Below are 113,026 nucleotides of genomic sequence, written 5' to 3'. Positions count from 1 at the left end.
GGGGGGGGGGGGGTGGGGGGGGGGGGGGGGGGGGGGGGGGGGGGGGGGGGGGGGGGGGGGGGGGGGGGGGCGGGGGCGGGGGGCCGCCCCCCCGGGGCCCCCCCCCCCCCCTTCTCGGGTGCTCGTGAGAACGAAGACTACTTGACGGCAGCCTTGAGCTTGCTACCGGCGCTGACCTTGACGCTGTCGCTGGCGGCGATCTCGAGGGCCTCACCCGTCTGCGGGTTGCGGCCGGTGCGAGCGGCGCGGTGCGTCTTCTCGAAGGCGATCCACCCGGGGATGGTGACCTTCGTGCCGTCCGCGACCGACTTCGAGACGACGGAGAAGAACGCGTCGACGACGCCGCTGACGGCGGCCTGGCTCTGGCCGGACTCGGATGCGACAGCTGCGACGAGCTCGGTACGGTTCAGTGACTTGTCAGCCATGTAAATGTCCTCCTCGGACTTCGTTCGGTGTGACGAGACACGGCGTTCACCATGCCCGTGCGGTCGAGACCAGAGAGCCGAGGGCCCTGTGGAACCGGTTGAAACCTACCAGGAAGACTTCGTGATGCCCGGCAACTCGCCACGGTGGGCCATGTCGCGGAAACGCACGCGGCTGATGCCGTAGGCCTTGAGGTGACCGCGGGGGCGGCCGTCGACCGAGTCGCGGTTGCGGAGGCGGACCGGCGACGCGTTGCGCGGCAGCTTCTGCAGGCCGAGGCGAGCGGCCTCGCGGCTCTCGTCCGAACCGTTCGGGTCGATCAGGGCCTTCTTCAGCTCGAGACGCTTCTCGGCGTAGCGGGCCACGATCTCGGCGCGCTGGTTGTTCTTGGCGATCATGCTCTTCTTGGCCATGGTTAGCGCTCCTCGCGGAATTCGACGTGCTTGCGGATCACCGGGTCGTACTTCTTCAGCACGAGACGGTCGGGGTTGTTGCGACGGTTCTTCTTGGTCACGTACGTGAAACCGGTGCCCGCCGTCGAGCGGAGCTTGATGATGGGACGGACGTCCTGCTGACGAGCCATTAGATCTTCTCCCCACGAGCGAGCAGGTCCTTGACGACCGACTCGATGCCACGGGCGTCGATGACCTTGATGCCCTTGGCGCTGAGCTGCAGCGTCACGTTACGACGAAGCGACGGCACGTAGTACGTCTTCTTCTGGATGTTCGGGTCGAAACGACGCTTGGTGCGTCGGTGCGAGTGCGAGATGTTGTGTCCGAAACCGGGAACGGCTCCGGTCACCTGGCAGGTTGCTGCCATGGTTTTCCTCCGTAGGTACCGTGAGGGCCGGAGCCCTCACCCAAGGTCACTTGTCGGCGCGCCGATCCCCCTGCACGATCGTCGGATCGCACGGTGTTGCCGGGAGGCGGTGCACATGGGCGCAGAGTGCGCCCAACCAAAGAGACAGCTTACGCGACACGCCCGAGCCCCCGCAACCCGCGGTCAGCTCGGCGGCATCTCGACGCGGACGTTCGCCCCTGAGGTGAACAGGCACGCGTCGTCGACGTCGCAGGTGGCCGAGAGCGTCAGCACGCCCCGCCCCTCGGGCACGAGCAGGGTCTCGTCGACGGCGTAGGGGGAGTGCTGCAGGCTCCAATCGACCTGGATGACCAAAGTGCCTTCGACGTCGACCACGTGGCCGGCGTCGACGACGAGGTCCGACCCGTCGAGGCGGCTGGCGAACGCCGCGGCGTGGCCCTCCTCGATGCCGTCTCGACCCGACATACGTGTGCCGTAGACGTTGACGAACTCGGCGTCCTCGGCGAACGTCTCGGCGAGCGCCCGTGCGTCGCCGTCGTCGAAGGCCGTGACGAACCTGCCGATGAGGCCCTGGGCCGCCATCTGCTGCTCGGGCGTGGGCCCGCTCGACGCGGACTCGGTCGTCGAGCCGGTGGTGGCCGACGGCCCCGGCTCGGTTGCCGAGCATCCGGCGAGGGCGAGGCTCGCGAGCAGCGCGGTCAGCGCGGCGGCACCGCGGCGACGCCCTCTCGAGCTGGTTCGCGAGGGCGTTCGGACGCTTGACGGAGATGTGGCGTGTGACATGTCGCGCGATCCTACCCGAACGGCGCTACCGCTAGGTGGGGCGGGATCGACCCGGCGGGCCGAGGAGGCGCGGGTCAGCCGGCTGCAGCGGCGTCGGCGGCCGCGCGGGCCTCGAGCGTGCACGCGGGGCAGAGCCCGAACACGTCGACGACGTGCTGCGCCTCGGTGAACCCGTGCGTCGCGGCGACGTGCTGGGCCCAGGTCTCGACCTCGTCGGCCTCGATCTCGACGGTGGTGCCGCAGTTGCGGCAGATGAGGTGGTGGTGGTGCGTGCCCGGGGTGCAGGCGCGGTACAGGCTCTCGCCCTCCTGCTGCAGCGAGTCGGCCGAGCCGTCGGCGGCGAGGTCGGCCAGGGCACGGTAGACGGTGGCCAGGCCGATGCCGGTGTCGCGCAGGTGGGCGTGCAGCGCCTGGGCGCTGACGAACCCCTCGCTCGTGCCCAGTGCTTCTCGCACGGCCTCGCGTTGCCACGTGTTGCGTCGGACCACCACGTCGTCCTGCCTCTCTGTCCGTCAGACCCCGGAGTGTGCCTCGACCCTCTGTGCGTCGACCCTGCGTTCGTCGACCCTACGTACGTCGACCTTCTGTGCGTCGACCCGTGTCAGGCCCCGGTCGAGGCCAAGGGTACCCGCGGGCCCCTGCGTGGCCCCGCGGCGGCGGCCGTCCGCCGCCAGCTCACGAGCCGGCAGACGAGCCAGATCGCGAACGAGATGGTCGTGACGTACGGGCTGATCGGCAGGCCGCCGCCGAGGGCGAGCAGGATGCCGCCGACGACCGACACGACGGCGAACGTCACGCTCAGCACCGGGACGAGTCGAGGGTTCACCGTCAGCCGCAGGGCCGCGGCCGCGGGCGTCACGAGCAACGACAGCACCAGCAGCGCGCCGATGATCTGCACCGACACCGCGACCGAGAGCCCGAGCACGAGCATGAACGCGATGCCGAGGGTGCGGACGGGCACGCCCGCCGCGGCGGCGACGTCCGGGTCGACGCTCGCGAAGGTCAAGGGGCGCCAGATGACGACGAGCGTGACGATCACCACCGCCGAGATGGCGATCAGCCAGCCCAGCTGCGGGTTGTCGACCGACACGATCTGACCCGTCAGCAGCCCGAACTTGTTGGCCGACCGCCCCCGGTAGAGCGCCAGGAAGAGGATGCCGAGACCCAGCCCGAACGGCATGAGCACGGCGATGATCGAGTTGCGTTCGCGCGCGCGGGTGCCGAGCAAGCCGATCAGCAGGGCGGCGACGAGGCTGCCGACGAGCGAGCCGCTGACGACGTTGACGCCGAGCAGCAGGGCCGCGGCCGCCCCGGCGAACGAGAGCTCGCTGATGCCGTGCACGGCGAAGGGCATGTTGCGGGTGATGACGAACGGGCCGATCAGGCCCCCGACCAGCCCGAGCACGGCCCCCGCGATGACGCTGTTGCGCACGAGCACGAGCAGTTCGCCGAAGTCCTGGAAGCTGAACAGCTGCGACCACAGGTCGGTCATCGGACGAGCCCTTCGTCGTCGGCCGGCTCGTCGACGTGGTGGTCGTGCCCGTCGTGGCTGCCGACGATGACGACGCGGCCCATGGTGCGGATCACGTCGACCGGCGTGCCGTAGAGGTCGCTGAGCACGTCGGCCCGCAGCACCTCGTCGGGCGTGCCGATGCGGAACCGGCCGCCGGCCAGGTAGAGCACCCGGTCGACGACGTCGAGGATGGGGTTGACGTCGTGGGTGACGAACACCACCGCGGCGTTCCGGGCGCGGCGCTGCTCGTCGATGAGGCGCGTCACCTCCCGTTGGTGCCGTAGGTCGAGCGAGATGAGGGGTTCGTCGCAGAGCAGCAGGGCGGGTTCGGCGGCGAGGGCCTGGCCGACGCGCGTGCGCTGCTGCTCGCCGCCGCTGAGGCTCGCGACGGGCGCGGTCGCGAACGGCGTGGCGCCGACCTCGTCGACCAGGGCGTCGATGCGGGCCCGTTCGGCGGCGGACTCGCGTCGCAGGCCCCATCGGTGGCCCGTCACGCCGAGGGCGATCATGTCGCGGGCGCGCAACGGCGTGCCGGATTCCATCAATCGCTGCTGCGGCACGTACCCGATGCGGCGGTGGCCGCGGCCGACCGGCCGCCCGAGGAACTCGATGCTGCCCTCGGTCAGCTGCTGCTGCCCGAGGATCGTGCGCAGCATGGTGGTCTTGCCCGCGCCGTTGGGCCCGAGCACGGCGACGAACTCGCCCGGCCGCACGTCGAGGTCGAGGCCCGACCACAGCGTCCGGCGGCCGAAGGTCACGCCGGCGTCGCGCAGGCGCAGCACGGCGTCGCCGCCGCCACCGGCCGAGGAGGCGCGGGTGGCGGCGGCGACGGAGGTCGCGCTGGCGGCGTCGGTCACTTGCCGAGCGCCTCCGAGATCGCGTCGATGTTGCTCTGTTGCCATGACACGTAGTCTTCCCCCTCGGGCAGCAGCTCGGTGACCGGCACGATCGCCACGCCCGCGTCGGTCGCCGCCGCCTCGACCTGCTCGGTCTCGGGGCTCGAGGTCTGCTCGTTGTAGGCCAACAGGTCGACCCGGCCGTCGGAGAAGAGCTTCAGGGTCTCGTTGAGGACGGCGGGCGAGACGTCGTCGCCCTCCTCGATCGCCTCCGAGAACGCGTCGGGCGTCACGTTGACCAGGCCCATCGCGTCGAAGAGGTAGCCGGGCACGGGCTCGGTGTAGGCGACCGACTCGCCGTCGTGGGCCGCCTCGATCGACGCGGCCTGCGCCTCCAGGTCGGCGACCTTCGCGCCGAAGGCCTCGGCGTTCGCGGTGAAGGTGTCGGCGTTCGCGGTGTCGACCCGGCCGAACTCGTCGGCCATCGCCGTGGCGAGCGCCGCCATGCTCGGCAGGCTGTAGAAGACGTGCTCGTTGAAGGCCGCGTGGTCGTGGTCGTCATGGTCGTCGGTCGTCGCGGCGTCGGAGGCCTCGTCGGCGTGGTCGTGGTCGTCGTGCCCGGCCTCGGGGTCGAGCCCCGAGACGTCGACCGCGCTGATGACGGTGGCGTCGGTCCCGCTCGCGTCGACCATCGTGTCGACGAACGGGTCGTAGCCGCCGCCGTTCTCGACGATGACGTCGGCCTTCGAGACGGCCAGCTGCGTGCGGGCGTCGGCCTCGTACGAGTGCGGGTCTTGTGAGGGGTCGCTGATGATGCTCGTGACGTCGACCAGGTCGCCGCCGACGGTCGTCGCGATGTCGCCGTAGACGTTCGTCGACGCGACCACGGCGATCGCGCCTCCGTCGGCGTCGCCGCCGCTCGCGCCGGCGTCACCCGTCGAGCAGCCGCTCAGCACGAGGGCCGCCGTGGCGGGCAGGACGAGCAGGGCCGGCAGCGATCGCTTCTTCATGTCCGTCACGCTATTGCTACTGATAATGATTGTCAAAACGAGGAGGCGCGGGTCGGCCGGGTGCGCCCCTTCGCCTCGTCGAGACCCCGCAGGCGGGCCGAGACCCCCGTGCGCGCACGGGGGTCTCGGTCACGTCCTGGGGTCTCGCGTCGGTCAGGCCTTCGTGGCGGCCTCGACCGACTCGGCACCGGCCGCGTCGTCGTCCTCGCGACCAGGAGTCTTGAGGTTCCACTTCTTGATCACGAAGCTGAACAAGACGTAGTAGACGACCGCGTAGCCGAGCCCGATCGGGATCAACCAGATCGAGTTCTGCGAGATGTTGAAGTTGAGCACGTAGTCGATCAACCCCGCCGAGAACGTGAACCCGGTGTGGATGTCGAGCGCGTTGACCAGCATCATCGACGTGCCGGTCAGGACCGCGTGGATGAGGTAGAGCGGCCAGGCGACGAACATGAACGAGAACTCGAGCGGCTCGGTGATGCCGGTGAGGAAGGCCGTCAGGGCGGTCGACAGCATGATGCCGCCGATCAGCTTCTTCTTCTCGGGGCGGGCGTGGCGCCAGATCGCGAGGGCGGCGGCCGGCAGCGCGAACATGAAGATCGGGAAGAACCCGGTCATGAAGACGCCGGCGCTCGGGTCGCCCTGGAAGAACCGGGTCAGGTCGCCGCGGTAGAGCTTGCCGTCGGCACCGGTGTAGTCGCCGACCAAGAACCAGACGACCGAGTTCAGGATGTGGTGCAGGCCCGTGGGGATCAGCAGCCGGTTGGCGACGCCGTAGACGCCGCCGCCGACGACGTCGTTCGACGCGACGGCCGTGCCGATCCAGACGAGCGCGTTGTTGAACAACGGGTAGATGAACGACATGACGACGCCGACGACGAGGCCCGTGACGGCCGTGAGGATCGGCACGAGGCGACGCCCCGAGAAGAACCCGAGGAAGTCCGGCAGCTTCGTCCGGTAGAAGCGCTGCCAGATCATCGCCGACAGGATGCCCATCACGATGCCGCCGAGCACGCCGTAGTTGATCAGCTCGGGGTCGCCCGTCGCGGTCTCGCGGCCGGCGAGCACCACGGGTGACATCGCCTTGAACACCCCGTCGATCACCATGTAGCCGACGACGGCCGCCAGGGCGGTCGAGCCGTCGCTCTTCTTGGCCCAGCCGATCGCGATGCCGACCGCGAAGATCAGCGGCAGCCAGGTGAAGACCGCGTTGCCGGCCGCGCCGATCACCGAGGCGCCGGTCTCGAAGCCCGGGATCGCGCCGAGCAGGTCGGCCTGCCCGAGGCGCAAGAGGATGCCCGCGGCCGGCAGCACGGCGATCGGCAGCATGAGGCTGCGACCGAGGCGCTGCAGCACCGCGAACGCGGCCGAGCCCCTCTTCTTGGTCGGGGCCGACTCGGTCGTCGTCGTCATCAGGTGGTCCTCTCGTCGGTGAGCAGCCGTGGTGCGGGGCGGGGTCGGGTGGTGCCGTGGGGCGGTGCAGGAGGCGCGGGTCGCGTCGAGCGCCGGGGCTCGGCGGTCCTGTCCGGTCATGACCAGTGAGTGGTAGTTTCCTCAGACCGGCGGGTGGTGTCAACTAGGACGACACCCCTCGTCGCCGCGAGCGACGGACCAACGGAGGAGAACAGCTCATGTCGAAAGCACAGGCCATGATCGACGGACTCGGCGGCGCCGACAACATCGAGGAGATCGAGGGCTGCATCACCCGCCTCCGCACCGACGTCCGTGACATCTCGCTCGTGGACGACGCCGCTCTGAAGGCCGCCGGCGCGACCGCCGTCGTCCATGCGGGCGGCAGCGTCCAGGTGATCGTCGGCACGATCGCCGACTCGCTGGCCGAAGACATCAACGACCTGCTGCCGTGACCACGGTCGTCGCGCCCGTCGCCGGTCGGGTGACGGCGCTCGCCGAGGTGCCCGACGCCGTGTTCGCCGAGCAGCTCGTGGGCGCGGGCGTCGCGATCGAGCCGAGCGCGCCTCCTGCCGGTGACGCCGCGGCCGACGGCCCGGCGGCCGACGGCCCGGCGTCCGACGCTGCGGGCGCGCTCGTCGACGTCGTCTCGCCGATCGCGGGCGAGCTCGTCAAGGTGCACCCGCACGCGTTCGTCGTGGTCGACGCGTCCGGCACGGGCGTGCTCGTGCACGTCGGCATCGACACCGTGAAGCTCGCGGGCGAGGGCTTCGAGCTCGCGGTGTCCGAGGGGGCGACGGTGTCGGCGGGCGACGTGGTCGTCCGCTTCGACCCGGCCGTCGTGGCCGCGGCCGGCTACTCGGCGGTCGTCCCGGTCGTGGTGCTCGACAGCGCGCCCGACAGCGTCTCGCAGCAGGCCGTCGGCACGACCGTCGCGTCCGGCGCGCCCCTGTTCGACCTCTGAACCCAGCACCACACCGCGTTCCGTGCACCGCGCCCGTTCTAGACGCGGTGCGGTGCACGGATCGCGGTGCCGCGGTGCACCGAGCCCAGGGCTGAGCCGGGGCCGGGGCCTGGGCCGGGGCCGGGGCCAGGGCCTGGCCCGGCCGACGGGACCTGGCCCGGCACCGCACCGCCTTTCGTGCACCGCACCGCATCTCGACGCGGTGCGTTGCACGAGACGCGGTGCCGTGCGTCCGGGGCCGGGCGTCAGGCGGGTGAGACGCCCGACGCGACCTGCATCTGCAGGCGGTAACGGTCCGAGCGGTACCAGCTCCTGGCGTGCTCGAGCGGGACGTCGCCGGCGAACGAGACCCGGTCGAAGAACAGCACCGGGGCGCCCTCGCTCGTGCCGAGCAGGGTGGCGACGTCGGCGTCCGCGCCCTCGGCGCTCACGGTCTGGGTCGCCCGGGTGATGGGGGTCTCGTAGTCGCCGTCGAGCGTGCGGTAGAGCGAGCGGCTGAGGTCGCGGTCGAGCAGGCCCGGCAGCCGTCCGGCGGGGTACCAGCCGTCGTCGATGCTGACCGGGACGCCGTCGGCCAGGCGCAGGCGCTTGACGTGGAACGCGGTGGCGCCGACCCCGAGCCCGAGCGCCGCCGCGGTCTCGGGCGGGGGAGTCGTCTCGGCCTTGACCAGCACGACGGTGCTCGGCACGTGGCCGAGCTTGGTCATCTCGTCGGTGAACGAGGCGAGGTGCAGCGTCGACTGCACCACCCGGTGGGCCACGAACGTGCCCTTGCCCCGCACCCGCGTCAACCAGCCCTCGTTGACCAGCTGGCCCACGGCCTCACGCACCGTGATGCGGCTGACGCCGTACTCGAGCATGAGCTGGCGCTCGCTCGCGATCGCCGAGCCGGGCTGCGCCTCGGCGGCGAGGCGCTGCACGATGGAGCGGAGCTGCTCGTGCTTCGGCACGGCTCCGTCGACGATGTGGTCGGTCATGGCGGGCCCCTCGTCGGTCGTGCCCGAGGGTGGTCCCGTCTGGTCATGACCGGTCGTTCTGCCTCCGACGTTAGTGCACGCCGGGCGGTCGCAGGCCGGCGTGCACCCGACCCCCTCGGACTTCCCAGGAACGGACGAGGAGGCGCGGCGTCAGTCGAGCAGCAGCGCGGGCTCCTCGAGGACGCTCGCCACGTCGGCCACGAACCGGCTGGCGACGTCGCCGTCGACCACGCGGTGGTCGAAGCTCGCGCCGATCGTCGTCACCATGCGCGAGCGCACCTCCCCGTCGACCACCCAGGCCTTGGGCTTGATCGTGCCGAGCGCCACGATCGCGACCTCGCCCGGGTTGAGGATGGGCGTGCCGGTGTCCATGCCGAAGACGCCGATGTTCGTGATGGTGATCGTGCCGTCCTTCATGTCGGCCGGAGTGGTCTTGCCGTCGCGGGCGGTCAACGTCAGCTGTTCGAGGGCCTGGGCCAGCTCGAGCAGGCTCATCGACTGGGCCTCTTTGACGTTCGGCACGATCAGGCCACGCGGGGTGGCCGCGGCGATGCCGAGGTTGACGAAGTGGCGCACGAGGATCTCGCGGTCGGTCCAGGCCGAGTTGACCATCGGGTTGCGGCGCACGGCCCAGATGATGGCCTTGGCCATGATCAGCAGCGGCGAGACCTTGACGCCCGCGAACTGCGGCGACGCCTTGAGGCGCTTGACGAACTCCATCGTGCGCGTGGCGTCGACGTCGACGAAGAGGCTCACGTGCGGCGCGGTGAAGGCCGACGACGTCATGGCCGCCGCGATGGCCTTGCGGACGCCCTTGACCGGGATGCGCTCGACGCGCTCCTCTCCCCACTCGGGCGTCTCGATGTTGCGGAACACGCTGGCCTGCTGGGCGTGACGGATGACGTCGTCGCGCGTGACCTCGCCGGCGAGCCCGGTCGGCTGGACGACGGCCAGGTCGACCTCGAGGTCTTTCGCGAGCTTGCGGATCGGCGGCTTGGCGATGATGGGCAGGGCCTGGGCGGCGGGCACCGACGTGGTGGGGCGGCGGCGGGCCTGCTCGGCGACACGCAGCTGACGGGCGTCGACCTCGGTCTGCGAGGGGCGGCGGCGGCGGGTCGCACCGTGGCCGCCGGCGGCGCCGTAGCCCACGAGCACGGCGCCCGAGCCCGACTCGGCCGGGGCCTCGGGGGCGTGGACGACCGAGCCGGTGTCGCCGTCGGCGCTGACCGCGTCGGCCGAACGGGCCGGGGCCGCGGCCGGCGTCGCCGTCGAGCCCGTCGTCGACGCCGCGGCGACCGGTTCGACCTGGCGCGCGCGCTGGGCCGACAGGGCCTCCTCGCCCTGCGAGATGATCTGGGCCGTGCGGGCGAGCCCGCCCGACTCGAGCGACTCGGACTCGGCCGCCCGACCCGACGGCGTGGCCGGGGCCGACGAGTCGCCGACGCGGATGATCGGGGTGCCGACGTCGACCGTGGTGCCGGGCTCGACGAGGATGCTCTCGACGACGCCCGCGTAGGGCGAGGGCAGCTCGACGAGCGACTTCGCCGTCTCGATCTCGACGAGCACCTGGTTGATCTCGACGCTGTCGCCGGGGGCGACCTTCCACTCGACGATCTCGGCCTCGGTCAGGCCCTCGCCGACGTCGGGCAGGGTGAATTCGCTGGTCATGTCGTGACTCCTAGTAGGCCAGGGCCCGGTCGACCGCCTCGAGCACGCGGTCGGCGTCGGGCAGGTACTGCGTCTCGAGCTTGGCGGGAGGGAAGGGGGCGTCGAAGCCGCTGACCCGCAGCACGGGTGCCTCGAGCGAGTAGAACGCCTTCTCGGCGACCGTCGCGGCGATCTCGCTGCCGACGCTGACGAACCCGGGGGCCTCTTGCGCCACCACGAGCCGGCCGGTCTTGCGGACCGACTCGAGGATGGGCCCGTAGTCGACGGGCGAGAGCGACCGCAGGTCGACGACCTCGGCCGAGACTCCCTCGGCCGCCGCGATCTCGGCCGCCTGCAGCAGCACGCTGACCATCGCGCCGTGCCCCAGCAGGGTCACCTCGGTGCCCGTGCGGACGACGCGACTGGCGTGCAGGGGGGCCTGCGGGTCGCTCAGGTCGACCTCGCCCTTGGGCCAGTAACGGCTCTTGGGCTCGAAGAACATCACGGGGTCGTTCGACGCGATGGCCTCCTGGATCATCCAGTACGCGTCGTGGGGCGTGCTCGGGCTGACGACTCGCAGGCCGGCCGTGTGGGCGAAGTACGCCTCGGGGCTCTCTTGGTGGTGCTCGACCGCGCCGATGTGCCCGCCGTAGGGCACCCGGATCACGACGGGCATCGTGAGGGCGCCCTCGTGCCGGTTCGTCAGCTTCGCGAGCTGCGAGGTGATCTGGTCGAAGCCGGGGTAGATGAACCCGTCGAACTGGATCTCGCAGACCGGGCGGAACCCGCCCATGGCGAGCCCGATGGCCGTGCCGACGATGCCCGACTCGGCCAGCGGGGTGTCGATGACCCGCTTGTCGCCGAACTCGGCCTGCAGGCCCTCGGTCACGCGGAAGACCCCGCCGAGCGTCCCGATGTCCTCGCCCATCAGCAGCACGCGGGGGTCGTCGGCCAACGCCTTGCGGAGGCCGGCGTTGATCGCCTTGCCGAGCGGCATGCTCTGCACGGAGGCGCGGGCCGGGTCGCCGGCGCCCGTCGCGGTCTCGACGGTGTCGGTCATGATGCCTCCTCGTCGGTTTTCACGGTGTCGCCCGCGCTGCCGAAGCTCTGCTCGTAGGTCGCCAGCCACTGCTTCTGCTCGACCATCAGCGGGTGCGGTTCGGAGTAGACGTGGTCGAAGATGAGGCCCGGGTCGGGGTTCGGCAGGCTGACGAGGCGTCGCCGCACGTCGGCCCCGAGGTCGTCGCCCTCGGCCTCGAGGTCGGCGAAGAACCCGTCGCCCTCGCCACGACCACGCAGGAACGCCTCGAACCGCGTGATCGGGTCGCGGGCGATCCACGACTGCAGCTCGTCGTCGGTGCGGTACTTGGTCGGGTCGTCGGACGACGTATGGGCCCCGACGCGGTAGGTCAGCGCCTCGACGAAGCGGGGGCCGCCCCCCGCGCGCGCGGCCTCGAGGTCGCGTCGGCTGACCGCGTAGCTCGCCAGGACGTCGTTGCCGTCGACCTGGGTGCCGGGGATGCCGAAGCCACCGGCCCGGGCGACCAGCGGCGTGCGCGACTGCCGCGACACGGGCACGCTGATGGCCCACTGGTTGTTCTGCAGGAAGAACAGCTCGGGCGTCTGGAAGCTGGCGGCGAAGACCAGGGCCTCGCTCACGTCGCCCTGGCTCGTGGCGCCGTCACCGAAGAACGTGACGACGGCCTCGTCGACCTCCGGGTCGCCCGTGCCGCTCTTGCCGTCGAGCGCGAGGCCCATCGCGAAGCCGGTCGCGTGCAGCGTCTGCGACCCGATGACCAGCGTGTACACGTGGAAGTTCTGGTGCTCGGCGGGGTTCCAGCCGCCGTGCGTGTGCCCGCGCAGCAGGCGCAGGATGTCGACCGGGTCGATGCCGCGCGACAGGGCCACGGCGTGCTCGCGGTACGACGGGAAGAGGTGGTCCTGCGGGCGGGTGGCGTGCGCGAGGCCCACCTGGGCACCCTCTTGACCGTGGCTCGGCACCCAGAGGGCGAGCTGGCCCTGGCGGGCGAGCGCCGCGGCCTCGCGGTCGAACCGTCGGGTCAGCACCATGTCGCGGTGCAGGGCGCGGAGGTCGTCGTCGCCGAGCGCGTCGACGTACGGGCGGAACTCGTCGGCCGCGGCGGACTCGACCACCTCGCCCGACGGCGACAACAGCTGGACGGGCGCAGGCGCATCGTTCGCTTCGGAGGGGGACATGGCGTCCAATCTATTCCGCGGCATATGCCGTCACCGGGATGTGAGGTCGACGACCTGCTGGGCGGCGTGCAGCAGCTTGTCGACCGACGACGGTTCGCCGATCGTGACGCGGACGCCCTCGCCCGCGAACGGTCGGACCACGACCCCGTGGTCGGCGAACACCTGGGCGGCGGTCGCCGTGTGCTCGCCCGTGGCGAGCCAGACGAAGTTGCCCTGCGCCTCGGGGACCGACCAGCCCTGGTCGAGCAGCGCCCGGCGCACCTGGTCGCGCAGCAGCACGATGCGGTCGACCCTGGCGAGCAGTTCGTCGGCGTGCTCGAGGGAGGCCAGCGCGGCGGCCGCGCCCTGCTCGGTGACCGCGAGGGGGATGGCCGTCGCCCGGGCGGCGTCGAGCAGGTAGGAGGCGCCGATCGCGTACCCGACGCGCAGTGCGGCCAGGCCGTAGGCCTTCGAGAAGGTGCGGAGCAGGACGAGGTTCGGGTGCAGCTCGGTGAGCGTCTCGCCGTCGACGGCGGTGCCGTCGGTGACGAACTCGGCGTAGGCCTCGTCGAGCAGGACGAGCACGTCGTCGGGGACGGCGGCCATGAACGTCGCGAACTCGGCCGTCGACACCGTCGTGCCCGTCGGGTTGTTGGGCGAGCAGACGATGACGACGCGGGTGCGGTCGGTCACCGCGGCGGCCATGGCCTCGAGGTCGTGACCGCCGTCGGCCCGCAGGGGCACCTGCACGCTGGTCGCGCCGGCCACCGTGACGAGCCCCGGGTACGCCTCGAACGAGCGCCAGGCGTAGACGACCTCGTCGCCCACCGTGGCGGCCGCGAGCACGAACTGGGCGAGCAGCGAGACCGATCCCGCACCCACGTGCACCTCGTCGACGGTGACGCCGAAGCGCGTCGCGAGGGCCGTCCGCAGGGCGGTCGCCGAGGCGTCGGGGTACCGGTTGAGCGACACGGCACCGCGCACGGCCTCGACGACCGAGGGCAGGGGGTCGAACGGGTTCTCGTTCGACGACAGCTTGAAGGCGTCGGGCGACGCCTGCTTGCCCTGCCGGTAGGGCGGCAGGGCGGCGATCTCGGGGCGGAGTCGTACGGGAGTGGTCACGCGGCCAGCCTATGGGGCGGGGCCCGCGTCGCGTCAGGGCACCGCGCCTCCTGGGGGATGCGTCCGGGCACTACCGCCCGTGGACGAGAGGTCGGCATGATGGGGGCATGACCCGATTCGTCGTCAGGCTGCTCATCAACGCGGTGGCCCTGTGGCTCACCACGCTGCTCGTGTCGGGGGTGAGGGTGACGCCGTACGGCGACGGGGGGACCGTCGAGACGATCCTGACCTTCTTGCTGATCGCCTTCGTGTTCGGCGTCGTCAACGGCGTGGTCGGCACGGCGATCCGCGTGGTGGCGTTCCCGCTGTACATCCTGACGCTCGGGCTGATCGCGCTCGTCGTCAACGGGCTGCTGCTGCTGATCGTGGCCTGGATCTCGGGCCTCTTCGGCTTCGGGCTGACGGTCGACGGCTTCTGGTGGGGCGTGCTCGGCGCCGTCGTCCTCGCCGTGTTCGCCTGGGCCATCGGCGTCGTCGTCCGCCCCGTCGTCGGGCGGGGTGACCGTCAGCGGTGAACCGGTTCCGCATCTGCTTCGTCTGCACGGGCAACATCTGCCGCTCGCCCATGGCCGAGACCGTGCTGCGGTCGCTCGCCGACGACGCCGGTCTCGGCGACCGTCTCGAGGTGACCAGCGCGGGCACCGGCGACTGGCACGTCGGCGAGGGGGCCGACCCGCGCACCGTCCAGGCCCTCGAGCGTCGCGGCTACGATGGTTCGCGGCACCGGGCGAAGCAGTTCGAGGCCGACGACTTCGCCCGCTACGACCTCGTGGTGGCGTTCGATCGCGGTCAAGAGCGCATCCTCCGGGCCTGGGCAGGCGACGACGCCGACCGATCGAAGGTGCAGCTGCTGCTCACCTTCGCCCCCGACGCGGCGCCGGCGGGTGGCGGTCTCGACGTCCCCGACCCGTACTACTCCGACGCAGGACTCTTCGACGAGGTGCTCGACATGGTCGAGCGCGCCTGCTCGGCCCTCTTCCGCCAGATCGAACCCGCACTCCGCAAGGGACAGTCATGACGTTGCCTCCTCAGCCCCTCAGCCCGCTCGACGGCCGCTACCGCACGTCGGTCGGGTCGCTGGGCGACCACCTCAGCGAGGCGGGGCTGAACCGGGCCCGGGTGCACGTCGAGGTCGAGTGGCTGATCGCCCAGACCGACCGGGGCGCCTTCGGCTCGACCCCGCTCGACGACCAGCAGAAGCGTGCGTTGCGGGCCGTCGTGACCGACTTCGGGCAGGCGGCGATCGACGAGCTGGCCGGGTTCGAGGCGACGACGCGCCACGACGTCAAGGCGGTCGAGTACTACGTGCGAGCCCGCCTCGCCGAACTCGGCCTCGACGGCATCGCCGAGCTCACCCACTTCGCCTGCACGAGCGAGGACGTCAACAACCTCTCGTACGCGGTCACCGTCAGGGCAGCCCTCGTCGACGTCTGGCTGCCGGCCTTCGACGCCGTCCTGGCCGCCCTGACGACCTGGGCCACCGACGCCCGCGACGTCCCGATGCTCGCGCACACCCACGGCCAACCGGCGACCCCGACCACCGTGGGCAAGGAGTTCGCCGTCTTCGCCCACCGCCTCCAGCGCCTCCGCGCCCAGATCGTCGGCACCGAGTTCCTCGGCAAGTTCAGCGGCGCGACCGGCACGTTCTCGGCGCACGTCGTCGCCGACCCCGCCCTCGACTGGCCCGAGACCGCCCGGTCGTTCGTCGAGGACGCCCTCGGCCTGACCTTCAACCCGCTGACGACCCAGATCGAGTCGCACGACTGGCAGGCCGAGCTCTACTCACGCGTCTCGCACGCGAACCGCGTCCTGCACAACCTCGCCACCGACGTGTGGTCGTACATCTCGATGGGCTACTTCACCCAGATCCCGCAGGCCGGCGCGACCGGGTCGTCGACGATGCCTCACAAGATCAACCCGATCCGCTTCGAGAACGCCGAGGCCAACCTCGAGATCTCGTCGGCGCTGTTCGACTCGCTCGCCTCGACCCTGGTCACCAGCCGTCAGCAGCGCGACCTGACCGACTCGTCGGCCCAGCGCAACATCGGGGTCGCGTTCGGCCACTCGATGCTCGCCCTCGACAACCTGCGTCGCGGCCTCGGCGAGATCGCCGTGGGCACCGTGGCCCTCGAGGCCGACCTCGACGCCAACTGGGAGGTCCTGGGCGAGGCGATCCAGACCGTGGTGCGCGCCGAGGTCGTCGCCGGTCGGTCGTCCATCTCGGACCCCTACGCGATGCTCAAAGAACTGACCCGCGGCAAGCGCGTCGGGCAGGCCGAACTCGTCGCGTTCGTCGAGGGCCTCGACGTCTCGGACGAGGCCAAGGCCCGGCTCGTGGCGCTGACCCCCGCGACCTACACCGGCATCGCCTCGCAGCTGGTCGACCGCCTGCCCTGAGCCCGAGGAGGCGCGGGCAGAGCCCCGAGGTCGGCCTGCGTCGCCCGGCCGCGCGGCCGCTCGGCTCGGGCCGGTCGGCCGGGCGGTTCGCGCCGGGCCGCTCGCGTCAGTGACCGCGGGGCTTGTCGGCGTCGTCGATCTCGTGCCGCTCGTCGTCGTTCGGCTTCGCCGCGAGGGCGAGCATCGCGATGAGGACGAGGGCGACGATGAAGCCGACGCACCCGAAGATGAGCGCGAGTTGCAGGTCGCGGGTCGTCATGAGCACGACGAGGCCGACGAAGGCGGCGAAGACCGCCGACAGGCCGAGGAACTCGGCGGGACGGAACCGGTCGCGCCAGGTGGGGTGGGTCATGACGTGCGTGCCTTGTCGTCAGGGGTGTCGGCAGCGGGCGGGTGCCCGGTCTGCCATTTGAGCGAGAGGCCGGCGATCACGAGGAACACGCCGACCAGGGCGCCGTAGGCGCCCAGGATGCCGACGAGCACGGTCGACGACGTGAGTTCGCCCTCGATCTGCTCGATGCCGCCGAGCTGCTGGCTGTAGTCGGGCGGGACCACGAGGAAGACCACGGCGAGCGCGAGCGTCAGCACGCCCACGGTCGTCCAGTCGCGGGCGAGCGGCGAGCGGCGGCGTCGGCGCAGGCCGGTGAGCAGTTCGAGGACGCCCGTCAGGACGGCCCAGGCCGTGACGAAGGCGACGAGCACGGGCAGCTGCCCGTGCGAGAAGACGAGGCAGAGGGCGCCGATCACGGTGCCCACGACGCCCTGCAGGACGGCGATGGTGCGGCTCGAGCGGTCGCTCAGGCGCAGGGCCGACCCCGCGGCGAGGACGACGCCCCCCACGACGGCCGCCCAGCCGAAGGTCACGAGGCCCACCTGGGGCGAGTGGTCGGGGTTGAACGTGATCGCCGCAGCCGCCGCCAGCGCGGGTACGGCACGCAGCACGGGGACGGGCCAGTACGCGGAGGACGACGGGTCGACGCCCCGGGTGGAGGGGTCGCTCGACGCCACGGGGGCGTTCGCGCCGGGTTCGTGGTGCGCAGGCGTCACGAGGCCTCTCTCACGGGTGGGGGTCCCGCAGAGTTTACCGCGCGCTCCTGAACGCCAGGCGGCGGGCGGTGCCGAAGGTCAACGGCCAGCCGCGGCCCGTCAGCGTCGTGAGCTGGCGGGCCATGCCGTAGGGCGTGACGCGGAGCACGCCCTCGGACTCGAGCGCCAACCCGGTCAGCACGCCGTCCATCACGCGCCGGGTGAACGCGAGCCCCTCGGCCGTGTCGATCTCGGCCGCGATGAGCACGCCGCTCGGCAGCCTGCTCACCCGCGTGTAGACGGTCGACGCGTCCGCCCAGGTGGATCGCCAGTCGGGGCCGACCTCCTTGACGCACTCGATCAACCGGACCGTCGCGACGTCGGGGTCGGGGTCGTCGACGGTCAGCAACCGGTAGTAGGTGCGGCGACGGCCCTCGGTGCTCATGAAGAGCAGGTCGACGTAGCCGGCGACGACGGAGGCCGGTCGGGGCCCCGTGCCCACCACCGTGCCGCCCGTGACCCACGACCCGTGGCCGTCCTTGGCGTCGGGCCAGATCTCGACGAGCAGCTCGAGCCCCGTGATCTCGACCCGTCGGGCCGGGGCGTCCGACGACGCGGCCTCGAGCGCGCTCTCGCGCAGGCCGAAGCCCTGCCGGGCGTTGCGTTCGCCCGTGCGGTAGGGCACCTGCTCGAGGTCGTGCACGACCCCGCCCAGGCGTTCGACGAATCCGGCTGTCACCCCGACAGGTTACGTGTGACATGTCGGTCGGGCAAGCTCAGGCGGGCCAGGCGATCTCCCCACCTCTTCTCAGCCCGCGCCACTACGTTCACACCATCTGCGGGCCGCCTCCGGCCCCACCACCCGGCTGAGAAGTCGATCAGCCGCGGGAGCCCCGATGACCGCCACCGTCCCCCCGACCCCTCGAACCTCCCGCCCGCTCATCGTGCACGCGCCCGCGGGTGCCGCACCGGCGGGGTTCCGACCCACCGTCGCCGGCCAGGTCGGCAAGCCGACGAGCACCTACTCGAGCCTGCTCAAGTCCGTGCGCGAGGCCGGGCTCCTGAAGCGCCGGACCGGCTTCTACGTCACGGTCTTCGTCGTCCTCGTGGCGTGCCTCGGCGGCGCGGCCACCGGGTTCGTCCTGCTCGGCTCGAGCTGGTTCCAGCTGCTGATCGCCGGCGCGCTCGGCATCATCCTCACGCAGTTCGCGTTCCTCACCCACGAGGCCTCGCACCGTCAGGTGTTCGAGTCGGGCACGCGCAACGACAAGGTCGGCCGCGTGCTCGCGGCGGGCGTCGTCGGCATCAGCTACGCGTGGTGGATGACCAAGCACAGCCGTCACCACGCCAACCCCAACACCAAGGGCAAGGACCCCGACATCGCGTTCGACACGATCTCGTTCCTCGAAGAGGACGCGGCGAAGGCCCGGGGCGTGCTCGGCTTCGTCACGCGCCGTCAGGGGTACTTCTTCTTCCCGCTGCTGCTCGGCGAGGGCGTCAACCTCCACGTGACGTCGTTCCGCACGCTGCTCGGTCGCGAGAAGGTCGAGGGCCGCGCGCTCGAGATCACGCTGATCGCCGTGCGTCTGGTCGCCTACTTCGGCGTCGTGTTCTGGTTCCTGCCCGTGGGCATGGCGTTCGCCTTCGTCGGGGTGCAGATGGCCGTCTTCGGCCTCTACATGGGGTCGTCGTTCGCGCCGAACCACAAGGGCATGCCGATCATCCCCGAGGGGGCGAAGGTCGACTTCCTCAGCAAGCAGGTGCTCACCTCGCGCAACATCGTCGGGCGTCACTCGACGGCCTTCATGGGCGGGCTCAACTACCAGATCGAGCACCACCTCTTCCCGAGCATGGCGCGCCCGAACCTGCGGGCCGCCAGCGCGCTCGTCAAGGCGCACTGCGCCGAGCACGGCATCCCCTACACCGAGGCCACGATCGGCGCGTCCTACGCGATCGTCATCCGCTACCTCAACCGCGTCGGCCTGTCGGCCCGCGACCCGTTCGACTGCCCCGCGGCGTACGCGCTGCGTCCGCGCTAGGCGGTCGACGCCACGAGCGCAGGAGGCGCGGGCCGGGTCAGGCGGACCGGCTCGCGCCTTCGTCGTCCTCGAAGAAGTCCTCGTAGCGGACGGGACGGGCGCCGGGGGACGCGAGCCGCGCCTCCTGGTCCGTCGATCGGCGGTCGGCACCGCCGACCGGCCGCGACTGCTGCTTCGGGTAGGGGTGGATCGTGAGGGGCGACGTCGACGCGTCACTCTCGTAGCTGGACTCCACGATCGCCTCCCACACCGTCGTCCGGACGTCGCATCCGGTGCTCCGACCGCCACGATAGGACGAGCCCGCCGAGGCCGCGAGGGGCTTGTCAGGCGGGGGGTCGAGGGGCTACGTTCGTCGGCCGCGCCGGTGTGCCGTCACCGAGGACGTCGTCGGCGGGGGCGGGTCACGACGGCCAGGCGGCCAGCTGCCACCCGAGCCAGGGGGAGAAGGCGAAGGGGGCCGCCGCGACGGCGTCACGGAGCTCGTCGGGCTCGACCCAGGCCCATTCGGCGACCTCGTCGGGCGACGGGTCGGGCAGGCCTACGGCACGCGCCGTGAACACGGGGCAGATCTCGTTCTCGACGACGCCGGACGCGTCGGTGGCCAGGTAGCGGAACTCGGGCAGGATCACCTGGACGTCGCGCACCTCCATGCCGAGCTCTTGGTGGGCACGGCGCAGCAGGGCCTCGGCCGGGGTCTCACCCGGGGCGGGGTGTCCGCAGAACGAGTTGGTCCAGACGCCGGGCCAGGTCTTCTTCGACAGCGCGCGACGGGTGACGAGGACGCGGCCGAGGTCGTCGGTGACGTGGCAGCTGAAGGCGAGGTGCAGCGGCGTCGTCGCCGTGTGCACGGTCGCCTTCGCGGTGGTGCCGACGGGCGTCCCGTCGTCGGCGAGCAGCACCACGAGCTCGTCGTGCGCGCCGCCGTCGTGGCCGGGGGTCGGCTGGGGACGGGTCGTCGGGGTCTCACGGGTCATGAGAGGTAGTCTGCCCTGGTGGACGGTGATCACCTGCACGCAGGCACGCGGGCGAGACACGATCGTGTCGACGCCGTCCTCGACGACTTCTTCGCCCTGGCCAAGCGCCGGGCCGAGTCGGTCGGCTGGCGCTACGTCGACCTGTGGTCGGTGCTCGAGCGCAACAGCGCAGGCGGCAAGCGGTTCCGGCCCCGCATGGTGTTCACGGCGTACGACGCCCTCGGCGGTGACGACGACGAGGCCGTGGCCCGCGTCGGCGCGGCCTTCGAGTTGCTGCACACCGCCCTGATCGTCCACGACGACGTGATCGACCGCGACTTCTCGCGACGCGGCATCCCGAACGTCTCGGGCAGCTACCGCGACACCGCCACGACGGCCGGCATTCCGACGCCCGCGGCCGAGCACCGGGGCATGTCGGCGGCCGTCATCGCCGGCGACCTGGCCCTCACGGGTGCCAGCCGCATGCTGCTCGGCATCGGCTGCGCCGACCACGTCCGCACCCGGCTGCTCGACCTGCTCGACGAGGCGATCTTCGTCAGCGCCGGCGGCGAGATGGTCGACGTCGAGTTCTCGCTGGCCGCCGACCTGCCGACGGTCGACGAGATCCTCGACATGGAACGCGCCAAGACCGCCGTCTACTCGTTCGAGGCCCCCCTGCAGGCCGGTGCGGTGCTCGCCGGTGCCGGCGAGGCGGTCGTCACGGCCGTCGGCGACTTCGGTCGCGAGGTCGGCGTCGCCTACCAGGTCGTCGACGACCTCCTCGGGGTGTTCGGCACCGAAGAGGCCACCGGCAAGACGACGCGGGGCGACCTGCGCGAGGGCAAGCGCACCGTGCTCGTCGCCCACGCCGCCACCACCGACGAGTGGTTCTCGATCCAGCCCTTCATCGGCAAGGCCGACCTCAGCGAGGCCGAGGCCGAGCACGTGCGCGGTCGCCTCGAGGTGTGCGGCGCCCGGGCCTTCGCCGAGGGCCTCGTCGAGCAGCACGCCCGCCGGGCCCTGGACGTCCTCGATCGTCCCGAGGTGTCCGAGGCGCTGCGCGAGGCCCTCACCCCGGTCGTGCAGGACGTCCTCGAGAGGGTGCGATGACCGGCCTGTCGCTGTACGACGCCGTCGCCGACGCGACCGCCGGCGGGGTCATCCGCCGGTACTCGACGTCGTTCGGGCTGGCCTCGCGCCTGCTGGGCGGCGACGTGCGTCAGCACGTCGAGAACGTCTACGCCCTCGTGCGCGTGGCCGACGAGATCGTCGACGGGCCCGCGACCGAGGCCGGTCTCGGCGTCGACGCCGCAGGCCGGCTGCTCGACGGGTTCGAGGCCGAGACCGAGCGGGCCCTGGTCGAGGGCTTCAGCCCCAACCTCGTCGTCCACGCCTTCGCCCGCACCGCGCGGGCGACCGGCTTCGGCGCCGAGTTGACCGCCCCGTTCTTCGCCTCGATGCGGGCCGACCTCAGCGCCCGCGAACACGACCAGGCCTCGTTCGACGCCTACGTGTACGGTTCGGCCGAGGTCGTCGGCCTGATGTGTCTCAAGGCGTTCCTGCACGGCCACGCGTTCCCCCCGAGCACGGTGGCCGAGCTCGAAGAGGGTGCCCGCCGGCTGGGCGCGGCGTTCCAGAAGGTGAACTTCCTGCGCGACCTCGCGGCCGACTTCGAGCAGCTCGGCCGCAGCTACTTCCCCGGGGTCGACGTGACCACGTTCGACGAGCAGACCAAGACGAGACTGGTGCGAGACATCGACGACGACCTCCGCGTGAGCGGCGAGATCATCCCCGTGCTGCCGACGACCTCGCGTCGCGCGGTGGCCCTCGCGCACGGCCTGTTCGCCGAGCTGAACCGGCGTCTCGAGGCGACCCCCGCCTCCTCGCTGGTCCGGGCGCGGGTGCGCGTGCCGAACCCCGTCAAGGTGCGCATCGCGGCGGGTGCCGCGGCCGGTCGCGTGACGCGCCTGCCCGAGGCCCGCGCATGAGCCACGACTCGGTCGACCGCGGCGCGACGGGCGCCGGCACCGGGGCACCCGACCTCTCGCACGGCCTCAGCGTCACCCGGCACGGGCGACGCGTCGTCGTGGTCGGCGGAGGCATCAGCGGTCTCGCGTCCGCAGCCCTGCTGGCCCGCGAGGGTCACGAGGTCACCCTGCTCGAGAAGAACGACGAGGTCGGCGGCCGCGCCGGCTCGTGGTCGCACGAGGGCTTCCGCTTCGACCTCGGGCCGAGCTGGTACCTGATGCCCGAGGTGTTCGACCACTTCTTCCGCCTGATGGGCACGTCGGCCGCCGAACGACTCGACCTCGTCGAGCTCGACCCGGGGTACCGCGTGCTCTTCGAGCCGACGCCCGACGACCCCGCGGCCGGCGCACCGATCGACGTGCCGCGCGGCCTCGAGCAGAATGTCGAGCTCTTCGACCGCATCGAGCCCGGCAGCGGCGACCGCATGCGCCGCTACCTGCGCTCGGCCCGCGACACCTACGAGATCGCCAAGCGGAGGTTCCTCTACACGAGCTTCGGCAGCCTCACCCCGTTGCTGCGCGGCGACGTGCTCGTCCGGATGCCGAAGCTGGCGCGCCTGCTGCTGACGAACCTCGACTCGTTCGCCTCGCGGACGGTGACCGACCCGCGCCTCCGGCAGATCCTCGGCTACCCCGCGGTGTTCCTCGGGTCGTCGCCGTTCGACACCCCGAGCATGTACCACCTGATGAGCACGCTCGACCTCGACGACGGCGTGCTGTACCCGCAGGGCGGCCTGATCTCGGTGATCGAGGCGATCCGCGACGTGGCCGTCGAGGCGGGCGTGACCGTCGTCACCGGCGCGACCGTGACCCGGATCGTCACGCAGCCGCTCGCCGCCGAGGGGGCGGCCCTGCCCCGCGGCTCGAAGGCGACCGCCGAGGCGACCGGGGTCGACTGGACCGACGCCGAGGGCACGACGCACCGCGTCGACGCCGACCTCGTGGTGAGCGCCGCCGACCTGCACCACACCGAGACCCGGCTGCTGCCGCGCGAGCTGCGCACCTACGACGAGAAGTACTGGGCGACGAAGAACCCCGGGCCGAGTGCCCTGCTGTTGTACCTGGGCGTCGAGGGCGAGATCCCCGAGCTCGAACACCACACGCTGCTCTTCGCCCGCGACTGGCACGAGAACTTCGAGCGCATCTTCGGCGCCGACAAGCGCATCCCCGACCCGCCGTCGCTCTACGTCTGCAAGCCCAGCTCGGTCGACCCGTCGACGGCTCCGGCCGGCCACACGAACCTCTTCGTGCTCGTCCCGCTGCCCGCCGACCCGTCCCTGGGCTCGGGCGACGTCGACGGCGACGGAGACCCGATGATCGAGCGCCTCGCCGACGGCGTCATCGCGCAGATCGCCGAGTGGGCGCACGTGCCCGACCTCGCCGACCGCATCGTCGTGCGCCGCACCCGCGGTCCGCGCGACTTCGTTGACGACGTCAACGCCTGGAGCGGCAGCATGCTCGGCCCGGCGCACACGCTCGCCCAGAGCGCGCTGTTCCGCACCGGCAACGTCTCGACGCGGGTCGACTCGCTGTTCTACGCGGGCGGCTCGGTCCGGCCGGGCATCGGCCTGCCCATGTGCCTGATCAGCGCCGAGGTGCTGCTCAAGAACCTGCGCGGCGACACGAGCACCGAGCCGCTCCCCGAGCCCGCCGCCGGCTGATGGGCTTCGTCTACCTCGCGGCGCTGCTCGTCTCGCTGTTCGGCATGGTGGTGCTCGACCGCAGGTTCCGGCTGTTCTTCTGGCGCGACGTCCCCCGGGCGGCGGTGACGCTGCTGGTCGGCGTCGTGTTCTTCCTGATCTGGGACGTCGTCGGCATCGACCTCGGCATCTTCTTCCGCGGCGAGACCTCGTTCATGACCGGCGTCCTGGTGGCGACCGAGCTGCCGCTCGAAGAGGTGTTCTTCCTCACGCTGCTCTGCTACCTCACGATGAACCTGTTGGCCGGCGCACGGATGGTCGCCGCGGTCGTGCTCGACCGCCGCGGGTCCTCCACCGCGGTCGCGGGCGACCCGGCTGCGGCTCGCTCCACGGACGGGGCGTCGTCGTGACCTACTGGGCCGTGAACGCGGTGTTCCTGGCGATCGTCGCCGTCGTCGGGGTGCTGGCGCTGGTGACCGCGGCGGTCCGCGGTCGGGCCGCGCGCGCCTCCTCGTCGCCCGGGGCGTCGACGCGACGACGTCGCGAGGCCGTGCTGGGCGCGGGCATCGCGACGGGCGTGCTGCTCGTGATGACCGCGGTGTTCGACAACGTCATGATCGGCATCGGGCTGGTCGGCTACGACGCCGCCCGCATCAGCGGCGTCTTCGTGGGCATCGCCCCGCTCGAGGACTTCGCCTACGCGGTCGCGGCCCTCGTGCTGCTGCCGTCGGTGTGGGTGCTGCTCGGCGGGCCGAAGGCGCCTCGTGCGCCGAGGACGGCGTCGGCGGCCGCCGCGACCGCCGCAGCCGCCGCATCGAAGGAGGCGCGCTCGTGAACACGCTCAAGGCCCTGTTCGTCTCGTCCCGGCCCCTGAGCTGGATCAACACGGCGTTCCCGTTCGCGGCGGCGTACGTGCTGACCTCGTTGCTCGCACCGACGACGACGGCGTACTCCGGCTCGTACGGTCCGCTGTCGCAGGCCGACCCCCTGCCGGACGGCACCCGGGCCGTCATCTTCTCGGCACCCGAGGACGTCCTCAGCCCCGTGAACTGGCTCGTGCTGATCGTCGGCGCCCTGTACTTCCTGATCCCCTACAACCTCGCGATGTACGGCATCAACGACGTCTTCGACTACGAGAGCGACCTGCACAACCCGCGCAAGGGCGGGGTCGAGGGGGCCTTGCTCGACCGCAGCCTGCACCGCACCACGTTGCGGGCCGCGGTGGTCACGAACGTGCCGTTCCTGGTGTTCCTGGTGGCGGTCGGCAGTCCGCTGAGCTGGCTCGTGCTGGCGGTCAGCGTCTTCGCCGTGGTCGCCTACTCGGCCCCCGGCCTGCGCTTCAAGGAGCGCCCCTTCGTCGACTCGATCACGTCGAGCACGCACTTCGTCAGTCCCGCCGTCTACGGTCTCGTGCTCGCCGGGGCCTCGTTCACGCCCGAGCTGTGGGCCCTGCTCGGCGCGTTCTTCCTGTGGGGCGTCGCGAGTCACGCCTTCGGGGCCGTGCAGGACGTGCTGGCCGACCGCGAGGGCGGCATCTCGTCGATCGCGACCGAGATCGGTGCCCGGGCGACCGTCCGACTGTCGGTCCTCGCCTACCTGCTGGCCGGCGTGCTGCTGACCTTCACCGAGTGGCCCGGCCCGGTGGCCGCGCTGTTGACCCTGCCCTACGCCATCAGCTGCGCGCCGTGGTGGAACGTCACCGACGACCGGGCCGAGGAGGTCAATCGGGGCTGGCGACGGTTCCTGGCGCTCAACTTCGTCAGCGGGTTCGTCGTGACGATGCTCATGATCTGGTGGGTGTTCCTGCGGAACTGACGCCGCGCCTCCCGGGGTCGTCGGCACGGGCCCGGGCATCGGGCGTGGGCGTCAGGGGCGCCAGCCGAGGTTGAGGGCCGCCGTCCGGAGGAACCTCACGGTGGTCGCGTAGGCACCCGGCTCGGCACCCTGCACGGCCTCGTCGCGGATGCCCCAGACGACGTCGACCAGCTTGCGGTGGGCGAGGCCGCCCCGCTCGGTCAGCGCGTACCGCCCGGCCCCGACGCCGTCCGTCGCGAGGCTGACCCACCCGCTCTCGACGAGCTCGGACAGGTGGTCGGCGCTGGTCTCGCCCGTCGCCGGGTCGAGGAAGGGCGCCACGGCCGCGTCGAGGGTGGCCCGCGTGGCCGGGCCGCGTTCGAGCAGGTTCAGGAGCTGCCACTGCCGGCGCGTGACGCCGTGCTCGTCGAGCACCTGCTCGAACCGTCGGTCGACGAGCCCGTCAACGAGCTTCAGCCAGAAGCCGATCGGCCGACCGCGGTCGACGGCGAGGTCGTCGTCGACGCTGCCGAGGTCGACGGGCCCGTCACCCTCGCGTGCGGGGCCCGGGGTGGTGGGTTCGCTGATGTCGTCGGTCGGCGGGGTGACCTCGCCCCCGTCTGCGGAACGTCGTCGGTCCATGGTCGGCACCGTACACCGCCCGGGCCTCCGCCTCGAGAGGGATCTTCCGTCGGATTCACCTGCCGTCAAGACAAACGAAAGCCCGCGGCCCTACATTCGAGGCGTGACCACCTCGAGCGCCGTCGCGCCTGCGCCCCTCCCCGTGCGACTGCGCCGCACCTGGGCGCGGGTGCAGGCGCACCCGCGCGGTCTGCTCTACGGCTTCGCCTCGGTGCACGCGGCGGTCTTCCTCGCCCTGACCCCCTTGATGATCGGCGGCGGGGTCAGCGGTGACCTGCCCCTGTACCGGCTCTGGGCGACCCAGGCGCTGAGCGAGGGCGTCTGGCCCGTGCTCGACTTCTCGTGGGTCTACCCGGCCGGTGCCGTCGTGCCGGTGGTGCTGCCGAACGTCTTCGGCGAGCAGCACTACCAGTTCGTCTGGCTCGCGCTGCTGACCGCCCTCAACGCCGTCGCGCTGTGGCTGCTGACCGACCGCGGTCGTCGTACGGTCGACAACCGGGCCGCCTGGTGGTGGCTGCTCGTGACGCTCGTGCTCAGCCCCGTCGCGTTCTTGCGGCTCGAGGGGTTCAGCGCCCCGCTGGTGGTCGCCGCCCTCATGCTGCTGTCGACCCGGCCGCGGGTGGCCGGGCTGTTGCTGGCCACGGCGACCTGGATCAAGGTCTGGCCGGCGGCGGTCGTCGTCGCGGTCGCCGTCGGGTCGCGGCACCGCGTCGTCGTCCTGCGGGCCGGCGTGCTCGTCACGATGGTCGTGGTCTCGTGCGTGTTGCTCGGCCGCGGTGCCGACGACATCACGAGCTTCGTCTCGATGCAGTCCGGTCGGGCCCTGCAGCTCGAGGCGACGCTCGCGACGCCTTGGGTCTGGATGGCCATGCTGCGCGTTCCCGGGGCCTCGATCTACCAGAACGTCGCGCTCGCCACGCGCGAGGTGATGGGCCCCGGCGACACCTGGATGATCAACGACAGCACCCAGGTCATGCTCGCCGTGCTCGCGGTGCTGGCCGGCGTGCTCGCCGTCGCGACCTTCGGGCTCCCCCGGTGGGTCGGGCCGAGGAGGCGCGCGTCGGCCCGGTCGACGGCCGGCGTCCTCGTCGCCCGGGGTCGCGATCGCGGCGACGAGTTCGGCACGGTGCTGCTCGGCGCCCTGACCCTCACCCTCGCGTTCGTCGTCTTCAACAAGGTGGGCTCGCCGCAGTACCTGCTCTGGATCGTCCCGATCGTCGCCGTCGGGTACGCATCGCGCCCCGAGGCGTTCCGCACGCCCGCCGTGCTCACGGCCTGGGCCTCGGGGCTCACGACCCTCGTCTTCCCCCTCCTCTACCGACCCCTCATCGAGCTGAACCCCGTCGCGGTGATGGTGCTCGGGGCCCGCAACGCCCTGCTCGTGGCGTTGTTCTGCTGGTGCACGGTGCGCCTCGTGCGGCAGGCGGTCGAGACGGTGCGCGGCGACGCGGCCGAGGTGCGCGTCCCCGCGGTGGGGACCCGCGCCTCCTGACGGGTCGTCGTCGCGTCGCCCCCAGGGCGGCGAGGCGTCCGATCGTCCCGGGGTGGCCCGCCAATCTGGGCCGCGCGCCCCGTCTCGTGCCAGCGTGGAGGTCCTACCTGCCACCACGAACCAAGGAGCACTCATGAAAGGCAAGATCCTCTTCGTCGCAGGAGCGGCCGTCGGGTACGTCCTCGGAGCCCGCGCGGGCCGCGGCGCCTACGTCAAGATCAAGGGCCAGGCCGAGAGCCTGTGGGAGAACCCGACCGTGCAGAAGGGCGTGCACCAGGCCGAGGGCTTCGTGAAGGAGAACGCTCCCGTCGTCGCCAAGAAGGCCCAGGACGTCGCGAACGACGCGGCCCACGCGGTCGGCGCCAAGGCGAAGTCTGTCTCGGGCAAGGGCTCCGACGCCACCGACAAGGCCGCCGCCAAGGCGACCGACGCGGCCCGCAAGGCCGCCGACAAGGTGAACGAGAAGGCCGACGACGTCAAGGAGAAGACGAGCGGCACCAGCCCGGACGACGACAAGCTGCCGGGGGTGACGGTCGGTGAGTGACCTGAAGGCACCCGAACAGAGCACCAAACGTTCGCTCGGCTCGCTGATCGGCAGCCTGCCCGAGCTCATCTCGCGTCTGATCCGCGGCGAGATCGCACTCGCCAAGACCGAGCTCACCACCAAGGCCAAAGAGGCCGGGGTGGGCGTCGGGCTGCTGGTCGGCGCCGCCCTGTTCGGCTTCTTCCTGCTCGCCGTGCTCATCACGGCCGGCGTCCTGGGGCTCTCGAACGTCGTCGCCCCCTGGCTGGCCGCCCTGATCGTGGCCGCCGTGCTGCTCGTCATCACGGCCGTGCTGGCGATGCTCGGCATCAAGGCGCTCAAGAAGGGCGTCCCCCCGACCCCCGAGAAGGCGGTCGCCAGCGTGAAGGCCGACGTCAGCGCACTGAAGGGGCAGGGCAGCTATGACTCCGAGAAGCACTGACGGCGATCGGTCGTCGGGGGCCGCGAAGCCCGATCCCCGCGACGAACTGGCTCGGGCCCGTGCCGACGAGGCTCGGGCCGACTCGGCCGGCGTCTCGCCCGACAAGGACGCCGAGAACGCCGACGGCCCCCGCGCCGGTGCCAGCATCCCCGAGATCGAACTCGACCTCGCCCGCACCCGCGAGGAGTTCGCGGCGACGCTCGACGCCATCGAGGACAAGCTCAGCGTCCCCGCCCACGCCCGTCGCCTGAAGGCGAGCGTCACGCGGCGGCTCGACTCCGACCCGAAGCCCGTCCTCGCGGCGGCTGCGGCCGGAACCGTCGGGGTCGTCGCCCTCGTGGCCGGCATCGTCAAGACGATCAGGCGCTGAGTCGTGGCCCAGAAGAGCACCGAGCGCGAGCAGCAGGCGCCCGACGAGGACGACTCGCGCAAGCCGCAAGACCTGACCGACGTCTCGAAGCCGTCGTGGGGCTACGTGCTGGGCAAGACGCTGCGCGAGTTCACCCGTGACCAGTGCACCGACCTCGCCGCGGCGTTGACGTACTACGCGGTGCTCGCGATCTTCCCGGCGCTGCTGGCGATCGTGTCGCTGCTGGGCGTCGTGGGGCAGGGTCAGGCGACCGCCGAGACCGTGCTCGACCTCGTCCGACAATTCGGTTCCGAGGACGTCGAGGGGCTGCTGCGAGACCCGATCATGCAGTTGACGGCCTCGCCCGCCGCGGGCCTCGCCCTGGTCGTCGGTGTGCTCGGCGCCCTGTGGTCGGCCTCCGGCTACGTCGGGGCGTTCGGCCGGGCGATGAACCGCGTCTACGGCATCGACGAGGGTCGTCCGATCTGGAAGCTCCGCCCGACGATGCTCGGCGTCACGGCCTTCACCGTGGTGCTCATCGTCGTCGCCGCCCTCATCCTCGTGATCAGCGGTCCCGTCGCCGAGACGGTCGGCGACCTCGTCGGCCTCGGCAGCACGGCCGTGTTCGTCTGGGACATCGCCAAGCTGCCGGTCCTGGCGGTCATCGCCATCGTGATCGTCGCGGTGCTCTACTACTGGGCGCCCAACGTGAAGCAGCCGAAGTTCAAGTGGATGAGCCTCGGGTCGCTCGTGGCCCTGGTCATCTGGCTGGTCGCGTCGGTCGGGTTCGCGTTCTACATCGCGAACTTCTCGAACTACAACAAGACGTACGGTTCGCTCGGTGCCGTGATCGTCTTCTTGCTGTGGCTCTGGATCACCAACAACGCCCTGCTCTTCGGGGCCGAGTTCGACGCCGAGCTCGAACGCGGACGCGAGCTGCAGGCCGGTCTCCGGGCCGAGCGCGACATCCTGCTGCCGCCGCGCGACACCGCCCAGAGCGAGAAGAAGGCCGCGGCCCTCGCCAAGGACGAGCTCGCCGGCATACGCCTCCGACAGGCCGCCGCGGCGACCATCGAGCGCAACGGCGACGAGGTGCCCGAGCCCGACGGCGAGGGCGGCTCCGAGCCGTCCGGGTCCGACCGCGAGAAGGACGAGCGCACGAAGGGCCACCGCGACGACTAGGTGACGTCCTCGCGCGAGACGACCCGCGCCTCCTCGGCTCTCACGAGCTCGGGAGGCGCGGGTCGTCTCTCGTCGGCGGGGTGCGTCGGCGGGGCGGCTAGAACGAGAAGCCGAGCTCGGCGGGGTAGTCGCCGCGCGCGGTGAGGGTGGTCGCGGCGTCGCGCAGGTGCGACAGCGTGAGGCCGAGGGTGCCGGGGCCGAAGCTGACGCGCGAGACGCCGAGTTCGGCCAGGCGGGCGAGGGGCACGGACGACGGGTTCGAGATGACGCTGACCTTGCCGTGGATGCGGTCGAGCGCGGTCTTGACCAGGTCGTCGGTGCCGAGGCCGAGGACGAAGGCGCAGTCGGCGCCCGCGTCGAGGTAGGCGTTGGCGCGGGTGACCGCGTCGTCGAACGAGTCGGGGTCGCCCGCCAGCGCGTCGACGCGGGCGTTGATGACGATCGGCACCCCGGCGCGGTCGCCGGCCTGACGGGCGGCGGCGATCTTCGACACCTGGGTGTCGATGTCGTAGAGCGGAGCCTTGGCCTGGCCGATGCTGTCCTCGAGGTTGAGGCCGGCGGCCCCCTCCTCGATTAGGCGGAAGACGTTGTCGAGGGTGCCGGCCGCGTCGGTGGCGTACGCCTTCTCGAAGTCGACCGAGACGGGCAGGTCGACGGCACGGATCACGATGCGGGCCGCGGTCAGCATGTCGTCGACGTCGAGCCCCTCGCCGTCCTCGACGCCGTGCGCCTCGCTGATGGAGTGGGAGGCGGTGGCCAGGGCCTTGACGCCGGGCGCCCCGGCGACGGTGCGCGCCGTGATCGCGTCCCAGACGTTCGTCACGATCAGCGGGTCACCGGGGACGTGCAGGGAGCGGAGGAGTTCGGCCTTCTCGGCCGTCGTGGAGATCGACATGCGGCCAGCCAAGCAGCCCCGGCTGGGTTGCACCAGTCGCCGACCTCGCTGACGCACTCGGCCTCTTCACAGAATGTGAAATATGGAACATGCCAGGATCACGGTGGCACCCGCCCGGGTGCCCCGATCTGAACGGAGTCACCATGTGGACCCTCACCCGCACGCTCGGCACGTCGGCGCTCGCCGCCGCCACGCTCGCCGCCGTCGTCCTGCCCGCCGCCTCGGCCTCGGCCTGGGGCTACACGCCGCCGCCGTCCGACGCCTCGATCCTGTCCGTGGACGGCGACACCGGTCCCCTGACGGCCCCGGCCGGCACGCTCCACTTCGCCTCGCACGACACCACGCCCGAGATCGAGTTCTCGAGCACCTCCTCGGGCACGGCGACGATCCGCTCGGGTCAGACCGAGCTGTGCTCGGCCCCGGTCACGGCCGGTCGGACCGCGTCCTGCGTCTCGACCGAGCTCGCGGCGTGGCAGAGCCACCCCATCACCCTCGACGTCGTGACGCCGACCGGCGCTCACGCGACGACCTCGGCCGTCGTCGACGTCCTGGGCGTCAAGCCCGCGCCGACCGTCGAGACGGCTCGCGCGTCCGACGGGAGCACCACGGTCGTCGCCTCCGCGGCTCCCGGCGAGTGGGTGCTGGTCGCGCTGGGCGGCTCGATGGCCTGGGCACAGGCCGACGAGTCGGGCCGCGCCGAGTTGACGGTGCGCGGTGGCGAGGCCGGTCAGACCGCCTACGCCAAGATCGCCGACGGCGACGGCACGACGTGGGGCTTCGACTGGGTGGCCTTCACCATCGCCTGACGACCGGGCTCGACGGGGTCCGACCCCGCGGTCGACGGCGGCCGGGCCGGCTCGCGGCCCGGCCGCCGTGTCGGCCTAGCCGTGTTGCGCGGGGGACGAGGCGCGTCACGTCTCCGTCATCCGGGGGCCGAGGTGTGGACGAGCGCGACGGTGGTCAGCGAGGGGCGGCCGTCTCGGGGCGGAATTCGGTCATCGTCGCTTCGCCCGGCCGCGACGTGCCCGTGCGTCGCAGCACGACGCCGACGGTCGAGAGCAGGATGCCCAGGTCGAGTGCGGTGCTCCGCCGGTCGACGTACTCGACGTCGAGGGCGAGTCGTTCGGTCCAGTCGACGGCGTTGCGACCTCGCACCTGGGCCAGGCCGGTCACGCCGGGTCGCACCTCGTGCCGACGGGCCTGCTCTGCGGTGTAACGCCCGAGGTAGCGGACGGGCAGGGGGCGCGGGCCCACGAGGCTGAGCTCGCCTCGGAGCACGTTGACCAGCCCGGGGAGCTCGTCGACGCTGGTGGCCCGGAGCGCTCGCCCGAAGGGCGTGAGCCGCTCGGCGTCGGACACGCGACCGGTGCCGACGTCGTGCATGCTGCGCAGCTTGAGCAGCGCGAACGGTCGGCCGTGGAGTCCGGCGCGATCTTGCCGGAAGAGGACGGGGCGGCCCATGGTGAGGGCGACGCCCGCAGCTGCCCCGACGAGGAGGGGGCTCGTCGCGGCGAGCAGCACGCTGGCGCCGAGGACGTCCACGCACCGTTTGAGGGCGAGCCCGCCCCGGGTGCGGAACGAGTCGGACGCCACGCGGCGGCCCGGGCGCTCGGACGGGGCGCCGGGGGTCGGCGAGGGCAGGGGGGACGTGCTCATCAGGCTCCGATCGGGACGGTGGCAGGGATGCAGATGCCTCGAGGCTAAGTATGCAAAATATGAATGTCAAGAGAGAGGACTCGAGGAAGGCCGGAACCACTCTTGCGCCCCATCGGAACAAGTGTCTAAAATGTTGCATGTCTTTGGATCGGCCAAAGGCCAGAAGGGGCAACCGTGAACACCGCAGAATTCCTCTCCCTCGCCGAAGAGCTCGTCGAGGCCGAACCGTCGTCCCTGACGCTCGCCGACGACCTCGAGTCCGTCGGCTGGGACTCCCTCTCGAACGTCGAGTTCATCGCCCAGGTCGATGCGACGTGCGGCATCACGATCGACGCGCAGCGGCTGGCCGACTGCGTCACCCTGGGTGACGTCGCCGGGCTCGCCGTCTCGTCGTCGTGAGCACCGTGGACGACGGGTCGCGGCCCGTCGTGCTCGTGACCGGGGCGTCGTCCGGCATCGGCCGGGCCACGGCCGTCGCGTTGGGCGAGCGGGGCCTCACGGTCGCGCTGGCCGGGCGAGACGAGGCCCGGCTCACCGAGACCCTGACCTCGTTGCCGGGCGAGGGGCACCGGTCGTTCGTCGCCGACCTCACCGACCCGACGGCCTGTGCGGGTCTGGTCGACTCCGTGGTCGACGCGTTCGGGCCGCTGCACGGACTCGCGCACTGCGCCGGCGTGCAGACCGTCCAGCCGGTCCGCGGCTCCACCACGTCGGTCGTCGACGGCATGCTGTCGGTCAACGTCACCTCGGCGTTGCAGCTCGTTCGCGCGTTCCGGCGCCGTGGCTGTCGCGCCGAGCGCGCCTCCGTGGTCCTGGTGTCGTCGGTGCTCGGGCTCGTGGGGCAACCGGGGGCCGCTGCGTACTCGGCCTCGAAGGGCGCCCTGATCTCGATGACGAAGTCGCTCGCGCTCGAGCTCGCCCGCGAGGGCATCCGGGTCAACTGCGTCTGCCCGGGCACGGTCGCCACGCCCATGCTCCACGACCTGGCTCGCACCATCGGCGACGACGGGGTGCAGAAGGTCGCCGAGGCACACCCCCTCGGCATCGGCCGTGCGTCCGACGTGGCCGCCTCGATCCGGTTCCTCCTGTCAGACGACGCCCGTTGGGTCACCGGTTCGGCGCTCGTCGTCGACGGCGGGTACACGGCCCGATGAGCGGCACGAGCCGCGTCGTCCTCGTCGGTGCCGGTGGGGCCGGCCGCGAGGTCCGGGCCGTCATCGACACGAGCCCCGCCTGGGTCTCGGCCCACGGCGTCGACCGCATCGTCTTCGTCGACGACGGTGCGACCGGGCCCGACGTCGTCTCGAGCGTCGCCGACTACGTGCCCGCCGAGGGCGACCTCGTGCTCTGCACGGTCGGTGATCCATCCACGCGTCGCCGCCTGACCGATCGGCTGGCGCTCTCCGGATGCCGCTTCGGTTCGTTCGTCCACGACCGCGCGGTCCTCTGCGACGGAGCCTCGGTGGGCGAGGGCACGATCGTCTATCCGAACGCCGTCATCTCGACCGACGTCGAGGTCGGGGCCCATTGCTTCGTCAACACCGCGGCGGTGATCGGCCACGACGTCGTCGTCGGCGACCACGTGACCGTCTCGGGTGCCGCCCAGCTGCTGGGTGGTGCGACCGTCGGCGACGGCGTGTTCGTCGGCCCGGCAGCCACCGTCCTGCCCCGCGCGCGGGTCGGTGCGGACTCGACGGTCGGTGCCGGCAGCGTCGTCCTGCGACGCGTCCGGCCTGGAACCACCGTCTTCGGCAACCCCGCCGTCGTCATCTCGAAGAAGGACTCATGAACCCGAACGCAACCCGCCACGCGGCCCTCACGGCGGTCGCCACCCACCTGCCCGCCCGCGTGGTCACCAACGACGAGCTCGAGGCCGAGTTCGCCCCTGCCGGTGTCGCCAAGATCGCCGCCAAGACCGGCATCGACCGTCGGCACGTGGTCGGCGAGGGCGAGACGACAGCCGACCTCGCCGTGGCGGCGGCCGAAGAACTGTTCCGTCGCCACGGCGTCGACCGCCGCGAGGTGGACTTCGTGCTGCTCTGCACGCAGAGCCCCGACCACGCCATGCCGACGACCTCGTGCCTCGTGCAGGCACGTCTCGGTCTCCGCACCGACATCGGCGCTCTCGACCTCGGCATGGGGTGTTCCGGCTACGTGTACGGACTCGGCGTGGCCAAGGCCCTCGTCGAGTCGGGTCAGGCGAACACCGTCCTGCTCCTCACGGCCGACACCCTGTCGCGCTACGTCAACCCGGCAGACAGGCAGCTGCGCGTCATCTTCGGTGACGGCGCGGCCGCGAGCCTCGTGACGGCCACGGCCGACGAGCCCTCCCTGCGCGGTCTGTCGTACGGAACCGACGGCTCGGGCGCCCCGCACCTGATCGTCCCCCACGGCGGTCTGGCCGACGGCGCCGTCCTGTCGCCGAAGTCGACAGCCGAGGCCCGTGGTCTCGTCTCGAACGGCTACGACATGTACATGGACGGGGCGGAGGTGTTCACCTTCTCGTTGCGCGTCGTGCCCGAGATCGTCGAGGAGGCGCTGCGGCGTTCCGGTCTCGACCTCGGCGACATCGACGCGTTCGTGTTCCACCAGGCGAACGCGTTCATGCTCGAGACCCTGCGCAAGAAGCTCGGCATCGCGCCCGAGCGCTTCGTCGTCGAGATGCGCGACTGCGGCAACACGACGTCGTCGTCGATCCCGATCGCGCTCGACGCCGCTCTCGCGTCGGGTCAGCTGCGCCCGGGCATGACGACGATGTTCGTCGGTTTCGGTGTCGGGTTGTCCTGGGGCGCGGTCGTCGTCGACCTCTGACCCGCCCCCGCGTGCCTGTGCTCAGGCCCGGGCTCGGGCCCTGGCTCGGGCCCGGGCGCGGGCTCGTCGTCGGGGGGAGGTCTCGACCGTCGGGAGGGCGTCCGCGGCGTGGGCGCGGCCCGTCTCGTAGGCCCCGGCGTCCTTCGACGGCTGCATCGTGAGCACGACGCCGAGCACCCGGGACCCGATCTGGTGGAGCGTTCCGACCGCGTCGGCGAGCTGGGTCTTGCGGGTCCGGGCCGTCGCGGCCACGACGAGGGTGCCGTCGGTGAGCCGACTCAGCACCGCGGCGTCGGTCACCGGCAGCAGCGGTGGCGCGTCGAGGACGACGTAGTCGTACCGGCCTCGCAGGTGGTCCAGCAGCGCGTCCATGCTCGTCGAACCCAGCAGCTCGCTGCTGTTCGGGGGGATGCGTCCCGCCGGGACGACGTCGAGCGGCAGTCCGCCCCACGGCTGGGCGACGTCGTCGAGGTCGGCCCGACCGACCAGGACGTCGGACAGCCCGACCGCGCCCTCGAGGCCCATCACCGCGGCGATGCGCGGTCGGCGCAGGTCGGCGTCGACGAGGGCCACCCGGGCACCGGTCTCGGCGAAGGCCACCGCGAGGTTCGCCGACGTCGTCGTCTTGCCCTCACCCGGCATCGCCGAGGACACCCCGATCACGTGGGCGGGCCGTCCCGTGCCGACGAACTGGATGCTGGTCCTCAGGGCACGGTACGCCTCGGCCTTGGCCCCTCGGGGCTCGACCCGGACGGTCAGGGGTCGGGTGGAGGCGCTCGCGTCGTGCAGGATCGTCCCCAGCACGGGGCAGTCGACCGTCTCGTCGATGCTGCGTCGCCCACGCACCTTCGTGTCGAGCAGTCGACGCAGGTAGACGGCACCGTAGCCGAGCAGGCCGCCGAGCGCGACGCCGAGCCCGAGGTTCTCGAGCGGGCGGGGCGACACGGGTGACCCGGCGTGGGTCGCGGGTTCGAGGACCTCGATGCCGACCAGGCTGGGCTGCCCGTCGGGCGCTGGATCGAGCTTCGTCGTCGCGAACCGTCGGAGGCTCGCCGCGACGGCGTCCGCCGTGGCGGACGCCCGGCCCGCGTCCGTGTCGCGCACCGAGATGGTCAGGGTGACGCTGGTCGTGCCCGTCGTCACCGTCATGGCCCGTGCCAGCTCGGCGGCCGTGCAGTCGAGGCCCAGTTCGCGGATGACGGGATCGAGCACTCGCCAACTCGTCGCGACCTCGGCGTAGCCCTTGGCCTTGTGCTGGGCTGCAGTGCTGCCCTGAGCCACGTCTTGCGCGGTGGCGGTCGTCGCCCCGGACACCGACACGAAGAGCTCGGTGCTCGACTGGAACACCCGCGGTGCCGTCACCGTGATCGCGGTGGCGACGGTGACGCCGGCGAGTGTCGTCGCGAGGACGATCCACCACGCACTGCGCAGCAGGAGCAAATGGTCGTGGAGCTTCACGGGTTCCGTCCGTTCGGATCGATCGGCAGAGGGCGTCCACCAGGTCGACCACCAAAATACGTCCATGTGACATGTTGCACAACCTGCTCGGACCGGCATAATGGATATGTCAAGTATCCCTCAGGACGCACCTCGCGTCGACCCGAGAGGCCTCCGTGCGCATCGTCTACCTGCACCAGTACTTCCTCACCCCCGACCAGAGCGGCGGCATCCGGTCCTACCAGTTCGCCCGTGCGCTGACGGCCAGGGGGCACGACGTGCACGTCGTCACGGCGACGCCTCCGACGGCCTCGTGCGTGGACCCCGGCGCGAGTCCCCGGGCCGATCGTGGGCGGTTCGCGACCGAGGTCGTCGACGGGATCACCGTGCACCGCCTGCCCGTCCCGTACGACAACGGCATGGGTGACCTGCGGCGCATGGCCGCCTTCTGCTCGTTCGCCCTGCGGGCCGTGGGGCGTGCGCGCGGTCTCGGCGGCGACGTCGTCGTCGCGACGAGCACCCCGCTGACGATCGCGCTCCCGGGCATCGGGGCGACGATCGGCCGCCGGACCCCGATGGTGTTCGAGGTGCGGGACGTGTGGCCGGAGGTCCCGATCGCCCTCGGTTCGTTGCGCAACCCGGTGCAGCGCTTCGCCGCACGCACCCTCGAACGCCTCGCCTACCTCGCGTCGTCGACGGTCGTCGCACTGTCCCCCGGCATGGCCGACTCGGTCGTCGCGACCGGTCATCCACGCGAGCGCACCGAGATCGTGACGAACATCAGCGACCTCGAGCGCTTCGACCCGTCTCGCGCCGACGCCGAGGCGTTCCTGTCGCGCCACCCGCGCCTCCGGGGGCGTCGTCTCGCCGTGTACTCGGGCACGTTCGGTCGCGCCAACGGCCTGGTCCACCTCGTCGAGGTCGCCCGTCACCTGCGCGAGCTGGGCAGTGACCTCTGCATCGTCCTTCTCGGCTCAGGAGCCGAGAAGGCCCGGGTGCGTGCCCGTGCCGCCGAGCTCGGCGTGCTGGACGACGAGCTCGTCGTGCTCGACCCCGTCGCGAAGGCCGACCTGCCCGACGTGCTGGCGGCGGCCACCGTGGCGCTCAGCAGCTTCGTGGACGTGCCGGCCCTCGAGAGCAACAGTGCCAACAAGTACTTCGACGCGCTCGCCGCCCACAGGCCGGTGGTCGTGAACCACGGCGGGTGGCAGGCCGACGCGCTCGCCGAGACGGGGGCGGGCATCCGCATCGCGCGGGACCCGGCACGCGCCGCCCGCGAGCTGGCGGCCTTCGTCGACGACGCCGACGCCGTCGCCAGGGCCTCGGTCGCCGCTGGTCGCCTGGCGGCCGAGCGCCACTCGCTCGAGCTGCTGTCCGAGAAGTTCTGCGACATCGTCGAACGAGACGGCATGGAGGCCCGGGCGTCCCGTGGCAGTCGCCTCCAAGCCTTGCGAAACTGAGATTGACTACGTAGAATATCACCTGCTGCTCCGGTCTCAGGCCAGGAGCGCACCCGGCTCGACCCGACCGGGTGCTCGACCCCATCGAGAGGTCTGCCATGCCCGTCGACGTCCGTCACGCGCCCGCCCCCGCGTGCCTCCGCCCGGTCTCCGTCCCCCTCTCGGCACCCGACATCGGCGAGGCCGAGAACGCCGCCGTGGCCCGTGCCCTCCGGTCGGGCTGGGTGGCGCCCCTCGGCCCCGAGGTCGACGCCTTCGAGGCGCAGATCGCCGCCCGGACCGGCCGCGCGCACGGGGTGGCCCTCTCGTCGGGCACCGCCGCCCTGCACCTGGGGCTGCTCGGCATCGGGGTGGGCCAGGGCACCGTGGTGGTGACCTCGACGTTCACCTTCGCCGCCACCGCCAACGCCGTCACCTACACGGGGGCCGAGCCCTGGTTCGTCGACTGCTGCCCTGCCACGGGCAACCTCTGCCCCGAACTGCTGGAGGAATCCCTCGCGCAGCTGGCCGCCGCGGGGCGACGCGTCTCGGCCGTGCTGCCCGTCGACATCTACGGCAAGGTCGCCGACCTGCGCCGCATCGGCGAGGTCGCCGACCGGTACGGCGTGCCCGTGCTGTGCGACAGCGCGGAGTCGCTCGGGGCCCGGCTCGACGGCCGTGCGGCCGGGTCCTTCGGCGCGGCCGCCGCGATCTCGTTCAACGGGAACAAGATCATGACCACCTCGGGCGGTGGCATGCTCGTCACCGACGACGAACGACTCGCGACGACGGCCCGCCGCGTCGCGAGCCAGGCCCGGCAGCCCGTACGGCACTACGAACACACCGAGATCGGCTTCAACTACCGCTTGAGCAACGTGCTCGCCGCCCTGGGCCGGGCCCAGCTCGCCCGCCTCGACGACATGATGGCGAGACGTCGTGAGATCCGCGACGACTACCGACGCCTCACCGCCGGTCGCGATTCCGTGGCGGTCTTCCAGGGCGCCGACGATCGCGACGACAACTGTTGGCTCAGCTCGTTGCTCTTCGCCGACCCCGCCGCGGTGCGCATCGTGACCGACCGCCTCGCCGAGGCCGCGATCGAGACCCGGCCGCTGTGGAAGCCCTTGCATCGTCAGCCGGTGTTCGCCGACCTCGGTCGCACCGTCACCGGTTCCGCCGACGACCTGTTCGCCCGTGGGCTCACCCTGCCCAGTGGCTCCGGACTCGGCGCGGACGACCGGGCGCGCGTGCTGGACGTGCTGACGAGAGCGCTCGACGAGGTCGACGGCCGTGCGTGAGGCCGGGCGGCTGGTGGACGACGGTGCGCGACCTCCCCGAGCGCGCCTCCCGATCGTCGGCGGAGGGGCGACGACCAGGCTGCCCCGCCGCGTGGCCTCCGTGGTCGCTCCCTTCGCCTCCGTGCTGACCTTGCAGGCCACCCAGCTGGTCGCCGTCGCCGCCGCGTTCGCGACCAATCTGGCGGCCTCGGCATCGCTCGTGCCCTCGGGACGCGGAGCCCTGGCGCTCTGGGTGCAGATCGGCTACTTCGCCACGACGGCTGCCGTGCTCGGCGTCGAGCGGCCCTTCGTGTCGATGCGGCAGGGGGCCACCCGGCAGCCCCTGCGCGAACTGGCCTGGCTGACCCGCCCCGGGGTCGTCGTCGCCGCCCTGCCGATGATCGGCGGTGGTGTCGCGGCCTGCCTCGGGCACCGTGAGCTCGTCGTCGTGGGGGTGGTGACGAGCGTGTTCGTCGCGGGCAACCTGCTCGCCCGACTCGTCCGCACGGCCTTCATCACCGGTGCGAGGGCTCGGGCCTACTGGGCGGCGACGCTCGTGTCGCAGGTCGGGCTGGTGACGTGTGCCCTGGCCTTCGTGCTGGTCGGCGTCGACAGCCCGGTCGTGTGGCTGGGGTCGTACGCCCTGTCGACCGCGCCCTTCGTCGTCGTGGTCTGTCACGCCGTGCGGTCCTCCCGTCGTGCCGAAGGCGACGCCGGCCGGCTCGACGTCGGTCCGCTCGCCGAGGTCCGGCGGTCGGGCCTCGCCCTGCTGCCGGCCTCGTTCGGCAACACAGCCCTGCTGCGTGCCGACCGCCTCCTGCTGCCCGTGCTCGCGGGGACCGCCGCGCTCGGCGCCTACGTCACCATCGCGTCCGTCGTCGAGGCGGCGTCGTGGCCGGTGCAGAACTGGGTCGACTCCAGGCTCGGGGTGTGGCGCCGCCAGGTCGAGGTGACGGGCCGGGTGGCGCGAGGTCCGGTCGTGGCCCTGGCGGCGGTGGCCGCCGTCCTGTCCGTCTCGGCCGGTGGCGTCGGCGTCCTCGTGGTCGTCACCCTGCTGAGCGAGGCCTACCGGTCCTCCCTCGCGCTGGTGCCCGCGCTCACCGTGGCGTCGTTCGCCTACTCGCTCAGCCGCATCTGGCAGGGCGTCCTCGTGGCGCACGGTCGTCATGCGGGGGTGTCCGTGATCGAGACGGTCGGAGCCGTCGTCACCGTCGTGCTCTGTGTGGTGCTCATCCCGGGTTCCGGCGCGCAGGGCGCGGCCTGGGCGTCGGCCGTCGGCTACGGCGTCTGCCTGGTGCTCTGCGGGCTGGTGCCCGTCGTGACCGATCGGTGGGCCGGTCGTGCCTGACGTCGTCCCCACCCGCCGACGCTCCGGGAGGCAGGAGGCGCGGGCCGGCAACCCGGCGCGTCTCGCCCTGGTCGTCCTGTTCGTCGGCCTCGTCGCCGGTCGGTTCGGCCTCGGGGGTCTCGTCCCCGGGTTTCCCTCGCTCGACGTGCGGGTGCTCGCGACCGTCGCGGCCGGGCTGTCGCTGGTGCCCCTGGCCGGACGGCCGCCGGTGCGGTACGCCCCGGCGGCACGCGGCCTCGCGACCGCCCTGGTGGTGCTCTTCGCCTGGCTCGCCCTCTCGGCGGTCTGGGCGCCGTGGGGCGCCGAGCTCGCGCCTCCCCTGCTCGACCTGTCGTTCCTGGCCGCCTTCGTGGTGATGACCGCCATCGTGACCACGCACCTCGCGGTGGCCGACCTGCGCTGGCTGTGGGGCGCCGTCGTCGTCATCGCCGCCGTCTACCTCGCCGCGGCCGTCGGGGCAGGCCCGGGCGTCCAAGGCCGCTACTCGGCCTTCGGTGGTGGGCCCAACGTGTTCGTCCGCGTCATGGGACTCGGTGCCGTCGGCGTGCTCTACGCCTACTTGCGCAGCCGCAGTCTGTGGCTGCTGCTCGGACTGCCCCCGTTCGTCGTCGGGGCCCTGCTGTCGGGCTCTCGCGGAGGCATGCTCGCCGGGTTGGTCATCGCCGTGGTCGGCGTCGTGCCCGTCATGCGTCGCATCGGCCCGAACCGAACCGGCCAGGTGCTCGTCACGCTCGGGCTCGCGTGCGTCCCCGTCGGGGTGCTCTTCGGGCCGAGGCTCGGGCCGTTGATCGAGAAGAGGCTGGTCGAACAGACCGTCGAACAGGGCTACAGCAGTGGTCGCGACGTCGTGTCGGCGATCGGGCTCGAGATCTTCGCGCAGCACCCCGTCGCCGGGGTCGGCCTGGGCGGGGTCCAGTTGCTCCTCCGCGAGACGGTGGGACTGTCGCACACCCACAACCTCGTCATCGAGACCGCGAGCACGGGCGGAGCCGTGGCCCTGGTGTTGCTTCTCGTCGTCCTCTCCCGGATCGTCGTCGGGCTCCGCCGGCTCGACCGCCTCGAACCGGGTGTGCTCTGCACGGCCCTCGCCGCCCTGCTCGTCTTCGTCAGCGCCCTCTTCTCGGGTGACCTCTACGATTCGCGACTGATCTGGTTCTTCGCCCTCCTGACGCTCGGTCTGGGGGTGGGGCCCACCCTGCCCTCGCGTGCCTCCCGCGGGCTTCCGCACGCCCGCCTCGTGGTCGGGGCCGAGCCCGCCGTCGACGCCGGCGAGTCCGTCGTGCGCCGGGCCCGACCGGCCGACACCGTGTCCGGCCCGCACCCGTCGTGATCTCGTCCGAGGATCGCTGAACGGGAGAGCTGGCCGTCGGCGAGCCAGCCGCCCGGCACGACCTCGACGGGTCGGAGGCCGAGGCCGAGGCCGCGCCGAGACGGCGGCCGACGAGCGGTCGCGGGCACCCGCGGTGCAGGTGGTCCTGCAGGCTCGGGTCACCGTCACCGTCACCGTCACCGTCACCGTCACCGTCACCGGGTTCGAGTGCATCGAGGTGGCCGGTGTCCACGAGGTCGCGGGGAGGCTCCGCACGACGAACCCGCCTTCGCCCCCGACTCGTTCATCGGCATCCGCACCCGCGGTGACACCGCGTCGTGGTGCATCCGCGATCAGCTCTGCCCTCTGTCCTCTGTCCTCTGCCCTTGTGCCTTGTGCCTTGTGCCTTGTGCCTTGTGCCTTGTGCCTTGTGCCCTGTGTCCGGTGCCCTGTGTCCGGTGTCGTGGACCGGGCGCACCCGAAAGACCCCCGCCGACGTGGTCGGTGGGGGTCTCTCGGGTGCGCCCGGTCGGGTCGTGCACGGGGTGATCGCGGGTCACGACCGCGCGCGGCCGTCAGATGCGGGAGGGGGCTGCGCGTCGCGGCGAGGGGCCGGCGTGACCCGAACGGCGCCCGGCTGCTCGCCCGGCCGAGCGCGCGGATGCGCGCACGGCTCGGCGTCCGGAACTCGTGCGGGTGCCGGGTGCGGGCTCGGCAGGGTAGGCGTAGGTCTCGTCGTAGGCCCCCGACGTGCTCCGAGGCTGCATCGTGAGGACGACTCCGATCACTCGCGAGCCGATCTGGTCGAGGGTGTCGACCGCGTCGCCGAGTCGTGCCTTCAGCGTGCGGCCCGAGGCGGCGGCGACGAGGGTGCCGTCCGTGAGGCGGCTCAGGACGGCCGCGTCGGTCACCGGCAGGACGGGGGGTGCGTCGAGCAGGACGTAGTCGTAGCGGTCGCGCAGCTCGTCGAGCAGTGCCCGCATGCGAACCGATCCCAGCAGTTCGCTGGCGTTCGGCGGGATCTGGCCTGCCGGGACGACGTCGAGGCCGATCCCGCCCCAGGGTTGGGTCACGTCGTCGAGGTCGGCGCGGCCGATCAGGACGTCCGAGAGGCCGGCTGCCCCTTCGAGTCCGAGCGTCGATGCCAGTCGCGGCCGGCGCAGGTCGGCGTCGATCACCGCGACCCGGGCGCCGGTCTCGGCGAAGGCGATGGCGAGGTTGGCCGTGGTCGTCGTCTTGCCCTCGCCGGGCAGGGCCGACGTCACGCCGATGACGCGGGCTGCCTGGCCGACGTTGACGAACTGGATGTTCGTCCTCAAGGTCCGGTAGGCCTCCGCGCGAGGACCTCGCGGATCGAGGTGCACCGTCAGGGGTCGCTTGGGCGCGTCGGCGTCGTGCAGGACCGCTCCGAGCACGGGTCGATCGACGACCTCGGCGATGCTGTGCCGATCACGCACCTTCGTGTCGAGGAGCAACCGGGCCAGGGCCGTGAGATAGCCCACGAGGCCTCCGCCCACGAGGCCGAGGCCGAGGTCGACCGTGGTCCGCGGTGAGACGGGGGCGTGCGAGAGCGACGCGGGTTCGAGCACGTCGACGGCGACGAGGCTCGTCTGCCCGTCGGCCGCAGCGTCGAGACGGGTCGTGACGAATTTTCGAAGGCTCGTGCCGATGGCATCGGCCGTCGCTGCCGCGCGGGAGGCCTCGGTGTCGCGGACCGAGATGGTGAGCGTGGCGCTGTTCGTCCCGGTCGTCACCGTCACCGCGTCGGCCAGCTGGGACGTGCTGTAGGGCAGGTGGAGCTCGCGGACGACCGGTTCGAGGACGCGGGACGTCTTCACCACCTCGGCGTAGCTCTTGGCCTTCTGCTGGGCGGCGGTGCTGCCCTGCCCCACGTCCATGGCGGTGTTGGTCGTCGTGCCGCTGACCGAGACGAACAACTGGGTGCTCGAGGCGAACAGCCGGGGGGTGTTCGCCGTCACGACGACGGCGAGGATCGCCCCGAGGGCCGCGGCGGCGACGACGAGCCACCAGGCACGTCGCAGCAGTCGAAGGTGGTCGGTGAGGGTCATGGTCGAAGTTCTTCCGTTCGGGTCGGGGCGTGCCGGGATGGTCAACCCACGTGACCACTAAAATACAGAAACATGAAATGTTGCACAAGCCTCACGTTGAGGGGTTGGGAGTGACGGCCCGTGCCGGGCGACCGGTCTCAGACCGTGTCGAGGCGGGCGATCGGGGGATCGCTCGTGAGTGAGCGCACGTCGAGTTGACAGGCGTCGAGCGCGGGAACCGAGGCGTGCGAGATCGACGGATGGACGGGACGGGAGTCGACCTCGTCGGTGCCGTTGAGTTCTTCGTGCAGCTTCTCGCCGGGTCGGAGCCCGGTGAAGACCACGTCGACGTGGCGGCCTGACAGGGCGATGAGACGGTCGGCGATGTCGAGGATCTTGACCGGCTCGCCCATGTCGAGGATGAGCGCCTCGCCCGGGGCCCCGATCGCCCCGGCTTGGATCACCAGGTGGCACGCCTCGGGGATCGTCATGAAGTACCGGGTCGCGTCGGGGTGGGTGACCGTCACGGGTCGGCCCTGCTCGATCAGGTCGCGGAACAGCGGGACCATGCTGCCCCGGCTGCCGAGCACGTTGCCGAAGCGGACCGACAGGTACCGCCGGCCGGTGGACCGGGCGACGCCGGCCGTGAGCCTCTCGGCGAGGCGTTTCGACCGACCGAGGACGCTCGTGGGGTTGGCCGCCTTGTCGGTCGAGATGTTGACGAAGGTCTGCACGTCGACCGCCTGGGCGGCCTCGAGCACGTTCAGGGTGCCCATGACGTTCGTCTGCCAGGCCTCGGCGGGGTACTGCTCGAGCAGGGGCAGGTGCTTCAGGGCCGCCGCGTGGAAGACGACCTCGGGCCGGCGTGCGCGGAAGACCGCGGTGAGCGCCGCGGCGTCGCGGATGTCGGCGAGCACCACCTCGCGGGAGTCGAGCAGGCCGTGGCCGCTCAGGGTCACCTGGACCGACTGGAGGGCCGTCTCGTCGCGATCGAGCATGACGAGCTCTGCGGGTGCGAAGCGTGACAACTGGCGGCAGAGCTCGCTGCCGATCGAGCCCCCGGCGCCGGTGACGAGCACGCGGCGACCCCGCACGTAGTCGGCGACGGCCTCGACGTCGGTGTCGACGGCTCGTCGGCCGACGAGCTCTTCGGGCGAGACGTCTCGGAGGTCGCCGGGTCGCGATCCGCGCAGCATCTCGTCGACCGACGGAGCGACCAGGACGCGGGCACCGAGGCGTTCGGCTCGCGCGGTGGCGTCACGGATGAACGTCGCGTCGGCCCGGGGGACGGCGAGCACGACGGTCGCGGCCCCGAACCGGCGGAGGGCGCCCGCGAGGGCGTCCCGCCCGCCGACGACCCGGAGCCCGGCCAGCCGGGTGCTTCGTCGAGCGGGGTCGTCGTCGAGGAGGGCGACCGGGCGGTAGGGGCTGTCGGGGTCGCTGAGCATCTGCCGGACGAGGTGCTGGCCGAGGGCGCCCGCCCCGTACACGATCGTCGGGGCGGCGTCGTCGCCGGGGCGCAGGCGGCGCTCGGCCCGGCAGCGGAGCAGGTTGCGGATCGCGGCCATGGCGAGTGCGGCGACCGGGAACGCGACGACGGTCAGGGCCGTGGGCCAGGAGGCGGCGCCGCGGAGGACACCGGGCGCCGTCAGCGGGACGAGGCTGCCCAGCGCCCCGACGACGAGCGCACCGGCGACCAGGCGACGAGCCTCGGGCAGGCTGCCGGACGGGAAGGACGAGCGGTACACGCCGGCCAGTCCGCCCACGGCCACCTGGAGGAGGGCGGCGGTCGCTGCGCCGGAGACGACCGAGGCCCAGGTCTCGGCGGTGGCGATCTCGAGGAGCCCGGCCGTGGCGAGCACGGCCACGAACCAGGCGGCCGCGTCGGCTGCGGGCAACAGGAGGCGGGTGGCCGACCGGCCCCGACCGCCGGCCCGGGGGGACCCCGCGGCGGCCACCGTCGCGGTGCCGCTCGACCCCCCGTCGGGCGTGTCGGGAAGCGGGGACGGGGTAGGGACGGGTTCGGGCATGGTCACCTCGTGGCAGCTGGAAGGAGTGGACGCTACCAAGAGACTAACATTTTGTACTTCAAGTGACAAGAACCACATGTCACCCTTGCGCCGTCATCACCTCGACGAGAGGTCCACCGCCTCGCGGACGGCTGCGACCCGACCGGGGACCGTCTCGTCCTGCAGGCTCGTCGTGTCGCCGAGCGGGCGACCGTCGACGATGTCGACCAGCAGGCGGCGCATGATCTTGCCCGAGCGGGTCTTGGGCAGGTCGGGCACGACGAGCACGGTCGCGGGCTTGGCGATCGGGCCGATCTGGTCGGCGACGTGTGCTCGCAGGGTGGGGGAGAGCGACCCCGAGAGCGGAGCCCACACCGACGGCTCGGCGGCGTCGCCGGCGTCTCGCACCGCGCCTCCTGCGGGCCGGGTGGCGGGGACCACGAACGCGGCGATCGCCTGACCCGTCCGGTCGTCGGCGACGCCGACCACGGCCGCCTCGGCGACGGCCGGGTGCGCGACGAGGGACGACTCGATCTCGATGGTCGAGAGCCGGTGCCCCGACACGTTGATGACGTCGTCGACGCGGCCCAGCACCCAGATGTCGCCGTCGGCGTCGTACTTCGCGCCGTCGCCCGAGAAGAACCAGCCCTGCCGCCAGTAGGTCGCCCAGTAGCTGTCGCGGTAGCGCTCGGGGTCGCCCCAGACCGTGCGGGCGAGGGCCGGGCCGGTCTGCTGCACGACGAGGTAGCCGCCGCTGCCGTTCGGCACCCGCTCGCCCGCGTCGTCGACCACGGCGGTCGACAGTCCGGGCAGGGCGCGCAGGGACGAGCCGGGCTTCAGGGTGTCGGCGCCGGGCAGCGGAGCCATGACGGCGGCCCCGGTCTCGGACTGCCACCAGGTGTCGACGATCGGGCACTCGCCGCGGCCGAACTGCTCGCGGAACCACACCCAGGCCTCGGGGTTGATCGCCTCGCCGACGGTGCCGAGCAGGCGCAGCGACGACAGGTCGTGGGTGTCGGGCAGCCCCTCGGGGAACCACGACGAGAGCGTGCGCACCAGCGTGGGCGCCGTGTAGTAGGTCGTCACGCCGTAGCGCTCGATGATCTCGAGGTGACGGGCGGGGTGCGGGGTGTCGGGGGTGCCCTCGTAGATGACCTGGGTCAGCCCGTTCGACAGCGGCCCGTAGATCTCGTAGGTGTGGGCGGTGACCCACGCCAGGTCGGCCGTGCACCAGTGGACGTCGTCGGGCTTGGCGTCGAAGACGGCCCAGTGCGTCCAGTTCGCCTGGGTGAGGTAGCCACCGCTCGTGTGCACGAGCCCCTTCGGTCGGCCCGTGGTGCCGCTCGTGTACATGATGAACAGGGGCGTCTCGGCCCCGAAGTGCTCGGGCTCGTCGGTGTCGGGCTGCGGGTCGACGACGTCGTGCCACCACAGGTCGCGGCCGGGCGTCCACGGCACGTCGGGCGTCTGGTCGCCGGTGCGCCGCACGACGAGCACGTGCTCGATCTCGTTCTCGCCCGAGACCGCGTGGTCGGCGTTCGCCTTGACCGGCACGGCCGTCCCGCGGCGGAACTGCCCGTCGGTCGTGACCAGCAGCTTGGCGCGCGTGTCTTCGACCCGGAACTTCAGCGCCTCGCCCGAGAAGCCCCCGAAGACCAGCGAGTGGATGGCGCCGAGGCGGGCGATGGCGAGCGTGACGACGACGGTCTCGGCGATGACGGGCAGGTAGACGACCACTCGGTCGCCCTGACCGACGCCCAGGGAGCGCAGACCGTTCGCCGCCTTGACGACCTCGCGCTGCAGCTGGGCGTAGGTGATGTCGCGCCGGTCGCCGGGCTCGCCCTCGACGTGCAGGGCGACCTTGTCGCCCCGGCCGGCCTCGACGTGGCGGTCGACGCAGTTCACCGCGACGTTGAGCGTGCCGTCGGCGAACCAGGTCGCCTCGGGCACCGTGAGTTCGCCGTCGGGCCCCTCGGTGACGGGTTTCCACGTGTGGGCGACCGTCCAGGGGGTGTGCCAGTCGAGTCGCTGCGAGGCCTCGGCCCAGAAGGCGACCGGGTCGGCGGCGGCCCGGGCGTGCTCGTCGGCGGTGACGTTCGCGTCGCGCGCGAGCGACGGAGGCGCGGAGAACGTCCGTCGCTCGTCGAGCAGGTTCGAGATGGTGTCGCTGGTGGCCATGCCGCCCACGTTACGGGTGTCGTCGCCCGGCGACGGGTGCCGGGGCAACCCTGCGTAACGAGGGGCCCGCTCGACGGCTGGGGAGGAGACGTGTCACCCCGCCCACAGGCCGCGACCTCGTCCACAGGTCGGACGATCGTGACCCCGTCGTGACTCGGCGCCGCCTATCGTGGCCAGGTGACCAGCCCACGCCGACGCCCCTCCGCCCGCCGGTCGATCCGTGCGCTGGTGGGGGTCGCGCTGGCCGGGGTCCTCGTGCTCGCCCCGGTCACGGCCTTCGCCGCCGACGCCGTGCCGTCCGCTCCGACGACGCCCGTGCTGTCCGCGCGGGTGTCGAGTGCGGCTCCGGTCGCCACGTCGCCCACGGCGTCCGCAGCCGTCGCGGTCGGCGCCATGAACTACGTCGTGAACTCGGCGCCCGGCGAGGCGGCGACCGCGGCTGCCGCCGCGGCCGTGGTCGCGGCCGGGGGCACGGTCCTCGCGGCCTGGGACGAGATCGGGGTGGTGACCGCCCGCTCGACCGGGGCCGACTTCGTCGACCGGGTCCGCGCCTCCTCGTCCGTCGAGTCCGCGGGGCCGACCCGCACGGCCGCCGTCCGCGCGACGAACGCCGCCGATGCGGGCGGCGTGCAGTCGACCGGCCTGGTCGGGCAGGTCGACGACGAGGCCACGCAGGCCGCCGACGTCGCCGACCCCGCTGAGCAGCGGCAGTGGAACGACCAGGCCGTGCACGCCGCAGAGGCCCGGGCCGTCCAGCCCGGCAGCCCGGACGTGCTGGTCGGCGTGCTCGACAGCGGCGTCGACGCCACGCATCCCGACCTCGCCTCGCAGGTCGACCCGACGGCGTCGGTGGGCTGCAGCGTCGACGGCGTCGCCGACACCGCCCCCTCCGCCTGGTCGCCGTCGCCCGGGGCGTCGACGAGCACCCGCGAGCACGGCACGCACGTCGCGGGCATCATCGCCGCGGCCGACGACGGTCGCGGGGTGGTCGGCGTCGCACCCGGCGTGCGCCTGGCGAGCGTCAAGGTCGTCGACGCCGACGGCTTCATCTATCCCGAGTACGCGATCTGCGGCTACATGTGGGCGGCGGAGCAGGGCATGGACGTCACGAACGCCAGCTTCTTCGTCGACCCGTGGGCCGCCTGGTGCACGGGCGACTCCGACCAGGCGGCAGCCCTCGAGGCGGTCCGCCGGGCCGTCGCCTGGTCGCAGCACGAGGGCGTGCTCGACGTGGCCGCGGTCGGCAACGCCGCGACCGGGGCCGTCGCCGTCGACCTGGCCCACAAGACGACCGACTCGCATAGCCCGAACGACTCGACCCCGATCACGGGGCGCGACGTGTCGCGGGGTTGCGTCCAGCTGCCGGCCGAGGCCGAGGGGGTCGTCGCGGTCTCGTCGGCCCAACAGGGCCTCGGCGGCGCGATCGAGAAGTCGCGCTTCTCGAACTACGGCGACGGCGTCGTCGACCTGACGGCCCCCGGGGTCGCGGTCGTCAGCACCGTCCCGGGCGGCGGGTTCGCGGCGCTCAGCGGCACCTCGATGGCGGCCCCGCACGTCGCCGGGGTCGCGGCCCTGCTGGCCTCCGTGCACCGCGATGCCACGCCGGCCGAGCTGGCCGCGCTGCTCGACCGGCAGGCCGGCGGCCAGGTGCCGGCCGAGTACTTCGGGGCCGGGCTCGTCGACGCCTTCGCGGCCGTGACCGAAGACCTCGGGCGGGGTCCGATCGTGGCCGCCCCCGACGGCACCCTGCAGGCCGGGGCCGCCGCCGCGCTGCGCGGGGCCGGCTTCACGCCCGGAGAGACCGTCGAGGTCCGGTCCGCCGCGATCGCCGAGGCGACCCCGGCCGTGGCCGACGCCCGCGGCCGGGTCGAGCTGCCCGTCCGTCTCTCGCCGCAGACCCCGGTCGGCCGGCTCACCCTCGACGCGGTCGGCTCGTCGGGGGCGACCACCACCGTCACCGTCGAGGTGCAGGAGGCGCTGGCCGGCCCGGTGGTCACGTCACCGCTCGCGGGCGCCCGGTCGCCGTCGGGGCAGCCGCTGGTCGTCACCGGCACGGCCCTCGACTCCGCTCTCGTCACCGTCACGGTCGAGCCCGCAGCGGGCACGACCCCGTCCACCTTCGCGACGTCAGCCCCCACGTCGTCAGCCCCCGCGTCGTCGACCGCCGCGTCCTCAGCCCCCACCTCGTCAGCGGGGGCGAGCGGCACCACGTCCCTCACGGTCCGGGCCGAGCAGGACGGATCGTTCCGAGCCACGGTCGACGCCCTCGACGCGGGGGAGTGGCAGGTCTCGGCCGTCATGCGGACCGTGGACGACGTCGTGTCGGCGACCGGCCAGGTCGTGCCCTTCGGCGTCGACGCGGCTCAGACTCCGGCACCCGTCCCGGGCGAGGGCGAGGGCGAGGGTGAGGGCGACGGCGGCCTGCCCGCCGGGCCCGGCACGTCTCCGTCCGATCCCGCCGTCGCGCCGGTGGGCGGCGTCAGGCCCGTCGTCGAGGACGCGGGGGGCCGGGGTCGCGCGCTGCCCGCCGAGTCGGCCCGCGCCTCCTCGGACTCGCTCGCCTGGACGGGCTCCGAGCCCCGGCCGGTGGCGCTCGCGGCGCTGCTGGTCGTCGCCCTCGGAGTCGTGGGTCTCGTCGCGGGCCGCCGCCCCCGCGAGGCCGCCGACCGCTGAGCGCCGGCTCGACGGGCCCGCGGTCGCCCTCAGTCGAGCACGGGCCGCCGCACGAGCGAGGCGGGGCGGCGGCTGGTCACGGCACTGCCCGCGGCGACCACGAGCGGCAGGACGACGACCACCACCGCCAGCGCCCACCACGGCGGTGCGAAGGGCAGGTCGGCGGCCCAGACCATCGCCGCCGTGGGCACCAGGCCGAGCACCGTGCCGAGCGCCGCGCCGAGGCCCACGACGACCACTCCCTGCCAGAACGACATCGCCCGCCGCTGTCGATCGGTGCCGCCGACGGCCTGCATGGTGATCTGGTCGCTCAGGCCCTCGGCCCGGGCCAGCCCCAGGGCGACGGCGGCCGCCGCCGCCAACACGAGGGCGGCGGCGACGAGCGCCACGACCAGCCCGAGGTCGAACGGCGAGCCGTAGGACGAACTCTGCAGCGAGGCTCGTCCGTCGGTCGCCGCGGTGACGTCGGCGCCGACCCTCGTCAGCTCGTCGGTCGTCGGCTGCCGGTCGAGCGTCAGCACGACGGCCTCCTGGTCGAGGGCGAACCCCGCGGCCCGGGCGGTCTCGACGCTCATCACGACGGCTCCGTCGGTGAACGAGGTCGGCCGCTGGACGATGCCCTCGAGCGTCAGGGACCGGGACGGGGTGGAGAGGTCGTGGCCCCGGGCGACCTCGTCCGGCGAGGCCAGGCCGATCGTGACCCGCCCGTCGACGACGAGCGAGGGGTCGAAGGCGACGACCCCGCCCGAGTCGAAGGCCGCCCGCGCGGCCGCACTCGGCTCCGCGCCGAGGGCCACCTCGAGGCCACGGTCGTCCGTCACCACGACGTTGTCGTACGACGACCCGCCGAGCGGGAACGTGCAGGCCGGGTCGGCCCGGGTGATGCGCTCGATCTCGCGGCTCGACAGGCCGCTCAGGCGACCGCCGGACGCGTCGCAGCCGTCGGGCACGTGCACGACGGCCCAGGGGGTGACGGCCTCGACCGGCACCGACGAACCGCTCGAGTCGAAGTCGCCCGGCACCGGCGTCAGCCAGGTCACCTCGGAGGTGACCGGCAGCTCACGGGCCACCGCGGCGACGGCGGCCTGGTCGAGGCGTTCGGCCTCGGGCGAGCCGGCGGGCACCCGGAGGTCGGCGGAGAGGTCGTAGGCGACGGCGACCGTGCCGTCGGGGAAGGGCACGTACGTCGAGCGGCTCGACTGCTGCGAGGCCGCCGTCGACATCGAGGCGCCGAACACGGCCACGAAGACGGCCGTGGTCACGGCGGCGACGGCGGGGGCGGTGCGGGCGACGCCGTGGGTCGCGTCGCGCAGGGCCAGGCGGAGCGGCACGGGGGCGCGGGTGGACGACCGGCCGAGCGCGTGCAGCAGGGTTGGCACGAGCAGCAGCACCCCGACCAGGGCCGTCACCGCCGCGACCGCGAGCCCCGCGAACCCGGCCCACCACCAGCCAGAGCCGACCGCCACCGAGGTGCCGTACGAGACCCAGCCGGCCCCGAGGCACGCGAGGGCGCCGACGGCCACGAGGGCTCCCGCGACGACCGGTCGTCGGAATTGACGAGGTGCCCTGGGCGCCCCGGGTGCCCGGGGCACCCGGGTCGCACCGGCGGTCGTGCCGCCCCGCAGCGAGGCCGTCACGTCGACGCGGGCGGCGCGGCGGGCGGGCACGACCGCCGCGATCCACGACACGAGCACGGCGAAGAGGCCGATGCCCGCGACGACGACGCCGGGCACGTGCACGCCCCAGAGGCGGAACGGCCCGAGGTCGACCCCGGACCGGAGGGCGAGTGCGACGGCGGCGATGCCGACGTCGACGCCGACGGCGAGGCCGGTCACGGCCGCGACCACGCCGACCCAGACCCCCTGGCGGGCCACGACGCGCGTCAGCGTGCGCTGGTCGGCGCCCACGGCCGCGAGGACCGCCAGGGTGCGTCGCTGTCGCCGTGCACCGACGCCGAAGGCCGCACCGGCGAGCAGGGCCACCTCGGCCCCGGCGAACACGGCGAAGACGAGGCCCAGGGCGGCGTAAGTGCCGGCGTTGCCGTCCACGTCGCTCATGACGCCCGGGGTGCCGGGCGCGGGCGGGTCGGCGACGACGTCGGCCGACCAGGTGACGTAGCCCGCGCGGCCCAGGGCACGGACCTCCGACCAGTCCACGCCCTGCCCGACCAAGTACTGCTCGGTGGAGGGGTCGCCCGGGTCGGGGGCCCCGGCCGCTGGGGGCGAGAGCGCCTCCGGGGCGAACACCTGCTGCTCGGGGCCGTCCCGCTGCGAGAGCACGCCGACCACGTGGACCTCGACGTCGCGCGGCCCGTCGGTGCCGACGAGGTGGTGCAGCGTGGTCGTCGACCCGACGGTCAGGTCGGCGTCACGGGCGAGGCCCGGCGTGACCAGCACCTCGTCGGCACGCACGGGCGCACGACCCCCGTCGAGTCGGTAGCGGCCGTCGAAGGCCGGGTCGGTGACCGGGCCGAGGACGACGCTGGCCGACGTGGTGCCGACCCTCGTGTAGACCGTGCGCAGCGTGAGGACGCGGTCGACGCCCGGCACGACGTCGTCGACCGGCCGCCAGGCGACGGGGTCGCCCTGGGCCTGGCTCGTCGTCTCGGGGGACTGGCGGGTCTCGGAGCCCGTCCACTGCACCCGCGCCGCCGTCCGCCCGAGGGTCGCCTCGATCTCTTGTGCCGTGGTCGGCTGCGCGCTGGCCACCAGCACGGCCGCGCCCGACGCCCCCGCGACCGGCAGGGCGATCAACAGCACGACCATCACGTACTGTCGCAGGCGCTTGAGCACCTGCCGCCGGGCGACGAGGTCGACGGCGGACGAGGAGGCGCGGCCCGCGCGACCGCGGCCGTCACGCTCGGGCACCGCGGCCCGGGCCCGCTGCGGCGCGGGGCCGTGACCGGGGCGCGACCCCTCGCGGCCCACCGTCACCGCGCCTCCGGAGCCAGCAGCGACTCGGGGCCGCGCGGCGCCGACTCGTCGACCAGGCGCCCGTCGCGCAGGAACACGATGCGGTCGGCCCAGGCCGCGTGGCGGGCGTCGTGCGTCACGAGCAGCCCGGCGGCCCCGGCGTCGACGCGCTCGCGCAGCAGGGCCATGACCTCGTCGCCGGTCGTGCTGTCGAGGGCTCCGGTCGGTTCGTCGGCGAGCACCAGGCGTCGACTGCCGACGAGCGCACGGGCGATCGCCACGCGCTGCTGCTCGCCACCGGACAGTTCGGCGGGGAACGCCCGGCCCCGACCGGCGAGGCCGAGGCTCGCGAGGGCGTCGTCGGCGGCGCGGCGGGCGGCCTTGGCCCCGATGCCGTCGAGCTCGAGCGGCAGGGCCACGTTCTCGGCCGCCGTGAGGGTGGACACGAGGTTGAACTGCTGGAACACGAAGCCCACCGACCGTCGGCGCACCCGCGCGACCTCGGCGGGGCTCAGGTCGGCCAGCCAGGTGCCGTCGACCTGCACGTGGCCGGCGGTCGGCGTGGTCAGCCCGCCGGCGATCGCCAGCAGGGTCGACTTGCCCGACCCCGAGGCGCCCATCACGGCGACGAGCTCGCCCTCGTGCACGGTCAGGCTCACTCCGTCGAGGGCGGTGCGGGCGAGGTCGCCGCTGCCGTGCTCGTGCCGGACGGCGAGCATGGTCAGCACCTCGGCGCGGCCCGTCACGACCGGCCCCGGAGGGTCTCGCCGCGCGCCCGGTCGGACCCGGCCGCGACCCGCGCGGTCGTCGTCGGGCCGGCCGTCGGCGAGCCCGGCGTCGCGTCGACCGCCCACTGCCGCTCGGCGAGCGACGCCCGGCGCACGCGCGACTCGACGTGGTCGAGCCAGCGCACCTCGGCCTCGGCCGCGAAGATCATCGAGTCGACGACGAGCTGCCAGGCGAACTCGCCCGGTGCGCCCGGGTCGCCGCCCGCCCGCTTGCCACGGGTCAGGCGTTGCAGCTTCGCCAGGGAGGCGCGGCGCTGGGTCTGCACGAGCGTCACGACGTCGACCCCGGGCAGCGTCGCGGCGAGGGCGAACTTGAGCGGCAGTTCGTCGCGGGTCGCGTCGGGGCTGTCGACCGCCGACGCGAGCCAGCGGGCGACCTCGGCGCGGCCGGCCTCGGTGATGCGCCAGAGCCGGTGCTGGTCGCCCGGTGCGACCCGGTCGCCGGTGGAGGCGCCGTCGGTGGCCGCGCCGTCGGTCGGGTCGTCCCTCTCGACGAGGCCGTCGCGGTCGAGACGTTCGAGCGTCGAGTAGACCTGGCCGACGTTCAGCGGCCACGTCGACCCGGTGCGTCGGTCGAACTCGCTGCGCAGCTGGTACCCGTAGCCGGGAGCCTGGTCGAGGATCGCCAGCAACCCGAGCCTGACGGTCACGAGGTGCCCACGTCGCCTGGTCGTCCCGCCATGGAGCCCTCCGCTTCTCGTCGCGCAACCCGTGTCACGTGGCGCGACCCCCACCCCCGGCGACCGTGCATACCGAGTATGCCCCGAGCCGACGGCACCGCCAAATGCCGACCCGAGCCCGCCCGGCCCCACCCGGGCCCGCGCGGGCTATCCGAGCCCGCGCAGCCCGGTGTCGGCACCGGTCACGCTGCCGTCGTCCGGCCCGAAGACGAAGTAGTGCACGCGCTCGGCGTCGACCCCGTGGCCGATCAGCGCGGCTCGGGCGATGGCCATGAACGGCACGGGTCCGCACAAGAAGACCCGGTGCGCCGGCGTGAGGTCGACCCGGTCGAGGTCGATCGGGTCGAGGTAGACCCCCGGCCCGTCGATCGACGCTTCGGCCAGGGCGCCGAGGGCCGACAGCGACCCCTGCGTGTAGCTGACGCGCAGGGTCGCGTTCGGCATGGAGGCGACGAGGGCCTCGAGCTCGACCCGGTGGGCGTGCCGCTCGGGCGTGCGCTCGAAGTGCAGGACGGTCACGTGCCGGTCGGGCTCGGTGCGGGCCAGGTGGTCGAGCATGCCGAGCACGGGCGTGCAGCCGATGCCCGCCGACACGAACAGGAGCGGCGCGTCGTCGAGGTCGTCGATGGTCAACGACCCGATCGGCGGCGAGACGCTCACGACGTCGCCGACCCGCAGCTCGCGCATCAGGTACGACGAGACCTCGCCGTCGGGGGCGGGCCGCTCGCCGACCAGCAACCGCGCGCTGATGCGCCACTGCTCGTCGGGTCCGCCGCGCAGGCTGTACTGCCGGATCTGCCGGGCCCCGTCGGCCAGCCGCACCTGCACCGAGGCGAACTGGCCCGCGCGGTACCGGGGCAGGGCCTCGCTGTCGGCCGAGACGAGCGTCAGCGCGACGACGTCCTCGGCCTCGACCCGCCGCTCCGTCACGAGGGCCTCGCGCCACTCCTCGCCCGGCTCGAGGTCGGCCTGCCGGTAGATCGCCTCGACGATCGCGACCATCTCGTCGCGGGCCGCGCGGTACACCTCCGCCCAGGCGTCGACGACCGCCGGGGTGGCCTCCGCGCCGAGGGTGGCGGCGAGGGACTCGGCGAGGTGCCGACCGAACAGGTCGTACTCGTCGCGGGTGACGCCGAGGGCGGCGTGCCGCTGGGCCAGTCGCGACACGATCTCACCGGGCGTCGCGGGGGCGAGGGTCGGCGCCCCCGCCTGCCGGGCGGTGCCGCCGTCCGAGGAGGCGCGGTGCCGGTCTGCGCCGCCACCCGAGGAGGCGCGGTGCCGGTCGGCGTCCGCGGCCCACGTCGACCCCGGGGCCGCCTCGAGCACCGCCTCGGCCAGCGCCACGATCGTGCGGGCCAGCTCGCGCTGCTGCCGCCCCTGGGCCAGGTCGCCCCGGTTGAACCGGTCGCGCAGCAGGTCGGGACGGGCCGCGAACAGCCGGCGGTAGAAGTCGTCGGCGAGGGCCGGGGCGCGCTCGGCGACGACGGGCAGCGAGGCGCGCAGCGCTCGCAGCTGGGCCGTGCTCGCCATGCGGGTCCCTCCGCTCTCGGGGTGACGAGGGTGCCGGTCGCCGGGGCGGCACCTCGAGCCGATTCTGGCGTGCGGCCCCGTGCGCCCCCTGACGGTTGGCTCGGCGTCGAACGACCTCGTGCCTCCTCGGCTCGGCGTGCCGGGGGGGCCGAGGTGACACGTGCGGGTGCCCGGTGCGGGCGGGGCGTGATATAGATAACCCACGTTCTCGTCCGTCGAAAGAGCCGCCGTGCTGTCGCCCCTCGCCCTGCTCCGTCACCGCCCCGTCGCCCGCGCCGTGGTCGCCGCCACCGTGACCGCGTCGGCCAGCGTGGTGGGTGGCGGCACCGTCATGGTGCTCTCGACCCGCGGGGGCGCGGCGGTGGGCCCCGCCACGTTGGTCGCGGGCTTCCGGTCGCTCGCGGCCGACCCGCGAGAGCTGGCGACGGCGACCACGATCATGCTGCTGGCCGGCACGGCCGGTGCCCTGGCCGGGGTGGCCGGAGGGGCGCGGCGTCAGAAGTAGGTGATGCCGTGCACCGGGCGCTCGGGGGTCAGCATCGCCCGCAGCCGGGCGACGGCGCCCTTCCGCCGTTCGCGCACGAGGCCGGCCGCGGCCAGGGTGACCGGGTCGAAGCCGCCGAGCCAGAGCGAGCCGAGCGTCGCGACGTCGAGCTCGAGGTCGGCACGGCGCACGGCGGCCTTCTTGACGGTGGCGTCGCCGCCCTCGCTCGTGATGCGGTAGGTGCCCGCCGCGTGCCCGAGCGAGTCGCCGATCGCGACGGTCACCACGCCGTCGGCGGCCCACGGCCGGGCCTGCAGGGCGGCGACGGGGTCGAGGACGCGGAACCACACGTGGTCCTCGTCGTGGACGATCGTCAGCGCTCGCCCGTCGACCAGCGCGTGGGCGAGGGGGTCGTGCTGCGGGGCGTTCGGGTACCGCACCGTGGCGACCAGGTCGACGGCGAGCAGCAGCTGCCACAGCCCCAGGTACGCGTCGTCGGTGGCGGCGACGAGGTCGATGACGACGAGGGTCTGCGTGCCGGTCGAACCCGGGCCCCCGCCGATCGAGTCCACCCGGTAGGTGACGTAGCCGTCGACCGCCCCGGTCGCGTCGCGGTGGACCGCGGCCCGGACGGCGGGGTCGGGGGTGCCGTCGGCCCGTTCGCGGCGGAGCACGTTGTCCCACGAGCCCTCGTGACGGTCGATCGACCCCGGGGTGCGGCGGTGGAAGCGCGCGAAGACGGCGGGTGCTGTCTCGGTCAGCGAGGCCGGGGTGACGAGCTCGGTGCTGCCCTCGGGCTCGCTCAACAGGCCGCCGGCCCGACGCACGTCGACCTCGACCGTGCGCTCGCGGACCCCCACGCCGAAGCCGAAGCGACGGTAGATCGAGCCCTCGCTCGCGGTGAGCGCGGCGACCGGGGTGCCCGCCGACCTCGCCCTCGCGAGGTCGTCGGTGATCATGCGACGCAGCAGGCCGCGGCGTCGGTGGGTCGGCTGGACCGTCACGCCGGCGACGAGGTCGGCCTCGACGAGGCGGCCACCGCCGACGTGCAGGGTCTTGTCGAACGAGGTGAACGTGGCGACGGGGCGGCCCTCGGCGTCGAGCGAGCCCGGGTTCGCGTCTCGACGGTAGACGCCGGTCAGGCGCCGACCGTCGGCGACGAGTCGCCGGGCGGAGCGGCCCAGGGCGTCGTCGTCCGCCGCGGGCTCGTGGAACCCCATCGACTCGGCGGCGACCCAGGCGGCGGTCGCCGCGTCGGCGCGGGGTGACCCGTCGCCCGCCTCGGGGTCGAGCGCGGCCGCGAAGGTGCGGATGTCGTAGTCGTCGTCGAGGGTGCTCACCGGGCCAGCCTACGGACCACCGCCGACGCTGTCGTCGTCCGCGAGGCGGAGCCCCCGGGAGGCGCGGTGCCGGCCGTCACCGCGCCTCCCGCCCCGCACCTTGTCGCATTCTCGGATATAAAATACAATATGAGGATGACTTCCGACCAGCACCCGTCCGGACCCGCCGCCCCCGCCGGGGACGCGCTCGACCGACTCGGCCTCGCCGGGCCCGCCACCACCGACCCGCCGCCGTCCCGAGGCGAGCGGTCGGCCCGTCGACGCGGCCGTCGGCGTCGTCGCCGCGTCGTCGCCACCCTCGTGGCCGCCCTGGTCGTCTTCGTCGGGGTGCCCGCGCTGGTCCTCGGCGTCGGGGCGGGGTACCTGGTGCACCTCGCCCGCACGTGGGACGACGGCGCGACCACGATCCGCGCGGCCTTCCCCGCCGAGGCCGACCGGCCCGCCCCGGTCGACGACGGAGCCCTCCACGTGCTGCTGCTCGGCTCCGACACGCGTGACGCCGGGGCCTCGGGGCGTTCCGACTCGATGATGCTGGTCCACCTGCCCGCCGACCGCAGCGCCGCCTACGTGATGTCGATCATGCGCGACACGTGGGTCGACGTGCCGGGTCACGGCATGGCCAAGATCAACGCCGCCTACAGCTGGGGCGGCGTGCCGCTGACCGTGCAGACGGTCGAGCAGCTGCTCCAGACGCGCATCGACCACGTGGCCGAGGTCGACTTCGCCGGCTTCGAGGCGATGACCGACGCGCTCGGTGGCGTCGACGTCGTCAGCGAGCGGACGTTCCGGGCGGGTGGCCACGAGTTCGTCCGGGGTGAGAACCACCTCGACGGCGAGCAGGCCCTCGCCTTCGTCCGCGAACGGAAGTCCTTCGCCGAGGCCGACCACCAGCGGGTGCGCAACCAGCAGGCCTTCGTCCGCGGTCTCGTCGGCGGTGTGCTCGACCGCCACACCCTCACCGACCCGGCCGCCCTCTCGGCGTTCGTCGCCGCGACCGCCGACCACGTCGCCGTCGACGCCGGCCTGACGCCGACCCGCATGGCCGAGATCGCCTGGAGCGCCCGTGGCCTGAGGCCGTCCGACCTGTCGACGTTCACGATGGCGACGTCGGGCGGGGGCACCTCGGCGGACGGGCAGTCCTACGTCTCGTTCGACGTCGACCGGCTCTACGCCCTGCGCGAGGCCCTGCGCGACGACACGGTCGCGGACTACCTGGCCGGCGCCTCCTCGGCCTCGCCGGCGGGCTGACGGGCCGGTCGACGGGGCCTCGCGGCCTCAGTCGATCGCCCGCTGCGTCGCCCGGACCGGCAGCATCAGCACGAGGCCGGCCAGCAGGACGAGGGCGATGCCCACGATGCCGAAGCGGGTGTCGCCCGTCGCGCCGACGAACACCGTGAAGAGCCCGGGCGCCAAGAAGCTGACGGCCCGGCCCGTCGTCGCGTAGAGGCCGAAGATCTCGCCCTCGCGGCCCGGGGGAGTGATGCGGGCGAGGAACGACCGGCTCGCCGACTGGATCGGTCCGACGAAGAGCGCCAGGGCCAGGCCGAACACCCAGAACAGGTTCGTCGCGGTGCCGATGGCGAGCACGGCGAAGGCCGCGGCCACGAGGCCGATCAACGACCCGACGATGATCGTCTTGGCTCCGAGGCGGTCGTCGAGCCAGCCGCCGACGAACGTGCCGATGCCGGCCACGAGGTTCGCGCCGACGGCGAAGTAGATCACCATGCTCGGCGAGAACCCGAAGACCTGGGCCGCGATGATCGCGCCGAAGGTGAACACGGCCGCCAGCCCGTCACGGAAGACCGCGCTCGCCAGCAAGAAGAGCAGCACCTGGCGGTTGGTGCGCCAGAGCTTCGCGATCGTCGACCCCAGGAGGCGGTACGAGCGCCACAGCCCCACCCGGGCCCTCGCGGCGGTGGCGGGCAGCTCGGGCACCGACAGCAGCACCGGCACGGCGAACACGGCGAACCACACGGCGGCGACGACGATCGACAAGCGGACGTCCCACGAGCCGCCCGCGGTGCCCGTGGCGACGCCGAGCAGGCCGCCGCGCCCCTCGACGCCGAAGCTCTGCAAGAAGGCGACGAGCAACAGCAGCAGCAGCACGATGCCGCCGACGTAGCCGAGGCCCCAGCCGAAGCCCGACACCTTGCCGATGGTCCTCGGCGTCGAGACCTGCACGAGCATGGCGTTGTAGTTGACGCTGGCGAACTCGAAGAAGAGGTTGCCGACCGCGAGCAGGGCCGCGCCGAAGACCAGGGAGCCCGGCGCCGGGGCGACGAACACCATCGCCAGCATCGCCAGGACGACCAGGCCGGTGTTGATCGCCAGCCAGAGCTTGCGTCGGCCCGACCCGTCGCTGCGCTGGCCCAGCACGGGCGCGAGCAGGGCGATCAGCACGCCCGCGATCGTCAGGGCCGTCGAGATGACCGTCGCGTTCTCGGCCTTGGCCAGCACCAGGGCGGGGTTGCGGGTGTCGTCGCCGGCCGCGGCGACGACCGCCGGGTCGACGAAGGCCCCGCTGGCCAGGTAGGTGCTGAAGACGAACGACGTGACGACGGCGTTGAACGCGGCCGAGCCCCAGTCCCACAGGGCCCACGACACGACCCGTCGACGCGGGATCGGGCTGCTGTCGGCGAGCGTCTGCGCTGCGGTCATGGGGGTCAACCTAGTGGGCGGACGTGACCGACGCGGGCCGCGCCTCCTGGTCCGTCACGGCACGATCGGGAGTTGAGCCGTTCTGGCTCAACTTTCAGGTTCACAGCTTGACCTCGGCGGCGAGGTGAGTAAAGTTGAGCCTGGCCGACTCAAGGCCGGCCCCCAAGGCTTTCGTCACACCGCACCACGAAGGAGAAATCGCACATGGCACGTGCAGTAGGAATCGACCTCGGCACCACCAACTCGGTCGTCAGCGTCCTCGAGGGTGGCGAGCCCACCGTCATCGCGAACGCCGAGGGTCTGCGCACGACCCCCTCGGTCGTCGCGTTCACCAAGGACGGCGAGGTGCTGGTCGGCGAGACCGCCAAGCGCCAGGCCGTCACCAACGTCGACCGCACCATCGCGTCGGTCAAGCGCCACGTCGGCACCGACTGGAAGGTCGAGATCGACGACAAGAAGTACACCCCGCAAGAGATCAGCGCCCGCATCCTCGGCAAGCTCAAGCGCGACGCCGAGCAGTACCTCGGCGAGGACGTCACCGACGCGGTCATCACCGTGCCGGCGTACTTCAACGACTCCGAGCGCCAGGCCACCAAAGAGGCCGGCGAGATCGCGGGCCTCAACGTCCTGCGCATCATCAACGAGCCGACCGCGGCCGCCCTGGCCTACGGCCTCGACAAGGGCAAGGAAGACGAGCTCATCCTCGTCTTCGACCTCGGTGGCGGCACGTTCGACGTCTCGCTGCTCGAAGTCGGCAAGGACGAGGACTTCTCGACCATTCAGGTGCGCAGCACCTCGGGTGACAACCGCCTCGGCGGCGACGACTGGGACAACCGCATCGTCGAGCACCTGATCAAGAAGTTCAAGGACGCCCACGGCGTCGACCTGTCGACCGACAAGATCGCCAAGCAGCGCCTGAAAGAGGCCGCCGAGCAGGCCAAGAAAGAACTGTCGTCGAGCACCTCGACCAGCATCCAGCTGCCGTACCTCACCCTGACGGCCGAGGGCCCGCTCAACCTCGACGAGACCATCTCGCGCTCGCAGTTCGAGCAGTGGACGAGCGACCTGCTCGACCGCACCAAGAAGCCGTTCAACGACGTCATCAAGGAGGCGGGCGTGAAGGTGGGCGACATCGCCCACGTCGTGCTCGTCGGTGGTTCGACCCGCATGCCGGCCGTCACCGAGGTCGTCAAGCAGCTCACCGGTGGCCAGGAGCCCAACAAGGGCGTCAACCCCGACGAGGTCGTGGCCGTGGGCGCCGCCCTGCAGGCCGGCGTGCTGAAGGGCGAGCGCAAGGACGTCCTGCTGATCGACGTCACCCCGCTGAGCCTCGGCATCGAGACCAAGGGCGGCGCGATGACCAAGCTCATCGAGCGCAACACGGCCATCCCGACCAAGCGCAGCGAGACCTTCACGACGGCCGACGACAACCAGCCGTCCGTCGCGATCCAGGTCTTCCAGGGCGAGCGCGAGTTCACGCGTGACAACAAGAACCTCGGCACCTTCGAGCTGACCGGCATCGCCCCGGCCCCCCGTGGCGTGCCGCAGATCGAGGTCACGTTCGACATCGACGCCAACGGCATCGTGCACGTGTCCGCGAAGGACAAGGGCACCGGCAAGGAGCAGTCGATGGTCATCTCGGGCGGCTCGTCGCTGTCGAAGGACGACATCGAGCGCATGGTCCGCGAGGCGGAAGAGAACGCCGCCGAGGACAAGGCGCGTCGCGAGGCCAACGAGACCCGCAACTCGGCCGAGCAGCTCGTCTACTCGATCGAGAAGCTGATCAAGGAGAACGACGACAAGCTGCCCGCCGACGTCAAGTCCGAGGTGCAGGCCGACGTCGACTCGCTCAAGTCGGCGCTCGCCGGTGACGACGAGTCCGCGATCAAGCCCGCGTTCGACAAGCTCAACGAGAGCCAGCAGAAGCTCGGCCAGGCGATCTACTCGCAGAGCCAGGCCGACCAGGCCGGCGCCGCGGGTGCCGCGGGCACCGACGGCGCTCCGGCCGACGGCCAGGCCCAGGGTGACGACGAGGACATCGTCGACGCCGAGGTCGTGGACGACGACGACAACGACAAGAAGTAGAGGCGGTCGGCATGACTGACCAGAACAAGACGCCCGACGACGAGCCGCGTCCCGCGACCCCGTCCGAAGACGGGGGCACGGCCGACGTGGTCGACCCCGACGAGCTCGTCGACGCCGAGGCGCCCGACGTCGAGGTCCCGGCCGACGCCGGGGCCCCGGCGGGTGCCAAGGCCGCGGCCGAGGCGATGGCCGGGGCCCCCGAGGGCACCGAGACGCTCAGCGCCGACGACGAGGCCATCCTCGACGCGGCGAGTGCCGACCTCGTGGCCGACATGCGTCAAGACATGCTGAGGGCCCAGGCCGAGCTGGTGAACTTCCGGAGGCGCGTCGAGCGTGACCGTGAGGCGAACCGCGAGGCCGTGGTCGCCGAGGTCGTCCGGTCGCTGCTGCCGGCGCTCGACGACCTCGCCCGTGCCGAACAGCACGGCGATCTCGCCGAGGGCCCGATGACCGTCATCGCGCAGAAGATCCGCGGGGGGCTCGACAAGTTCGGCCTGACGCAGATCGGCGCGAAGGGCGACGTCTTCGACCCGAGCAAGCACGACGCCCTCGTCCAGCTGCCGAGCGCCGACGTGACGGTCAACACCGTCGCCGACGTCATCGAGCCGGGCTACACGATCGGCGACCGGGTCATCCGGGCCGCCAAGGTCGCGGTGCACACCCCGCAGTGACACCCCGGTGACGGGCGGCCTCCGGGCTGCCCGTCACCACCCCCTGCGACGCGAGTCGCGACCGGCGGTGGGCTCCTCGACGAGGTGCCCACCGCCTCCCCCGTTCTCTCCAGGTCACCGCCGGTCGGTGACCTCCAGTCAAGGAAGGAGGTGCCGCATGGCGAGTCAGGACTGGTTCGACAAGGACTTCTACGCCGTCCTCGGCGTCTCCAAAGACGTCACGCCGGCCGAGCTGAAGAAGGTCTACCGCAAGCTCGCGCGCAAGCACCACCCCGACAGCAACCCGGGCGACGCGGCCAGCGAGGCCAAGTTCAAGGAGATCAGCGAGGCCAACTCGGTGCTCTCCGACCCCGAGCAGCGCCGCGAGTACGACCAGGTGCGGGCGATGGGCAACGGGGCTCGCTTCACGGCCGGCAGCGGCGGCCCCGGAGGCTCGGGTGGCGGGTTCGAGGACGTCTTCGGCGGCATGTTCAACCAGGGCGGTCAGCGCACGCAGTTCCGCCAGGGCGGCGGCGGCGGGTTCGACGACATCTTCGGCGGCATGTTCGGCGGTGGCGGCTTCGGCCAGACCAGCGGCGGCTACCGTGGCTTCGGCGGCCCGTCGAAGGGCCGTGACATGACGGCCAGCACGACCCTCGACTTCCAGACCGCGATCGTCGGCGAGACCATCACGCTGCAGGCGTCGAACGGCAAGCCGATGAAGGTCCGCATCCCCGCGGGCGTGCACGACGGCCAGAAGATCAAGCTGCGCGGCCGGGGCGAGCAGAGCCCCGACGGCGGCGAGGCCGGCGACATGGTGCTCACCGTCGCGGTCCGCAAGCACCCGGTCTTCGAGCTCGACGGCAAGAACCTGCGGCTCGACGTGCCCGTCACCTTCGCCGAGGCCACCCTCGGGGCGACCATCGAGGTGCCCACCCTCGGCGGCGACCCGGTGCGCCTCCGCGTCGCGCCGGGCACCCCGTCCGGACGCGTGCTGCGCGTCAAGGGGCGCGGCGTCCACGCGAAGGACGGCGTGGGCGACCTGCTCGCCACCGTCCAGGTGGCCGTGCCCGCGCACCTCAACGACAAGGCCCGCGAGGCCGTCGAGGCGCTCGCCGCCGCCCTGCCCGCCGAGAACCCCCGCGACGACCTGATCGCCCGCGCCCGGGCCTGACCGCCCGCGCCTGGTCTGATCGACCCGGGCCTGACCGCGCGGCCCGCGCCTGACCGCCCGGCGCCACGACACCGCCGAAGGAGCAGCAGATGGACCGCCCGCAACCGCACGCCGCCCCGCTGGACGAGGACTCCCCGCTCTTCGCGATCGCGACGGCCTCCGAGCTGTCCGGCTTGCACGCCCAGACGCTGCGGCAGTACGACCGGCTCGGCCTCGTCGTGCCGCAGCGCACGGCCGGCAAGTCGCGTCGGTACTCGATGCGCGACGTCGTGCAGCTGCGCGAGATCGCTCGGTTGGGCGGCGAGGGCGTGTCGCTCGAGGGCATCAGGCGCGTCCTCGAGCTCGAGAACCAGGTGACGTCGCTGCAGAAGCGCGTCCGCGAACTCGAGCGCGCCCTCGCCGACGAGCTGGTCAACCGGCCCGGGGCACGGGTCTTCGCCGCGGGCGAGGGCGGGGTCGTCCCGCTCAAGCACGGCACGCGACCCACGCGCCAGACGTCGGTGGTCGTGTGGCGGCCGCTGCGCTGACGGCCCGGGCCCGCCCGGCCGCCCGGCCGCAGGGTGCGGGTGCCGGCGACCGCTAGCGTGGCCTGGTGATCGACTTCGACCGGCTCCGCCGATGGCCCGACGTCGAGGCACCCGAGCTCGTCGCGCACGACGCCACCGACCGGCTGCTGCTCGACACGGCGCGCGAGGCGCTCGTCTCGCGGTCGGACGACGTCGTCGTGATCGGTGACCGGTACGGCGCCCTCACCCTCGGCACCGCCGAGCTGGTCGGCGGGCACCCCGTGCGCGTGCACCAGGACTCCCTCTCGGGTGAGCTGGCCCTGGCGGCGAACGCCGAGCGGCTCGAGCTCCCGGTCACCTGGAGCCACCACGGGCTCGACGCCGACCTGCTCGCCGGCGCGCGGACGGTCCTGCTGCAGTTGCCCCGTGGCCTCGACGCGCTCGACGAGATCGCCGAGCAGGTGGCGGCCCACGCCCACCCCGGGGTGCGACTCGTCGCCGGCGGGCGCGTGAAGCACATGACCCTGGCCATGAACGACGTCCTACGCCGCCACTTCGGCGAGGTGACCGCGGGGCTCGCCCGCCAGAAGTCGCGCGTGCTGACCGCCACGTCCCCGCGCCCGGGTGCCCAGCGCACCTGGCCGAAGGCGTCGGAGCACGGCGAGCTGGTCGTCGTCGCGCACGGCGCGGCGTTCGCCGGCAGCACGATCGACATCGGCACCCGCCGCCTGCTCGCGGTGCTCGACCGCGTCGGACCCGAGCGCCTCGACGTCGTCGACCTCGGTTGCGGCACCGGGGTGCTCGCCGCGTCGTTCGCGCTCGCGCACCCCGAGGCGCGCGTCGTCGCGACCGACCAGTCCTGGGCGGCGGTCGAGTCGGCCCGGGCGACGACGGCCGCCACCGGCGTCGCCGAGCGGGTCCGCGTCTCTCGCGACGACGCGGGTGCGAGCCTGCCCGCGGCCTCGGCCGACCTCGTCCTGTTGAACCCACCCTTCCACGTGGGAGCCACGGTCCACGCGGGCATCGCCCACAAGCTGTTCGTGGCGGCGGCCCGACTGCTGCGTCCCGGCGGTGAGCTCTGGTGCGTCTGGAACTCCCCGCTGGGCTACCGGCCCGACCTCGAGCGGACCGTCGGCCCGACGGAGCAGGTCTCGCGCGATGCGAAGTTCACCGTCACGCGGTCGACCCGGCGGGCGCCGACCGTCTGATCGAGGGCGCCGACCGGCCGCGCCCTGGACGTCCTGACGGTGGACGGACGCGCGCCCGTCGAGGGTCAGTCGAGTCGCAGCGAGGCGTCGATGTAGGCCAGCAGCGCCTGGGCGTAGGCGTCCTCGGCCTCGGAGGCGCGGTGTGGGACGGTCTCGTCCGTGCCGGTCACGCGCGTGCGCACCTCGTACCCGCCCGTGCCGCCGTCGCCGGGGGTGCGGTGGAGGCCGACGAACGCGGGCCCGAGCAGCTCGCGCAGCTGGTCCTCGCGGGGCAGCCACAGGGCGTCGGCCGCCGCGACGGAGTCCAGTGCCCATTCGGTGGTGCCGTTGAACCCGAGGACGGTGCCGGTCGGGTACTCGTGGGCCTCGATGGTCATGTCGCTCAGGGTGAAGACGTCGGCTTCGAAGCCCTCGGTCTCGAGGACGAAGCGGTCGCCGGGCCGGGGTCGCCACCGGAGGCCGGCGTCGCGCAGCCGTCGGGCGAGTCGATGATCGAGCACCCGGCCATCGTGCACCGCCCGCGAACCGCTGTCCGCGATGCCCGTGTCCCCGGCTGGTCCGTGGGCCCGCGCCGATGCGTGCAGCGACTGCCGGACGGACGCGAGCGGCCGGACCTCGGGAGGTCCGGCCGGTCGGTCGTGCTCGGGGTGGGTGTCAGGCCTTCGGGGCGAAGTCCCTGACGGGGGCGGTGGTCTCGCCGGCGTTGCCGGCGTCCTGGACGAAGTCCAGGGACCACACGTAGGTGCCCATGTTGGTGCGGGTCCACGACCAGGTGCCGTTGTCGGCGACGGTGGTGGTGCCGAGGACGAGGCCCTTGAGGTTCTGGACCGTGATGGTCTTGCCGGGGGTGCCGGTGCCCTCGAAGGTGTAGGCGGCGTTCGCGGTGTAGCCGGCCGCGATCTGGGCGGGGGCGGGGTTGGTCACCTGGACGGGGCCGGCGTCGGGGTCGGGCTTGAAGCCGGTCAGGGCGACGGTCTGCTCGCCCGGCGTGCCCTTGTCCTGGACGAAGTTCATGCTCCAGTTGTAGGTGCCCATGTTGCTGCGGGTCCAGGCCCAGACGCCCTTGTCGTCGACGATGGTGGCACCGAGGCGGAGGCCCTTGAAGTTCTCCACGGTGATCAGTCTGCCCGGGGTGCCGGTGCCGCGGAAGGTGTAGGCGGAGTCGGGGATGTAGCCGGCGGCGAGCTGGGCGGCGTCGGGGTTCGTCAACGCCAGGGGGCGAGCCGTCTCGGCATCGTCCTCGTCAGGGTTCAACACGATGGTGTCGGTGGTGGTCAAGTTGCCCTGAGAGCGCATCGTGGCGGTGAAGGTGTGCCTGTGCTCGCCGTCGACGTCGGGGACCCTGACGGACCAGGTGCCGTTGTTGATGCCGCTCGTCGAGGCCACGACGGTGTCGCTGCCCTTCTCGGTGATCTCCACGGCGGCGCCGTACTGGCCGTCACCGCGCATGGTCAGGGTGCCCCCGGACCAGGTGCTGCCGGCGCGGGGTGAGGTGATGTCGACTTCGGCGCCGTAGTTGAGGGTCACCTCGTACGAGCCGGCGTCCGTGCCCTTGATCGACTGGGTGGCCTCGAAGGTGTGCAGCCCGGCACCCGGGGCCGGGACGGGGGTGGACCAGGAGCCGTCGTCGCCAGCCGTGGTCGTCGTCTCGAGGCCGTTGTCGTCGACGACGCGGATGTCGGCCTTGGCTTCGGCGGTGCCCGAGAGGACGGCGTCGTGGTCGTTGCCGCGGCTGTCGAACTCGGCCTTCGCGGTGATGTCTCTGACCACGACCTGGACGTCGTGGTCGAGGTCGGCGCCGATCTGCTCGCCGCCTTCGAATTGCTGGAAGGTCACGATGTTCGACCCCTGCGTGAGGCCGTCCACGAGGACCGTCGCCTTGCCGTCGCGGTCGAGCTCGACCTCCCTGGCCTGGTAGTCGAGCGACAGGCCGGGGGTGCCGGTGACCTCGACGACGGCCGTCCCGTCGTACACGCTCGTGGACTGCACCGTCGCGCCCAGCTCCGTCACGGGGACGTCGACCGTGGACGGGGACTTGCCGAGCGACACGTTGTTCTCGTCGAACGACTCGGCCGTGAAGGCGTTCTCTCCGAGGGCGAGTCCCTTGACCGTCGTGGTCCACTCGCCGGTGGTCGGGTCGGCCTGGGCGGTCTTGTTCGTCTCCGCACCTTTGACGCGCACCACCGCCCCCGGCTCGGAATGTCCCTTGACGACAGCCGTGCGGTCGTACACGTCGATGCTCAGGGTGTCAGCGTAGGAGGCCCCGATGTCGGCTGCGCCCGCCACGAGGGGGATCGAGACGGATGACGTCGAGTTGCTCGTGGCCATCCAGACGCCGTACTTGCCGGTGACCTTGGTCGATGGGTACTTCTCGAACTGGAGAACGGAGTCGGTGGCTCGAATCCAGCTGGCCGCGGTGTCGCAGTTGACTCCGGTCAGCGCGCCGTTCGCGTTGCCGATTCCTAGACAGGCGCCGGTGACCGAGACGTCCTGCAGCTGGAACCAGCCGCTCTTCCTGGCCTTGATGGGAAAAGAGGCGGTCTTGCTCAGCGCCGTAGCGAGGGAATCGGCGGTCCCCGCCTGTGTGTAAGAACCGTTCTTGAACAGGTAGTCGAACTGTGTCGCACCTCGATGGAACACCAGACGGACGCCTTTCTGTGCCTTCGCGGCCTGAGGGTCCGTCGTCGAGACGGCACCGGCGGCGGCCCCGGTCGAGAGCGATGACGCGAGCGTCAGCGCGGCGAGGCCGAGTGCGGCCCCGGTCTTGGCGATCTTCATGGTGTGTGTCTTTCGTGGTCGGCCCGACGGGCGGTGAACAACAAACACATCACATGGTATGCGATATTCATGACCCACGCCTTGTCGCGTGCCCCGGGGGGCGACCCTGGACGGTGCCGCCGGGCAGACGGAAGCGGCCGGACCTCGGTGAGGTCCGGCCGCCAGGTCGTGCTCGGTCGGTCGTGCCGTGGGGGCGTCAGCCGGCCGTGATGGTGTTGCCGGTGCCGTTCGTGGTGTCGTCGCCGAGGATCTCGGGGGCGTCGCCGCCGTAGGTGATGGTGTTGTCGTTGCCGGTGGGATCGATGCGGTGGACGCTGTCGAGGGTCACGGTGTTGCCGTCGCCCATCACCGAGAGGTCGTCGACGGGGCCGAGGGTGGCGGTGCCGCCGTCGCCGAGGACGATGACGGTGCTGCAGCCCTCCGGCAGCGAGAGGTCGGTGTCGGTCTCGGTGAACTGGAGGTAGGCGATGCCGTCGACGCACTCGTTGTCGGGCTGACCGGTCGGGGTGGGCAGGGGGTCGGCGGTGTCGGGGGTGCTCGTGCAGCCGGTCAGGGCGCCGAGCAGGGCGAGACCGGCGAGCGCGGTGGCGAGGAGGGGTTTCGTGGTCATGGCGGGTTGGCCTTCGTCTCGATGGTGCGGGCAGGGGGCCCGAGGGCGGCGCGGGGCACCGCCCTCGGGGTGGGCTCGACGGGTTCACCGCGTGGGTGGACGCGTCGTGCTCGGGGTGGGTGTCAGGCCTTCGGGGCGAAGTCCCTGACGGGGGCGGTGGCTTCGCCGGCGTTGCCGGCGTCCTGGACGAAGTCCAGGGACCACACGTAGGCGCCCATGTTGGTGCGGGTCCACGACCAGGTGCCGTTGTCGGCGACGGTGGTGGTGCCGAGGACGAGGCCCTTGAGGTTCTGGACCGTGATGGTCTTGCCGGGGGTGCCGGTGCCCTCGAAGGTGTAGGCGGCGTTCGCGGTGTAGCCGGCCGCGATCTGGGCGGGGGTGGGGTTGGTCACCTGGACGGGGCCGGCGTCGGGGTCGGGCTTGAAGCCGGTGAGGATGCCGCGCTGTTCGTCGGCGCCTCCCTTGTCGGCGATGAAGTGGATCGTCCAGTTGTAGGTGCCCATGTTGGTGCGGGTGAACGCCCAGTCGCCCTCGGCGTCGGTGGTGGTCGCGCCGAGCTTCATGCCGACGGCGTTCTCGACCGTGATCGCGGTGTCGGGTGCGGCGGTGCCGGTGAAGGTGAACGAGCTGCCCGGGGTGTAACCGACGCTGACGTCGGCGGGGTTCGTGATCACGACGGGCGTGCCGGGCTTGGGCGTCTCGGCACCGGGCTTGAACCCGGTCAGGGCGACGGTCTGCTCGCCCGCCGTGCCCTTGTCCTGGACGAAGTTCATGCTCCAGTTGTAGGTGCCCATGTTGCTGCGGGTCCAGGCCCAGGTGCCCTTGTCGTCGACGGTGGTGGTGCCGAGCTTCATGCCCTTGAGGTTCTCGACCGTGATGGTCGAGTTCGGCTTGCCGGTGCCGCGGAAGGTGTACGCGGCGTTGGGCGTGTAGCCGGCGGCGAGCTGGGCGGCGTCGGGGTTCGTCAGCGCCAGGGGGGCGGCCGTCTCGGCTTCGTCCTTGTCGGGGTTCAGCACGATCGTGTTGGTCGTGGTGAGGTTGCCCTTGGAGTGCATCGTGGCGGTGAAGGTGTGCTTGTGGTCACCGTCGACGTCGGGGACCCTGACGGACCAGGTGCCGTTGTTGATGCCGGTGGCCGAGGCCACGACGGTGTCGCTGCCCTTCTCGGTGATCTCGACGGCGGCTTCGTACTGGCCGTCACCGCGCATGGTCAGGTCGCCGCCGGCCCAGTTGCTGTCGGCCCGGGGCGAGGTGATGTCGACCTCCGCGCCGTAGTTCAGGGTCACGTCGTACGAGCCCGCGTCCGTGCCCTTGATCGACTGGCTGGCCTCGAAGCCCTGGATGCCGGCACCCGGGGCCGGGACGGGGGTGGACCAGGAGCCGTCGTCGCCGGCGGTGGTCGTGGTCTCGAGGCCGTTGTCGTCGACGACGCGGATGTCGGCCTTGGGCTCGGCGGTGCCCGAGACGATGGCGTCGTGGTCGTTGCCGCGGCTGTCGAACTCGGCCTTCGCGGTGATGTTCGCCACGACGACCTGGATGTCGTAGTCGAGGTCGGCGCCGATCTGCTTGCCGCCCTCGTACTGCTGGAACCGGACCGTGTTGGCACCGGTGCTCAGGCCGTCGACGGTCACGGTCGCCTTGCCGTCGCGGTCGAGCTCGACGTCTCGGCCCTGGTAGTCCAGCGACAGGCCGGGGGTGCCGGTGATCTCGACCACGGCCGTCCCGTCGAACACGCTCGTGGACTTCACCGTCGCGCCCAGCTCCGTCACGGGGACGTCCACCGTGAACGAGTACTTGCCAACGGACTGGTTGTCCTCGTCGAACGACTCGAACGTGAATGCGTTCTCTCCGAGGGCGAGACCCTTGACCGTGGTGCTCCATTCGCCGGTGGTCACATCGGCCTGCACGGTCTTGTTCGTTCCCGCTCCCTTGACGCGCACCACCGTACCCGGCTCGGCGTAGCCCTTGACCATGGCCGTCCGCTCGTACACGTCGATGCTCAGGGCCGTGGCTGCTGCAGTGGCATCGTCCAAGCTCGCCAGGCGATCGTTGTAACTAGTGTTCGTGGAGAGCTTCAAGCCCGAGCTCTCGTTGAAGTAGAAGGTAGTGCCCCACCGTGATGTGATGCGTCCGTTCGATGCCACAGAGAAGACCTGATCGGCACTGGACACATCGCAAGTCTCGAGCTCGATCTTGGCCGTCTGGTCGTGTCCGACCAGGCACTGGCCGTTGGCCGAGGTGATGGGCCCCTTGGTTCCGATCCCAGGGAACACGTAGAGAGCCGCATTCTTCTTCGCCTCTTCGTAGGTTGGCACCTTCTCTCCCTGGGCGAAGTCCCGGTCGTAAGCGACGTAACCGTTCAGGCCGCTGAAAGTCCAGACGAACGGTGCGAGGAATCGGCTTGCGGAGGTGTCGGGAGCAGCGTTCGCCGCCGCCCCCATCGAGAGCGACGACGCGAGCGTCACCGCGGCGAGGCCGAACGCGGCCCCGGCTTTTGCGATCTTCATAAGGGTGTGTGTCTTTCGTGGTCGGCCCACCGGGAGGGCAGGCGAGAAACAGAACAACAGAAATACTACATTCGCAATGTACATATTTCAACCGCGAGATGAGTCACGCGAAGATTCCGCAGCCCTGGCGCCCGAGGCGACCTGGTCGTAAACTTGAGTCAGGCCAACTCAACTTCGACCCGACGAGTGGGCCACCGCCTCCTGTCCGTCACCTCCACGAAAGGCACCACCCATGGCGAACCTGCAGGGTGCCCCCGCTTCCGACGAGAAGCAGAAGTCCGCGCTCGAGAAGTACGGCGTCGACCTCACGGCGATCGCCCGCAGCGGCAAGCTCGACCCGGTCATCGGCCGCGACGCCGAGATCCGACGCATCAGCCAGGTGCTCACCCGGCGCACCAAGAACAACCCCGTGCTGATCGGTGAACCCGGCGTCGGCAAGACCGCGGTCGTCGAGGGGCTCGCCCAGCGCATCGTCGAGGGCGACGTCGCCGACAGTCTCAAAGACAAGCGGCTGATCAGCCTCGACCTGGCCGCCCTCGTCGCCGGCGCGAAGTACCGCGGCGAGTTCGAGGAGCGCCTCAAGGACGTGCTGAAGGAGATCACCAAGAGCGACGGCCAGGTCATCACCTTCATCGACGAGCTGCACACCCTGATGGGCGCCGGCGGCGGCGAGGGCTCGGTCGCGGCCTCGAACATGCTCAAGCCCATGCTCGCCCGCGGCGAGCTGCGGCTGATCGGCGCCACCACCCTCGACGAGTACCGCCAGTACATCGAGAAGGACGCCGCCCTCGAACGGCGGTTCCAGCAGGTGTACGTCGGCGAGCCGAGCGTCGAGGACACCGTCGCGATCCTCCGCGGCCTGAAAGAGCGGTACGAAGCGCACCACGGGGTCACGATCACCGACGGTGCCCTGGTGGCCGCCGCCTCCTTGTCGAACCGGTACATCCCCAGCCGCCAGCTGCCCGACAAGGCGATCGACCTCGTCGACGAGGCGGGCAGCCGCCTCAAGATGGAGATCGACTCGTCGCCCGTCGAGCTCGACCAGCTCTACCGCGGCCTCGTCCGGCTGCAGATCGAAGAGCTCGCCCTCAAGAAGGAGAAGGACGACGCCTCGCAGGCCCGCCTCGCCACCCTGCGCGAGACCATCGCCGAGCGACAGGCCGCCTACGACGCCCTGAACGCCCGGTGGCAGGCCGAGAAGGCCGCCCTGCAGGGCGTCGGCACCCTGCGCAGCGACCTCAACGAGGCCCGCATCGACGCCGACCGGGCCCTGCGCGAGGGCCGGTACGAAGACGCCGCCCGCATCAGCTACGAGCGCATCCCCGACATCGAGAAGCGCCTCGCCGACGCCGAGTCCTTCGAGAAGTCGGACGACCGCTTGGTCAGCGACTCGGTCACCGACGCCGACATCGCCGAGGTCGTCGCCGCCTGGACGGGCATCCCCGTCGGGCGGCTGCTCAGCGGCGAGACCGAGAAGCTGCTGCACCTCGAGAGTGAGCTCGGGAGGCGCCTCATCGGTCAGAAGGCGGCCGTCCAGGCCGTCTCGGAAGCGGTCCGACGCACCCGCGCGGGCATCAGCGACCCCGACCGCCCGACCGGTTCGTTCCTCTTCCTGGGGCCGACCGGCGTCGGCAAGACCGAGCTCGCCAAGGCCCTCGCCGACTTCCTCTTCGACGACGAGAAGGCGCTCGTCCGCATCGACATGAGCGAGTACGGCGAGAAGCACAGCGTGTCCCGCCTTGTGGGCGCGCCTCCTGGTTACGTCGGCTACGAGGCCGGCGGCCAGCTGACCGAAGCCGTCCGGCGTCGCCCCTACAGCGTGGTGCTGCTCGACGAGGTCGAGAAGGCGCACCCCGAGGTGTTCGACGTGCTGCTGCAGGTGCTCGACGACGGCCGGCTGACCGACGGCCAGGGGCGCACCGTCGACTTCCGCAACACGATCCTCGTGCTCACCTCGAACCTCGGCTCGCAGGTCATCACCGACCCGTCGCTCAGCGACCCCGAGAAAGAAGAGCTCGTGCAGGGGCTCGTCCGTCAGGCGTTCAAGCCCGAGTTCGTCAACCGGCTCGACGACATCGTGGTGTTCTCGACGCTCAGCGCCGACGACCTCGGCCAGATCGTCTCGCTCTACGTCGACCGCCTCGGCCGCCGTCTGGGCGACCGCCGCCTGTCGCTCGCCGTCACCCCCGACGCCCGGGCCTGGCTGGCCGAGCGCGGCCACGACCCGATCTACGGCGCCCGCCCGCTGCGCCGGCTCATGCAGCGTCAGATCGACGACCGCCTGGCCATGGCGCTGCTCGGTGGTGAGGTCGTCGACGGTGACACCGTCCGGGTCGACGTCGCCGACGGCGGCGAGTCGTTGACCGTCGTGCGGGACGAACCCCGCGAGCCCACGCCCGACGATCTCGACGACCTCGGTGCCTGAGCGCGCGTCGACGACGGGCAGACTGTCGTCATGAGCGTCTGGGTCAAGATCTGCGGGTTGTCCACCCCCGAGACCGTCGACGCGGCCGTGCGGGCCGGTGTCGACGCCGTGGGGTTCGTCCTCGCGCCGGGCAGTCCCCGCACGATCGACGCCGAGGTCGCGCGCACGCTGGTGGCGCGCGTGCCGGACGGCGTCGAGACCGTGGGCGTGTTCCGCGGCCAGGCGATCGGGCGGGTGCTCGAGCTGGCCCGCGCCTCCTCGGTGTCGACCGTCCAGCTGCACGGCGACGAGACGCCGGCCGACGTCGCGGCGGTCAAGGCGGCCGGGTTCCGGGTCATCCGGGCGGTCTCGGCCGCCGACTACGCCGCCGAGGCCCAGGAGGCGCGGGCCGCGTTCGACGAGGACCGCTTGTTGGTCGACGCGGCGGTCCCGGGCTCGGGCACGGCGTTCGACCCGGCACCGCTGCTCGCGAGCCCGCCTCCCGGCGAGTGGTTGCTCGCCGGGGGGCTCGACTCCGAGACCGTCGCCGAGCGGGTGGCCGCCCTGCACCCGACCGGCGTGGATGTCAGCTCAGGTGTCGAGTCGTCGCGCGGCGTGAAGGACGTCGGCTTGATCGAGGCCTTCGTCACCGCCGCCCGCGGCTGAGCCGCCGCCCGCGGCTGCGCCGTCGGACCGCGGCCAGCGCCGTCAGACCGCGGCCAGGGCCGACGTCGGCGGGATGCGGGCCGCCCGCGACGCGGGGTAGAGGCCGCTCAGCCCGCCGATCAGCACGGTGGCCGCGAGACCGCCGCCGACGGCCCACACGGGCACGACGACGGGCCAGCCTTGCGAGAGCGCGAACGCCGCCGTCACGGCACCGCCGATCAGCACGCCCGCCGTGCCGCCCAGCAGCGACAGCAGCAGCGACTCGACCAGGAACTGGTCGCGGATGTGGCGCCGTCGCGCGCCGAGGGCGCGGCGGACGCCCACCTCGGCCCGCCGTTCGAGCACCGTGATCACCATCGTGTTGGCCACGCCGATGCCGCCGACGAGCAGGGCGACGCCGCCGATGCCGAGCAGCAGGCCGGTGAACGAGTCCTCGGTCGCCTGCTGCGCCGCGAGGGCGTCCGACGGTCGGCTGACCGCCACGCCGGCCGGGTTCTCGGGGTTCACCGCGCGGGCGAGCACGTCGCGCACCGACCCCACCCGCGTGGGGTCGGCCCGGGCGTAGACCTGCGTCGGGTGCCCGTCGAAGCCGAACAGCTCGGCGGCCGCGGCCGCGGGGACGAACGCCGAGTTGTCGAGGTCGGGCGCCAGGGGGATCGGGGCGAGGACGCCCGCCACGGCCACCCAGCGGCCGGCGATCCAGACCCGGGTCGTCGGCTCCACTTCGTCGATGCCGAGGGTGGCCGCCGCGGTCGCCCCGAGCACCACCCGGGGCAGCTCGGCCGGGGCCGCGCCGAACCACGTGCCCGACGCGACCTGCCCCCGCAGCACCGAGAGCAGGTCGCCCTGCACCGCCGTGAGGGCGATGCCGCCGGACGCCGCGGCCGGGATGCGGTCGCTGCGGTAGACGCCCTCGTCGGTCAGGCGACCGACGCCGGCCGCCTGCTCGACGTCGGACCGCTGGTCGAGCACCCCGACGGCGTCGACCGGCAGCGGGACGTCGTCACCGCTGAACGACTGGCCGGGTCGCACCTGCAGCAGGTTCGTGCCGAGCCCCGCGAGCACCCGGTCGAGCGCGGCCTGGCTCGACGACGAGATGCCGACGACGGCGATCATCGCGGCGATGCCGATCGCGATGCCGAGGGCCGAGAGCACGACCCGGGTCGGACGCGTGCGCAGGCCGAAGACGCCGAGGCCCAGCAGGTCGCGTGGCGACACCCGGCCGGCGCGTGCTCGGGCGCGGCCCGCCGACGCCGGGGCCGCAGCCGAGGCGGAGGCGGCGCTCACGACGACACCACCCCGTCGCGCACGTGCACCCGGCGCGGCAGCGACGCGGCGAGGCCGAGGTCGTGCGTGATGACGACGATCGTCGTGCCGCCCGCGTTGAGGTCGTGCAACAGCTGCAGCACCGACGCGCCCGAGGTCGAGTCGAGGGCGCCGGTCGGCTCGTCCGCGAGCAGCAGCGTCGGGTCGCCCACGATGGCTCGCGCGATGGCGACGCATTGCTTCTCGCCGCCCGACAGCTCGTGCGGCCTGTGGCCGAGCCGCTGCCCGAGCCCGACCTTCTCGAGGGCGACGCGTGCCCGGGCGATGCGCTGCCCGCGGGCGACCCCGGCGTAGAGCAGGCCGTCGGCGACGTTCTCGGTCGCCGTGGCCCCCGCGGCGAGGTGGAAGTGCTGGAACACGAAGCCGATGTGCTCGGCCCGCAGCCGCGACACGTCGTCGTCCGACAGGTCGCCGACGTCGTGGCCCGCGACCCGCACCGAGCCCTCGGTCGGCCGGTCGAGCGTGCCCATCACGTTGAGCATCGTCGACTTGCCCGACCCGCTCGGGCCGACCACGGCGACGAACTCCCCGCGGCGCACGACCAGGTCGGCCCCGTCGAGCGCGGCCAGCGAGCCGTACCGCTTGGTGGCTCCCCTCAGCTCGAGGACGACGTCGTCGCCCCCGACGTCGGGCCCCGAGGAGGCGCGGGTCGCCTCGTCCGTCGTCGTCACGTCCCACGAACCACTCACGAGGGCACCACGACCTCGGTGCCCTCGGCGATCCCGTCGCCCGACACCTCGACGCGTCCCTCGGCGAAGAAGCCGGTGCTGACCGGCACCTCCTCCGACGTCCCGTCGGACCGGACGACCTCGACGGCGTAGCCGTCCGCGTCGGCGACGAGGGCGGTGACCGGCACCGAGAGCACGCCCTCGCGCCTCTCGCCCGCGACGACCAGGGTGACGGTGCTCGACGTGCTCACGCCCTCGGGCGGTGCGGCGTCCAGCCGGACCTGCACGAGCACCTCGTCGCCGTCGTCCGACTCGTCGTCGCCCGACGGTGCGCCGACCGACTGCACGGTGCCCGGCACCTGCGTGCCGTCCGGCAGCTCGACCTGCACCGCGCCTCCTGCGGGGAAGCGCACGAGGTCCCTGGGTGCGACCGACGCGGAGGCGAGCAACGTCGTCGAGGTGTAGCCGTAGACGGCCTCGCCGGCGGCGTCGCCCACCCGCCCCTTCGCGGCGTCGACCCGGATGTCGCCCGGCACGAAGGCGATCTCGGACGCGCCGAGGGTGCCCGTGCGGGGCAGGCTGCGGTCCTTCTGCCACCGGAGCACGGCCCGTTGCGTGGCCGCGTCGAAGCGGTCGTCGTCGGCGACGTCGTAGCCGAGCGCCCGCAGGTTGTCCTTCAGCTGGTCGACGTCGGCGCCGCGCAGGCCCTGCTCGAGCGTTCGCCAGAGCGGCACGGTGCCGTGCATCGACCGCACCGGCACCTCGTCGACGCTGTAGAGGGTCCCGTCTCGACCGATGGTGTCGCCGTAACCGGGCAACCAGGTCACCGTGCCCGAGCCGGCGGACGTCAGGGGCACCGGGGTGCCGTGGCCGAGGGTGCCCGGGACGCGCTTGCCGTCGACGAGGTCGCCCCGGGTGACCGGCGTGGTCGCCTGGTCGGCGGCGGCGGCGGCGGCCGCCGCGGACGCGGTCGAGGAGGCCCCGTCGGCGGTCGTCGTGCACCCCGAGATCGCGAGCAGGCCCACGGTGCAGGCCAGGGCGGTGACGGTCACCCTCACCGCCCGGGCTGGTCGCCGGATCATTTCTCCTCCGCCGAGGTGCTGCCGCCTGCGGTGCCGGGGTCGCCACCGCTGGTGTCGTCGCCGTCGCCGTCGCCGTCGCCGTAGGGGCCGAACTCGGCGTTGCAGGCGAAGTAGGCCGCGTCGCGCGGGCTGGGGTCGCCCGTGCCGAAGCTGAGGTCGAATTCACCGTCGACGGGGTCGGGGAAGTCCTCGAAACCCTTCTCGCGGACGCACGCGGCGACCTCGAGGTTGGCCTTCTGCAACACGGCGATGTCGTCGGCGCTCAGGGGGTCGTCCGCGCCGGCCAGGCTTCCGCCGACCTCGTCGGCACACCGGAAGAAGGCGTCCGAGTAGGCGTCCTGGTCGGCACCGTCGGGTGGGGCGATGATGATGCCCTGGCTGAGGTCGGGGTCGTCGACGTCGTAGCCCGCGTCGCGCAGGCATCGGCCGAGCTCGGCGGACTCGCTGCTCGAGACCCCGGTCGACGCGGCGTCGGGGTCGCCGGACGCCTTCGGGGCGCACCCCGCGAGCAGCCCGGTGGTGGCCAGGGCCGTCGCCGCCAGGGCGAGGGTGAGGCGGACGCGGTGTCGGGTCGGTGTGGTGCTGGTCATGGGAGGGTCTCCTTCGGTGTGGTTCGTGTGGGGGAGGGGCACCGGGTCGGTGGGCCCCCGTCGGGTGGTCGGTGGGGCTCAGTTCGCGGACCGCAGCCCGACCTGCTCGCCGCAGGCGTCGGAGGCGGCCTGGTACGCCGCGTCGTCCTGGCGGTCGGGGTCGGGGAACCAGACGCCGTCGACGGGGTCGGCCACGTCGGGGTAGCCGGCGTCCCGAAGGCAGGCGGTCAGCGCCAGCAACTGCCGTTCGAACTCGGGGGCGGTCGCCCCGTCGGCCGAGGGGGCGGCCAGCGAGGTGCCCGCCGCGCACTCGCCGACGGCCCGGTCGTAGTCCTCGAGGCGGTCGGGGCTCAGTCCTTCGGGGGCCGGGTAACGACCCGGTGACGTGAAGTCGGAGTCGTCGACGTCGTAGCCGCGGTCGCGGACGCACTGCCCGACGCGGGCGGCGTCACTCGACGCGGCCGCGGTCGTGCCCGAGGCCGACGGGGGTGCCGAGCCGCAGCCCGTGAGCAGGGCGGGCACGAGCACACCGGTGGTGAGCAGGGCGGCGGTGACCCGGCGGCGGTGTCGTCGGAACCGGGGGAGGCGCGTGGTCGTCATGGGGATTCCTTTCGTCAGGACGGCCCCCAGTCCACCGGCCGGCGTGTTTCGCCACGAGGCCGTGGGAGGTTATGTCGACGAAACATCACCTGGTGTAATATCGGATGCTCATCTGTCCACAGGTCCGAGGGGGTCGCGATGCGCGTCTTGGTGGTCGACGACGAGCGGGCCCTGGCCGACCTCGTGACGGCGGGCCTGGCCCGTCAGGCCATGGCGGTCGACACCGCCTACCGCGGGGACGACGCCGACGAGCTCCTGAGCGTCAACGACTACGACGTCGTCGTGCTCGACCGCGACCTGCCCGGCCTGCACGGCGACGTCGTGGTCCGCCGGGTCGCCGAGCGGGGCGGCGGCACGCGCATCCTGATGCTCACGGCGGCCGGCGACCTCACCGACCGGGTCGCCGGTCTCGAGAACGGCGCCGACGACTACCTCGCCAAGCCGTTCGAGTACCCCGAGCTCGTGGCTCGGGTGCGAGCCCTCGGCCGGCGGGCCGCGCCGGCGTCACCGCCCGTGCTGCGATCGGGCGACCTCGTGCTCGACGTCGCGCGTCACACGGCCACGCGCGGGGGTCGCGACCTCGGGCTGTCGACCAAAGAACTCATGGTGCTCGAGGTGCTGCTGGCGGCCGACGGCCGCATCGTGAGCGCCGAGGACCTGCTCGAGAAGGTCTGGGACGTCAACATCGACCCGTTCACCAACGCCGTGCGCGTCACCGTCAGCAAGCTGCGCCGCAAGCTCGGGGCGCCCGACCCGATCACGACCGTGCCGGGGCGGGGGTACCGGCTGTGACCGGCTGCGCGTCGCCCGCGACCGGCCGGGGCGGGTCCGTCGGCGCGTCGCTCGCCGGCTGGCACCCCCGTCGTTGGAGCATCGGCCTGCGCGTCGCCGTGACCTTCGGGGCCGTCTCGGCCGGGCTCTGCGCCCTCGTGCTCGCCGGGGTCGCCTGGGCGACCAGCCAGGGCGTCGACCGCGAGTTCGCCGTGGTCCAGAGGCAGATCGGCGACGCCACCCTCGTGACGATCCCGCCCGAGGCCGCCGACGACCTGCTCGGGGATGCACCCGGCGCGTCCACGTCAGGCGACGGCACCACTCCGTCGTCCGGTCGAGCCGAGGCCGCGCCCGGCGGCGTCGCGTTCGTCCCCGACGTGACGGACTCCCCGACCGGCGGGGACGACGCCCCGGGCGAGCACGCGTGGCTCGAGGTGGCGACCGGCGTGGCAGCCCTGGCCCGCGGTCAGCAGGTGCTCTGGTCGGCGGTCGGGACGGTCTTCGTGGCGCTCGCGGCCGGCGGCGTCGGACTGCTCGTCAGTCGCCGCATGCTGCGTCCCCTCGACGAGGTCGTCGCCACGACCCGGCGGGTCACCGCGACCACGCTGCACGAGCGCATCGCCCTCGACGGTCCCCGCGACGAGATCGCCCGGGTGGCCGACACGATCGACGACCTGCTCGACCGCCTCGAGGCCTCGTTCGAGTCGCAGCGGCAGTTCGTGGCCTACGCCTCGCACGAGTTGCGGACGCCGCTCGCGGTCCAGCGCGCGGCCCTGCAGATCGGCCTCGACGATCCGGCCACGGCCGACGTGGCGGCCGTCCGCGACCAGTTGCTCGAGGTGAACCGGCGCAGCGAGCACCTGGTCGAGAGCCTGCTCGCCCTGGCGGCCGCCGACCGGGGTCTGGCGGGTGCGGGGGCGACCGTCGGCCTGCGCGCGCTGGCGGACCGGGTGGTGACGGGTCTCGCGGACGCGGCCCGCGCCTCCTTGGTCGACGTCCGCGTCGAGGTCGGCGACGACGCGAGCGTCGAGGCCGACGAGGTGCTGCTGCAGCAGCTCGTGCGCAACCTCGTCGCCAACGCCGTCGAGTACAACGAGCCCGGCGGGTGGGTGCGGGTGGCCTGCGGGCCCGACGCCGTGCTCGTCGTCGAGAACACCGGTCGACGGGTGCCCGACGAGGCCGCCGAGACCCTCACGAGGCCCTTCGTCCGCGCCGACGGCGACGACCGCCGGTGCGTCAGCGCACCCGCGGCGCCGCACAGCGGCCTGGGCCTCGCGATCGTGGCGTCGATCGCCCGGGCCCATGGGTGGACGGTCGACGTCCGGCCACGCGCGAGCGGCGGCCTGCGGGTCGTCGTGCGCTGAGCGGGGGTGGCGGGTCGGGCCGACCCGCCGTCGCCCTGGGTCAGCTGCGGCGCAGCACCAGCTCGTCGAGGGGCAGGCGGGTGCGCTCGGCGACCTCGCGCTCGGCCAGGGCCTCGGCGAGCTTGTCGGCCTCGTCGACGACCCCGACGGCCGTCACGGTGACGGGCTCGAGGTTGTCGGTCAGTTCGAAGGCGGCGCGCACGACGTCGAAGTCGACGCCGGCCATCTGGTGGGTGTGGAAGCCCTCGGCGTGGGCCTGGACGGTCAGGTGCGCGATGGCCTGGCCGAGGTCGTAGCGGGCGAACGGGCGGGTCTCGCCCTCGACCGTCGAGGTCTCGGCGATGCCGACGATCAGGGCCGAGGCCTTGTCGGCCCAGGCGGCGTTGAAGCCGACGAGGGCGCCGACGAGCGTGTCGAAGTCGGCGGTGCCGCGGCGGGCCACGACGAAGCGGCGGGGCTGCTGGTTCGACGCCGAGGGGGCCCAGCGGGCGGCCTCGAGCAGGGCGTCGAGCTGGGCGTCGCTGATGGTCGCCGTGGCGTCGAACGAGCGGGGGCTCCAGCGCTCCTCGAGCAGCGGCACGAGCGGCACGCGCGTGTCGGCGCGGCGGAGGGTGGACGGGGCGGTGGTCTCGGAGATCGACATGATGCCTGCTTTCTGGGGGGACGGGACGGGACGAGGAGGCGCGTCGTCGGGCCGCCGCACGGGTCAACCCGCGCTCGTCGTGCGGGATTCCCGGCTCGTCGGCGACGCCTCACCGGGGTGAGGGGCGTGGCGGAGGGGACCGGTCAGGCCAGGAGCGAGCGGAGGTCGTCGACGAAGCGGTCGACGTGCTCGTCGCGCGTGTCGAACGAGCACATCAGGCGCACCTCGCCGGTCGCCCGGTTCCAGTCGTAGAAGTGGTGTGCCGCCCGCAGCGGTTCGACGACCGCCGGGGGCAGGACGACGAAGACGGCGTTGGCGTCGACCGCCTGCGTGATCGTCACGCCCGGCAGGTCGGCCAGGCCCGCGGCGAGCCGGGTGGCCATCGCGTTCGCCTGCGTCGCCGAGCGCCGCCACAGGTCGCCGTCGAACATCGCCAAGAACTGCGCCGAGACGAACCTCATCTTCGAGGCCAGCTGCGCGTCCATCTTGCGCACGAAGACCAGGCCGGCCCGCGCCTCCTCGGAGAAGGTCACGACCGACTCGCCGAGGACGAGGCCGTTCTTCGTGCCCCCGAACGAGACCGAGTCGACCCCGGCGTCCCGTGTGAGGGCCCGCAGCGACACCCCGAGCGCGGCGGCCGCGTTCGCGAGCCGGGCGCCGTCGAGGTGCACCCGCATGCCGAGCGAGTGCGCGTGGTCGGCGACGGCTCGGATCTCGTCGGGCGTGTAGACGGTGCCGAGCTCGGTGCTCTGGGTGATCGTCACGGCGAGCGGCTGCGGTCGCTGCTGGTCGCCCCGACCGTGGGCCTGCCGGTCGACGAGCTCGGGCGTGAGCTTGCCGTCGGGGGTGGGGACGGTCAGCAGCTTGATGCCGCCGAGGCGCTCGGGGGCACCGCCCTCGTCGGTGTAGACGTGGGCGGTCGTCGCGCAGATCACCGCGGCCCAGCGCGGGGTGAGGGCCTGCAACGCGGCGACGTTCGCACCGGTGCCGGTGAGGACGGGGTCGAGGGCGGCGCCCTCGCCGAAGGTGTCGACCACGACCTCGGCCAACCGTCGCGTGTAGGGGTCGGCGCCGTACGAGCCGACGTGGCCGCCGGCGGCGTCGACGATCGCCTGCAGCACCTCGGGGTGGGCCCCGGCGTAGTTGTCGCTGGCGAAGGTGTGGGCGGCGGGATCGTGGAGGCGGGTCACCAGGCCATCTTGCCGCCTCGGTGGCAGCCGCCCCGCCTCCGCTCTCGTCCGCGCCCGGCCGGCGTCGTCGTCCGGACCGGCATGCGACAGGATGGACGCCATGGGTGGAGTGCTGATCGGGTTCGCGATCATCGGGGTGGTCATCGCGACGGGCTACGTCGTCGGCCGCATCGACCTGCTCGGTGCGTCAGGGCACCAGGTGCTCTCGAGGCTGGTGTTCTTCGTCCTCACGCCGTGCCTGCTGTTCTCGACGATCTCGCAGGCCGACGTCCACGTGCTGTTCTCGCGCCTCCTCGTGGTGTCGGCCCTGGCGTCGTTGGTGGCCGCCGTCATCTCGGTCGTGGTGCTCCGGTTCGTGTTGAAACGCGGCACGGCCGAGACGACGATCGGCACGATGGGCGGCGCGTACGTCAACGCGAACAACATCGGACTGCCGGTGGCCACCTACGTGCTGGGCAGCGCCACGTTCGTCGCGCCCGTGCTGCTGTACCAGCTGCTGGTGCTGACGCCGGTCGTCCTGGCGGTGATGGACACCGTGACGAATCGGGGCAGCAGCCTCGGTCGAGCGATCGCCCGGCCGTTCACCAACCCCCTGCTGATCGGATCGGCCCTCGGCGTCGTCGTCGCGGTCACCGGGCTCGAGATCCCCGCCGCGGTGATGGAGCCGTTCGCCCTCGTCGGAGGCGCCGCCGTCCCGGTCGTGCTGCTCTCGTTCGGCATGTCGTTGCACGGGTCGAAGCCGTTCCAGGCGGGGCAGGGGCGGGCCGACATCGCCGTGGCGGTCGTGCTCAAGCTCGTCGTCATGCCGGTGACGGCCTGGCTGCTCGGCGCCTTCGTGTTCGACTTCGACCGCGACGAGTTGTTCGTGGCGGTCGTGCTCGCCGGGCTGCCGTCGGCGCAGAACGTCTTCAACTACGCCCAGCGCTACCGCACGGGAGTCGTGGTCGCGCGTGACACGGTGCTGGCGACGACGATCCTCTCGGTGCCCGTCCTCGTGCTGGTGGCCGCGCTGCTCGCCTGACGGCGACCGACCCCGAGGGTCAGAAGATCATCGGGCGGTCGTCGTCGAGCTCGGTCTCGAGGTCGAGGTCGACCACGACCGGCACGTGGTCGCTCGGGGCGTCGCCCTTGCGCTCGTCACGGTGGATGGCCACCGACGTGACGAGGTCGTCGAACGGCTTCGACCCGAGCACGAAGTCGATGCGCATGCCCTCGTTCTTCGGGAAGCGCAGCTGCTTGTAGTCCCAGTACGTGTAGCCCTCGGGCAGGCGGGGGCGGACGACGTCGGTCAGCCCGACCTCGTCGAACCGGAAGAAGGCGTCGCGCTCGGGCTGGCTCACGTGCGTGTGCCCCTCGAAGACCGACACGTCCCACACGTCGGTGTCGAGCGGGGCGACGTTCCAGTCGCCCATGAGGGCGAGGGGCTGGTCGGGGCGGGCGGCGAGCCAGCCCTCGGTCTCGTCGGCCAGCTTGGCGAGCCAGTCGAGCTTGTAGCGGTAGTGCGGGTCGTCCAGCTCGCGGCCGTTGGGCACGTAGAGGCTCCAGAGGCGGACGCCTTCGACGGTGACGCCGATCGCGCGCGCCTCCTTGGGCTGGTCGGGCCCCTCGGCCCCCTTGGCGAAGCCGGGCTGGGAGGGGAACGTGATCTCGACGTCCTCCATCGGCAGCCGGCTCGCGAAGGCCACGCCGTTCCACTGGCTGAGGCCGTGCAGTTCGACCTCGTAGCCGGCGTCGCGGAACGCGTCGTACGGGAACTGCTCCGGCTTGCACTTGATCTCTTGGAGGCCCACGACGTCGACGTCCTCACGGACGAGCCAGTCGACGACGCGCCCGACGCGGGCTCGGACGGAGTTGACGTTGTAGGTCGCGACGCGCATGACCACCACGGTACCGGCCCGACCCTCGTCACGATCCGGCCGGCCGTGTACCCCTCTCAGCATTTTCGTTGCCCATAGGGCAACCAAATCCTTCCCTTCTGATCGCCGGGCGGGTATGACTGTCCTCATGTCGGATGAGAGATGCAGAGTTCCGGACGGACGGGGTCGCACCAGCCGGTACACCAGGACGCCCGGCGTCGAGCCCGTGCGGATCGAGCGCTACCCCGGTCGGACGGCGGCCTCGGTCGACGCGCGCCTGGCGGCCCTGGCCACCCACCGCGTCGTGCGGTACGAGGACTTCTTCGTGCCCCCGGGGGCCTGGTCCGACCTGCACCACCTCACGCAGCGACGCCTGAACTACCATGGGTGACCGTGACCGACGCACGCACGCAGCTCATCGACTACATCGGCTCCGAGGCCGTCTTCCACGGTGACTTCACCCTGACCAGCGGCAAGAAGGCGACGTACTACATCGACCTGCGCAAGGTCAGCCTCGACCACCGGGTCGCGCCGCTGATCGGTCGGGTCATGGTCGACCTGATCGCCGACGTTCCGGACGTCTTCGCCGTGGGTGGCCTGACGATGGGGGCGGACCCCATCGCGGCGGCCGTCCTGCACCAGGGCGTGGCGCTCGGCAAGGACTACGACGCCTTCGTCGTCCGCAAGGAACCGAAGGACCACGGCCGCGGCAAGCAGGTCGAGGGCCCCGACCTCGCCGGCAAGCGCGTCGTCGTGCTCGAGGACACCTCGACCACCGGCGGCTCGCCGCTCACCGCCGCCAAGGCGCTCGAGGCGGTCGGCGCCGAGATCGCGGCCGTGGCCGTGGTCGTCGACCGCAGCACCGGTGCCCGCGAGGTGATCGAGGCCGCGGGTTACCCCTACTACGCCGCCATCGGGCTGGAAGACCTCGGGCTGGCGCCGTGAGCGACGACCGGCGGGGCGACGACGAGGGCGACACCGGCCGCGAGCCGGACGACGCCAGCGACTGGCTGGCCGCGCAGTTCGACGGATCGTCGGACGACGGCGAAGGAGGCGCGGGTCGCGACGCCGACGCAGCCCCCGGACCCGACGCACCCGCCCGGGGAGACGACCCCGCCCGAGGAGACGACCTGCCGCCGACCGAGGCGGTCCCCGTCGCGGACCTGCCCGAATTCCGTCCTGCTGTCGACGACGAAGCGGACGACGCCCGGTCCGGCGATGCGTCCGGGTCGACGACGGCCCTGCCCTTCGTCGTGCCCGAGGCCCCGGCCGGTTCACCGCCACCCAAGACCTCCGGCCACCCCCAGGCCCTCGACCTGGGCGCGTTGCGCGGTGCCGTCGAGCCGCCTCGGCCCCCGTCGTCGGTGCCCGTGCCCGACGAGCCGGTGGTCGTCGAGGACGACGGGGACGCCGACCCCGTCGACGCCGACGCCGTGGACGCGTCGGACCGCGAGGCTGCGTCCGACCGCGACTCCGAGCCCGACGGCACGGCTGGCCCGGGGCCTTTCACCGCCCTCATCTCGGCACCGCGGTCGGAGGCGTCCGCACCCCGGACCTTCGACTGGGACGCCCTGCCCGAGCCCGAGCCCGAGCCCGAGCCCGAGCCCGCGCCCGCGCCCGAGCCCGAGCCCGAGCCCGAAGCGGCGTCCGAGTCGGAGCCGGAGACCGCGGCCGGTCTCGAACCGACGGCCGAGCCCGGACCCGCGCCGGAACCCGAAGCGGAGCCCCGGACCGCGGTCCTGCAGCAGGCCGAGCCCGAGCCTCGGTTCCCTGACGACGACCTCCCTGACGACGACGTCCCTGACGACGACGTCCCTGACGACGACGTCCCGGACGACGACGTCCCCGACGACGAGGTGCCGCGCGACGAGGTCGCGGACGCCGGGCCCGCCGCCGCCCCGGACGTCACCGCCGAGTCCACGTCGGCCGAGTCCACGTCGGCCGAGTCCACGTCGGCCGAGTCCACCGAGCCGACGCCTGCCGATGCCGCCGCTGCCGCGTCCACCGAGGCCGCCGCCCCGCCGTCCGGTGCCGACGCGCCGTGGTGGGTCGAGGAACACCACGAGATGACGCGCCGCGAGCGGCGCCTGGCCGAGGCCGCCGCCGCTGCCGCGGCCGCTGCCGGGGGAGCCGTCCCCGGGACGACCGGTGTGCCCCCGCTCGGCGGCGCGTCGCCCGTCCCGCCGGCCGCTCGATCGACCGGTCCCTCCGCCGACCACGACGGGGCCGTCGAGGCCCCCGCCGACGCCGACGACCGCGAACCGACCTTCACCGAGCTCCTCGGCGTCGTGTCGCCCGGTTCCGCCCGCCCGGCCGCGGACGATGAGCCCGAGCCGCAACACGCCGCCCCGGCGGCGGGTGCCTGGACGCTCTCCGGCTCGGGTGCCGTGCCCGACGACGGGGCGACCGTCCAGGACGAGGCCGCTCCGACCCTGGGCGACATCGCCCCCGAACTCGACGACCCCCGTGCCGACCGCGGCCCGGCCGCCGGCACCGAGCACGACGGCCTCGACATCGACGACGACATCGACGACGACGGGGACGAGGTGACGACCGCGACCGGGTTGTTCGCGCCTCCTCGGTCGGCGGTCGACGACCGCCCCGACGCAGAGCCCGACGCCCGGGCCGAGACCCAGGCGTTGCCGGGCCTGTCGGCTTCGGTCGCGGGCTCCGAGCCCGGCACCTCCGGTCAGCGCGCCGCCGCCTGGCCGACGCCCGAGCGGCCGCGGCGCGAGGTCGGCGGCGCCGGCGTGTTCGTCCCGCAGACGCGGCCGGCCGACGTGCCCACCGCGCGTCCGGCCCGTGGGTCGGGTCTCGCCGACTGGGTCGGTCGGCACAAGGTCGCGGCCGGCGTCGCCGTCGGCCTCGTGATCGTGCTGCTGCTCGCCGCGCTGTTCGCCATCTCGCGGTCGTTCGCCACCCCGGCCGACCTCGCGACCGACCCGGCCGCGGCCGGCACTCCCACCGCGGCGCGCACGGTGACCGCCGCCCCGGCCGAGCCGGCGGCCGGGGTCGCTCCCGCCGGCCCGCTCGCCGCCGGCACCCACTCGTACGCCGACCTGCAGGGCGGCGAGTGCTTCTCGACGTTCGAGTCGGCGTGGCAGCAGGACTACGAGGTCGCCGACTGCTCGCAGCCGCACGCCGCGCAGCTCACGCGCCTGGGCACCCTCGACGGCGACGCCTACCCCGGCGCCGACGTGCTGCAGAGCCAGATGAACCTGCTCTGCACGGGCTCGGACGCCCTCGACCGGCAGGCCGCGGCGGCCTACCCCGACGTGCAGCTGCTCGCGAGCTACCCGCCCGACGCCGAGTCGTGGGACGCGGGCGACCGCACCTACTCGTGCTTCGTCGACCGCAGCAGCGGCGAGGCGCTGACGACGAGCCTCGTCGCGACCACGGCCGCGGGCTGACCTCCCGACGCGACCCGCGCCTCCTCGGCCCCGGGGCACCCCGCAGGATGCCGACGGCGTCGCGGGGTCAGGCCTCGCTCGGCACGACGTCGGACTCGAAGGGTTCGCCGCGCACGAGCTCGTGCACGCCGGCCAGGATCTCGTTCGGGCGGAACGGGTACCGGTCGATCTCGGCCTGGTCGCTGATGCCCGTCATGACGAGGATCGTGTGCAGGCCCGCCTCGATGCCGGCCATGATGTCGGTGTCCATGCGGTCGCCGATCATCGCGGTGTTCTCGCTGTGGGCGCCGATGCGGTTCATCGCCGACCGGAACATCATGGGGTTGGGCTTGCCGACGACGTAGGGGTCCTTGTTGGTGGCCTTCGAGATCATCGCCGCGATCGCGCCGGTCGCGGGCAGCACGCCGTCGGCGCTGGGGCCCGTGGCGTCGGGGTTCGTGACGATGAAGCGCGCACCGCCGAGGATCAGCCGCACCGCCTTGGTGATCGAGTCGAACGAGTAGTTGCGGGTCTCGCCGACGACGACGTAGTCGGGGTTCGTCTCGGTCATGATGAAACCGGCCTCGTGCAGGGCCGTCGTCATGCCGGCCTCGCCGATGACGAACGCCGAGCCGCCGGGCATCTGCGACCGGCAGAAGTCGGCCGTGGCGAGGGCGCTCGTCCAGATGCGCTCTTCGGGCACGTCCAGCCCCGACGCCCGCAGCCGGGCCGCGAGGTCGCGCGCCGTGAAGATCGAGTTGTTCGTCAGCACGAGGTAGGGCGTGCCCTCGTCCTGCCACTGCTGGATGAGTTCGGCGGCCCCGGGCAGCGCGTGGTTCTCGTGCACGAGCACGCCGTCCATGTCGGTCAGCCAGCATTCGACGTCTTCACGCGTACCCATGCGGTCACCTTAGCGAGGTGCTCTGCGAGCCGAGGAGGCGCGGGTCGAGCCCGTCGGGTACGCCTACCCTGGTCGGGTGCCCCAGGACGACGACCGCGCCCCCGACCCGCCCGAGCCGACGGGCCCGCCCGAGCCGACCGTCGACCCCGAGCACGGGGTCGGGCCGTGGCCGGGTGGCGAGGCCGCGTGGCCAGAGGGCGACCACTGGGACCCCGACCTGCTGCGCGACGGCGACCGACGCAACGTCGTCGACCGCTACCGGTACTGGACGATGGAGGCGATCGTCGCCGACATCGACTCGCACCGGCACCCCTTCCACGTCGCGGTCGAGAACTGGCAGCACGACATGAACATCGGCTCGATCGTGCGCAGCGCGAACGCCTTCGCGGCCGATACCGTGCACATCGTCGGTCGCCGCCGCTGGAACAAGCGCGGCGCCATGGTGACCGACCGCTACCAGCACGTCGTCCACCACCCCGACGTCGCGACGTTCGTCGCCTGGGCCCGAGACGCCGGCTTGCCGATCCTCGCCGTCGACAACGTCGAGGGGTCGGTGCCGATCGAGACGTACGCCCTCCCCGAGCGCTGCGTGCTGCTCTTCGGGCAGGAGGGGCCGGGGCTCAGCCCCGAGTCGATCGCCGCGGCCGACGCCGTGATCGAGATCTCGCAGTTCGGGTCGACCCGCAGCATCAACGCCTCGGCCGCCGGCGCGATCGTCATGCACGAGTGGGTGCGCCAGCACCGGTTCTGAGGTGGCCGTCGCCACGGACCGGCGTCGGCCGTCGGCCTGCGCCGCTAGCGTGGTCGGCATGTCCTCCACGAACCTGCTCGGCGTGCCCGAGACCCGGCTGCCCGCCGAACCCGCCGTCGTCGCCGACCTCGAGACCCTGACCACGGCCGAGGTCGTCACCGCCCACCCCACGTCGTCCCTGGCCTGGGCCCTGCTGAGCGACGAGGCCGCGGCCCGGGGCGCCGACCTCGAGGCCTACGCCTACGCCCGCGTCGGCTACCACCGTGGGCTCGACGCCCTGCGCAAGGCCGGCTGGCGCGGTCAGGGCCCGGTGCCGTGGTCGCACGAGCCGAACCGCGGCGTCCTGCGGTCGCTCTTCGCGCTCCGCCGGGGGGCTTCGGCCATCGGCGAGGTCGACGAGGTCGAGCGCCTGACGACCTTCCTCGGCGACGCCGACCCGAGCGTCCTGCCGACGCTCGAGGCGCAGGCGGGCTGAGGGCCCACGCCGTCGGGGGCGCCCGGGGGGGCGGGGGGGGGGGCCCCCCCCCCCCCGGCGTCCCCGGTGGCGGTCGCCGCCACCCCGTGGCTCAGCCGATCAGCGAGGGGCGCAGGTCGCGGAGCGTCCGTGCCCGCGTCATGCGGGCGGTGGCGACCCACGAGAGCACGAGGGCGCCGAGCAGCCAGGCCGCGAGGACGCCCGCGTCGCCCCAGGCGGCCGCCGTGCTGCCGCCGTACATCACCTGGCGCAGGCCGTCGGTGGCGTAGCTCATCGGCAGCACGAAGTGCAGGGCGGCCAGGGGGGCGGGCAGGGTCTGCCAGGGGAAGGTGCCCCCGGCCGTGACGAGCTGCACGACCATCAGCACGAGCCCCAAGAACTGACCGACGCTGCCGAGCCAGACGTTGAGCGTCATGATGATCGCCGCGAACGCCGCCGACGCCAGGGCCATCAGGCCGATCATGCCGAGCGGGTGGGCGACCTCGAAGCCGAGGGCCTGCGTGACGATGAGGTAGAGCGCGACCATCTGCACGACGCCCAGCACGACCGGGGCCAGCCAGCCGGCGAGCGAGATGCGCACGGGGGCCTTGACGGCCGTGATGGCCCGCTTCGAGATCGGTTTGACGATCAGGAACAGCGCGTACATGCCGATCCAGGCGGCGAGGCTGATGAAGAACGGTGCGAGGCCGGCGCCGTAGGTGCCCGCGCTGGTCAGGGCGTCGTCCGTCACCGAGACCGGGTCGCTGATCGCGCCGGCCTGGTCGTCACGCGTCTGCTCGGTGCTCGCGGGGATCTCGCCGAGGCCGTTCTGCAGGCCGTCGCGCAGCTGGGTCGTGCCGGTGTCGAGGCTGACGATGCCGTCGCGGAGGGTGGACGACCCCGTGCTCAGGGTGTCGAGCCCCGTCGCGAGGGTGGACGCGCCCGAGGCGGCGCTCGCCGCACCCGTCGCCAGCTGCGACGAGCCGGCGGCGGCCGACGAGATGCCCTGCGTCAGGGCCGGGGTCGCTGCGGCCAGCGTCGCGGCGCCGGACGAGACCTGGTCCGCTCCGGCGGCGAGCTGTCCGACCTGGGCGTCGAGGCCCTGGATCTGGGTGTTCGCGTCCTGCAGGGCCGTCGTGAGCGACTCGGTGGCGGGGGCGAACGTCGCGGCGATCTGCTCGATCTGTTCGGGGGTGTAGCCCTGCTCGGTCAGGGCCGCGGCGATCTGCTGCCGGGCCTGCTGCTGTGCGGCGGGCAGGGCGGCGGCCGCGGCCGCGCTCGTCCTGGCCGCGTCGCCGACCCCGGTGGCCAGTGCGTCGTTGCCGGCCGCCACCTGGGCCGCACCGTCGGCGAGGGCTCGGGTCTGGGCGGGCAGGTCGGCCGTGCCGGTCTTGAGCGTCTGCAGCCCGGTGTCCAGGGTGGCGGCCCCCGAGCTGAGCTGGTCCGTCCCGTCGGCCAGGGTGTGGGCGCCCGCGGCCGCGTCGGCCGCGCCGTCGACCAGCTGGTCCGCCCCGGCGACGGCCGAGCCGGTGCCCGCGACGAGCTGGTTCGCGCCGTCGACCGCGCTGCCGAGGTTCGTGCGCACGTCGGCGAGGCCCACCAGGAGGCGACTCGCGGCCTCCTTGCCGACCTTCTCGGTCACCGAGGCCCGGATGGTCTTCGCGGCTTGCTCGGCGATGGTCGACGACAGGTAGCTGTTCGCGTCGCTCGTCGCGAGGGTGATCCGGGCGCGCGTCGGGTCGTCGCCGCCCGCCGAGGTCAGGTCGTCGCTGAAGTCCTGCGGGATGGTGAAGGTGAAGTCGTAGGTCTGGTCGCGCAGCCCCGCCGCGGCCTGCGCGGCCGAGACGACGTGCCAGTCGAAGTCGCCGCCGTCGGTGATCTGGTCGGTGACCTCGTCGCCGTAGTTCACGGCCTCGCCGTCGACCGTCGTGCCGGCGTCGGCGTTGACCAACGCGGCGGGGATGCGGTCGAGCTTGTCGTAGGGGTCCTGGTTGGCCCAGAGGTACAGGCCGCCGTACAGCAACGGCACCGTCATCAGGGCGACGAGGGCCAGACGGGCGAGCGGCGTGGCGGTGAGCCGCTGCAGCTCGGAACGGACGAGGGCGAGGATCTTCACGGCTGGTCGCTTTCGACGGAGGTGTCGGGGGTGGTGGCGACCGCGGTGTCGTCGGGGGAGGCGGGAAGGGTGGCGTCGGTCCCGGCCGGCACGGTCGGGGCGAAGTCCGGCGTCGGCAGCGACTCGATCGTCGCGAGGGCGGCGAATCCGGTGATCGTCAGCACGGTGTAGTCGCGACCGACGAGGTCGTGCACCACCGCGAGCCACGCCGCGACGTCGCCGCCGTGGCGCTCGGGGGTCGTCACGACGAGGCCCCGCACCTCGGGGCGGAGCACGGCCAGCTCGCAGAGCAGGCGCACGCGCAGCTCGGTCGGCAGGGCGCCCAGGCGGGTCCGTTCGTGCTCGCGCAGGCCGATCTCGTCGAGCAGCAGGCGTGCCGAGGCCTTGTCCGACCGCGACCCGGCCAGGGCCAGTTCTTCGCGGGCGACCTGCGTGACGGTCAGCGCCGCGAACGGTTCGGCCACGGTCGGCGTGTCGACGAGGGCGAAGGAGGCGCGGATCGCCGCGTCGTCCGACCGGCCGTCAACGGTGACCCGACCGCTCTCGGGGTGCATGCGGCCGCTCGCGACGAGTGCCGCGAGGGTGGGCGCGTTCTCGGTCTCGACGGCCACGAAGCCGGGTGCCCACCGGTCGGCGACCACGTCGAGCGGGGGCAGGGCCGCGCCCGGACCCTCGCCGATCGCGACGCCGTGCAGTTCGAGTCTCATGCGGGTTCTCCGGTCGGGGAGGGGGTGCCGGTGGGCGACGCCGTGCCGGTCGGCGGTGACGTCGGCGGTGCGGCCGGCAGGGCGAGCTCGGGGCTCGAGGCGACGAGCTCGCCGGCCGAGCGCCAGTCGAGGCCCACGACGCCGAGCACGGCGAGCATGACGAGCCGGTGGCCTTCGGCCCGGCTGAGCCGCTGGGTGGTCGCCTCGTCGAGCACCGACAGGGCGGCACCCTCGACGAGGTGCGCGAGCGTGCGAGGAGCGATGTCGTCGCGCATGCGGCCGGACTCGACGCCGCGGCGCACCAGGTCGCGGACGGCCTTGCGCAACGGGGCGAGGGCTTCGCCGACCTCGTGGGCCATCGGGCCGCGAACGGTCAGCTGCGCCATGACGCGCACGTGCTCGACCTCGGCCCAGAGGCGTGCGGCGAGCGAGGCGAGTTGGACGACGGGGTCGGCGATGGGGGCCGGGCGGGCGGCGACGCCGATGCGGGCGGCACCGCGCAGGCTGACCTCGCGGACGAGGTCGTCGCGGGTGGCGAAGTGGCCGTAGACCGAGCGTCGGGACAGGCCGGCTTCGGCGGCGATGGCCTCGAGCGACACGGCCGGATCGCGGTTGAGCAGCAGTGCGGCGGCGGCGATCAGCGCGTCGCGGTTGGCGGCGGCGTCACGTCGCGGAGCGCGGGTGGCGCGAACGGGGGCGGCGCCCACGGAGGCATCGGCATCGGACATGCCCCCATCGTACGATCTTGCACAGGCATGTGCAACTTATTCGTGTGTCGTGATCGACGGTCAGCGCGAGCGGGGCAGGGTCGCTCGCAGCGCCTCCTCGTAGGCGTCGCAGACCGACTGCCAGGTGTAGGCGTCGGAGGCGCGGGCCAGGGCGGCGGCGCTCAGGCGCTCCTGCTCGGCGGGGTCGTCGAGCAGGGCCGTGACGGCCGCGGCGATGGCCGCGGGTTCGGGCGCGACGAGGACGCCGGCGCCGTCGAGCACCTCGCGGTTGTAGACCGTGTCGCGGGCGACCACGGGTGCCCCGGCGAACATGGCCTGCACCAGGGCGGGGTTCGTGCCCCCGACGCTGTGGCCGTGGAAGTACGCCCCGGCGTGCTGCCAGAGCGCGTGCAGGCGGTCGTCGTCGCTGACGTGGCCGAGCCACGTCACCCGGTCGTCCTCGTCGGCCAGGCGACGCACCAGGTCGTCGAGCTCTCCGCCGTAGCCCGTCGACCCGACGATCACCACGTGGTGGCGCTCGGCGATGGTCCGGGCCGCCTCGACGAACTCGACGACGGTGTTCTCGGGCACGAACCGGGCGACGACCAGCGCGTAGCCGCGATGCGTCTGCCCGGGTTCGACCGGCAACTCGCGGACGGGGTCCCCGCCGTAGGGGATGAAGAGGCCCTCGACGCCGAAGTCGGCCTGCCAGCGCCGCACGATCTCGCGGGCGTCGCAGATCAGGCCGTTCGCGAAGCGGGCGCTGGCCTTGGCGCCGAGGCGGAAGACGGTCTTGGCCGCACGCCCCCACTTGGCCCGCTCCCACTCGATCCCGTCGACGTTCACGAGCACGGGGATGCCGCGCAGCCTCAGGAGCGGCAGCCAGAACCCGTTCGCGACGTTCATCACGAGCGCCGCGTCGGGGCGACGCACGAGCGCGTCCAGCACGGCGGTGAGGCCGTAGCTCAGCGTGCTGAGCGACTTGCTCTCGACGCCCTTGGTCAGGCGCGACACGACGCGGCGGTCCCTCGAGGGGTCGTCGTCGCGGGTCGAGCCGTCGCGACCGTAGACCGTGACGTCCCAGCCGGCGTCCACCAGGGCGGGGGCGATGCGGCGGACGGCGGTCTCGAAGCCCCCGTAGTAGCTGGGGTAGCCACGGGTGCCGATCACGGCGACGGAGGGGCGGCCGGAGCTGCGGCGGGGGCGTGCGGGCATTCGGGTGTCCGTTCGGTCGGGGTGCTCAGCACGGTAGCGCACACCGGCGCAGGGGTGACGAGACGCGACATGCCGCCCGCGTCCGAGGACGGGGCGGCATGTCGCGACGGGTGCGAGCCGAGGGTCAGCGCGCGTTCATCAGGTGCTCGAGGGCGAGCTGCTGCAGGCGCACGAAGCCGTAGCCGTGACCGCCGAAGTGGGCGTCGGCGTCGAAGTCCTCGTACGAGGCACGGTCGGCGAGCAGCTGCTCGTAGCCCTCTCCGTCGGCGAGGGTGTTGACGGACAGCTCGGCGACCTGGCTGGCGAGCAGCGCCTCCTGCACCTCGGGGTCGGCGCGGAACGCCTGTGCGCGCTCCTTCAGCAGCAGGTACATGCGCATGTTGGCCGCCGCGCTCTCCCACACGCCCTCGATGGTCTCGGTGCGCGAGGGCTTGTAGTCGAAGTGGCGCGGGCCGTCGTAGGTCGGGCCGCCCTGGGGCGAGCCGTGCTCGAGCAGGTCGACGAGCGAGAACGCGTTCTGCAGGTCGCCGTGGCCGAAGACGAGGTCCTGGTCGTACTTGATGCCGCGCTGGCCGTTGAGGTCGATGTGGAAGAGCTTGCCCTGGTAGAGCGCCTGGGCGATGCCGGCGGTGAAGTTGAGCCCGGCCATCTGCTCGTGGCCGACCTCGGGGTTCACGCCGGCCATCTCGGGGTGCTCGAGCGTCTCGATGAACGCGATCGCGTGGCCCAGGGTCGGCAGCAGGATGTCGCCGCGGGGCTCGTTGGGCTTGGGCTCGATCGCGAAGCGCAGGTCGTAGCCCTTGTCGAGCACGTACTGCGAGAGCATGTCGACGCCCTCCTTGTAGCGCGAGAGGGCGGCCTGGACGTCCTTGGCGCTGTCGTACTCGGCACCCTCGCGGCCGCCCCACATGACGAAGGTCTTCGCGCCGAGCTCGGCGGCGAGGTCGATGTTGCGCAGCACCTTGCGCAGCGCGAAGCGGCGGACGCCGCGGTCGTTCGAGGTGAAGCCGCCGTCCTTGAAGACGGGTGCGCTGAACAGGTTCGTGGTGACCATGGGCACGACGATGCCGGTCGCGTCGAGCGCGCCCTTGAGGCGGTCGATCTGCTTCTGGCGTTCGGCGTCGGTCGAGCCGAAGGCGAAGAGGTCGTCGTCGTGGAAGGTCAGGCCGTAGGCGCCCAGGCGGTCGAGGTTCTCGACGGCCTCGACGACGTCGAGCTGGGGGCGCGTGGGGCCGCCGAAGGGGTCCGAGCCGTTGTAGCCGATCGTCCAGAGGCCGAACGAGAACTTGTCTTCGCGGGTGGGGGTGGTCGCCATGGTGTCTCCTCATCGTCGAGTGCGTTTGTTGCGAGTACGAACATATCCGCGCGCGGCCTGCCTGGCAAGGGGGCGACCGCGTCCGATCCGAGATCACCGCCCCGCGTACCGTGGACCCGTGCCGGGGCCTCCCGGCGACGAGGGGAGCGGACATGACTCGGACGGCGCTGGTGGTGCGCGGCGGTTGGCCCGGCCATGACCCGGTGGCCGTGACCGACCTCTTCGTGCCCTTCCTCGAACTGGCCGGCTTCGACGTCGTCCTGCGAGACGACCCCGACGTCTACGCGGACGCCGGCCTGATGGCCGGGGTCGACCTCGTCCTGCAGTGCGTCTCGACGGGCTCGATCGAGCCCGAGGCCACCGCGGGCCTGCGTGCCGCCGTCGCCGCGGGCACCGGCCTGGCGGGCTGGCACGGCGGGGTCGTCGACTCGTTCCGGGCGGACGCCGACTACCTGCACCTGGTCGGGGCGCAGTTCGCCGCGCATCCCGGTCGGCCGGCGGACGACACCGCGCCCGGCGACCACGACGCCTTCGTGCCGCACGTCATCCGCTTCACGGAGGCCGCCCGTGACCACCCGATCACGCGGGGCCTGACCGACTTCGAGCTCGTCACCGAGCAGTACTGGTTGCTGCACGACGACCTCCTCGACGTGCTCGCCACGACGACCCGGGAGGCGCGGGTCGGCGACCCCTGGAGCCGTCCCGTGACCTCGCCCGCCGTCTGGACGCGCCGCTGGGGCCGCGGCCGGATGGCGGTCGTGACCCCCGGCCACTCGGTCGACGTGCTCGAGCACCCGACGGTGCGGACCCTGGTGGAGCGCAGCCTGCTCTGGGCCGCTCGTGACGACGAGGCCCTGCGCGACGACGGGGTGCGATCGGACGGCCGGGTGCGATCGGACGACCGGGCCGAGCCGGGCCGCTAGCCTCGGTCGTGGACCCAGGAGGCACGTGACGATGGCAGACCCGACGCCGGCGCCGACCACCGCGCCGTCCACCCCACCCGATCTCGGGGCACGGTTCGACCGGGTGCGACGGGCCAACCTGGCGACCGTGCTCGCGCTCGTGCACGTCGACGGGCCCGCGTCACGGTCGGCCCTGACCCAGGCCACCGGGCTCAACCGGTCGACCATCGCGGCGCTGGTCGGCGAGCTGGTCGAGCTCGGGCTCGTCGTCGAGAGCGACCCCGTCGGCAGCAACAAGGTCGGGCGCCCGAGCCCGGTCGTCACCCCGAGCGCACGGGTCGTCGCCCTGACCGTCAACCCCGAGATCGACGCCGTCACCGTCGGCGTGGTCGGCCTCGACGGGGCGGTCCAGCACCGTGTGCGGCGGGAGACCGCCGACGTGCCGACGGCGTCCGACGCGGCGCGCGTCGCGGCCGCCGTGATCGCCGACCTCCGGGCCGAGACGCTGGCGTCCGACGTGCGGGTCGTCGGGGTCGGGGTCGCCGTGCCGGGCCTGGTCGACGCCACCGGGGGAGTCGTGCGGCTCGCCCCGCACCTCGGGTGGGTCGACGAACCGTTCGCGGCCGTGCTGGCCTCTGCCACGGGGCTGCCCACCGACGCCGCCAACGACGCGTCGCTCGGAGCCATCGCCGAGGGCCGGTTCGGTGCGGGCCGCGGGGTCGGCGACCTGGTCTTCCTGAACGGCGGGGCCAGTGGCGTCGGCGGGGGAGTCCTGCTCGACGGAAGGCCCATGACCGGCGTCGGGGGTTACGCCGGCGAGATCGGCCACACCCTGGTCAACTCGTCCGGTCGGGTGTGCCACTGCGGCGCCGTCGGGTGCCTCGAGACCGAGGTCGGCCAGGCCCGCCTGCTCGCCGTCACCGGGCTCGACCGCGGTCAGGCCGATCGACTCGACGCGGCACTCGCCGGTGCCGAGCCCGGGTCGCCCGTCGCGGTGGAGGTCCGACGCCAGATCGACTTCCTGGCGGTCGCCCTGCGCGGCGTCGTCAACGCGTTCAACCCCGAGCTGATCGTGCTCGGAGGGTTCCTCGGGTCGCTGCACGCGGCCGACCCCGACCGCCTGGCCGAGCGGGTCCGCTCGCAGTCCCTGCCCGGCGCCCGGGACGGCGTCCGGCTCGTCCGTGCCGCGCTCGGCGCCGACCGTCTGACCATCGGCGCCGCCGAGCTCGCCTTCGCGTCGGTGCTGGCCGACCCGGCCTCCGCCGCCCGCGCCTCCTGACCCGGCCCGCGCCTCCTCGTCCGGCCCGCGCCTTCGTCCCACATCCCGCCACGAGATCGACACTCCTCCGCCACGCCATCGCGTGGCGGAGTGTGTACGTCGTGGCGGCCAGGCGCCGAGACCGGACGGCAGGCAGGCCGGCAGGCAGGAAGGCCAGCAGGTGGCCGGGCGGTGCAGCCCGCAGGGCTCAGGCGTGCGTGTGCGGCTCGGAGTTCGCCCAGACCGACGACGCCGCGACGCCGGCCAGCTCGACGCTGCCGACCGCCCGGTCGTGCGCGTCGGTCAGGACGACCTGCAGCGATCCGGCGTAGTCGCGGCGCTCGCCGACCCGGACGTGGGCGCCGACGCGCAGGTCGAGCGAGCTGAGGTAGCGCAGCAGCTCGGGCTCGTCGTCCGAGACGCGCACGACGAAGCCGCACTCGCCCTCGACGAAGTCGCCCAGCGGGTGGGCGGGCGGGCGCACGACCGTGCCGTCCGCCGCGGGGATGGGGTCGCCGTGCGGGTCGGCCGTCGGGTGCCCGAGCTCGACGTCGAACCGGTCGAGCAGCCGGTCGCTGACCGCGTGCTCGAGCACCTCGGCCTCGTCGTGGACCTCGTCCCAGCCGTACCCGAGCCGTTCGACGAGGTACGTCTCGATCAGGCGGTGCCGGCGGACCATCGACACCGCGATCGCCCGACCCTTGTCGCTCAACGCGATGCGCCGGTAGGGCTCGTAGTCGAGGTAGCCGTCGCGGTCCAGCTTGCGCAGGTTGCCCGAGACGGTCGAGGCGCTGACCCCGAGGGTGGCGGCGATCTCGTTGGTCGAGATGCCGGAGTCGGCCCCCTCGACGGCCCACTCCTCGGCCTTCCAGATGACCTTGAGGTAGTCCTCGGCCATGGTCGTGCGCGTGCTGGCCGGGTCGCTGGGCATGGCCCGATCCTAGACGCCGCCACCCGCGCCTCCCGCGTGGTGGCGCCCCGGCGCGCGCCGGGTCACGGTCGCGGCAGCGACCCCAACCCCTGCGCCGCCCGGTAGCGCTCGCCGACGGCGGGTCGCAGGTCGGAGTCGAAGGAGGCGCTGGTCGCCGGTGCCCAGGTCGGTCGCGTCCCCGAGAGGGCCCAGCCGGCCTGCCGTGCCGCACCGTCGGCGACGTACTCGCCGGGCTCGGGCACGACGACGGGCAGGTCGAACACCTGGCGGGCGACGGCCTGCACCGCGGGGTTCAGGGCGGCCCCGCCGATGATCAGCACCCTGCTGGCCTCGACCCCCTGTCGGCGGACGGCGGCGGCGCCGTCGGCGAGGGCCGACAGCATGCCCTCGACGGCGGCCCGCGCCAGGTTCTCGCGGGTCGAGCTCGCCAGGGTCAGGCCCGACAGCGTGGCCGTGGCGTCGGGCAGGTCGGGGGTGCGCTCGCCCTCGAAGTAGGGCACGAGCGTGACGCCACCGGCGCCCGGTTCGGCCGCCAGGGCCAGGCGGGCCAGCTCGTCGTGGTCGACGCCCAGCAGCCCGCCGATCGACGACAGCACGCGGGCCGCGTTCAAGGTGGCGATCAGCGGGAGGTAGCCGCCGGCCGCGTCGGCGAAGCCCGCCACGGTGCCGCTCGGGTCGGTGACGGGGCGGTCGGTGACGGCGAACGCCGTGCCGCTCGTGCCGATGCTGATCACGAGGTCGCCCACGGTGGCGTCGAGCCCGAGGGCCGCGCCGGCGTTGTCGCCCGCCCCGGCGCCGACGACGACGCCGGCGGGCACCGGGCCGTTCGCGACCGTCGTCCCGGCCGCCGCGTCGGCCGGCAGCACGCGCGGCAGCACGACGCGCCCGCCGGCATCGGCGTCGGCATCGGTGCCGGCGTCGGCGCCGGCCTCCCCGGCGCCGCGCGCCTCGCGAGCCGCGCGGCCGAAGGCGTGCTCGAACAGGTCGAGGTCGTACCCCTCGTCGGCGGGGCTCCAGTACGAGGTGCCGCTGGCGTCCGAACGGTCGGTGACCAGGGCGTCGAGGTCGGGCCCGAGCGGGCTCTCGTCGGCGGGGCCGAAACCGAGGAGGCGCCAGGTCAGCCAGTCGTGCGGCAAGGCCACCGCAGCCACCCGCGCCGCGGCCTCGGGCTCGGCGTCGCGCAGCCAGCGCAGCTTCGTCGCGGTGAACGAGGCGACGGGCACCGACCCCGTGCGCCGGGCCCAGGCGTCCGCGCCCAGTTCGGCGGTCAGGTCGCGGGCGGCAGGCGCGCTGCGGGTGTCGTTCCAGAGCAGGGCGTCGCGGACGACGCGCCCGTCGGCGTCGAGGGCGACGAGCCCGTGCTGCTGCCCGGCGATCGAGAGGGCGGCGACGTCGTCGAGTCCGCCGGCGTCCGCGATCGCCGCGAGCAGCGCCTCCCACCAGGCCGCCGGAGGCACCTCGGTGCCCACGGGGTGCCCGGCCGACCCCTGACGGACGAGTTCGCCCGTCGAGAGGTCACGGACGACGACTTTGCAACTCTGGGTCGAGGAGTCGACCCCGGCGACGAGACTCATGGGCACAGTTTGTCGTAAGAAACCACAAATGGCCACCGGTGCCGCCGGGTCGACCGGCACCGCGCCTCCCGACCGTCACCGGGCGGCCCGGACGCGGCTGCCGGTAGACTCAAGTGCACCTCACCCGGTGCGTTCCCCCGACGTGAGGAGAAACCCGTGCCAGCAGTGGTGATCATCGGAGCCCAGTGGGGCGACGAGGGCAAGGGCAAGGCCACCGACCTGTTGTCGAGCCGCATCGACTACGTCGTCAAGTTCAACGGCGGCAACAACGCGGGCCACACGGTGGTGATCGGCGACCAGAAGTACGCGCTGCACCTGCTGCCCTCCGGCATCCTCTCGCCCGGCGTCACGCCCGTCATCGGCAACGGCGTCGTCGTCGACATCGAGGTGCTGTTCGACGAGCTCGACGCACTGATCGCCCGCGGCATCGACGTCTCGCGGCTGCGGGTCAGCGCGAACGCGCACGTCATCACGCACTACCACCGCACCCTCGACAAGGTGACCGAGCGCTTTCTCGGCAAGCGCCAGATCGGCACGACCGGTCGCGGCATCGGGCCGACCTACGCCGACAAGATCAACCGCGTCGGCATCCGCGTGCAGGACATCTTCGACGAGGGCATCCTGCGGCAGAAGGTCGAGGCGGCCCTCGACCAGAAGAACCACCTGCTCGTCAAGATCTACAACCGCCGGGCGATCGAGGTCGACGAGGTCGTCGAGTCGCTGCTGTCGTACGCCGAGCGCCTCAAGCCGATGGTCGCCGACACCGCGCTCGAGATCCACCAGGCGCTCGAGGCCGACAAGACCGTGCTGTTCGAGGCGGGTCAGGCGACCATGCTCGACGTCGACCACGGCACGTACCCGTTCGTCACGTCGTCGTCGGCGACCGCCGGCGGGGCCTCGACCGGTTCGGGCATCGGCCCGGGCCGCATCGAGCGGGTCATCGGCATCGTCAAGGCGTACACCACCCGCGTCGGTGCCGGGCCGTTCCCGACCGAGCTCTTCGACGCCTCGGGAGAGTTCCTGCGGGCCAACGGCTTCGAGTTCGGCACGACCACCGGCCGCCCGCGTCGCTGCGGCTGGTACGACGCCCCGATCGCGCGCTACACGGCCCGCATCAACGGCGTCACCGACTTCGTGCTCACGAAGCTTGACGTGCTGACCGGCCTCGAGACCATCCCGGTCTGCGTGGCGTACGACGTCGACGGCGTCCGTCACGACGAGGTGCCCGTCTCGCAGAGCGACTTCCACCACGCGACGCCGATCTACGAGGAGTTCCCCGGCTGGAGCGAGGACATCACCGGCGCCCGCGAGTTCGACGACCTGCCGAAGGCCGCCCAGGACTACGTCCTCGCCGTCGAGGCGATGAGCGGCGCCCGCATCTCGGCCATCGGCGTCGGCCCCGGTCGCGACGCCATCGTGCAGCGCCACGACCTGCTCGGCTGAGCCGCGCTACCACACTCACCCGCCCCCGAGCCAACTCCCAGAATCTAGGTATGGTCTTCTCCTCATGACACTCGACATCGCCTACACCGCCATCGCCCACGCCACCGGCGGGGGTCGTGACGGCCACGTCCGCAGCGAAGACGACCGACTCGACTTCGACACGCGTCCGCCCAAAGAGCTCGGCGGTTCGGGCGAGGGCACCAACCCCGAGCAGCTGTTCGCCGCGGGCTTCGCCGCCTGCTTCCTCAGCGCCATGCACGGCGCCGGCAAGAAGCTCGGCGTCGACACGACCGGTGCCGAGGTGTCGGCGAGCGTCGGCATCGGCGGCAACGGCGAGGGCGGGTTCGGCCTCGCGGTCGAGCTCGACATCTACACGCCGAACGTCGAGCCCGGGCGCCGACAGGAGCTCGCGGACGCGGCGCACCACGTGTGCCCGTACTCGAACGCCACGCGAGGCAACGTCGAGGTCACGCTGACGCTGGTCGACTGACCGCACCCGGCCGAGAAGGAGGCGCGTCCTGCGAGAGCGGGACGCGCCTCCTTCGTCCGCGGGCGGGCCGTCGGCGGCCTCGTCGCCGGGGTCGCCGATAGGGTCGGTGCATGGCACTCGACAGTCCTCTCGGGGCGGACAGCCCCCTCAGCTCGGCCGACCAGGGCGCGATCGACGAGCTCTCGGGCATCCGTCAGAGCATCGACAACATCGACGCCGCGCTCGTGCACATGCTCGCCGAACGGTTCAAGTACACGCAGTCCGTCGGCCTGCTCAAGGCGGCGGCGGGCATGCCCGCCAGCGATCCCGAGCGTGAACGCGTGCAGATCCAGCGCCTGCGCCGCCTGGCCGAAGAGGCCCAGCTCGACCCGGCCTTCGCCGAGTCCTTCTTGAACTTCATCGTCGCCGAGGTGATCCACCACCACGAGCGGATCGCCGCCGGCGACGACCTCGGCGCGAGCCGGTCGTGAGCGACGCCCGGGCGGACGCCCCGCAGCGGCTGTACGTCGGGTCGTACACGGCGGTCAGCGGTGGTCACGGCACGGGCATCACGGTGCTCGAACGCTCGCGGGCCGACGGCCGCTGGCAGGCCGGGCAGGTCGTCGAGGCCGACGACCCGTCGTTCCTCGTCGTCACCGAGGGGGCGCTGCACGCGGTCGCCGAGACGACCGAGGGGCGCGTGCTCTCGTACACGATCGCGGCCGGACGGCTGGTCGAGGCCGGCGTCGCCGCCTCCGGTGGGGCCTCGCCCTGTCACATCGCGCACGACCCGGCCTCGAACGCCCTCCTCGTGGCCAACTACGCCGGCGGCACCTTCGGCGTGCTGAGCTCAGAGGCCACCGACCCGGCACGCGTCACCGCGACGGTCGCGCTCCCGGCGGGTTCCGGCCCCGTCGCCGAGCGTCAAGGGGGGCCGCACGCCCACCAGATCGTCCCGACCCCGTGGGGCACCCACGTCGTCAGCGACCTCGGCACCGACCGGCTGATCGAGATCGCCGTCGACACCGTCACGCTCGAGCCGTCGGTCGTCGCCGTCCACCCGATGCCCGCCGGTTCGGGCCCGCGGCACCTCGACCGGCTCGGCGACGACCTGCTGGTCGTCGGCGAGCTCGACGCGCGCCTGTACGTGCTCCGGCGTCAGGGCGACGAACTCGTCGTCGCTTACTCGGTGGCCGTCGTCGAGGGCGAGCCGAACGAGCAGGGCGACCTCCCGTCGCACCTCGCCGTGCACGGCTCGCGCGTGTACGTCGCCACCCGCGGCCGCGACACGATCAGCGTGCTCGAGGCTTCGGTCGACACCGAGGGCGGTTCCGACGGGGCCGAGGCCTCGCGGCTGCGCCTCGTGGGCCAGGTGCCCTGCGGTGGAGCCTGGCCGCGCCACTTCACCATCGCCGACGGCCTGCTCTACTGCGCCAACCAGGGGTCCGACACCGTCTCGGTGCTGCCCCTCGACGAGGCGACGGGTCTGCCCGGCGCCCCCGTCGACCTCTTCACCACCGGCAGCCCGGCCTGCATCGTCGCCGTCTGACCGCCGGGGGCCCACGAGTCGGGCGACGCCCACCCTCGCGCACCACCGTCTCGGCGGAGGCGGCCCGAGTGCCGAGGAGGCGCGGGTCAGGCGCGCGGCACGAGCCGCTGCAGCACGGCGATGACGTCGTCGATCGACGCGTCGTGCCTCGGGTCGCCGCCCGACTCGCTCGGTGAGAACGGCCGCGGCGTGAAGTACAGCCCGTCCGACACGAGCGACACCACCCGGGCGACCGCGGGGTCGCCGACGGAGTCCAGCACGACCCGGTGCCAGCGGGCCTGCATCGCGGTCAGGGCCTCGAGTGCCCTGGGGTGCCGGCCGCTGGCCGCCAGGTTCGAGACGGCGGTGATGCACCGGTCGAGGGGGTCGTCCGCCGGGATGGCCGCGGGCGACGAGGTGCGCACGAAGTAGTCCACGACGCCCTCCGGGGCGCTGGTCATCGCGGCGACGTCGTCGTCGAGCAGGGTGGAGAGCCGGTCGACGAGGGCGTCGACCAGGGCCTCGCGCGTCGGGAAGTGGTACAGCAGCCCGCCCTTCGAGACGCCGGCGGCGGCGGCCACGGCGTCGAAGGTCGCGGCACGCTCGCCCTCGTCGACGACGAGCGCCTCGAACGTGTCGAGCATCGACTCTCGGGCTGACGGTCGGGGGCTCATTCTGTTACTGTACCGTCTGGACGGTGTAACTGTACCGTCCGGACGGTCAGCACCGGCGCCTCCTGCCCACGCCTCATCACGACCCCGGCGCTCACCGCGAACGAGGTGCACCCCTCGACGGTCCACCTCCGCCCCGTCGCACCGCGACCCATCGATCTCGAGAGAGCACCATGACCCGCCCCGCCTCCGTCCCCGTCACGAGCCCGACCGGCGTCCCGCCCCGGGCCGGCCGACGTCAGTGGGCCGCGCTGGTCGTGCTGATGCTGCCGGTGCTGCTCGTCTCGGTCGACAACACCGTGCTGAGCTTCGCCCTGCCCGAGATCTCGACCGCCCTGCAGCCGAGCGCCGCGGGGCAGCTCTGGATCGTCGACGTGTACTCGCTCGTCCTCGCCGGGCTGCTGGTGGCGATGGGGTCGATGGGCGACCGCTTCGGTCGCCGAAAGCTGCTGCTGATCGGGGCGAGCGGCTTCGCCGTCGTCTCGGTGCTCGCGGCCTTCTCGACCAGCGCCGAGCACCTGATCGCGGCCCGCGCCGTGCTGGGCTTCTTCGGGGCGATGATCATGCCGGCGACGCTGTCGCTGCTGCGCAGCACCTTCCTCGACCGGGAGCAGCGCCGTCTCGCGATCGCCGTCTGGGCGTCGGGCTTCGCCGCAGGCTCCGCCCTCGGGCCGATCGTCGGCGGCGTGCTGCTCGAGCACTTCGCCTGGGGCTCGGTCTTCCTGATCGCCGTGCCCGTGCTCGTCCCCCTCGTCATCGCGGGCCCGCTGCTGCTGACCGAGAGCCGCGACCCCGACCCCGGGCCGGCCGACCCGCTGTCGGTCGTGCTCTCGCTGGCGGCGATGGCCCCGGTCGTCGCGGCCATCAAGCTGCTCGCGACCGACGGCCTCGTCTGGCCGGTCGTCGTGCTGGCCGTCGTCGGCGTCGGTTCGGGCTGGCTGTTCGTCCGCCGCCAGCTCGCTCGCCCGCGTCCGTTGCTCGACGTGCGCCTCTTCACGAACCCCGTGTTCGCCGGGTCGGTGATGGTGAACCTGCTCGCCGTCGTGGCGCTCGTGGCGTTCTTGTTCTTCACGACCCAGCACCTGCAGCTCGTGGTCGGACTGCGTCCCTTGCAGGCCGCGACGACTCTCGTCCCCGGCCTGGTCGTCATGATCCTCGCCGGCCTCGGCGTCGTGCGGGTCGTCCGGTGGCTGCGCCCGCGCTCCATCGTCGCGCTCGGCCTCGCCTCGGCCGCCCTGGCCTACGCGGCGGTCTGGGCCACCGGCGCCGGGGCCCCGGTCGTCGTCTTCGTCGTGGCCTTCGCCTTCGTCGGGCTGGGCGTCGGCGCGGCCGAGACGATCTCGAACGACCTCATCATCGCGGCCGTGCCCGCGAACCGGGCGGGCGCGGCGTCGGCGGTGTCCGAGACCGCCTACGAGGTCGGCGCCGTGCTCGGCACGGCCGTGCTCGGCAGCATGCTGACCGCCATCTACCGGGGCGCGCTGGTCGTCCCGGCGGGGGTGCCGACCGAGGTCGGCGAGGCCGCCCGCGAGACCCTGGGAGGCGCGGTGGCGGTCTCGTCCGGGCTGCCCGACGACCTCGCGGGCTCCCTGCTGCACGCCGCGACCGACGCCTTCGACCAGGGGCTCGTCGTCACGGCCGGGGTCGGGGCCCTGGTGATGGTCGTCGCGGTGGTGGTCGCGCTCACGACCCTGCGCCGCGCCTCCTCGGCCGACTGAAGCCCCGCCTCGACCGGGCCACCCCGGCACGGGTGGACCGGCCCCTGCCTCGCGGCCCCCGCGGCCGCCGCGGCCACGGGTAAAGTGTGGCGAGCCCCCCGAGACGCCAGGAGAACCATGCCCCGCACCGTCAGACTCGCCGCCATCCCCGGAGACGGCATCGGCCCCGAGGTCGTCGCCGAGGCGCTGAAGGTGCTCGAGGTCGCGGCGGGTGACGACGCGACGTTCGACGTGACGACGTTCTCGCTCGGTGCGGCACGGTACCTCGAGACGGGCGACGTCCTGACCGACGACGACCTCGCGGCCGTCGCGTCGCACGACGCGATCCTGCTCGGTGCCGTCGGAGGCGACCCGCGCGACCCCCGCCTGGCCGGGGGCATCATCGAGCGCGGCCTGTTGCTGAAGCTGCGCTTCGCCCTCGACCACTACGTCAACCTGCGGCCGACCAAGGTGCACCCCGGCGTGCCCTCGCCGCTCTCGTCGCCCGGCGAGGTCGACTTCGTCGTCGTCCGCGAGGGCACCGAGGGGCCCTACGTCGGCAACGGCGGCGCGCTCCGGCAGGGCACGCCGCACGAGATCGCCAACGAGGTCAGCGTCAACACGGCCTACGGCGTCGAGCGCGTCGTGCGGTTCGCCTTCGAGAAGGCGCGCAGTCGCCGGGGCCGACTGACCCTCGTGCACAAGACCAACGTGCTCGTCTTCTCGGGCAGCCTGTGGCAGCGCACCGTCGACGCCGTCGCGGCCGAGTACGCCGACGTGACGGTCGACTACCAGCACGTCGACGCGGCCACGATCCACCTGGTCGTCGACCCCTCCCGCTTCGACGTCATCGTCACCGACAACCTCTTCGGCGACATCCTCACCGACCTCGCCGGCGCCATCAGCGGCGGCATCGGCCTCGCGGCGTCGGGCAACGTCAACCCCGACGGGGCGTTCCCGAGCATGTTCGAACCGGTGCACGGCTCGGCCCCCGACATCGCGGGCCAGCAGAAGGCCGACCCGACCGCGGCGATCCTCTCCGTCGCCCTGCTGCTCGAACACCTCGGCCTGCCCGAGGCCGCCGCCCGCGTCACCCGGGCCGTCGACGACGACGTCGCCGACCGTGCCTCGCGTGAGTCGTCGCTGCCCGCCCGCCGCACCGCCGAGATCGGCACGGCCATCGCCGACCGCGTCCGCACCCTGTCCCCGTCTGCCTCCGCCTGAAGGGCATCATGACCACCACCGACCACGTCTCCGCCCCGACCGACGACCCGGCCGGCTTCCCCCTGCAGTTCGAGTTGACGCCGTCCGAGACGGCCCGCGACGACGCCGAGCGCGAGACGATCCTCAGCGACCCCGGCTTCGGCAAGCACTTCACCGACCACATGGTCACGATCGAGTGGACCCTGGCCGACGGGTGGCACGCCGCGTCCGTGCACCCGTACGGCCCGCTGCAGCTCGACCCGTCCGCCTCGGTGCTGCACTACGCGCAAGAGATCTTCGAGGGCATGAAGGCCTACCGCCACGCCGACGGTTCGGTCTGGTCGTTCCGCCCGGACGCCAACGGTCGACGCCTGCAGCGCTCGGCCCGCCGGCTGGCGCTGCCCGAGCTCAGCACCGACGACTTCGTCGAGTCGGTCCGCCAGCTCGTCCGGGCCGACCTCGACTGGGTGCCCTCGGCGCCCGAGACGAGCCTGTACCTGCGACCGTTCATGATCGCCACCGAGGCGTTCCTCGGCGTCCGCGCCGCGCACGAGGTGTCGTACCACGTCATCGCGAGCCCGGCGGGTGCCTACTTCAGCGGTGGCGTCTCCCCCGTCTCGATCTGGTTGACCACGAACTACGCCCGCGCGGGCAAGGGCGGCACGGGCGCGGCCAAGACCGGCGGCAACTACGCGTCGTCACTGCTGCCGCAGCAAGAGGCCTACGAGAACGGCTGCCAGCAGGTGCTGTTCCTCGACTCGTCCGAGAGCGCCTACATCGAAGAACTCGGCGGCATGAACGTGGTGCTCGTGAAGAAGGACGGCACCCTCGTCACCCCCGACAGCGACTCGATCCTCGAGGGCATCACGCGCGACTCGATCCTCGAGCTGGCCGAGGCCAGGGGGCACCGCGTCGAGCGTCGGCGCGTGACGATCGACGAGTGGCGTGACGGCGTCGAGTCCGGCGACATCGTCGAGGTCTTCGCCTGCGGCACGGCCGCCGTCGTCGTCCCCATCGCCGAGCTCAAGGGCGAGGGCATCCACATCGGTTCGCCCGCCGCGTCCGGCGGCGAGCTGACCATGTCGCTCCGCGAAGAGCTGACCGACATCCAGTACGGCCGTCGTCCCGACGTCCACGGCTGGATGACTAGGCTCGACACGTGAAGATCGCCCGTTTCGCCACGCCAGGAGAAGACCCCCGCTACGGCATCGTCGACGAGCGCGAGCTCATCGTCCTCGCCGGCGACCCGATGTACAGCGGGTACGAGACCACGGGCGAGCGGGTGTCCCTGCGTCAGGCGAAGCTGCTCGCGCCGGTGATCCCACGCTCCAAGGTGGTGGGCGTCGGCCTCAACTACCAGGACCACGCCGACGAGCTCGGTCAGTCCGCGCCCGAGGCACCGATCCTGTTCCTCAAGCCGAACACGACGGTCATCGGCTTCGGCGACTCGATCCAGCTGCCGCCCGACGTGGGGCGGGTCGACTTCGAGGGCGAGCTCGCCGTCGTCATCGGTTCGATCGCCAAGCGCGTCAAGGCCGAGGACTACCAGGACGTCGTGTTCGGCTACACCGTGGCCAACGACGTCACGGCGCGCGACGTGCAGAACGCCGACGGCCAGTGGACGCGGGCCAAGGGCTACGACACCTTCCTCCCGCTCGGGCCGTACATCGAGAACGAGTTCGACTGGACCGACGCGACGATCGAGACGCGCGTCGACGGCGAGGTCATGCAACGCGAGTCGACGATGCAGATGATCCACAAGATCCCCGAGCTGATCGAGTACGTCACCGACGTCTTCACGCTCCTGCCCGGTGACGTCATCCTGACCGGCACGCCCTCGGGCATCGGCCCCTTCACCTCGGGCCAGACCGTCGAGGTCGCGATCTCGGGCATCGGCTCGTTGATCAACCCCGCCAAGAACCGGGTCTAGGCCCGTCCCGTGAGCCCGTCCGCCGTCGCCGCGCCCTCGCGCGCGCAGTCGGTGCCGGGGCTCGCCCTCGCCGGGGTCGCCTACGGGGTGGCCTGGGTGCTGCACCTCCTGCTGCCGGCGGTGCCGGTGCTCACCTGGTGCGTCCTGCTCGGCATCGCCGTCGCCCAGGTCCGGCCCCTCCGCCCGCGACTCGACGGCAGCTGGGGGCCAGGACTCACCCTCGCGGCCAAGCGTCTGTTGCGCATCGGGGTGGTGCTGCTCGGCCTCCAGCTCAGCCTGGTCGACGTCGCCGGCCTCGGCTGGGTGACGATCGTCGTCGTGGTCGCGATCCTCGTGCTGACCTTCGCGGTCACCTACCTGCTCGGGCGATGGGCCCGACTGCCCGGTGACCAGCCCCTCCTGCTGGCGGCCGGCTTCTCGATCTGCGGAGCCTCGGCCGTCGGCGCCATGAGCGCCGTGACCCGCGACCGCGGCAAGGACGCCGCGACCCCCGTCGCCCTCGTCACGCTGTTCGGCACCCTCGCCATCGCGGTCCTCCCCGTGGTCGGCGGATGGGTGGGCCTGACCGACCTCGAGTTCGGCGCCTGGGTGGGGGCGAGCGTGCACGACGTCGGCCAGGTGGTGGCCACCGCCCAGACCGCCGGCGCCGCGGCTCTCGCCGTCGCGGTGGTCGTCAAGCTCACGCGGGTGCTGATGCTCGCGCCCGTCGTGGCGATCACCTCGACGGTCGTCCGCCGGCAGGGCGCCGACGGCGGAGCACGCCCGCCGATCGTCCCGCTCTTCGTCGCGGGCTTCGCGGCCATGGTGCTCGTCCGCACGGTGGTCCGCCTTCCGGAGGCGCTGCTCTCGACCGCGGGCACGGTCCAGTCGGTCCTGCTCGGACTCGCGCTCGTCGGCCTCGGGTCGGGCATCCGCCTCGAGCGCCTCGTCCGCACCGGTGGTCGCGCGGTGTTCGTCGGTCTCGCGTCCTGGATCGTCATCGCCACCGTCTCGCTCGGGGCGGTGCTCGTCCTGCCGCTGGGGTAGAACCCCGGATTTCCGGGCATCGGCGGCGCGACACGCCCGGGATGCACGGAGGTTTGGTCACACCCGCCAGGTCGTGTGTAAAGTAATCACTCGTCACCCCAAAGGTGCGGCGGAGCGAAGCTCCTCCGGCCTCAAGCGGGACCAACTTCCAAGTCCTCGAGTTGCTTCACAGCCTCGGACCAAGCGAGTTGCGAACACTGAACAAGATGATGTAGAGTTACGGCTCGTTCCGCAAGGGACATCGGCACGGACTCGAGATGATCGTCAGTGCAAGAAGGTTACAGAACTGCCCAGGGCAAAAGTCTAATCAGGCTGGGTCCCCGGTGCGTTTGGTCCTTGAGAACTCAACAGCGTGCACATTGTCAAATGCCAAATTATACCCTGGCATTGCTTGTGGCTTCACCGTTTGGTGGGGTTGTGAGTGGTGTTTAGGTTTCTTTGAGATTGATGGACAACAACAATCGTCAGATTGTTTTGTTCTTT

General features: G+C 72.7%; 109 protein-coding genes. 55 read left to right on the top strand and 54 right to left on the bottom strand.

Translation table 11 applies throughout. The annotated features are described in order from the left end of the window. Positions 1-137: 137 nt before the first annotated feature. The 10 genes from ABID81_RS13465 to ABID81_RS13420 form a co-directional block, all read right to left on the bottom strand. Complete coding sequence (locus tag ABID81_RS13465) at positions 138-425, bottom strand: HU family DNA-binding protein (RefSeq protein WP_043595940.1); 288 nt, start codon at positions 423-425, stop codon at positions 138-140. A gap of 105 nt (positions 426-530) precedes the next feature. Continuing rightward, positions 531-836, bottom strand: a complete 306-nt coding sequence (rpsN, locus tag ABID81_RS13460; RefSeq protein ID WP_043595941.1) for a 30S ribosomal protein S14 — start codon at positions 834-836, stop codon at positions 531-533. Positions 837-838: 2 nt separating this feature from the next. After that, the gene (gene rpmG / locus ABID81_RS13455) at positions 839-1,006 is read right to left on the bottom strand and encodes a 50S ribosomal protein L33 (protein WP_043595944.1); all 168 of its coding nucleotides are present in this window, start codon (positions 1,004-1,006) and stop codon (positions 839-841) included. Beyond that, positions 1,006-1,242, bottom strand: coding sequence for a 50S ribosomal protein L28 (rpmB, locus tag ABID81_RS13450; RefSeq protein WP_043595945.1), 237 nt, complete (start codon positions 1,240-1,242; stop codon positions 1,006-1,008). The genes rpmG and rpmB overlap by 1 nt, the downstream gene beginning before the upstream one ends. 183 nt (positions 1,243-1,425) lie before the next feature. Beyond that, complete coding sequence (locus ABID81_RS13445; protein ID WP_354595295.1) at positions 1,426-2,025, bottom strand: SgcJ/EcaC family oxidoreductase; 600 nt, start codon at positions 2,023-2,025, stop codon at positions 1,426-1,428. A gap of 74 nt (positions 2,026-2,099) precedes the next feature. Further along, complete coding sequence (locus tag ABID81_RS13440; RefSeq protein WP_354595294.1) at positions 2,100-2,513, bottom strand: Fur family transcriptional regulator; 414 nt, start codon at positions 2,511-2,513, stop codon at positions 2,100-2,102. A gap of 113 nt (positions 2,514-2,626) precedes the next feature. Further along, positions 2,627-3,517: a metal ABC transporter permease gene (locus ABID81_RS13435; protein WP_354595293.1), complete on the bottom strand. Its 891-nt coding sequence runs from the start codon at positions 3,515-3,517 to the stop codon at positions 2,627-2,629. Next, positions 3,514-4,395, bottom strand: a complete 882-nt coding sequence (locus ABID81_RS13430; protein ID WP_502915227.1) for a metal ABC transporter ATP-binding protein — start codon at positions 4,393-4,395, stop codon at positions 3,514-3,516. Before ABID81_RS13430 ends, ABID81_RS13435 begins: the two co-directional genes overlap by 4 nt. Then, positions 4,392-5,384 (bottom strand): metal ABC transporter solute-binding protein, Zn/Mn family, encoded by a 993-nt coding sequence (locus ABID81_RS13425; RefSeq protein WP_354595292.1) that lies wholly within the window; start codon positions 5,382-5,384, stop codon positions 4,392-4,394. The genes ABID81_RS13430 and ABID81_RS13425 overlap by 4 nt, the downstream gene beginning before the upstream one ends. A gap of 153 nt (positions 5,385-5,537) precedes the next feature. Next, entirely contained in the window at positions 5,538-6,797 is a 1,260-nt protein-coding gene (locus tag ABID81_RS13420; RefSeq protein WP_354595291.1) for a PTS transporter subunit EIIC, read from the bottom strand. Between the two features lie 218 nt (positions 6,798-7,015). Here ABID81_RS13420 and ABID81_RS13415 point away from each other — a divergent pair, with 218 nt between their 5' ends. Then, on the top strand, positions 7,016-7,249 hold the full coding sequence (locus ABID81_RS13415; RefSeq protein WP_054145886.1) for a PTS sugar transporter subunit IIB: 234 nt from the start codon (positions 7,016-7,018) through the stop codon (positions 7,247-7,249). Then, a complete protein-coding gene (locus ABID81_RS13410; protein WP_354595290.1) occupies positions 7,246-7,758 on the top strand; it encodes a PTS sugar transporter subunit IIA in 513 nt (170 codons plus the stop codon). The genes ABID81_RS13415 and ABID81_RS13410 overlap by 4 nt, the downstream gene beginning before the upstream one ends. A 245-nt stretch (positions 7,759-8,003) precedes the next feature. On the opposite strand, the gene ABID81_RS13405 is transcribed toward ABID81_RS13410, so the two are convergent. The 5 genes from ABID81_RS13405 to ABID81_RS13385 all read right to left on the bottom strand — a co-directional run bounded on the left by ABID81_RS13405 (position 8,004) and on the right by ABID81_RS13385 (position 13,700). Then, positions 8,004-8,735 (bottom strand): GntR family transcriptional regulator, encoded by a 732-nt coding sequence (locus tag ABID81_RS13405; protein WP_354595289.1) that lies wholly within the window; start codon positions 8,733-8,735, stop codon positions 8,004-8,006. Between the two features lie 150 nt (positions 8,736-8,885). Next, positions 8,886-10,403, bottom strand: a complete 1,518-nt coding sequence (locus ABID81_RS13400) for a dihydrolipoamide acetyltransferase family protein (RefSeq protein ID WP_354595288.1) — start codon at positions 10,401-10,403, stop codon at positions 8,886-8,888. 10 nt (positions 10,404-10,413) lie between these two features. Then, positions 10,414-11,442, bottom strand: a complete 1,029-nt coding sequence (locus ABID81_RS13395; protein ID WP_354595287.1) for an alpha-ketoacid dehydrogenase subunit beta — start codon at positions 11,440-11,442, stop codon at positions 10,414-10,416. Then, positions 11,439-12,599 (bottom strand): thiamine pyrophosphate-dependent dehydrogenase E1 component subunit alpha, encoded by a 1,161-nt coding sequence (locus ABID81_RS13390; protein WP_354595286.1) that lies wholly within the window; start codon positions 12,597-12,599, stop codon positions 11,439-11,441. The genes ABID81_RS13395 and ABID81_RS13390 overlap by 4 nt, the downstream gene beginning before the upstream one ends. A 30-nt stretch (positions 12,600-12,629) precedes the next feature. Then, on the bottom strand, positions 12,630-13,700 hold the full coding sequence (locus ABID81_RS13385) for a histidinol-phosphate transaminase (protein WP_354595285.1): 1,071 nt from the start codon (positions 13,698-13,700) through the stop codon (positions 12,630-12,632). Between the two features lie 107 nt (positions 13,701-13,807). On the opposite strand from ABID81_RS13385, the gene ABID81_RS13380 reads away from it, so the two are divergent. Genes ABID81_RS13380 through purB form a run of 3 tightly spaced genes read left to right on the top strand, consistent with a single transcriptional unit; the run spans position 13,808 to position 16,097 of the window. Further along, a complete protein-coding gene (locus ABID81_RS13380) occupies positions 13,808-14,215 on the top strand; it encodes a phage holin family protein (protein ID WP_354595284.1) in 408 nt (135 codons plus the stop codon). Then, positions 14,212-14,718 (top strand): low molecular weight protein-tyrosine-phosphatase, encoded by a 507-nt coding sequence (locus ABID81_RS13375; protein WP_354595283.1) that lies wholly within the window; start codon positions 14,212-14,214, stop codon positions 14,716-14,718. The genes ABID81_RS13380 and ABID81_RS13375 overlap by 4 nt, the downstream gene beginning before the upstream one ends. Continuing rightward, positions 14,715-16,097: an adenylosuccinate lyase gene (purB, locus tag ABID81_RS13370; protein WP_354595282.1), complete on the top strand. Its 1,383-nt coding sequence runs from the start codon at positions 14,715-14,717 to the stop codon at positions 16,095-16,097. Before ABID81_RS13375 ends, purB begins: the two co-directional genes overlap by 4 nt. Before the next feature lie 106 nt (positions 16,098-16,203). Here the strand turns inward: purB and ABID81_RS13365 are convergent, their stop codons facing one another. Genes ABID81_RS13365 through ABID81_RS13355 form a run of 3 tightly spaced genes read right to left on the bottom strand, consistent with a single transcriptional unit; the run spans position 16,204 to position 17,862 of the window. Beyond that, positions 16,204-16,449 (bottom strand): hypothetical protein, encoded by a 246-nt coding sequence (locus ABID81_RS13365; protein ID WP_354595281.1) that lies wholly within the window; start codon positions 16,447-16,449, stop codon positions 16,204-16,206. After that, positions 16,446-17,144: an HdeD family acid-resistance protein gene (locus ABID81_RS13360; RefSeq protein WP_354595280.1), complete on the bottom strand. Its 699-nt coding sequence runs from the start codon at positions 17,142-17,144 to the stop codon at positions 16,446-16,448. Before ABID81_RS13360 ends, ABID81_RS13365 begins: the two co-directional genes overlap by 4 nt. A gap of 34 nt (positions 17,145-17,178) precedes the next feature. Further along, positions 17,179-17,862, bottom strand: coding sequence for a hypothetical protein (locus tag ABID81_RS13355; protein WP_354595279.1), 684 nt, complete (start codon positions 17,860-17,862; stop codon positions 17,179-17,181). 157 nt (positions 17,863-18,019) lie between these two features. Here ABID81_RS13355 and ABID81_RS13350 point away from each other — a divergent pair, with 157 nt between their 5' ends. Then, positions 18,020-19,162: a fatty acid desaturase family protein gene (locus ABID81_RS13350; RefSeq protein WP_354595278.1), complete on the top strand. Its 1,143-nt coding sequence runs from the start codon at positions 18,020-18,022 to the stop codon at positions 19,160-19,162. Between the two features lie 37 nt (positions 19,163-19,199). Here the strand turns inward: ABID81_RS13350 and ABID81_RS13345 are convergent, their stop codons facing one another. Both ABID81_RS13345 and idi read right to left on the bottom strand, forming a co-directional pair. Beyond that, positions 19,200-19,397 carry a hypothetical protein gene (locus ABID81_RS13345; RefSeq protein ID WP_354595277.1) on the bottom strand — a complete coding sequence of 66 codons (198 nt, stop codon included), beginning with the start codon at positions 19,395-19,397 and terminating at the stop codon, positions 19,200-19,202. A gap of 166 nt (positions 19,398-19,563) precedes the next feature. Then, entirely contained in the window at positions 19,564-20,136 is a 573-nt protein-coding gene (gene idi, locus ABID81_RS13340) for an isopentenyl-diphosphate Delta-isomerase (RefSeq protein WP_354595276.1), read from the bottom strand. A gap of 18 nt (positions 20,137-20,154) precedes the next feature. Between idi and ABID81_RS13335 the strand changes: the two genes are divergently transcribed. From ABID81_RS13335 to ABID81_RS13310, 6 genes are read left to right on the top strand one after another with little or no spacing between them, the layout of a single operon-like run. Next, entirely contained in the window at positions 20,155-21,225 is a 1,071-nt protein-coding gene (locus ABID81_RS13335) for a polyprenyl synthetase family protein (protein ID WP_354595275.1), read from the top strand. Continuing rightward, a complete protein-coding gene (locus tag ABID81_RS13330; RefSeq protein ID WP_354595274.1) occupies positions 21,222-22,103 on the top strand; it encodes a phytoene/squalene synthase family protein in 882 nt (293 codons plus the stop codon). Before ABID81_RS13335 ends, ABID81_RS13330 begins: the two co-directional genes overlap by 4 nt. Then, entirely contained in the window at positions 22,100-23,803 is a 1,704-nt protein-coding gene (gene crtI / locus ABID81_RS13325) for a phytoene desaturase family protein (protein WP_354595273.1), read from the top strand. Before ABID81_RS13330 ends, crtI begins: the two co-directional genes overlap by 4 nt. After that, entirely contained in the window at positions 23,803-24,192 is a 390-nt protein-coding gene (locus tag ABID81_RS13320; RefSeq protein WP_354595272.1) for a lycopene cyclase domain-containing protein, read from the top strand. The genes crtI and ABID81_RS13320 overlap by 1 nt, the downstream gene beginning before the upstream one ends. Continuing rightward, a complete protein-coding gene (locus ABID81_RS13315; RefSeq protein WP_354595271.1) occupies positions 24,189-24,617 on the top strand; it encodes a lycopene cyclase domain-containing protein in 429 nt (142 codons plus the stop codon). Before ABID81_RS13320 ends, ABID81_RS13315 begins: the two co-directional genes overlap by 4 nt. Continuing rightward, positions 24,614-25,597 (top strand): prenyltransferase, encoded by a 984-nt coding sequence (locus ABID81_RS13310; protein WP_354595270.1) that lies wholly within the window; start codon positions 24,614-24,616, stop codon positions 25,595-25,597. The genes ABID81_RS13315 and ABID81_RS13310 overlap by 4 nt, the downstream gene beginning before the upstream one ends. A gap of 51 nt (positions 25,598-25,648) precedes the next feature. On the opposite strand, the gene ABID81_RS13305 is transcribed toward ABID81_RS13310, so the two are convergent. Continuing rightward, the gene (locus ABID81_RS13305; RefSeq protein WP_354595269.1) at positions 25,649-26,218 is read right to left on the bottom strand and encodes a winged helix DNA-binding protein; all 570 of its coding nucleotides are present in this window, start codon (positions 26,216-26,218) and stop codon (positions 25,649-25,651) included. Between the two features lie 103 nt (positions 26,219-26,321). On the opposite strand from ABID81_RS13305, the gene ABID81_RS13300 reads away from it, so the two are divergent. The 5 genes from ABID81_RS13300 (at position 26,322) to ABID81_RS13280 (ending at position 30,206) form a co-directional block, all read left to right on the top strand. Next, the gene (locus tag ABID81_RS13300) at positions 26,322-27,710 is read left to right on the top strand and encodes a glycosyltransferase 87 family protein (protein WP_354595268.1); all 1,389 of its coding nucleotides are present in this window, start codon (positions 26,322-26,324) and stop codon (positions 27,708-27,710) included. Positions 27,711-27,843: 133 nt separating this feature from the next. Then, positions 27,844-28,254, top strand: coding sequence for a YtxH domain-containing protein (locus ABID81_RS13295; RefSeq protein WP_354595267.1), 411 nt, complete (start codon positions 27,844-27,846; stop codon positions 28,252-28,254). After that, positions 28,247-28,675 (top strand): phage holin family protein, encoded by a 429-nt coding sequence (locus ABID81_RS13290; protein WP_354595266.1) that lies wholly within the window; start codon positions 28,247-28,249, stop codon positions 28,673-28,675. Before ABID81_RS13295 ends, ABID81_RS13290 begins: the two co-directional genes overlap by 8 nt. After that, positions 28,656-29,045 carry a DUF3618 domain-containing protein gene (locus tag ABID81_RS13285; protein ID WP_354595265.1) on the top strand — a complete coding sequence of 130 codons (390 nt, stop codon included), beginning with the start codon at positions 28,656-28,658 and terminating at the stop codon, positions 29,043-29,045. The genes ABID81_RS13290 and ABID81_RS13285 overlap by 20 nt, the downstream gene beginning before the upstream one ends. A gap of 3 nt (positions 29,046-29,048) precedes the next feature. After that, positions 29,049-30,206, top strand: coding sequence for a YihY/virulence factor BrkB family protein (locus ABID81_RS13280; RefSeq protein ID WP_354595264.1), 1,158 nt, complete (start codon positions 29,049-29,051; stop codon positions 30,204-30,206). 97 nt (positions 30,207-30,303) lie between these two features. Here ABID81_RS13280 and ABID81_RS13275 read toward each other — a convergent pair whose 3' ends face one another. After that, complete coding sequence (locus tag ABID81_RS13275; RefSeq protein ID WP_354595263.1) at positions 30,304-31,101, bottom strand: isocitrate lyase/PEP mutase family protein; 798 nt, start codon at positions 31,099-31,101, stop codon at positions 30,304-30,306. A 143-nt stretch (positions 31,102-31,244) separates the two neighbouring features. Between ABID81_RS13275 and ABID81_RS13270 the strand changes: the two genes are divergently transcribed. Then, a complete protein-coding gene (locus ABID81_RS13270; RefSeq protein WP_354595262.1) occupies positions 31,245-31,907 on the top strand; it encodes a hypothetical protein in 663 nt (220 codons plus the stop codon). A 154-nt stretch (positions 31,908-32,061) separates the two neighbouring features. Here the strand turns inward: ABID81_RS13270 and ABID81_RS13265 are convergent, their stop codons facing one another. Next, positions 32,062-32,757 carry a sugar transferase gene (locus ABID81_RS13265; protein WP_354595261.1) on the bottom strand — a complete coding sequence of 232 codons (696 nt, stop codon included), beginning with the start codon at positions 32,755-32,757 and terminating at the stop codon, positions 32,062-32,064. 174 nt (positions 32,758-32,931) lie between these two features. Here ABID81_RS13265 and ABID81_RS13260 point away from each other — a divergent pair, with 174 nt between their 5' ends. From ABID81_RS13260 to ABID81_RS13245, 4 genes are read left to right on the top strand one after another with little or no spacing between them, the layout of a single operon-like run. After that, complete coding sequence (locus tag ABID81_RS13260; RefSeq protein ID WP_354595260.1) at positions 32,932-33,156, top strand: acyl carrier protein; 225 nt, start codon at positions 32,932-32,934, stop codon at positions 33,154-33,156. Then, positions 33,153-33,911, top strand: a complete 759-nt coding sequence (locus ABID81_RS13255; RefSeq protein WP_354595259.1) for an SDR family NAD(P)-dependent oxidoreductase — start codon at positions 33,153-33,155, stop codon at positions 33,909-33,911. The genes ABID81_RS13260 and ABID81_RS13255 overlap by 4 nt, the downstream gene beginning before the upstream one ends. Next, positions 33,908-34,546 (top strand): acetyltransferase, encoded by a 639-nt coding sequence (locus tag ABID81_RS13250; protein ID WP_354595258.1) that lies wholly within the window; start codon positions 33,908-33,910, stop codon positions 34,544-34,546. The genes ABID81_RS13255 and ABID81_RS13250 overlap by 4 nt, the downstream gene beginning before the upstream one ends. Next, positions 34,543-35,568: a 3-oxoacyl-ACP synthase III family protein gene (locus ABID81_RS13245; protein ID WP_354595257.1), complete on the top strand. Its 1,026-nt coding sequence runs from the start codon at positions 34,543-34,545 to the stop codon at positions 35,566-35,568. Before ABID81_RS13250 ends, ABID81_RS13245 begins: the two co-directional genes overlap by 4 nt. A 21-nt stretch (positions 35,569-35,589) precedes the next feature. Here ABID81_RS13245 and ABID81_RS13240 read toward each other — a convergent pair whose 3' ends face one another. Further along, on the bottom strand, positions 35,590-37,026 hold the full coding sequence (locus ABID81_RS13240) for a tyrosine-protein kinase domain-containing protein (protein WP_354595256.1): 1,437 nt from the start codon (positions 37,024-37,026) through the stop codon (positions 35,590-35,592). A gap of 155 nt (positions 37,027-37,181) precedes the next feature. Between ABID81_RS13240 and ABID81_RS13235 the strand changes: the two genes are divergently transcribed. From ABID81_RS13235 to ABID81_RS13220, 4 genes are all read left to right on the top strand, one after another. After that, entirely contained in the window at positions 37,182-38,465 is a 1,284-nt protein-coding gene (locus ABID81_RS13235; RefSeq protein WP_354595255.1) for a glycosyltransferase family 4 protein, read from the top strand. Between the two features lie 98 nt (positions 38,466-38,563). Further along, positions 38,564-39,742, top strand: a complete 1,179-nt coding sequence (locus ABID81_RS13230; RefSeq protein WP_354595254.1) for a DegT/DnrJ/EryC1/StrS family aminotransferase — start codon at positions 38,564-38,566, stop codon at positions 39,740-39,742. Positions 39,743-39,833: 91 nt separating this feature from the next. Next, complete coding sequence (locus ABID81_RS13225) at positions 39,834-41,069, top strand: polysaccharide biosynthesis C-terminal domain-containing protein (protein ID WP_354595253.1); 1,236 nt, start codon at positions 39,834-39,836, stop codon at positions 41,067-41,069. After that, positions 41,062-42,399: an O-antigen ligase family protein gene (locus ABID81_RS13220; RefSeq protein WP_354595252.1), complete on the top strand. Its 1,338-nt coding sequence runs from the start codon at positions 41,062-41,064 to the stop codon at positions 42,397-42,399. The genes ABID81_RS13225 and ABID81_RS13220 overlap by 8 nt, the downstream gene beginning before the upstream one ends. 554 nt (positions 42,400-42,953) lie before the next feature. Here the strand turns inward: ABID81_RS13220 and ABID81_RS13215 are convergent. The 3 genes from ABID81_RS13215 to acs form a co-directional block, all read right to left on the bottom strand. Further along, positions 42,954-44,447, bottom strand: coding sequence for a tyrosine-protein kinase domain-containing protein (locus ABID81_RS13215; protein WP_354595251.1), 1,494 nt, complete (start codon positions 44,445-44,447; stop codon positions 42,954-42,956). A gap of 137 nt (positions 44,448-44,584) precedes the next feature. Beyond that, positions 44,585-46,456: a polysaccharide biosynthesis protein gene (locus ABID81_RS13210; protein WP_354595250.1), complete on the bottom strand. Its 1,872-nt coding sequence runs from the start codon at positions 46,454-46,456 to the stop codon at positions 44,585-44,587. 96 nt (positions 46,457-46,552) lie between these two features. Next, positions 46,553-48,613 carry an acetate--CoA ligase gene (gene acs, locus ABID81_RS13205; RefSeq protein WP_354595249.1) on the bottom strand — a complete coding sequence of 687 codons (2,061 nt, stop codon included), beginning with the start codon at positions 48,611-48,613 and terminating at the stop codon, positions 46,553-46,555. Positions 48,614-48,790: 177 nt separating this feature from the next. Between acs and ABID81_RS13200 the strand changes: the two genes are divergently transcribed. Next, a complete protein-coding gene (locus ABID81_RS13200; protein ID WP_354595248.1) occupies positions 48,791-51,286 on the top strand; it encodes a S8 family serine peptidase in 2,496 nt (831 codons plus the stop codon). 29 nt (positions 51,287-51,315) lie between these two features. On the opposite strand, the gene ABID81_RS13195 is transcribed toward ABID81_RS13200, so the two are convergent. The 4 genes from ABID81_RS13195 to ABID81_RS13180 all read right to left on the bottom strand — a co-directional run bounded on the left by ABID81_RS13195 (position 51,316) and on the right by ABID81_RS13180 (position 57,196). Next, positions 51,316-54,219 (bottom strand): FtsX-like permease family protein, encoded by a 2,904-nt coding sequence (locus ABID81_RS13195; protein WP_354595247.1) that lies wholly within the window; start codon positions 54,217-54,219, stop codon positions 51,316-51,318. Further along, positions 54,216-54,917 (bottom strand): ABC transporter ATP-binding protein, encoded by a 702-nt coding sequence (locus ABID81_RS13190; protein ID WP_354595296.1) that lies wholly within the window; start codon positions 54,915-54,917, stop codon positions 54,216-54,218. The genes ABID81_RS13195 and ABID81_RS13190 overlap by 4 nt, the downstream gene beginning before the upstream one ends. A 23-nt stretch (positions 54,918-54,940) precedes the next feature. Then, entirely contained in the window at positions 54,941-55,636 is a 696-nt protein-coding gene (locus ABID81_RS13185; protein WP_354595246.1) for a PadR family transcriptional regulator, read from the bottom strand. Positions 55,637-55,813: 177 nt separating this feature from the next. Beyond that, complete coding sequence (locus ABID81_RS13180; protein WP_354595245.1) at positions 55,814-57,196, bottom strand: globin domain-containing protein; 1,383 nt, start codon at positions 57,194-57,196, stop codon at positions 55,814-55,816. 229 nt (positions 57,197-57,425) lie between these two features. Here ABID81_RS13180 and ABID81_RS13175 point away from each other — a divergent pair, with 229 nt between their 5' ends. Further along, positions 57,426-57,701 (top strand): hypothetical protein, encoded by a 276-nt coding sequence (locus tag ABID81_RS13175; RefSeq protein ID WP_354595244.1) that lies wholly within the window; start codon positions 57,426-57,428, stop codon positions 57,699-57,701. Here ABID81_RS13175 and ABID81_RS13170 read toward each other — a convergent pair. Continuing rightward, positions 57,692-59,020 carry a GNAT family N-acetyltransferase gene (locus ABID81_RS13170; protein ID WP_354595243.1) on the bottom strand — a complete coding sequence of 443 codons (1,329 nt, stop codon included), beginning with the start codon at positions 59,018-59,020 and terminating at the stop codon, positions 57,692-57,694. The two genes, ABID81_RS13175 and ABID81_RS13170, sit on opposite strands and share 10 nt — an antisense overlap. Positions 59,021-59,155: 135 nt before the next feature. Here ABID81_RS13170 and ABID81_RS13165 point away from each other — a divergent pair, with 135 nt between their 5' ends. Beyond that, entirely contained in the window at positions 59,156-60,268 is a 1,113-nt protein-coding gene (locus tag ABID81_RS13165; protein ID WP_354595242.1) for an LCP family protein, read from the top strand. Between the two features lie 27 nt (positions 60,269-60,295). On the opposite strand, the gene ABID81_RS13160 is transcribed toward ABID81_RS13165, so the two are convergent. After that, positions 60,296-61,678, bottom strand: a complete 1,383-nt coding sequence (locus ABID81_RS13160; protein WP_354595241.1) for an MFS transporter — start codon at positions 61,676-61,678, stop codon at positions 60,296-60,298. Positions 61,679-61,882: 204 nt separating this feature from the next. On the opposite strand from ABID81_RS13160, the gene dnaK reads away from it, so the two are divergent. From dnaK to ABID81_RS13135, 5 genes are all read left to right on the top strand, one after another. Beyond that, positions 61,883-63,763 (top strand): molecular chaperone DnaK, encoded by a 1,881-nt coding sequence (gene dnaK / locus ABID81_RS13155; protein ID WP_354595240.1) that lies wholly within the window; start codon positions 61,883-61,885, stop codon positions 63,761-63,763. A gap of 11 nt (positions 63,764-63,774) precedes the next feature. Beyond that, the gene (locus tag ABID81_RS13150; RefSeq protein ID WP_354595239.1) at positions 63,775-64,434 is read left to right on the top strand and encodes a nucleotide exchange factor GrpE; all 660 of its coding nucleotides are present in this window, start codon (positions 63,775-63,777) and stop codon (positions 64,432-64,434) included. Between the two features lie 157 nt (positions 64,435-64,591). Beyond that, positions 64,592-65,587, top strand: coding sequence for a DnaJ C-terminal domain-containing protein (locus tag ABID81_RS13145; RefSeq protein ID WP_354595238.1), 996 nt, complete (start codon positions 64,592-64,594; stop codon positions 65,585-65,587). Positions 65,588-65,676: 89 nt separating this feature from the next. Next, on the top strand, positions 65,677-66,114 hold the full coding sequence (locus ABID81_RS13140; RefSeq protein WP_354595237.1) for a heat shock protein transcriptional repressor HspR: 438 nt from the start codon (positions 65,677-65,679) through the stop codon (positions 66,112-66,114). 62 nt (positions 66,115-66,176) lie between these two features. Continuing rightward, positions 66,177-67,301, top strand: a complete 1,125-nt coding sequence (locus ABID81_RS13135) for a class I SAM-dependent methyltransferase (RefSeq protein ID WP_502915228.1) — start codon at positions 66,177-66,179, stop codon at positions 67,299-67,301. A gap of 65 nt (positions 67,302-67,366) precedes the next feature. Here the strand turns inward: ABID81_RS13135 and ABID81_RS13130 are convergent, their stop codons facing one another. From ABID81_RS13130 to ABID81_RS13115, 4 genes are all read right to left on the bottom strand, one after another. Beyond that, positions 67,367-67,801 carry a pilus assembly protein CpaE gene (locus ABID81_RS13130; RefSeq protein ID WP_354595235.1) on the bottom strand — a complete coding sequence of 145 codons (435 nt, stop codon included), beginning with the start codon at positions 67,799-67,801 and terminating at the stop codon, positions 67,367-67,369. A 154-nt stretch (positions 67,802-67,955) separates the two neighbouring features. Further along, positions 67,956-70,079: an Ig-like domain-containing protein gene (locus ABID81_RS13125; RefSeq protein WP_354595234.1), complete on the bottom strand. Its 2,124-nt coding sequence runs from the start codon at positions 70,077-70,079 to the stop codon at positions 67,956-67,958. A gap of 196 nt (positions 70,080-70,275) precedes the next feature. Then, entirely contained in the window at positions 70,276-70,689 is a 414-nt protein-coding gene (locus ABID81_RS13120) for a DUF3060 domain-containing protein (protein ID WP_354595233.1), read from the bottom strand. 122 nt (positions 70,690-70,811) lie between these two features. Beyond that, the gene (locus ABID81_RS13115) at positions 70,812-73,196 is read right to left on the bottom strand and encodes a hypothetical protein (RefSeq protein ID WP_354595232.1); all 2,385 of its coding nucleotides are present in this window, start codon (positions 73,194-73,196) and stop codon (positions 70,812-70,814) included. 232 nt (positions 73,197-73,428) lie between these two features. Here ABID81_RS13115 and ABID81_RS13110 point away from each other — a divergent pair, with 232 nt between their 5' ends. Together ABID81_RS13110 and ABID81_RS13105 are read left to right on the top strand one after the other, a co-directional pair. After that, positions 73,429-75,621, top strand: a complete 2,193-nt coding sequence (locus ABID81_RS13110) for an ATP-dependent Clp protease ATP-binding subunit (RefSeq protein WP_354595231.1) — start codon at positions 73,429-73,431, stop codon at positions 75,619-75,621. A 30-nt stretch (positions 75,622-75,651) separates the two neighbouring features. Beyond that, on the top strand, positions 75,652-76,266 hold the full coding sequence (locus ABID81_RS13105; RefSeq protein WP_354595230.1) for a phosphoribosylanthranilate isomerase: 615 nt from the start codon (positions 75,652-75,654) through the stop codon (positions 76,264-76,266). 42 nt (positions 76,267-76,308) lie between these two features. On the opposite strand, the gene ABID81_RS13100 is transcribed toward ABID81_RS13105, so the two are convergent. From ABID81_RS13100 to ABID81_RS13080, 5 genes are all read right to left on the bottom strand, one after another. After that, positions 76,309-77,553, bottom strand: coding sequence for an ABC transporter permease (locus tag ABID81_RS13100; protein ID WP_354595229.1), 1,245 nt, complete (start codon positions 77,551-77,553; stop codon positions 76,309-76,311). Further along, positions 77,550-78,263 (bottom strand): ABC transporter ATP-binding protein, encoded by a 714-nt coding sequence (locus ABID81_RS13095; protein WP_354595228.1) that lies wholly within the window; start codon positions 78,261-78,263, stop codon positions 77,550-77,552. Before ABID81_RS13095 ends, ABID81_RS13100 begins: the two co-directional genes overlap by 4 nt. 14 nt (positions 78,264-78,277) lie before the next feature. Then, positions 78,278-79,342: a peptidoglycan-binding protein gene (locus ABID81_RS13090; RefSeq protein ID WP_354595227.1), complete on the bottom strand. Its 1,065-nt coding sequence runs from the start codon at positions 79,340-79,342 to the stop codon at positions 78,278-78,280. Next, complete coding sequence (locus ABID81_RS13085) at positions 79,339-79,932, bottom strand: hypothetical protein (protein ID WP_354595226.1); 594 nt, start codon at positions 79,930-79,932, stop codon at positions 79,339-79,341. The genes ABID81_RS13090 and ABID81_RS13085 overlap by 4 nt, the downstream gene beginning before the upstream one ends. 78 nt (positions 79,933-80,010) lie before the next feature. Then, positions 80,011-80,532, bottom strand: a complete 522-nt coding sequence (locus ABID81_RS13080; RefSeq protein WP_354595225.1) for a hypothetical protein — start codon at positions 80,530-80,532, stop codon at positions 80,011-80,013. A gap of 138 nt (positions 80,533-80,670) precedes the next feature. Here ABID81_RS13080 and ABID81_RS13075 point away from each other — a divergent pair, with 138 nt between their 5' ends. Continuing rightward, a complete protein-coding gene (locus tag ABID81_RS13075; RefSeq protein WP_354595224.1) occupies positions 80,671-81,324 on the top strand; it encodes a response regulator transcription factor in 654 nt (217 codons plus the stop codon). Next, positions 81,321-82,667, top strand: coding sequence for a sensor histidine kinase (locus ABID81_RS13070; RefSeq protein ID WP_354595223.1), 1,347 nt, complete (start codon positions 81,321-81,323; stop codon positions 82,665-82,667). The genes ABID81_RS13075 and ABID81_RS13070 overlap by 4 nt, the downstream gene beginning before the upstream one ends. A gap of 40 nt (positions 82,668-82,707) precedes the next feature. On the opposite strand, the gene ABID81_RS13065 is transcribed toward ABID81_RS13070, so the two are convergent. Further along, complete coding sequence (locus tag ABID81_RS13065) at positions 82,708-83,310, bottom strand: nitroreductase family protein (RefSeq protein ID WP_354595222.1); 603 nt, start codon at positions 83,308-83,310, stop codon at positions 82,708-82,710. 143 nt (positions 83,311-83,453) lie between these two features. Continuing rightward, positions 83,454-84,500, bottom strand: coding sequence for a threonine aldolase family protein (locus ABID81_RS13060; RefSeq protein WP_354595221.1), 1,047 nt, complete (start codon positions 84,498-84,500; stop codon positions 83,454-83,456). A gap of 100 nt (positions 84,501-84,600) precedes the next feature. On the opposite strand from ABID81_RS13060, the gene ABID81_RS13055 reads away from it, so the two are divergent. Further along, complete coding sequence (locus tag ABID81_RS13055) at positions 84,601-85,521, top strand: AEC family transporter (protein WP_354595220.1); 921 nt, start codon at positions 84,601-84,603, stop codon at positions 85,519-85,521. Positions 85,522-85,540: 19 nt separating this feature from the next. Here the strand turns inward: ABID81_RS13055 and ABID81_RS13050 are convergent, their stop codons facing one another. After that, complete coding sequence (locus ABID81_RS13050) at positions 85,541-86,377, bottom strand: exodeoxyribonuclease III (protein WP_354595219.1); 837 nt, start codon at positions 86,375-86,377, stop codon at positions 85,541-85,543. Between the two features lie 205 nt (positions 86,378-86,582). Here ABID81_RS13050 and ABID81_RS13045 point away from each other — a divergent pair, with 205 nt between their 5' ends. Genes ABID81_RS13045 through ABID81_RS13035 form a run of 3 tightly spaced genes read left to right on the top strand, consistent with a single transcriptional unit; the run spans position 86,583 to position 89,766 of the window. Further along, positions 86,583-86,747 carry a hypothetical protein gene (locus ABID81_RS13045; protein WP_354595218.1) on the top strand — a complete coding sequence of 55 codons (165 nt, stop codon included), beginning with the start codon at positions 86,583-86,585 and terminating at the stop codon, positions 86,745-86,747. A gap of 2 nt (positions 86,748-86,749) precedes the next feature. Beyond that, positions 86,750-87,301, top strand: a complete 552-nt coding sequence (pyrE, locus tag ABID81_RS13040) for an orotate phosphoribosyltransferase (protein ID WP_354595217.1) — start codon at positions 86,750-86,752, stop codon at positions 87,299-87,301. Further along, positions 87,298-89,766 (top strand): septum formation family protein, encoded by a 2,469-nt coding sequence (locus tag ABID81_RS13035; RefSeq protein ID WP_354595216.1) that lies wholly within the window; start codon positions 87,298-87,300, stop codon positions 89,764-89,766. The genes pyrE and ABID81_RS13035 overlap by 4 nt, the downstream gene beginning before the upstream one ends. Before the next feature lie 67 nt (positions 89,767-89,833). On the opposite strand, the gene ABID81_RS13030 is transcribed toward ABID81_RS13035, so the two are convergent. Continuing rightward, a complete protein-coding gene (locus ABID81_RS13030; protein WP_354595215.1) occupies positions 89,834-90,646 on the bottom strand; it encodes an HAD-IIA family hydrolase in 813 nt (270 codons plus the stop codon). Positions 90,647-90,722: 76 nt separating this feature from the next. On the opposite strand from ABID81_RS13030, the gene ABID81_RS13025 reads away from it, so the two are divergent. Together ABID81_RS13025 and ABID81_RS13020 are read left to right on the top strand one after the other, a co-directional pair. Continuing rightward, positions 90,723-91,397, top strand: a complete 675-nt coding sequence (locus ABID81_RS13025) for a TrmH family RNA methyltransferase (RefSeq protein WP_354595214.1) — start codon at positions 90,723-90,725, stop codon at positions 91,395-91,397. Positions 91,398-91,455: 58 nt separating this feature from the next. Further along, positions 91,456-91,872 carry a DUF3151 domain-containing protein gene (locus ABID81_RS13020; protein ID WP_354595213.1) on the top strand — a complete coding sequence of 139 codons (417 nt, stop codon included), beginning with the start codon at positions 91,456-91,458 and terminating at the stop codon, positions 91,870-91,872. A 91-nt stretch (positions 91,873-91,963) separates the two neighbouring features. Here ABID81_RS13020 and ABID81_RS13015 read toward each other — a convergent pair whose 3' ends face one another. The 5 genes from ABID81_RS13015 to xylA all read right to left on the bottom strand — a co-directional run bounded on the left by ABID81_RS13015 (position 91,964) and on the right by xylA (position 97,911). Beyond that, positions 91,964-93,967 carry a YhgE/Pip family protein gene (locus tag ABID81_RS13015; protein ID WP_354595212.1) on the bottom strand — a complete coding sequence of 668 codons (2,004 nt, stop codon included), beginning with the start codon at positions 93,965-93,967 and terminating at the stop codon, positions 91,964-91,966. Next, entirely contained in the window at positions 93,964-94,674 is a 711-nt protein-coding gene (locus ABID81_RS13010) for a hypothetical protein (RefSeq protein ID WP_354595211.1), read from the bottom strand. The genes ABID81_RS13015 and ABID81_RS13010 overlap by 4 nt, the downstream gene beginning before the upstream one ends. Continuing rightward, entirely contained in the window at positions 94,671-95,402 is a 732-nt protein-coding gene (locus ABID81_RS13005; protein WP_354595210.1) for a TetR/AcrR family transcriptional regulator, read from the bottom strand. The genes ABID81_RS13010 and ABID81_RS13005 overlap by 4 nt, the downstream gene beginning before the upstream one ends. A gap of 60 nt (positions 95,403-95,462) precedes the next feature. Further along, positions 95,463-96,596, bottom strand: a complete 1,134-nt coding sequence (locus ABID81_RS13000) for a glycosyltransferase (RefSeq protein ID WP_354595209.1) — start codon at positions 96,594-96,596, stop codon at positions 95,463-95,465. A 124-nt stretch (positions 96,597-96,720) separates the two neighbouring features. Beyond that, the gene (gene xylA / locus ABID81_RS12995; RefSeq protein ID WP_354595208.1) at positions 96,721-97,911 is read right to left on the bottom strand and encodes a xylose isomerase; all 1,191 of its coding nucleotides are present in this window, start codon (positions 97,909-97,911) and stop codon (positions 96,721-96,723) included. 152 nt (positions 97,912-98,063) lie between these two features. Between xylA and ABID81_RS12990 the strand changes: the two genes are divergently transcribed. Next, positions 98,064-98,834, top strand: coding sequence for a ThuA domain-containing protein (locus ABID81_RS12990; protein WP_354595207.1), 771 nt, complete (start codon positions 98,064-98,066; stop codon positions 98,832-98,834). Between the two features lie 31 nt (positions 98,835-98,865). After that, positions 98,866-100,092, top strand: a complete 1,227-nt coding sequence (locus ABID81_RS12985) for an ROK family protein (RefSeq protein WP_354595206.1) — start codon at positions 98,866-98,868, stop codon at positions 100,090-100,092. A 187-nt stretch (positions 100,093-100,279) separates the two neighbouring features. Here the strand turns inward: ABID81_RS12985 and ABID81_RS12980 are convergent, their stop codons facing one another. Both ABID81_RS12980 and ABID81_RS12975 read right to left on the bottom strand, forming a co-directional pair. After that, positions 100,280-101,002, bottom strand: coding sequence for a metal-dependent transcriptional regulator (locus ABID81_RS12980; RefSeq protein WP_354595205.1), 723 nt, complete (start codon positions 101,000-101,002; stop codon positions 100,280-100,282). Between the two features lie 62 nt (positions 101,003-101,064). After that, complete coding sequence (locus tag ABID81_RS12975; RefSeq protein ID WP_354595204.1) at positions 101,065-102,576, bottom strand: FGGY family carbohydrate kinase; 1,512 nt, start codon at positions 102,574-102,576, stop codon at positions 101,065-101,067. Positions 102,577-102,732: 156 nt separating this feature from the next. Between ABID81_RS12975 and ABID81_RS12970 the strand changes: the two genes are divergently transcribed. The 4 genes from ABID81_RS12970 to ABID81_RS12955 all read left to right on the top strand — a co-directional run bounded on the left by ABID81_RS12970 (position 102,733) and on the right by ABID81_RS12955 (position 106,037). Then, positions 102,733-104,019, top strand: coding sequence for an adenylosuccinate synthase (locus ABID81_RS12970; RefSeq protein WP_354595203.1), 1,287 nt, complete (start codon positions 102,733-102,735; stop codon positions 104,017-104,019). A 64-nt stretch (positions 104,020-104,083) separates the two neighbouring features. Then, positions 104,084-104,509: an organic hydroperoxide resistance protein gene (locus tag ABID81_RS12965; RefSeq protein WP_123520388.1), complete on the top strand. Its 426-nt coding sequence runs from the start codon at positions 104,084-104,086 to the stop codon at positions 104,507-104,509. Positions 104,510-104,619: 110 nt separating this feature from the next. Next, positions 104,620-104,979, top strand: a complete 360-nt coding sequence (locus ABID81_RS12960) for a chorismate mutase (protein WP_354595202.1) — start codon at positions 104,620-104,622, stop codon at positions 104,977-104,979. Continuing rightward, the gene (locus ABID81_RS12955) at positions 104,976-106,037 is read left to right on the top strand and encodes a lactonase family protein (RefSeq protein WP_354595201.1); all 1,062 of its coding nucleotides are present in this window, start codon (positions 104,976-104,978) and stop codon (positions 106,035-106,037) included. Before ABID81_RS12960 ends, ABID81_RS12955 begins: the two co-directional genes overlap by 4 nt. 86 nt (positions 106,038-106,123) lie before the next feature. Here ABID81_RS12955 and ABID81_RS12950 read toward each other — a convergent pair whose 3' ends face one another. Then, positions 106,124-106,690, bottom strand: a complete 567-nt coding sequence (locus ABID81_RS12950) for a TetR/AcrR family transcriptional regulator (protein ID WP_354595200.1) — start codon at positions 106,688-106,690, stop codon at positions 106,124-106,126. Between the two features lie 170 nt (positions 106,691-106,860). On the opposite strand from ABID81_RS12950, the gene ABID81_RS12945 reads away from it, so the two are divergent. From ABID81_RS12945 to ABID81_RS12925, 5 genes are all read left to right on the top strand, one after another. Next, on the top strand, positions 106,861-108,405 hold the full coding sequence (locus tag ABID81_RS12945; RefSeq protein WP_354595199.1) for an MFS transporter: 1,545 nt from the start codon (positions 106,861-106,863) through the stop codon (positions 108,403-108,405). Between the two features lie 117 nt (positions 108,406-108,522). Further along, positions 108,523-109,608 (top strand): 3-isopropylmalate dehydrogenase, encoded by a 1,086-nt coding sequence (locus ABID81_RS12940; protein WP_354595198.1) that lies wholly within the window; start codon positions 108,523-108,525, stop codon positions 109,606-109,608. An 8-nt stretch (positions 109,609-109,616) separates the two neighbouring features. Then, the gene (locus ABID81_RS12935) at positions 109,617-110,750 is read left to right on the top strand and encodes a branched-chain amino acid aminotransferase (protein ID WP_354595197.1); all 1,134 of its coding nucleotides are present in this window, start codon (positions 109,617-109,619) and stop codon (positions 110,748-110,750) included. After that, the gene (locus ABID81_RS12930) at positions 110,747-111,517 is read left to right on the top strand and encodes a fumarylacetoacetate hydrolase family protein (RefSeq protein ID WP_354595196.1); all 771 of its coding nucleotides are present in this window, start codon (positions 110,747-110,749) and stop codon (positions 111,515-111,517) included. Before ABID81_RS12935 ends, ABID81_RS12930 begins: the two co-directional genes overlap by 4 nt. 9 nt (positions 111,518-111,526) lie before the next feature. Continuing rightward, complete coding sequence (locus tag ABID81_RS12925; RefSeq protein WP_354595195.1) at positions 111,527-112,543, top strand: YeiH family protein; 1,017 nt, start codon at positions 111,527-111,529, stop codon at positions 112,541-112,543. Positions 112,544-113,026: the final 483 nt, after the last annotated feature.

This window comes from Frigoribacterium sp. PvP054 (assembly GCF_040547465.1).
Classification (GTDB): domain Bacteria; phylum Actinomycetota; class Actinomycetes; order Actinomycetales; family Microbacteriaceae; genus Frigoribacterium.
The sequence above is the reverse complement of the archived record's forward strand: the minus strand, read 5'-3'. Positions and strand labels throughout refer to the sequence as shown.

Bases quoted from the DNA above. Each gene is read 5' to 3' on its own strand.
- ABID81_RS13465 (WP_043595940.1), bottom strand. From the start codon at position 425: ATGGCTGACAAGTCACTGAACCGTACCGAGCTCGTCGCAGCTGTCGCA.
- ABID81_RS13395 (WP_354595287.1), bottom strand. From the start codon at position 11,442: ATGACCGACACCGTCGAGACCGCGACGGGCGCCGGCGACCCGGCCCGC.
- ABID81_RS13000 (WP_354595209.1), bottom strand. From the start codon at position 96,596: ATGCCCGCACGCCCCCGCCGCAGCTCCGGCCGCCCCTCCGTCGCCGTG.
- dnaK (WP_354595240.1), top strand. From the start codon at position 61,883: ATGGCACGTGCAGTAGGAATCGACCTCGGCACCACCAACTCGGTCGTC.
- ABID81_RS13230 (WP_354595254.1), top strand. From the start codon at position 38,564: ATGCCCGTCGACGTCCGTCACGCGCCCGCCCCCGCGTGCCTCCGCCCG.
- ABID81_RS12985 (WP_354595206.1), top strand. From the start codon at position 98,866: ATGGCAGACCCGACGCCGGCGCCGACCACCGCGCCGTCCACCCCACCC.
- idi (WP_354595276.1), bottom strand. From the start codon at position 20,136: ATGACCCGTGAGACCCCGACGACCCGTCCCCAGCCGACCCCCGGCCAC.
- ABID81_RS13140 (WP_354595237.1), top strand. From the start codon at position 65,677: ATGGACCGCCCGCAACCGCACGCCGCCCCGCTGGACGAGGACTCCCCG.
- ABID81_RS13350 (WP_354595278.1), top strand. From the start codon at position 18,020: ATGACCGCCACCGTCCCCCCGACCCCTCGAACCTCCCGCCCGCTCATC.
- rpmB (WP_043595945.1), bottom strand. From the start codon at position 1,242: ATGGCAGCAACCTGCCAGGTGACCGGAGCCGTTCCCGGTTTCGGACAC.
- ABID81_RS12960 (WP_354595202.1), top strand. From the start codon at position 104,620: ATGGCACTCGACAGTCCTCTCGGGGCGGACAGCCCCCTCAGCTCGGCC.
- ABID81_RS12990 (WP_354595207.1), top strand. From the start codon at position 98,064: ATGACTCGGACGGCGCTGGTGGTGCGCGGCGGTTGGCCCGGCCATGAC.
- ABID81_RS12950 (WP_354595200.1), bottom strand. From the start codon at position 106,690: ATGAGCCCCCGACCGTCAGCCCGAGAGTCGATGCTCGACACGTTCGAG.
- ABID81_RS13180 (WP_354595245.1), bottom strand. From the start codon at position 57,196: ATGGCGAGCACGGCCCAGCTGCGAGCGCTGCGCGCCTCGCTGCCCGTC.
- rpmG (WP_043595944.1), bottom strand. From the start codon at position 1,006: ATGGCTCGTCAGCAGGACGTCCGTCCCATCATCAAGCTCCGCTCGACG.
- ABID81_RS13405 (WP_354595289.1), bottom strand. From the start codon at position 8,735: ATGACCGACCACATCGTCGACGGAGCCGTGCCGAAGCACGAGCAGCTC.
- ABID81_RS13400 (WP_354595288.1), bottom strand. From the start codon at position 10,403: ATGACCAGCGAATTCACCCTGCCCGACGTCGGCGAGGGCCTGACCGAG.
- ABID81_RS12975 (WP_354595204.1), bottom strand. From the start codon at position 102,576: ATGAGTCTCGTCGCCGGGGTCGACTCCTCGACCCAGAGTTGCAAAGTC.
- xylA (WP_354595208.1), bottom strand. From the start codon at position 97,911: ATGGCGACCACCCCCACCCGCGAAGACAAGTTCTCGTTCGGCCTCTGG.
- ABID81_RS13215 (WP_354595251.1), bottom strand. From the start codon at position 44,447: ATGACCCTCACCGACCACCTTCGACTGCTGCGACGTGCCTGGTGGCTC.
- ABID81_RS13115 (WP_354595232.1), bottom strand. From the start codon at position 73,196: ATGAAGATCGCAAAAGCCGGGGCCGCGTTCGGCCTCGCCGCGGTGACG.
- ABID81_RS13085 (WP_354595226.1), bottom strand. From the start codon at position 79,932: ATGACCAGCACCACACCGACCCGACACCGCGTCCGCCTCACCCTCGCC.
- ABID81_RS13275 (WP_354595263.1), bottom strand. From the start codon at position 31,101: ATGTCGATCTCCACGACGGCCGAGAAGGCCGAACTCCTCCGCTCCCTG.
- ABID81_RS13265 (WP_354595261.1), bottom strand. From the start codon at position 32,757: ATGAGCACGTCCCCCCTGCCCTCGCCGACCCCCGGCGCCCCGTCCGAG.
- ABID81_RS13105 (WP_354595230.1), top strand. From the start codon at position 75,652: ATGAGCGTCTGGGTCAAGATCTGCGGGTTGTCCACCCCCGAGACCGTC.
- ABID81_RS13445 (WP_354595295.1), bottom strand. From the start codon at position 2,025: ATGTCACACGCCACATCTCCGTCAAGCGTCCGAACGCCCTCGCGAACC.
- ABID81_RS13090 (WP_354595227.1), bottom strand. From the start codon at position 79,342: ATGATCCGGCGACCAGCCCGGGCGGTGAGGGTGACCGTCACCGCCCTG.
- acs (WP_354595249.1), bottom strand. From the start codon at position 48,613: ATGGCCACCAGCGACACCATCTCGAACCTGCTCGACGAGCGACGGACG.
- ABID81_RS12965 (WP_123520388.1), top strand. From the start codon at position 104,084: ATGACACTCGACATCGCCTACACCGCCATCGCCCACGCCACCGGCGGG.
- ABID81_RS13065 (WP_354595222.1), bottom strand. From the start codon at position 83,310: ATGTCGATCTCCGAGACCACCGCCCCGTCCACCCTCCGCCGCGCCGAC.
- ABID81_RS13005 (WP_354595210.1), bottom strand. From the start codon at position 95,402: ATGTCCGATGCCGATGCCTCCGTGGGCGCCGCCCCCGTTCGCGCCACC.
- crtI (WP_354595273.1), top strand. From the start codon at position 22,100: ATGAGCCACGACTCGGTCGACCGCGGCGCGACGGGCGCCGGCACCGGG.
- rpsN (WP_043595941.1), bottom strand. From the start codon at position 836: ATGGCCAAGAAGAGCATGATCGCCAAGAACAACCAGCGCGCCGAGATC.
- ABID81_RS12940 (WP_354595198.1), top strand. From the start codon at position 108,523: ATGCCCCGCACCGTCAGACTCGCCGCCATCCCCGGAGACGGCATCGGC.
- ABID81_RS13330 (WP_354595274.1), top strand. From the start codon at position 21,222: ATGACCGGCCTGTCGCTGTACGACGCCGTCGCCGACGCGACCGCCGGC.
- ABID81_RS13320 (WP_354595272.1), top strand. From the start codon at position 23,803: ATGGGCTTCGTCTACCTCGCGGCGCTGCTCGTCTCGCTGTTCGGCATG.
- ABID81_RS13055 (WP_354595220.1), top strand. From the start codon at position 84,601: ATGGGTGGAGTGCTGATCGGGTTCGCGATCATCGGGGTGGTCATCGCG.
- ABID81_RS13075 (WP_354595224.1), top strand. From the start codon at position 80,671: ATGCGCGTCTTGGTGGTCGACGACGAGCGGGCCCTGGCCGACCTCGTG.
- ABID81_RS13120 (WP_354595233.1), bottom strand. From the start codon at position 70,689: ATGACCACGAAACCCCTCCTCGCCACCGCGCTCGCCGGTCTCGCCCTG.
- ABID81_RS13285 (WP_354595265.1), top strand. From the start codon at position 28,656: ATGACTCCGAGAAGCACTGACGGCGATCGGTCGTCGGGGGCCGCGAAG.
- ABID81_RS12945 (WP_354595199.1), top strand. From the start codon at position 106,861: ATGACCCGCCCCGCCTCCGTCCCCGTCACGAGCCCGACCGGCGTCCCG.
- ABID81_RS13150 (WP_354595239.1), top strand. From the start codon at position 63,775: ATGACTGACCAGAACAAGACGCCCGACGACGAGCCGCGTCCCGCGACC.
- purB (WP_354595282.1), top strand. From the start codon at position 14,715: ATGACGTTGCCTCCTCAGCCCCTCAGCCCGCTCGACGGCCGCTACCGC.
- ABID81_RS13420 (WP_354595291.1), bottom strand. From the start codon at position 6,797: ATGACGACGACGACCGAGTCGGCCCCGACCAAGAAGAGGGGCTCGGCC.
- ABID81_RS13050 (WP_354595219.1), bottom strand. From the start codon at position 86,377: ATGCGCGTCGCGACCTACAACGTCAACTCCGTCCGAGCCCGCGTCGGG.
- ABID81_RS13295 (WP_354595267.1), top strand. From the start codon at position 27,844: ATGAAAGGCAAGATCCTCTTCGTCGCAGGAGCGGCCGTCGGGTACGTC.
- ABID81_RS13365 (WP_354595281.1), bottom strand. From the start codon at position 16,449: ATGACCCACCCCACCTGGCGCGACCGGTTCCGTCCCGCCGAGTTCCTC.
- ABID81_RS13245 (WP_354595257.1), top strand. From the start codon at position 34,543: ATGAACCCGAACGCAACCCGCCACGCGGCCCTCACGGCGGTCGCCACC.
- ABID81_RS13160 (WP_354595241.1), bottom strand. From the start codon at position 61,678: ATGACCGCAGCGCAGACGCTCGCCGACAGCAGCCCGATCCCGCGTCGA.
- ABID81_RS13080 (WP_354595225.1), bottom strand. From the start codon at position 80,532: ATGACGACCACGCGCCTCCCCCGGTTCCGACGACACCGCCGCCGGGTC.
- ABID81_RS13390 (WP_354595286.1), bottom strand. From the start codon at position 12,599: ATGTCCCCCTCCGAAGCGAACGATGCGCCTGCGCCCGTCCAGCTGTTG.
- ABID81_RS13270 (WP_354595262.1), top strand. From the start codon at position 31,245: ATGTGGACCCTCACCCGCACGCTCGGCACGTCGGCGCTCGCCGCCGCC.
- ABID81_RS13415 (WP_054145886.1), top strand. From the start codon at position 7,016: ATGTCGAAAGCACAGGCCATGATCGACGGACTCGGCGGCGCCGACAAC.
- ABID81_RS12935 (WP_354595197.1), top strand. From the start codon at position 109,617: ATGACCACCACCGACCACGTCTCCGCCCCGACCGACGACCCGGCCGGC.
- ABID81_RS13010 (WP_354595211.1), bottom strand. From the start codon at position 94,674: ATGAGACTCGAACTGCACGGCGTCGCGATCGGCGAGGGTCCGGGCGCG.
- ABID81_RS13250 (WP_354595258.1), top strand. From the start codon at position 33,908: ATGAGCGGCACGAGCCGCGTCGTCCTCGTCGGTGCCGGTGGGGCCGGC.
- ABID81_RS13110 (WP_354595231.1), top strand. From the start codon at position 73,429: ATGGCGAACCTGCAGGGTGCCCCCGCTTCCGACGAGAAGCAGAAGTCC.
- ABID81_RS13145 (WP_354595238.1), top strand. From the start codon at position 64,592: ATGGCGAGTCAGGACTGGTTCGACAAGGACTTCTACGCCGTCCTCGGC.
- ABID81_RS13435 (WP_354595293.1), bottom strand. From the start codon at position 3,517: ATGACCGACCTGTGGTCGCAGCTGTTCAGCTTCCAGGACTTCGGCGAA.
- ABID81_RS13030 (WP_354595215.1), bottom strand. From the start codon at position 90,646: ATGGGTACGCGTGAAGACGTCGAATGCTGGCTGACCGACATGGACGGC.
- ABID81_RS13125 (WP_354595234.1), bottom strand. From the start codon at position 70,079: ATGAAGATCGCCAAGACCGGGGCCGCACTCGGCCTCGCCGCGCTGACG.
- ABID81_RS13305 (WP_354595269.1), bottom strand. From the start codon at position 26,218: ATGGACCGACGACGTTCCGCAGACGGGGGCGAGGTCACCCCGCCGACC.
- ABID81_RS13165 (WP_354595242.1), top strand. From the start codon at position 59,156: ATGACTTCCGACCAGCACCCGTCCGGACCCGCCGCCCCCGCCGGGGAC.
- ABID81_RS13380 (WP_354595284.1), top strand. From the start codon at position 13,808: ATGACCCGATTCGTCGTCAGGCTGCTCATCAACGCGGTGGCCCTGTGG.
- ABID81_RS13190 (WP_354595296.1), bottom strand. From the start codon at position 54,917: ATGCTCGCCGTCCGGCACGAGCACGGCAGCGGCGACCTCGCCCGCACC.
- ABID81_RS13210 (WP_354595250.1), bottom strand. From the start codon at position 46,456: ATGCCCGAACCCGTCCCTACCCCGTCCCCGCTTCCCGACACGCCCGAC.
- ABID81_RS13425 (WP_354595292.1), bottom strand. From the start codon at position 5,384: ATGAAGAAGCGATCGCTGCCGGCCCTGCTCGTCCTGCCCGCCACGGCG.
- ABID81_RS12980 (WP_354595205.1), bottom strand. From the start codon at position 101,002: ATGCCCAGCGACCCGGCCAGCACGCGCACGACCATGGCCGAGGACTAC.
- ABID81_RS13020 (WP_354595213.1), top strand. From the start codon at position 91,456: ATGTCCTCCACGAACCTGCTCGGCGTGCCCGAGACCCGGCTGCCCGCC.